Annotated in this window: 102 protein-coding genes and 1 pseudogene (1 of these 103 running past the window's edge); 72 read left to right on the top strand and 31 right to left on the bottom strand. The window is 32.8% G+C overall.

Annotation, left to right across the window (positions count from 1 at the left end):
- A partial coding sequence (locus B6K90_RS03875) for a VanZ family protein (RefSeq protein WP_174567630.1) occupies positions 1–322 on the top strand: 322 nt, incomplete at its 5' end.
- Positions 323–484: 162 nt separating this feature from the next.
- Here the strand turns inward: B6K90_RS03875 and B6K90_RS03870 are convergent.
- Positions 485–964 carry a DUF3888 domain-containing protein gene (locus B6K90_RS03870; protein ID WP_088011388.1) on the bottom strand — a complete coding sequence of 160 codons (480 nt, stop codon included), beginning with the start codon at positions 962–964 and terminating at the stop codon, positions 485–487.
- Positions 965–1098: 134 nt separating this feature from the next.
- Between B6K90_RS03870 and B6K90_RS03865 the strand changes: the two genes are divergently transcribed.
- Positions 1099–1416 (top strand): hypothetical protein, encoded by a 318-nt coding sequence (locus B6K90_RS03865; protein ID WP_088011386.1) that lies wholly within the window; start codon positions 1099–1101, stop codon positions 1414–1416.
- Between the two features lie 95 nt (positions 1417–1511).
- On the opposite strand, the pseudogene B6K90_RS03860 reads toward B6K90_RS03865, so the two are convergent.
- Positions 1512–2259, bottom strand: a pseudogene (locus B6K90_RS03860) (IS1595 family transposase); the annotation flags it as partial.
- Positions 2260–2797: 538 nt separating this feature from the next.
- Between B6K90_RS03860 and B6K90_RS03855 the strand changes: the two are divergent.
- Both B6K90_RS03855 and B6K90_RS03850 read left to right on the top strand, forming a co-directional pair.
- The gene (locus B6K90_RS03855) at positions 2798–6559 is read left to right on the top strand and encodes a S8 family serine peptidase (protein WP_088011384.1); all 3762 of its coding nucleotides are present in this window, start codon (positions 2798–2800) and stop codon (positions 6557–6559) included.
- Between the two features lie 140 nt (positions 6560–6699).
- Positions 6700–7461, top strand: coding sequence for a hypothetical protein (locus tag B6K90_RS03850; protein ID WP_088011382.1), 762 nt, complete (start codon positions 6700–6702; stop codon positions 7459–7461).
- Positions 7462–7929: 468 nt separating this feature from the next.
- On the opposite strand, the gene B6K90_RS03845 is transcribed toward B6K90_RS03850, so the two are convergent.
- Positions 7930–8112 (bottom strand): hypothetical protein, encoded by a 183-nt coding sequence (locus tag B6K90_RS03845; protein WP_088011380.1) that lies wholly within the window; start codon positions 8110–8112, stop codon positions 7930–7932.
- A gap of 586 nt (positions 8113–8698) precedes the next feature.
- Here B6K90_RS03845 and B6K90_RS03840 point away from each other — a divergent pair.
- Genes B6K90_RS03840 through B6K90_RS03825 form a run of 4 tightly spaced genes read left to right on the top strand, consistent with a single transcriptional unit; the run spans position 8699 to position 13359 of the window.
- A complete protein-coding gene (locus B6K90_RS03840; protein ID WP_088011378.1) occupies positions 8699–9289 on the top strand; it encodes a TetR/AcrR family transcriptional regulator in 591 nt (196 codons plus the stop codon).
- Positions 9290–9335: 46 nt separating this feature from the next.
- Positions 9336–10655, top strand: a complete 1320-nt coding sequence (locus B6K90_RS03835; RefSeq protein ID WP_088011377.1) for a purine-cytosine permease family protein — start codon at positions 9336–9338, stop codon at positions 10653–10655.
- Between the two features lie 29 nt (positions 10656–10684).
- Positions 10685–11779 (top strand): DUF917 domain-containing protein, encoded by a 1095-nt coding sequence (locus B6K90_RS03830; protein ID WP_088011374.1) that lies wholly within the window; start codon positions 10685–10687, stop codon positions 11777–11779.
- Positions 11779–13359 (top strand): hydantoinase/oxoprolinase N-terminal domain-containing protein, encoded by a 1581-nt coding sequence (locus tag B6K90_RS03825; protein WP_088011372.1) that lies wholly within the window; start codon positions 11779–11781, stop codon positions 13357–13359. The genes B6K90_RS03830 and B6K90_RS03825 overlap by 1 nt, the downstream gene beginning before the upstream one ends.
- A gap of 157 nt (positions 13360–13516) precedes the next feature.
- Here the strand turns inward: B6K90_RS03825 and B6K90_RS03820 are convergent, their stop codons facing one another.
- Positions 13517–14059: a DUF1003 domain-containing protein gene (locus tag B6K90_RS03820; RefSeq protein ID WP_088011370.1), complete on the bottom strand. Its 543-nt coding sequence runs from the start codon at positions 14057–14059 to the stop codon at positions 13517–13519.
- Between the two features lie 335 nt (positions 14060–14394).
- Positions 14395–15504, bottom strand: coding sequence for a zinc dependent phospholipase C family protein (locus B6K90_RS03815; protein ID WP_088011368.1), 1110 nt, complete (start codon positions 15502–15504; stop codon positions 14395–14397).
- A 240-nt stretch (positions 15505–15744) separates the two neighbouring features.
- On the opposite strand from B6K90_RS03815, the gene B6K90_RS03810 reads away from it, so the two are divergent.
- From B6K90_RS03810 to B6K90_RS03760, 11 genes are all read left to right on the top strand, one after another.
- Entirely contained in the window at positions 15745–16551 is an 807-nt protein-coding gene (locus B6K90_RS03810) for a protein phosphatase 2C domain-containing protein (RefSeq protein ID WP_088011366.1), read from the top strand.
- Positions 16552–16664: 113 nt separating this feature from the next.
- Positions 16665–17150 (top strand): hypothetical protein, encoded by a 486-nt coding sequence (locus B6K90_RS03805; protein ID WP_139840672.1) that lies wholly within the window; start codon positions 16665–16667, stop codon positions 17148–17150.
- Positions 17151–17423: 273 nt separating this feature from the next.
- Positions 17424–18305 (top strand): DUF6282 family protein, encoded by an 882-nt coding sequence (locus B6K90_RS03800; RefSeq protein ID WP_088011362.1) that lies wholly within the window; start codon positions 17424–17426, stop codon positions 18303–18305.
- 24 nt (positions 18306–18329) lie between these two features.
- On the top strand, positions 18330–19724 hold the full coding sequence (locus B6K90_RS03795; RefSeq protein WP_088011454.1) for an FAD-binding oxidoreductase: 1395 nt from the start codon (positions 18330–18332) through the stop codon (positions 19722–19724).
- 2 nt (positions 19725–19726) lie between these two features.
- Complete coding sequence (locus B6K90_RS03790; RefSeq protein WP_088011361.1) at positions 19727–21079, top strand: (Fe-S)-binding protein; 1353 nt, start codon at positions 19727–19729, stop codon at positions 21077–21079.
- Positions 21080–21104: 25 nt separating this feature from the next.
- Positions 21105–21947, top strand: a complete 843-nt coding sequence (locus B6K90_RS03785) for a nitrilase-related carbon-nitrogen hydrolase (RefSeq protein WP_088011359.1) — start codon at positions 21105–21107, stop codon at positions 21945–21947.
- A 116-nt stretch (positions 21948–22063) separates the two neighbouring features.
- Complete coding sequence (locus tag B6K90_RS03780) at positions 22064–24139, top strand: sensor histidine kinase (RefSeq protein ID WP_088011357.1); 2076 nt, start codon at positions 22064–22066, stop codon at positions 24137–24139.
- Positions 24140–24159: 20 nt separating this feature from the next.
- A complete protein-coding gene (locus tag B6K90_RS03775) occupies positions 24160–25521 on the top strand; it encodes a sigma-54-dependent transcriptional regulator (protein ID WP_088011355.1) in 1362 nt (453 codons plus the stop codon).
- A gap of 129 nt (positions 25522–25650) precedes the next feature.
- Positions 25651–26112 (top strand): GNAT family N-acetyltransferase, encoded by a 462-nt coding sequence (locus B6K90_RS03770; RefSeq protein ID WP_088011353.1) that lies wholly within the window; start codon positions 25651–25653, stop codon positions 26110–26112.
- Positions 26113–26261: 149 nt separating this feature from the next.
- The gene (locus B6K90_RS03765; protein WP_088011351.1) at positions 26262–27158 is read left to right on the top strand and encodes a LysR family transcriptional regulator; all 897 of its coding nucleotides are present in this window, start codon (positions 26262–26264) and stop codon (positions 27156–27158) included.
- Positions 27159–27307: 149 nt separating this feature from the next.
- Positions 27308–27757 (top strand): GNAT family N-acetyltransferase, encoded by a 450-nt coding sequence (locus B6K90_RS03760; protein ID WP_088011349.1) that lies wholly within the window; start codon positions 27308–27310, stop codon positions 27755–27757.
- A gap of 84 nt (positions 27758–27841) precedes the next feature.
- Here the strand turns inward: B6K90_RS03760 and B6K90_RS03755 are convergent, their stop codons facing one another.
- From B6K90_RS03755 to B6K90_RS03745, 3 genes are all read right to left on the bottom strand, one after another.
- Positions 27842–28060, bottom strand: coding sequence for a helix-turn-helix domain-containing protein (locus B6K90_RS03755; RefSeq protein ID WP_088011347.1), 219 nt, complete (start codon positions 28058–28060; stop codon positions 27842–27844).
- Between the two features lie 10 nt (positions 28061–28070).
- The gene (locus tag B6K90_RS03750) at positions 28071–28556 is read right to left on the bottom strand and encodes a DUF2975 domain-containing protein (protein WP_088011344.1); all 486 of its coding nucleotides are present in this window, start codon (positions 28554–28556) and stop codon (positions 28071–28073) included.
- A gap of 206 nt (positions 28557–28762) precedes the next feature.
- Entirely contained in the window at positions 28763–29956 is a 1194-nt protein-coding gene (locus B6K90_RS03745; RefSeq protein ID WP_088011342.1) for a COG4705 family protein, read from the bottom strand.
- A gap of 252 nt (positions 29957–30208) precedes the next feature.
- Here B6K90_RS03745 and B6K90_RS03740 point away from each other — a divergent pair, with 252 nt between their 5' ends.
- Complete coding sequence (locus B6K90_RS03740) at positions 30209–30997, top strand: phosphotransferase (protein WP_088011340.1); 789 nt, start codon at positions 30209–30211, stop codon at positions 30995–30997.
- A gap of 446 nt (positions 30998–31443) precedes the next feature.
- The gene (locus B6K90_RS03735) at positions 31444–32022 is read left to right on the top strand and encodes a dihydrofolate reductase family protein (protein ID WP_088011338.1); all 579 of its coding nucleotides are present in this window, start codon (positions 31444–31446) and stop codon (positions 32020–32022) included.
- Positions 32023–32182: 160 nt separating this feature from the next.
- Here the strand turns inward: B6K90_RS03735 and B6K90_RS03730 are convergent, their stop codons facing one another.
- Positions 32183–32908: a YwaF family protein gene (locus tag B6K90_RS03730; protein ID WP_088011336.1), complete on the bottom strand. Its 726-nt coding sequence runs from the start codon at positions 32906–32908 to the stop codon at positions 32183–32185.
- Positions 32909–33089: 181 nt separating this feature from the next.
- On the opposite strand from B6K90_RS03730, the gene B6K90_RS03725 reads away from it, so the two are divergent.
- The 8 genes from B6K90_RS03725 (at position 33090) to B6K90_RS03690 (ending at position 39357) form a co-directional block, all read left to right on the top strand.
- Positions 33090–33617 (top strand): DUF3916 domain-containing protein, encoded by a 528-nt coding sequence (locus B6K90_RS03725; RefSeq protein WP_088011334.1) that lies wholly within the window; start codon positions 33090–33092, stop codon positions 33615–33617.
- A 321-nt stretch (positions 33618–33938) separates the two neighbouring features.
- Positions 33939–34286 (top strand): DUF6054 family protein, encoded by a 348-nt coding sequence (locus B6K90_RS03720; protein ID WP_088011331.1) that lies wholly within the window; start codon positions 33939–33941, stop codon positions 34284–34286.
- A gap of 98 nt (positions 34287–34384) precedes the next feature.
- The gene (locus tag B6K90_RS03715; protein ID WP_088011329.1) at positions 34385–34834 is read left to right on the top strand and encodes a hypothetical protein; all 450 of its coding nucleotides are present in this window, start codon (positions 34385–34387) and stop codon (positions 34832–34834) included.
- Positions 34835–34871: 37 nt separating this feature from the next.
- Positions 34872–35348 carry a GNAT family N-acetyltransferase gene (locus B6K90_RS03710; protein ID WP_088011327.1) on the top strand — a complete coding sequence of 159 codons (477 nt, stop codon included), beginning with the start codon at positions 34872–34874 and terminating at the stop codon, positions 35346–35348.
- Positions 35349–35576: 228 nt separating this feature from the next.
- Complete coding sequence (gene kduI, locus B6K90_RS03705; RefSeq protein WP_088011325.1) at positions 35577–36407, top strand: 5-dehydro-4-deoxy-D-glucuronate isomerase; 831 nt, start codon at positions 35577–35579, stop codon at positions 36405–36407.
- A 48-nt stretch (positions 36408–36455) separates the two neighbouring features.
- Complete coding sequence (gene kduD, locus B6K90_RS03700) at positions 36456–37232, top strand: 2-dehydro-3-deoxy-D-gluconate 5-dehydrogenase KduD (RefSeq protein ID WP_088011323.1); 777 nt, start codon at positions 36456–36458, stop codon at positions 37230–37232.
- A 121-nt stretch (positions 37233–37353) separates the two neighbouring features.
- Positions 37354–38346 carry a 2-keto-3-deoxygluconate transporter gene (kdgT, locus tag B6K90_RS03695; protein ID WP_088011321.1) on the top strand — a complete coding sequence of 331 codons (993 nt, stop codon included), beginning with the start codon at positions 37354–37356 and terminating at the stop codon, positions 38344–38346.
- Between the two features lie 60 nt (positions 38347–38406).
- Positions 38407–39357, top strand: a complete 951-nt coding sequence (locus B6K90_RS03690; protein ID WP_088011319.1) for a sugar kinase — start codon at positions 38407–38409, stop codon at positions 39355–39357.
- A 61-nt stretch (positions 39358–39418) separates the two neighbouring features.
- On the opposite strand, the gene B6K90_RS03685 is transcribed toward B6K90_RS03690, so the two are convergent.
- The gene (locus B6K90_RS03685; RefSeq protein WP_088011317.1) at positions 39419–40192 is read right to left on the bottom strand and encodes an IclR family transcriptional regulator; all 774 of its coding nucleotides are present in this window, start codon (positions 40190–40192) and stop codon (positions 39419–39421) included.
- Between the two features lie 137 nt (positions 40193–40329).
- Between B6K90_RS03685 and B6K90_RS03680 the strand changes: the two genes are divergently transcribed.
- The 4 genes from B6K90_RS03680 to B6K90_RS24320 all read left to right on the top strand — a co-directional run bounded on the left by B6K90_RS03680 (position 40330) and on the right by B6K90_RS24320 (position 42908).
- Positions 40330–40989 (top strand): bifunctional 4-hydroxy-2-oxoglutarate aldolase/2-dehydro-3-deoxy-phosphogluconate aldolase, encoded by a 660-nt coding sequence (locus B6K90_RS03680; protein WP_088011315.1) that lies wholly within the window; start codon positions 40330–40332, stop codon positions 40987–40989.
- Between the two features lie 21 nt (positions 40990–41010).
- Positions 41011–41847 carry an aldo/keto reductase gene (locus tag B6K90_RS03675; RefSeq protein WP_088011313.1) on the top strand — a complete coding sequence of 279 codons (837 nt, stop codon included), beginning with the start codon at positions 41011–41013 and terminating at the stop codon, positions 41845–41847.
- A 227-nt stretch (positions 41848–42074) separates the two neighbouring features.
- Complete coding sequence (locus B6K90_RS03670) at positions 42075–42644, top strand: hypothetical protein (RefSeq protein ID WP_088011311.1); 570 nt, start codon at positions 42075–42077, stop codon at positions 42642–42644.
- Positions 42645–42782: 138 nt separating this feature from the next.
- Complete coding sequence (locus tag B6K90_RS24320) at positions 42783–42908, top strand: hypothetical protein (RefSeq protein WP_268875889.1); 126 nt, start codon at positions 42783–42785, stop codon at positions 42906–42908.
- Positions 42909–42932: 24 nt separating this feature from the next.
- Here B6K90_RS24320 and B6K90_RS03665 read toward each other — a convergent pair whose 3' ends face one another.
- From B6K90_RS03665 to B6K90_RS23560, 5 genes are all read right to left on the bottom strand, one after another.
- Positions 42933–43181 (bottom strand): hypothetical protein, encoded by a 249-nt coding sequence (locus tag B6K90_RS03665; RefSeq protein ID WP_088011307.1) that lies wholly within the window; start codon positions 43179–43181, stop codon positions 42933–42935.
- Positions 43182–43200: 19 nt separating this feature from the next.
- Complete coding sequence (locus B6K90_RS03660) at positions 43201–44307, bottom strand: hypothetical protein (protein ID WP_088011305.1); 1107 nt, start codon at positions 44305–44307, stop codon at positions 43201–43203.
- A gap of 227 nt (positions 44308–44534) precedes the next feature.
- The gene (locus B6K90_RS03655; RefSeq protein ID WP_167555263.1) at positions 44535–45269 is read right to left on the bottom strand and encodes a hypothetical protein; all 735 of its coding nucleotides are present in this window, start codon (positions 45267–45269) and stop codon (positions 44535–44537) included.
- A 22-nt stretch (positions 45270–45291) separates the two neighbouring features.
- Positions 45292–45675: a hypothetical protein gene (locus tag B6K90_RS03650; protein ID WP_088011301.1), complete on the bottom strand. Its 384-nt coding sequence runs from the start codon at positions 45673–45675 to the stop codon at positions 45292–45294.
- 31 nt (positions 45676–45706) lie between these two features.
- A complete protein-coding gene (locus tag B6K90_RS23560; protein ID WP_167555262.1) occupies positions 45707–45874 on the bottom strand; it encodes a hypothetical protein in 168 nt (55 codons plus the stop codon).
- A 580-nt stretch (positions 45875–46454) separates the two neighbouring features.
- On the opposite strand from B6K90_RS23560, the gene B6K90_RS03645 reads away from it, so the two are divergent.
- Genes B6K90_RS03645 through B6K90_RS03620 form a run of 6 tightly spaced genes read left to right on the top strand, consistent with a single transcriptional unit; the run spans position 46455 to position 52117 of the window.
- Complete coding sequence (locus B6K90_RS03645; protein ID WP_088011299.1) at positions 46455–47105, top strand: ABC transporter permease; 651 nt, start codon at positions 46455–46457, stop codon at positions 47103–47105.
- A 49-nt stretch (positions 47106–47154) separates the two neighbouring features.
- Positions 47155–48153: an ABC transporter ATP-binding protein gene (locus B6K90_RS03640; RefSeq protein WP_088011297.1), complete on the top strand. Its 999-nt coding sequence runs from the start codon at positions 47155–47157 to the stop codon at positions 48151–48153.
- 13 nt (positions 48154–48166) lie between these two features.
- The gene (locus B6K90_RS03635; RefSeq protein WP_088011295.1) at positions 48167–48904 is read left to right on the top strand and encodes an ABC transporter permease; all 738 of its coding nucleotides are present in this window, start codon (positions 48167–48169) and stop codon (positions 48902–48904) included.
- Positions 48905–48927: 23 nt separating this feature from the next.
- Positions 48928–49854, top strand: coding sequence for an ABC transporter substrate-binding protein (locus B6K90_RS03630; protein ID WP_088011292.1), 927 nt, complete (start codon positions 48928–48930; stop codon positions 49852–49854).
- A 50-nt stretch (positions 49855–49904) separates the two neighbouring features.
- Complete coding sequence (locus B6K90_RS03625) at positions 49905–51206, top strand: MmgE/PrpD family protein (RefSeq protein WP_268875892.1); 1302 nt, start codon at positions 49905–49907, stop codon at positions 51204–51206.
- A gap of 2 nt (positions 51207–51208) precedes the next feature.
- Positions 51209–52117, top strand: coding sequence for an alpha/beta hydrolase (locus B6K90_RS03620; protein WP_088011287.1), 909 nt, complete (start codon positions 51209–51211; stop codon positions 52115–52117).
- Positions 52118–52165: 48 nt separating this feature from the next.
- Here the strand turns inward: B6K90_RS03620 and B6K90_RS03615 are convergent, their stop codons facing one another.
- Together B6K90_RS03615 and B6K90_RS23555 are read right to left on the bottom strand one after the other, a co-directional pair.
- Positions 52166–53083 carry an LCP family protein gene (locus tag B6K90_RS03615; RefSeq protein WP_088011285.1) on the bottom strand — a complete coding sequence of 306 codons (918 nt, stop codon included), beginning with the start codon at positions 53081–53083 and terminating at the stop codon, positions 52166–52168.
- A 485-nt stretch (positions 53084–53568) separates the two neighbouring features.
- A complete protein-coding gene (locus B6K90_RS23555; RefSeq protein WP_167555261.1) occupies positions 53569–53739 on the bottom strand; it encodes a hypothetical protein in 171 nt (56 codons plus the stop codon).
- Positions 53740–55546: 1807 nt separating this feature from the next.
- Between B6K90_RS23555 and B6K90_RS03605 the strand changes: the two genes are divergently transcribed.
- From B6K90_RS03605 to B6K90_RS03575, 6 genes are all read left to right on the top strand, one after another.
- Positions 55547–56077 (top strand): hypothetical protein, encoded by a 531-nt coding sequence (locus tag B6K90_RS03605; RefSeq protein WP_088011281.1) that lies wholly within the window; start codon positions 55547–55549, stop codon positions 56075–56077.
- Positions 56078–56134: 57 nt separating this feature from the next.
- On the top strand, positions 56135–56752 hold the full coding sequence (locus tag B6K90_RS03600; RefSeq protein WP_088011279.1) for an ATP-binding cassette domain-containing protein: 618 nt from the start codon (positions 56135–56137) through the stop codon (positions 56750–56752).
- Complete coding sequence (locus B6K90_RS03595; protein WP_088011277.1) at positions 56745–57698, top strand: hypothetical protein; 954 nt, start codon at positions 56745–56747, stop codon at positions 57696–57698. The genes B6K90_RS03600 and B6K90_RS03595 overlap by 8 nt, the downstream gene beginning before the upstream one ends.
- 911 nt (positions 57699–58609) lie before the next feature.
- Complete coding sequence (locus tag B6K90_RS03585; RefSeq protein WP_088011273.1) at positions 58610–58996, top strand: hypothetical protein; 387 nt, start codon at positions 58610–58612, stop codon at positions 58994–58996.
- Positions 58997–60069: 1073 nt separating this feature from the next.
- Complete coding sequence (locus B6K90_RS03580; protein ID WP_088011271.1) at positions 60070–60525, top strand: hypothetical protein; 456 nt, start codon at positions 60070–60072, stop codon at positions 60523–60525.
- 266 nt (positions 60526–60791) lie between these two features.
- Positions 60792–61484: a phosphodiester glycosidase family protein gene (locus B6K90_RS03575; RefSeq protein WP_088011269.1), complete on the top strand. Its 693-nt coding sequence runs from the start codon at positions 60792–60794 to the stop codon at positions 61482–61484.
- A 736-nt stretch (positions 61485–62220) separates the two neighbouring features.
- On the opposite strand, the gene B6K90_RS03565 is transcribed toward B6K90_RS03575, so the two are convergent.
- Entirely contained in the window at positions 62221–63603 is a 1383-nt protein-coding gene (locus B6K90_RS03565; RefSeq protein WP_088011264.1) for a hypothetical protein, read from the bottom strand.
- 219 nt (positions 63604–63822) lie between these two features.
- Here B6K90_RS03565 and B6K90_RS03560 point away from each other — a divergent pair, with 219 nt between their 5' ends.
- The 14 genes from B6K90_RS03560 to B6K90_RS03500 all read left to right on the top strand — a co-directional run bounded on the left by B6K90_RS03560 (position 63823) and on the right by B6K90_RS03500 (position 78119).
- Entirely contained in the window at positions 63823–64545 is a 723-nt protein-coding gene (locus B6K90_RS03560) for an amino acid ABC transporter ATP-binding protein (RefSeq protein WP_088011262.1), read from the top strand.
- A 27-nt stretch (positions 64546–64572) separates the two neighbouring features.
- Positions 64573–65355 carry an ABC transporter substrate-binding protein gene (locus B6K90_RS03555; protein WP_088011260.1) on the top strand — a complete coding sequence of 261 codons (783 nt, stop codon included), beginning with the start codon at positions 64573–64575 and terminating at the stop codon, positions 65353–65355.
- 66 nt (positions 65356–65421) lie between these two features.
- Positions 65422–66123 (top strand): amino acid ABC transporter permease, encoded by a 702-nt coding sequence (locus B6K90_RS03550; RefSeq protein ID WP_088011258.1) that lies wholly within the window; start codon positions 65422–65424, stop codon positions 66121–66123.
- Between the two features lie 244 nt (positions 66124–66367).
- Entirely contained in the window at positions 66368–67105 is a 738-nt protein-coding gene (locus B6K90_RS03545; protein ID WP_088011256.1) for an IclR family transcriptional regulator, read from the top strand.
- Between the two features lie 593 nt (positions 67106–67698).
- Positions 67699–69069 carry a PTS transporter subunit EIIC gene (locus tag B6K90_RS03540; protein ID WP_088011254.1) on the top strand — a complete coding sequence of 457 codons (1371 nt, stop codon included), beginning with the start codon at positions 67699–67701 and terminating at the stop codon, positions 69067–69069.
- Positions 69070–69255: 186 nt separating this feature from the next.
- A complete protein-coding gene (locus B6K90_RS03535; protein ID WP_088011253.1) occupies positions 69256–71175 on the top strand; it encodes a glycoside hydrolase family 3 protein in 1920 nt (639 codons plus the stop codon).
- A 71-nt stretch (positions 71176–71246) separates the two neighbouring features.
- Positions 71247–72446, top strand: coding sequence for an exo-beta-N-acetylmuramidase NamZ family protein (locus tag B6K90_RS03530; protein WP_235821701.1), 1200 nt, complete (start codon positions 71247–71249; stop codon positions 72444–72446).
- Positions 72447–72610: 164 nt separating this feature from the next.
- On the top strand, positions 72611–73588 hold the full coding sequence (locus tag B6K90_RS03525; protein WP_088011251.1) for an ABC transporter ATP-binding protein: 978 nt from the start codon (positions 72611–72613) through the stop codon (positions 73586–73588).
- Entirely contained in the window at positions 73585–74388 is an 804-nt protein-coding gene (locus tag B6K90_RS03520) for an ABC transporter permease (RefSeq protein ID WP_088011249.1), read from the top strand. Before B6K90_RS03525 ends, B6K90_RS03520 begins: the two co-directional genes overlap by 4 nt.
- A gap of 6 nt (positions 74389–74394) precedes the next feature.
- A complete protein-coding gene (locus tag B6K90_RS03515) occupies positions 74395–75177 on the top strand; it encodes an ABC transporter permease (protein ID WP_088011248.1) in 783 nt (260 codons plus the stop codon).
- 191 nt (positions 75178–75368) lie between these two features.
- Entirely contained in the window at positions 75369–75497 is a 129-nt protein-coding gene (locus B6K90_RS24315; RefSeq protein ID WP_268875888.1) for a hypothetical protein, read from the top strand.
- A 78-nt stretch (positions 75498–75575) separates the two neighbouring features.
- Complete coding sequence (gene mutT / locus B6K90_RS03510; RefSeq protein ID WP_088011247.1) at positions 75576–75965, top strand: 8-oxo-dGTP diphosphatase MutT; 390 nt, start codon at positions 75576–75578, stop codon at positions 75963–75965.
- Between the two features lie 202 nt (positions 75966–76167).
- Entirely contained in the window at positions 76168–76563 is a 396-nt protein-coding gene (locus B6K90_RS03505; protein WP_088011245.1) for a VOC family protein, read from the top strand.
- Between the two features lie 443 nt (positions 76564–77006).
- Positions 77007–78119: an HNH endonuclease gene (locus tag B6K90_RS03500; protein ID WP_088011243.1), complete on the top strand. Its 1113-nt coding sequence runs from the start codon at positions 77007–77009 to the stop codon at positions 78117–78119.
- Between the two features lie 592 nt (positions 78120–78711).
- Here the strand turns inward: B6K90_RS03500 and B6K90_RS03495 are convergent.
- A complete protein-coding gene (locus tag B6K90_RS03495; protein WP_088011241.1) occupies positions 78712–78975 on the bottom strand; it encodes a hypothetical protein in 264 nt (87 codons plus the stop codon).
- A gap of 282 nt (positions 78976–79257) precedes the next feature.
- On the opposite strand from B6K90_RS03495, the gene B6K90_RS03490 reads away from it, so the two are divergent.
- The 4 genes from B6K90_RS03490 to B6K90_RS03475 all read left to right on the top strand — a co-directional run bounded on the left by B6K90_RS03490 (position 79258) and on the right by B6K90_RS03475 (position 84914).
- Positions 79258–80319, top strand: a complete 1062-nt coding sequence (locus tag B6K90_RS03490; RefSeq protein ID WP_139840670.1) for an AbaSI family restriction endonuclease — start codon at positions 79258–79260, stop codon at positions 80317–80319.
- A 62-nt stretch (positions 80320–80381) separates the two neighbouring features.
- The gene (locus tag B6K90_RS03485) at positions 80382–82607 is read left to right on the top strand and encodes an McrB family protein (protein WP_088011239.1); all 2226 of its coding nucleotides are present in this window, start codon (positions 80382–80384) and stop codon (positions 82605–82607) included.
- Positions 82582–84048: a DUF2357 domain-containing protein gene (locus tag B6K90_RS03480; protein WP_088011237.1), complete on the top strand. Its 1467-nt coding sequence runs from the start codon at positions 82582–82584 to the stop codon at positions 84046–84048. Before B6K90_RS03485 ends, B6K90_RS03480 begins: the two co-directional genes overlap by 26 nt.
- Before the next feature lie 149 nt (positions 84049–84197).
- Positions 84198–84914: a GntR family transcriptional regulator gene (locus B6K90_RS03475; protein ID WP_088011235.1), complete on the top strand. Its 717-nt coding sequence runs from the start codon at positions 84198–84200 to the stop codon at positions 84912–84914.
- A gap of 128 nt (positions 84915–85042) precedes the next feature.
- Here the strand turns inward: B6K90_RS03475 and B6K90_RS03470 are convergent, their stop codons facing one another.
- The 3 genes from B6K90_RS03470 to B6K90_RS03460 all read right to left on the bottom strand — a co-directional run bounded on the left by B6K90_RS03470 (position 85043) and on the right by B6K90_RS03460 (position 87230).
- Positions 85043–85522 carry a hypothetical protein gene (locus B6K90_RS03470; RefSeq protein WP_088011233.1) on the bottom strand — a complete coding sequence of 160 codons (480 nt, stop codon included), beginning with the start codon at positions 85520–85522 and terminating at the stop codon, positions 85043–85045.
- An 86-nt stretch (positions 85523–85608) separates the two neighbouring features.
- A complete protein-coding gene (locus tag B6K90_RS03465; RefSeq protein WP_088011230.1) occupies positions 85609–86376 on the bottom strand; it encodes a hypothetical protein in 768 nt (255 codons plus the stop codon).
- Between the two features lie 200 nt (positions 86377–86576).
- The gene (locus B6K90_RS03460; protein ID WP_088011228.1) at positions 86577–87230 is read right to left on the bottom strand and encodes a hypothetical protein; all 654 of its coding nucleotides are present in this window, start codon (positions 87228–87230) and stop codon (positions 86577–86579) included.
- Positions 87231–87590: 360 nt separating this feature from the next.
- Here B6K90_RS03460 and B6K90_RS03455 point away from each other — a divergent pair, with 360 nt between their 5' ends.
- The 3 genes from B6K90_RS03455 to B6K90_RS03445 all read left to right on the top strand — a co-directional run bounded on the left by B6K90_RS03455 (position 87591) and on the right by B6K90_RS03445 (position 89280).
- Positions 87591–87854 carry an excalibur calcium-binding domain-containing protein gene (locus B6K90_RS03455; RefSeq protein ID WP_088011226.1) on the top strand — a complete coding sequence of 88 codons (264 nt, stop codon included), beginning with the start codon at positions 87591–87593 and terminating at the stop codon, positions 87852–87854.
- A gap of 217 nt (positions 87855–88071) precedes the next feature.
- On the top strand, positions 88072–88551 hold the full coding sequence (locus B6K90_RS03450; RefSeq protein WP_088011223.1) for a hypothetical protein: 480 nt from the start codon (positions 88072–88074) through the stop codon (positions 88549–88551).
- 144 nt (positions 88552–88695) lie between these two features.
- Entirely contained in the window at positions 88696–89280 is a 585-nt protein-coding gene (locus B6K90_RS03445) for a hypothetical protein (protein WP_088011221.1), read from the top strand.
- A 76-nt stretch (positions 89281–89356) separates the two neighbouring features.
- Here B6K90_RS03445 and B6K90_RS03440 read toward each other — a convergent pair whose 3' ends face one another.
- From B6K90_RS03440 to B6K90_RS03420, 5 genes are all read right to left on the bottom strand, one after another.
- On the bottom strand, positions 89357–89656 hold the full coding sequence (locus tag B6K90_RS03440) for a plasmid partition family protein (RefSeq protein ID WP_088011219.1): 300 nt from the start codon (positions 89654–89656) through the stop codon (positions 89357–89359).
- Between the two features lie 222 nt (positions 89657–89878).
- A complete protein-coding gene (locus B6K90_RS03435; protein ID WP_088011217.1) occupies positions 89879–90541 on the bottom strand; it encodes an amino acid ABC transporter permease in 663 nt (220 codons plus the stop codon).
- 12 nt (positions 90542–90553) lie between these two features.
- Positions 90554–91192, bottom strand: coding sequence for an amino acid ABC transporter permease (locus B6K90_RS03430; RefSeq protein ID WP_088011215.1), 639 nt, complete (start codon positions 91190–91192; stop codon positions 90554–90556).
- A 72-nt stretch (positions 91193–91264) separates the two neighbouring features.
- Positions 91265–92062, bottom strand: a complete 798-nt coding sequence (locus B6K90_RS03425) for a transporter substrate-binding domain-containing protein (RefSeq protein ID WP_088011213.1) — start codon at positions 92060–92062, stop codon at positions 91265–91267.
- A 14-nt stretch (positions 92063–92076) separates the two neighbouring features.
- Positions 92077–92805 (bottom strand): amino acid ABC transporter ATP-binding protein, encoded by a 729-nt coding sequence (locus B6K90_RS03420; RefSeq protein WP_088011210.1) that lies wholly within the window; start codon positions 92803–92805, stop codon positions 92077–92079.
- A 437-nt stretch (positions 92806–93242) separates the two neighbouring features.
- Here B6K90_RS03420 and B6K90_RS03415 point away from each other — a divergent pair, with 437 nt between their 5' ends.
- Both B6K90_RS03415 and B6K90_RS03410 read left to right on the top strand, forming a co-directional pair.
- Positions 93243–93695, top strand: a complete 453-nt coding sequence (locus B6K90_RS03415) for a hypothetical protein (protein WP_088011208.1) — start codon at positions 93243–93245, stop codon at positions 93693–93695.
- A 261-nt stretch (positions 93696–93956) separates the two neighbouring features.
- Positions 93957–94946: a helix-turn-helix transcriptional regulator gene (locus tag B6K90_RS03410; protein ID WP_088011206.1), complete on the top strand. Its 990-nt coding sequence runs from the start codon at positions 93957–93959 to the stop codon at positions 94944–94946.
- 82 nt (positions 94947–95028) lie between these two features.
- On the opposite strand, the gene B6K90_RS03405 is transcribed toward B6K90_RS03410, so the two are convergent.
- Positions 95029–95397, bottom strand: a complete 369-nt coding sequence (locus B6K90_RS03405; RefSeq protein WP_088011204.1) for a hypothetical protein — start codon at positions 95395–95397, stop codon at positions 95029–95031.
- Between the two features lie 273 nt (positions 95398–95670).
- Here B6K90_RS03405 and B6K90_RS03400 point away from each other — a divergent pair, with 273 nt between their 5' ends.
- On the top strand, positions 95671–96129 hold the full coding sequence (locus B6K90_RS03400) for a hypothetical protein (RefSeq protein ID WP_088011202.1): 459 nt from the start codon (positions 95671–95673) through the stop codon (positions 96127–96129).
- A 108-nt stretch (positions 96130–96237) separates the two neighbouring features.
- On the opposite strand, the gene B6K90_RS03395 is transcribed toward B6K90_RS03400, so the two are convergent.
- Positions 96238–97644 carry an Ig-like domain-containing protein gene (locus tag B6K90_RS03395; protein ID WP_167555260.1) on the bottom strand — a complete coding sequence of 469 codons (1407 nt, stop codon included), beginning with the start codon at positions 97642–97644 and terminating at the stop codon, positions 96238–96240.
- A gap of 476 nt (positions 97645–98120) precedes the next feature.
- Here B6K90_RS03395 and B6K90_RS03390 point away from each other — a divergent pair, with 476 nt between their 5' ends.
- On the top strand, positions 98121–98678 hold the full coding sequence (locus B6K90_RS03390; RefSeq protein ID WP_088011200.1) for a DUF6933 domain-containing protein: 558 nt from the start codon (positions 98121–98123) through the stop codon (positions 98676–98678).
- A 17-nt stretch (positions 98679–98695) separates the two neighbouring features.
- Here the strand turns inward: B6K90_RS03390 and B6K90_RS03385 are convergent, their stop codons facing one another.
- Positions 98696–98962: a hypothetical protein gene (locus B6K90_RS03385; protein WP_088011198.1), complete on the bottom strand. Its 267-nt coding sequence runs from the start codon at positions 98960–98962 to the stop codon at positions 98696–98698.
- Positions 98963–99489: 527 nt separating this feature from the next.
- Here B6K90_RS03385 and B6K90_RS03380 point away from each other — a divergent pair.
- Entirely contained in the window at positions 99490–99804 is a 315-nt protein-coding gene (locus B6K90_RS03380) for a hypothetical protein (protein WP_088011196.1), read from the top strand.
- 65 nt (positions 99805–99869) lie between these two features.
- Here B6K90_RS03380 and B6K90_RS24310 read toward each other — a convergent pair whose 3' ends face one another.
- Positions 99870–100004, bottom strand: coding sequence for a hypothetical protein (locus tag B6K90_RS24310; RefSeq protein WP_268875887.1), 135 nt, complete (start codon positions 100002–100004; stop codon positions 99870–99872).
- 214 nt (positions 100005–100218) lie between these two features.
- Between B6K90_RS24310 and B6K90_RS03375 the strand changes: the two genes are divergently transcribed.
- Positions 100219–100486 carry the beginning of a metallophosphoesterase family protein gene (locus tag B6K90_RS03375; RefSeq protein ID WP_088011193.1) on the top strand. It continues 476 nt past the right edge of the window, so 268 of the gene's 744 nt are visible here — the first part of the coding sequence; the start codon lies at positions 100219–100221; the stop codon falls past the right edge of the window.

The following is a 100486-nucleotide window of genomic DNA, read 5'->3' as shown; positions in this document are numbered from 1 at the left end:
TGTACTTGCATTTATCCCATTTGGAATTTATATCAGTATGCTCAAACCAAATTGGTCTTTCTTGAAAAAGATTGCAGTAATAGCAGGAGTTAGTTTGTTATTTGAAGTATTGCAATTTACCTTTGCTATAGGAGCTAGCGATATAACTGACCTTTTGGGAAATACATTAGGTGGAATTATTGGAATTGGAGTTTATATTGTATTTTGTAGGCTGTTTAGTACAAAAGTAAATAAAATCCTTAATGTTTTAACTTCAATCGGAGTGATATTCCTTGTTGCATTAGTTTTAGTATTAATTAGTGGTGTTATTAGGTTTAAATAGTAATTGAAAATATCAAATGCCATCTATTTTAGGGTGGCTTTTTTGCTGCTTGTTCAACTAACGCATGCGATAGTTGGATAAGTAGCAAAAGGACTTTCCATGAGAAAGTCCCCTTTTATTGCCTATATAGATTCTTATGTAAATAAAAATTAATAACTAATACTATTTTTTTACTTCTTTATGCTCATATTTTAATAACTTCGTTTTTGTAAGATCTTTAGGAAGTTTAGTCATGTTTACCCTTGATGGTTCAACAGCTAAATATAATGTATCTAGACCAAGGACGGTTTCATCTTTTTCCACTGGACGTATTGTAATTTTTAATACATAACTAAATTTTTCTTCTAAACCTTTTACATTTCTTGCTGATTGTATGGAAACATACTTTTCATCTTCTGGGATCACATAACCTCGAACTTTTTCATTTTTGTTTTTATAATAATTTTTGATACTGTTCATTATTTCTTTACGATAAAGATCTAGTACAAAGGTTTCGTAAAATCGATTATTTACTTTGTCTAACGATGAAAATTTAATTGATGAGACATCCATTTCTTGACTTTTACTCGCGTTTGTTACACCCCAAAAGGCAGATATACTGATGAAAATTGTTAAGATTGAAACTAGAAATATTTTTTTCATTCCTACACCTCCATTAATAACATATGTGAACAAGTAGTTTTTATACAAAGCCATAGTCTTTGAGCAGAATTCTTATACAACTAACTAATGCTTTAGTTGTACAAGATCAATCTTTTTTAAAGGTGAGGAAAAATATGAAAGTTCTTAAAAATTATTACCAATGGCTCTTTAAGAGGAAATCGTATCGTGATTTAAGCGACTTAATAACAACTTCTTTAGGAGCGTTTTTATTAATAGGAACCGGTTTTTTTAGCATTTCTTCTGATAATATTGTAATTCCTATAATTCTTATTTTTGTAATGTTTAATACTATTTTTTTACTAGAAGACATTTTTCGAAATTTGCTAGGTTCAAAAAATAGAGATATCCCTTTAATTATATTTGGAATAATATTAGTTTTAATTTCTATATTATCATTTGTAATTAGAGACTTCGGCGAAGGGGTTCTTTGAATACCTGCTTATCCAACTAACTAATGCGTTAGTTGAATAGCATTCCTTTAAAAGTCATATCGTTGATATGGCTTTTTAGTTCTAATTCAACTAATTTATACTTCTCGTAAATACTTAACTGTAATGTAATTAGGATTTTGACATGAACCTAACATAATACCTTTTACTCTGTCCTTAGTAGCTAACTTCTTATTTTGTTGTAAGAATTTGAACCAGTATAAGTAGTTGTCGAGATATTTAGTGGCTACCCCTTGAAATCTATCCATCCAATCTCCAAGACGTTTATGAAAGCTATTTACATGTTGAACATGGTAAATGCCTTTTTTCACATACCCTTCTTTACTAACATTAATTGTTTCGTGTTTTAGACCTTTATCCAATGCAAACTTTTTATAGTTTGTAGCAGTATCAGTGCATAACAAAGCAGAGGAGTCTATATACTCCCCAATTACCGCATCTATTTCTTCTGCTCGAACATGCAATTTTTAGACTACTTATACCTCTTTTTGGGTCTCTTCCACCACGTTCTTTGGGGTCTCTGCCTTCAACTTTACATCCTTTAAAGGATTCTTTGAAAAAGGTCTCATCACTTTCAACAATTCCCTTTAAACCTTGAAATCCTAAAGAACGCAATGCAAATAAAATCTCCTGCCTCCAATAGAAACAAGTTGATATGTGAATTTTAAGTTCTTCAGCAATTTTTGGTAAGGTGTAACCTTCAATCATCATACGAAAATATTTCGCCCATTTTCCAAGATATCGTGAACCTGAAATCGGTGTATTTGTTAAGTCATTAAATGACTTGCAGCAATCATGACAAAAGTAACGCTGTCTCCCACGATATGTTTGTTAACCACAGGCTTTATTTTTAATGGAAAGTTAAGATAAGTAGTCTATTTAAAAGTTCGATTGAAAGCATCTACAGCTAAATTTATGGTGGGTACGAATAAATAGAAAAAGAAGAGCAGCACTTAGCAACACAAATTGTTAAGTGCTTTTTTATCTGTTTTTTGAACCTGAATAGCACTTATAATAGCAAAATGGCAATAGGTATTAGTTTTCGCTTTCGATCTATTTATTTGAAAGATTAGTAGGTTTATGTACCTAAATGAAAATTTGATAAGTTAACAACTAGTCATTTAATTTGTGGTAATAGGTGGGTTAATTTCATTCAAAAATGTTACAAATATTAATGTATTTTAATAAAATCCTGATAAACAAGGACATGAATAACCCAATTGACCAGTGATTGAATATTCTTTATATTTTGAAAGTGTAGAGTGTTTTGGAGAAGTGGTTTGAATATGAACGATTAAGATCGATTTAATAGATTCATATGAGAGGTCGCTTTTTTTATTTTATCAGAATAGGAGAGTGTAAGATGACAGGGAAGCCTAGGTTAAATAAGTATGTTACTGCGATGATGACAACAGCTCTTATTGCTATTCCGACTTTTCAAGCGTTAGCTGCTGGGACAAGCAATAATGTTTCAAATTTAACAAATAGCAATGCTGTAGAAACGAATCTTCAAGGGATTAACGCAAAAGCAAGTACAGGGAAGCATGTGATTACCCTTATTACAGGTGATGTTGTTACTGTAACAGAGCTTGCAGATGGACAAAGCGTGATCAGTGTTGAGCCAGCGGATAAAGCTGAAGGTGGTTCACATATCATGACGGTCAATAAGGATACATATGTTATTCCTAAACAAGCGATGCCTTACTTAGCTTCTGGTGCACTAGATCGAGATTTATTCAATATCACCGCACTAATAGCGGATGGATATGATGATGCTTCTCAAAAGACATTACCTGTGATCGTACAATATTCAGAGTCAAAAACTCGCTCAAGCTTAAAGCCTACATTAAAAGCTTCAAAGAAAACACATGAACTTGAAAGTATAAACGGGGCAGCGCTTTCGGCAGATAAGAAGGATTCGAAAGAGTTTTGGCAAGATGTTAAGAAAAATATAAAATCTGCGGATACTACAAAATCTACAAAGTCATTAGTTACACCTGGAATTGAAAAAATTTGGTTAGATGGACGTGTAAAGGCAACGCTTGAGCAAAGTGTTCCACAAATTGGGGCACCTACTGCTTGGAATGCTGGTTACAACGGAAGTGGTGTAAAGGTAGCAGTTCTTGACACAGGTATCGATGCACAGCATCCAGATGTAGCTGGTCAAATAAAAGAAACAAAAAGCTTTGTTCCAGATGAAGATGTTCGCGATTTTCATGCACATGGTACTCATGTAGCATCTACTGTACTAGGAACAGGGGCAGCATCAGGTGGAAAATATAAAGGTGTAGCACCGGGAGCAAGTCTATTAGTAGGAAAAGTGTTAAGTAATGAAGGTTTTGGACTTGATTCATGGATTATTGACGGTATGGAATGGGCTGCACACAATGCCAAGATTGTAAGCATGAGTTTAGGAAGCGATGAGTCAAGTGATGGTACCGATCCGATGGCTCAAGCGGTTAATAATTTAAGTGCTGAGACAGGCTCATTGTTTGTTATTGCGGCCGGTAATACAGGTCGTGAAGGAATCGGTTCTCCTGGATCAGCAGATGCGGCACTTACGGTTGGTGCAGTAGACAAAGCTGATAATCTTGCTTACTTCTCATCACAAGGTCCACGTTTTGGAAGTGAAGGATTAAAGCCTGATTTAAGCGCACCAGGTGTAAATATTACTGCTGCACGATCTCAATATTCAACTCAAGGTAGCGGATCTTACCTTTCGATGAGTGGTACGTCTATGGCTACTCCGCACGTAGCAGGAGCTGCTGCAATTCTTTCTCAACGCCATCCTGATTGGTCAGGCGCACAGCTGAAAGATGCATTAATGAGTACAACTAAAAAATTAGATGATATTAAGCCGTTAGAAGGTGGAACTGGACGACTTGATGTTGCAGCAGCGACTCTTGGTGATTTGCGTGCGACAGGCTCACTTGATTTTGGTTTCTATGCTTGGCCTCATGAAAATGATGGATTGAAAGAGAAAACAATTACGTACACTAACGACAGTGATCAGGCTGTGACATTAGACCTTTCAGCAAAGATTACAGATAATAGCAATGCAGATGCACCTGCTAGTTTGTTTAAACTTTCAACGAACAAAGTAACTGTACCGTCAAAAGGTAGTGCAAAAGTTACAGTTACACTTGATCCGAACGCAGCTGCTAATGGACAACGTTATCAAGGTCAGATCTCTGCAAATGTTGATGGTAAAACAGTAGTGCATACATCACTAGCTATGATTAAAGAAGAGGAAAGATACCCACTAACATTAAAAGCAATTGGACGCGACGGTAACCCTACTTTAGCGTATATCAATCTACTTGGTCCAGATGGTGTACCGGAGTTTATTGCAATTAACGGGACAACAGAATTACGTCTAAAACCAGGAACTTATTCTGCAATGTCAATGATGGATGTTGATACTGATACTGACCATGCAGGCGTTGCACTTGTAGGAAGTCCTGAAATTAACTTGGATGGTCCACAAACTGTTACATTGGATGCACGTAAAGCGAATGAAATTACAGCAAACGTACCAAATAAAACAGAAGCAAGCTTTAGAAAAATGGAATATTACCGTGAAATTGACGGCAACAATGTTGGTGACATCTATGTGATGCCGGTTACAGTAGATAAGATGTATGCTGAGCCAATTAAGAAAGTTAAAAATGGAAAATTTGCATTTAACACTCGTTGGAGATTAATTGAACCTTACATGACGATTAATTTCAAAGGCAAAGAATTAGATGATCTTCCACAAGCTGGAAGTACATTACTAGATGGAAGATACAAATTAGATGCTGTTTATGTAGGTAAAGGCGCGCCAGCAGATTATAAAGGATTAATTGTTAAAGGTAAAGCTGTTATCGTTGATCGAAGTGATGAAGTAACTAGTATGGAGCGCTCTGCAGCCGCTTATGCAGCAGGTGCAAAACTAGTTATTACTGTAAACGATGGCCCAGAAGAGATTAGTGAATATGTTGGAGTTGAGAATGAAGATTATTCACTTTCAGATTCTCCAATCGCTGTTGTAGCAATCAGTCAAACAGAAGGTAAAAAACTGATTGATGCTGCGAAGTCCAAAAAGGTAACACTTGATGTAAAAGGTACTCCTAATACGAAATACGTTTACGATCTAGTTGATAACCATGACAATGCAATTCCAAATGACTTAACTTATTCACCTAAAGCAAGCGACCTAGTAAAAATTAATGCTGAATATAAATCAGATCAGCTTACTGCAGGTGGTGAGTTCCGTTGGGATATTCCGTCTTATCGACCAAATGGAGTAGGTTACCAATTTAAATTAAATCTACCATCAGTTCGAACTGAATGGGTTTCTGCTCAAAAAGGCACTTCTTGGTACCATCAAGCTAGTATGCTAGATGCTGCTTGGGAAGTACGCCAACCATTAGCAACATATAAACCAGGTCAAACATTAGAGGAAGAGTGGTTCTCACCAGTTGCTCGACCACGTTTAGGTGATGGCTTCTGGAAACCTTATCGTACAGGAAACAACTTAGTCATCAACATCCCTGCATGGGCTGATTCTGGAGTAGGAAGCACAGGTTCAGAATCTAATTATCCAGGTTCACAAAAATTAAAACTATACCAAGGATCAAAACTAGTAAAAGAAGCGCAAGGACAAGCAATCTACTCATTTAACGAATACCCAACTGCGAATACTCAGTATAAAGTAGTTAGTGATGCTTGGCGCGATCCAGAACGCTTCGATAATTCTGTAAAAACACATACAGAGTGGACATTCTGGTCTAAAGAACAAGAAGAATATAAAACAGAACTTCCATTAATCTCGCTTGATTACAATGTAGACACTGACATGGACGGTAATGCAAAATCGGGCCGTTGGATCGACTTAGAAATGAAAGCTATCCAAGTAGCTGGTGCACCAGGAAATGGAAAAATGAAAGGTGCGACTTTAGAAGTTTCTTATGACGAAGGCAAGTCTTGGGAAATCGTTGACTTAAATCGTGAAAAAGATGGCTGGAAAGCTAGAATTGAAAACCGTAAGAAGGCATCTTCTGTATCACTAAGAGCAAGTGCTTGGGATGATGCAGGTAATAGTATTAATCAAGATATTATTAAGGCTTTTGGATTGAAGTAAATAAAGAATGAGAGGGGCACCTTCCTTTTGGGAGGTGCTTCTTTATGTGTCAATATCAGTGCCCTTCGGATAAAAAGGGGAGTCTTTAATAAGGATCTTAAAAAAATAGGAGAAAAGTGGGGTGCAAGTTATTTTGTTCATTGCTTATTTTTTTAAGTGGTTGTACAGGAGCTTCCAATGAAGAATTAAAAAAATCTATTGAAAGTTATTTAAATAAAAATTATGGGATAAAAGAAAAAATTCATATCGTTAGTGTAGAAAATAATTGGTTCGAAGGAGTAGATTATCAAGCAGATGTTAAGCTAAATAAACCATACCCAACTTATTTACATTTATCTATTGATAGAGATACATTAAAGGTTATTCCCGAAGATAGTGATGATATCTATTTTGAATTATTTAAAGGTGCTTATATTGAACAAAATCCTGAAATAATTCAATTCTCAAATAAGTTAATAAAAAAATATAATTTAAATTCAGATAAAAAACTTGAAAAAATATATAAAGATAAATTCTTTTTATATTATTTAAATATTAATATTGAGCAATCTCAGGAATTAAAATTGATTGAAAGGTTTAGAAAAAATAATATCATTGATACTGATGTTATTCTACCATCTTTGATTAGTAGTAAACCAAAAATAAATGCAGGCCATATCGGCGTAATCAATTCTATTTATGAATACGATTTGTATGGAAATGAAAATAAAGTTCCTAAGGCAGAAACACTTGTTGAGGAATTTAGAAAAAGTAAAATGTTAAAAAAAGGGATCTATAATATAGCTGTTCAAGCTGTTAATACAAAAACAGATTCAAGAGATGAAAATAAAGACAGTAACGTTTTATTTAGTGTAGATGGTAATGGGTCATTTTTAATATTACCTACTCCTAAAGAATTTTAATAATTATTAAAAAGCTCAGTTCTTAGAACTGAGCTTTTTATATGATTTCATATTACTTTTTTACATGATAGTTCGTGAATATAACAAAAGAATATTAAAAGTTAATTAATAAAACATAAAGATGTCAATAGTCAAGAAAAGTACAATATGGAGATTGAAAATTTTAATTTTTATTATAAATAAAAATATATAATGATTAGAAGTACTCAAAATTTAATATTACTGACTTTTTTAGTAGTTACATAATTATGGTTAATAATTTAACAAAAATATGGTTTAGGTAACAAAATTTTATAATTATTACCATAAAAATTGCCGTTTGGTAGCTTTATGCTACCTATTTTCTGAATCTCAATCTGAAGGGTATAATCAAACATGCCCTAATCATCAACGAAAGTCGTATTAAAAATAAAAATAAGCGTTCTTAGAATCAAAAAAGGCACCTTCCACTTAGAAGGCACCTCTTAATTATTTATTTTGATCAGCTTTTTCAGCGTCCAATAATTCTTGCATGAATTTAAGATTATATGTATGGCTTTCTTTAAGTCTGCTGTGTCTTGTTAGTTTAATTAAGTTTTGATAGTGAGCAATTTCTTCCTCTAGTGATGAAATGATATTTGTACGATATTCTTTTAATTCTTGTTCGTTCATTTTTCATTCCTCCTATAATAGGGATTTAATAATTTAAGTATATCACTAATATGGAAAAATAAATCAAATTTCGCAGCACGATTACACAAACTTTACAAAAAATAGCTATGAGAATGCAGATTAGTACCATAGAATAAGCGATTACCTTATTATAAAAGGACAAGAATTCGTGAATTAGTTTCGTCTTGAAAATAATCAAATATTATTTGGTTTATTTTCTGAAAAATCATTGTATTCTGTGTTTTGTGGTGGTAATATAGCTACAATATATATTTTTAGTGAATGGAGGGATTCATTAAATAGTAAAAAGATGAGATTTAGCAATCATATTTTTTTAGCTCGTTACCTAACATGTGTTAGGTAGATTTGGAAATTAATCTTATTTTTTTATCTATTTACCTAACAAGTGTTAGGTAAACTATATTATTTTTTTTAGTTCATTACCTAACGTACATTAGTTAGGGGTTAATCTTTAAAACATGTAAGTATAGAAAATATAAATAGTAGAGTAAAAGAAATGATATTTTTTTTAACTCACTACCTAACATAAGTTAGTTAGGTTTAATTAGGGGGATCTGTATAAACGATGACTACTAAACCAAAATCAACAAAAGAGAATATTAAAGAAGCAGCAACAAAGTTATTCGCAAAAAAAGGATATTCTGGAATGACGATTAGAGAAATTGCAAGTGAAGTTGGGATTAAGGCACCATCTGTTTATGCTTTTTTTGAGGGAAAGGATGATATTTTTCTAGCTGTATATAAGGAAACATTGGATGGGCATTTATCAATCGTTGAATCACAGTTTAAAAGCAATCAATCTACTAAAGTTCAACTCTACTCTATTTTAAAATCGGCTATCAATTTTCAATATCAAGAGGATTTAAAAGCTAAAATTCTAGTTCGTCTAATGACATCTCCACCAGAGTTTATAAAAGAAGATATTATGAAACGATTTGCTTCAATGGAGCTAGATGAGTATAAAATCCTTTCTGAAATTTTTAGGCTAGGGATAGAGAAAGGGGAAATTAAGGAAAGTGATTGTCATGCGTTAGCTTTGTCATTCCAATGCATAATGGACGGGCTGTTTTGGCAAATGCATCGACATAGTGAAAAGGAAATTTATACAAGATTGGATATCACATTTAATCAGTTTTGGAATGGAATTTCACAATAAATAAAGGTTTACTAACTGGTGAAAAATAATGGGGAGGTTGAAAGTAATGGGAAATAAGTCAAATATTGGAGATGATTACTCACTATCAAGGGTACCACAATCGGCACGATTACCAATGTGGGATATCATGCTTGTGAGAGTTGGTGCTTTGGCAACATTATCTCAATTTATGTTAGGTGCTTCATTAGGATATGGAATGACTTTTTGGCAGGCGTTTTGGGCTACGATGTTCGGAAGTGTTCTGTTGCAAATTGTTAGTTTTCTATTAGGTTATGCCGGGGCACGTGAAGGTCTTTCTACTAGTCTTTTATCACGTTGGACTGGATTTGGTCGATATGGCTCCAGTATTATCGGCTTTGTAGTTTCCATTTGTTGTATTGGTTGGTTTGGCGTACAAAACTCTGTTTTTGCAAATGGATTAGTCGAGGCAACTAATGGTAAATTGAGTCTTCCCGTTGCTGCTGCGATTACTGGAATAGGCGTAACTGTTTTAGTTATTTTTGGATTTAAACTATTAAGCCTAACTGCGAAAATTGCAGTTCCTGCTTTTCTGATTGTAGTAGGATTCGGAGTTTATAAAGTTCTTAGTGATCATTCAATTATTAGTTTAATAGGAACTCCTCCTCCAGGTCATTCACTTTCAATAGGAGTTGGTGCAACAATGGTTGCCGGTGGATTTATGATCGGTGCGGTCATTACACCAGACTTTAGTCGCTTTGCTCGAAGTGGTAAAGATGTTTTTTGGATGACCACAATCGGGACGCTAGTCGGAGAACTAGGTGTAAGTATGATTGCTGTATTAATGTCACATGCGGCAAAAACGAATGATGTTGTGAGTATTATGCTACAAACTTCTGGTTGGATTGGTGCAGCAGTTGTTGTTTTCTCTACTGTGAAAATCAATAACTTGAACTTATATTCTTCTTCTCTAGGATTTACAAATATTATCGACACGATTTTTAAAGTTAAAGTGAATCGTGGAATAGTAACACTTGTAATTGGATTAATTGGATCTTTGTTATCCATTCTAGGTATTCTTGACCGTTTTGTAGATTTTTTAGTGTTCCTTGGTGTTATGATTCCACCGATTGCGGGAATTATGGTCATTGATTATTTTGTGTTAAAAACATATCGAAAAGCATTGGATGAAAGTAAGGAAAAGGGAACTTTGCCAGCTGAACCAGAAAAGATTAATCCAGTGACATTAATTGCATGGGCAGCAGGATTTGCAGCTGGTTATTTTATAAAATTTGGTATTCCATCAATTAACTCACTTGTATTAAGTGGAATTGTTTATTACTTCGGTGTTTTAATTTCAAAGGCTATTAAAAATAAACGAGTAGTGGATGAGAAAATTACTGCATAAGATTTCTGAATATTGGAGGTATTCTAAAAATGAGAAAAATAGGTAAACAGGAAATTGAAGATATTGCTGTAGGTGCTGCTTTATTAGGTACAGGAGGAGGGGGAGACCCATACATAGGTAAATTAATGGCTTTACAAGCGATTGAAGAATATGGGGAAATCACTTTATTAGATGTAGACGAAGTTCCGGATGATGCGTTAATTGTTCCGTCAGCGATGATGGGAGCACCAACTGTATTGCTTGAAAAGGTTCCAAGCGGTGAAGAGATGTTTAGCGCCTTTCAAAACCTGGAGTCTTATTTAGGTAAGAAAATTTATGCAACGATGCCAATCGAGGCTGGTGGTCTTAATTCGATGATCCCTCTTGCTCTTGCAGCGAAAATAGGATTACCTGTCGTTGATGTAGACGGCATGGGTAGAGCATTTCCAGAATTACAAATGGTGACATTTTACTTAGACGGTATTTCAGCAACGCCAATGGTTCTTGCCGATGAGAAAGGGAATAATTCTGTCTTATCAACAATCAACAATCTTTGGACTGAACGGATTGCCCGAGCTGCAACTATTGAAATGGGTGGTTCTGTCATGACTGCCATTTATCCGATGACAGGAAAAAATTTAAAAGATAGCGGAATCCGTAATATACTTCAACTCGAAGAAGAGTTAGGAAAAGCAATTAGACTCGCAAAAGAAAACAACGCAGATCCAGTAAAGGAAGCATTAAAATGTGGAAATGGCTTTGAACTATTCCGTGGAAAGGTAACAGATATTAATAGAAAAACTGAAAGTGGATTTGCAAAGGGTATCGCAACATTTGAGGGCATTAATGAATATAAAGGGGAAACTCTAGAAGTTCGTTTTCAAAATGAGCACTTGCTAGCCCAAACAAATCAACGTTTACTTTGTGTGACACCTGATTTAATTGCTGTACTTGATGCTGAAACAGGACTGCCAATTACAACAGAAGGTATTCGATATGGTGCAAGATGTGTAGTAGTTGGTATCCCTTGCCATCCGAAATGGAGAACTGACAAAGGAATTGAAACAGTAGGACCAAAATACTTTGGCTACGACGTTGACTATATTCCAGTAGAAGAGCTTGTTAAAAAAGGAGTGACATTATAATGAGTGCATATAGAATTGGGATCGACGTTGGCGGAACACATACTGATGCAGTGCTTTTAGATGAGAATAATCAAGTAGTATCTGAAACGAAATCACCTACAACAGAAGATGTTGCGACAGGAATTTATACAGCTTTGAAGAAAATTATCGGCGATGCGAATGTACCAAGAGAACAAATTAAATACGCGATGTTAGGGACTACACATTGTACAAATGCAATCGTTGAAAGAAAGAGATTAAATAAAATCGCAGCGATTCGGATTGGAGCTCCAGCTACATTAGCGGTAAAACCTCTAGTCGGTGTTCCAGATGATCTTCGTGAAGCACTTGGTAAATATGTCTATTTAGTGCGCGGTGGTCACGAATTTGATGGAAGAGAGATTGTTTCTTTAGACGAAGAACATCTATATCAAATTGCGCATGAAATCGAAGGGAAAGTCGATTCAGTAGCGATTACTTCTGTATTTTCACCTGTATCAAAATCTCATGAAGAAAGAGCAAGTGAAATTATAAAGGAAGTTCTTGGAGAAGATGTTGCGATTTCGTTATCATCAGAAATTGGTTCAGTTGGATTACTAGAAAGAGAGAATGCTACAATTATCAATGCTGCAGTTGTAAATGTTGCAAAAACAGCGGCTGACGGTTTCATTAATGCATTAAAAAATGAAGGAATAGAAGCGAAGGTATTTTTTGGACAAAATGATGGTACGTTAATGTCTGTAGAATATGCCGTGAAATATCCTATTTTTACAATTGCTTGCGGTCCGACGAACTCATTACGAGGAGCAGCTTATTTAACGAAAAGTTCAGATGCTATTGTAGCCGACGTAGGTGGTACAACATCCGATGTTGGCGTTTTAATTCAATCTTTCCCACGTGAATCTTCACTTGCAGTAGAAATTGGCGGAGCACGAACAAACTTCCGTATGCCTGACTTAATATCAATCGGACTTGGCGGAGGAACAATTATTCGAATCAAGGAAAATGGAGAATTCACAGTTGGACCTGATAGTGTTGGTTATCGCCTTCCAGAAAAAAGCTTAATTTTCGGTGGAGATACATTAACTACAACAGACGTAGCAGTTGCACTTGGAAAAGTCGAGTTAGGTGATGCATCAAAAGTAGCTCATCTAGATAAGGAACTATTAAATAAAGTTTATGTGAAAATGGTCGAGTTAGTTGAAGAAGCAATCGACAAGATGAAAACAAGTGCAGAAGATGTGCCAGTTATTCTAGTTGGTGGTGGCAGTATTCTACTTCCTGAAAATTTAAAAGGAGCTTCAGAAGTCATTCGTCCACAACATTCAGGTGTGGCCAACGCAATTGGTGCAGCGATTTCACAAGTAAGCGGTCAAGTCGAACGAATTTATAAATTAGTAGAATTAAGTCGTGATCAAGCATTGGAAATGGCAAAAGATGAGGCAAAACAAGAAGCAATGAAAGCGGGAGCAGATCCTAATAATCTAGTAATTGTTGATATTGAGGATGTACCACTGGCTTATTTGCCTGGTAATGCGACTCGTGTACGAGTAAAGGCAGCTGGGGATTTGGCGCAGGTTGAGGTAAATGAATTAGTTTAAAGAAACAGGCACCTTCCTTTTTGGAGGTGCCTTTTTAGCTATTGAAAATAGTTTAAATCTAAGAACACTAAAATCCCCTCCAGTGGACAGAACGATCTATTTTCTGTCTACTGAAAGGGGATAATAACACTATAAAAATCCTTTTATAGCAATATCTTTAATTTCTTTGTTTAAGTAAATCTCTAATCTCCGTTAATTGATTTTCTATATTGTTTAGACGACTTTGCATGTCATCAATCTCTTGTTCGGCTTTATAATTTATAGCAAAATCTATAACAGATTCATGCTTATCTCGTACTGCTTGACGATTTTGGCTCATCATAATGACTGGTGCTTGAAATGCTGCAATAAATGATAAACATAAGTTCAACAAGATAAAAGGAGCAGAGTCAAAATGAAAAGCTTTTGTAATCGATAAGCTATTCCAAATCATCCAGGCAGCAAGTGTACAACTAAACCAAAGAATAAATTTCCAACTACCACCAAATTCAGCGATTTTATCTGCGATTCTTTCAGACCATTTTGTTCGTTGAGTGTAATCACTATCTAAATGATGTAGAATTTCTGACTCATAACGATCCACAAGTCGATCAATTCGTGATAAGTTTTCTTGGTTTAAATCAATATCAAAGCCTTGAATTTTTTTTGGTTTCTCAATTTGTTTTTTAAAATTAATTTGTTTCCAAATGTTTTGTACCATCGTTCCAACCTCCTCTTTTCTAGAGGAAGCCATGTTTCAAAAGCTTATAAAAGTTGGATTACATTTTTATGTTGTAATCCGCCTCGGATATTCAATTGTATGACTTCCTCTGATGTCGGTAAATTATCCGACTCACCTATACTGGGACTACCCATAAAAATGTTCCACCTCACTTATTTCGTATAAATAATACCTTTACTATTATATGATGACTTTTCCATTAGGACTATACTATTTTCAAATAATTTATTATTTTCCTTTAAATAATCTTATGTATATTTCCTATTTCTCTGTGACTAGAGAGTTTATTCAACTTAATTGCGTGAGATTTTAGTCTATTTTAGTGCTGAGATCTTCGCGACTTTTATGCTTGATACTTGATGACTAAAGTTACCTAAATCATGTACATCATTTGTAAGAACGGTCGAAGCTCCTTTATAATTTGCATCGGAAAATAAAGTTACTTGATAGCCTGGTGCAATATGAATAGAAGAAATGGTATCATTGCCAATACCTTTTACAAGCTGATCGTAATCATAATTACCGGATCCAAGTAATTCTGATGCGCCACTAAAAGCATTTTCTTTATATACAGTTACAGGCATTTCAACACCATTTACGCGAAAAAACATATCTATGAATCCAGCAGTCTCTCGTTCTGCTTGATTTAACTGATCAAGAGTCGGATTTTTCACCTCGCTCTTCCACATAGCAGAATAATAATTACTATAAGCTGCTTGCCAGAAGTAATTAATGATCGTATCATTCCAAACTTGAGGTAAAACGGATTTTGCTTGTACCGCAGCTTGATGAATCCATGCTTCAGGATCAGTTGAAGCGATCCAATTATATAGACCTGAATCTGGCATTGTCATTTCATTTTGAATACTTTCGGCATACGTTTCATACTTCGAATGATAGCCCGGTGCGTGATGATCTAGATTTGAAATATTTGAAGCATGGAGAGGCTGTGTTACATCTGTAAAATAATGTAAAGATACGCCTAAGTAGTAGAATGCATTGTTAAAATCGCCTTTTTTATAGTAATCCGATGCTAGATTAAAATACTTCGCTCCTGATTGACGAGCCGTTGGATAAGAAGCTCCTGTATAATTTGTTTGTGTGTCTGGATCATAAAAGTGAGACATAAATGTGCCCGTATCATAAAAAGGATTAATGTGATCTGCATCGTATAAGCCTTGTTCCCAACGATCGCGAAACTGATTAAGCAGAGTTGTAGGCTTGTTAATTGCAGGATTCGTATTATCGGCAATAAGTTTGACACTACCATTTACGATAAAATGATGTGTACTATGATCTTGATTGTGAACATCCTCGTCAGACCATGCGAATGCTTTCTGATAATTGCCGAAAAATGATGTGATTGCAAGTGCACTTCCAGCAACTAATGACAATAGTTTTTTTGGTTGAATTCGTTTTTTCATGATACACCTTCTCTTTTTATATTTTTTAGACTTACAAGTAACAAGGACTAAGTATAATAAGTTTTTGTTAACAAAATATTTCAGTTTTATGAATTTTTGTTAAATTTTGGAAATTAATAGTCGTTATTATTGCAAGTTGTTAAGATATAAAAAATAAAAAGTACATATTCCCTTCTATGTTCCATATTAATTTAGAGACCTGTCAATTCATTCGTGAATCTTTTAGGTGGTGATAAAAATATGGAGATTCGTACAAGTGCTAGAGTATCCCTTTCAAAAAAAGTGTCCGAGGATGCAATAGTGGTAAACAACGAAATAAATGTATATGGGGTTTTTGATGGGGCAACACCTATTACTCCATTTGAAAATGCTGATGGCATGAATGGTGCATTTATTGCTTCTAATTTATTTAGAAAGTATTTTAAAAATAATTTTAGGGCTGACATGACTTTATCAGAAGGAATTATTCTAGCTAATAGAAGACTGATGGAAGAAATGAAGTTAAATAATATAGACATAAACCGTCCAGAAGAACTATGGTCAACATGTGTCGCTATTGTAAGAATTGAAAAACAAAAGGTATCATATGCTCAACTAGGGGATTGTATGATTTTAACAGAATATCATAATGGTAAAATAAAAATATTAACGAAAGATACTGTAAAGGATATTAATATAAGGGCAAAAATGCGACGAGAAAAGGAGCGGAAGCAAGGGCTGATTTTACCAGATGAATCCTACTACGATTCTATTAAGAATCAACTTATTTATAATCGGAGTATGGCTAATACAGTTAATGGTTATTCAGTTGCAAACGGAACGGAAGCTGTCGGGAACTATATTCAATCGGGATCTATAAATACAAAAAATTTAAAATCAATTTTATTAATTAGTGATGGATTATTTCATCCGAAGTTTGATTTGATACATTCCTTTAAAGTAATTAAGGATATTGGTTTGGAAGAATATTCAAAGCGATTAGAAATGGAAGAGTTGAAAAGCAAGACTCGATCGGATGATAAAACGGGGATATTTATTCGGTTTTAATTTTAGATGCCATATATGGGTATCTTTTTTTATGTATAGGCTTTGTTATAAAAGATTAATTGGTATAATTATAGAGAATTTTAATTAAATCCAAATTGATATAGGAGTTCAATATGACCAAAATGAATTTACCATACGGTGTAACAGGAGGATATTATATGCCTGGAAAGGATCCTGAACCACCTTCAATTGATAAATCAAAATTTTATGCTAAATGTAAAGAAGTTGCTTCTTTAAAACATATAAAGTATGAGATATTAAGTGATTTAGAAACAGATTATAAAAATTTTTATGCAGTAAAGTTTTTCTTTCTACCAAAACCTGTTTATGCAGTAATAAATAGTGCACATCCACTTGTTGCATTTTGTCTTGCTAATGAATTCGGTGAATTTGGTAACTCATTTCCATTGGATTTTATCGACTTTGAAGATCTGGCAGTAGAGTTTACTGGTTATACAGTAATGAAAGTAAGTGACTTAAACAAACAATTTTTTCTTGAAGAACATGCGGAATTAAGAAATATAGGTACAATTAAAGAACAAGTTGAACGTTGGAACCCAATTACAATTGGTGAAGTAATATTTAATTATTGGGATTAATGTTTTTATCACCTATAAAAACCAGAAGAAGTATTTACAATCATTTTGTAAAAAAATATTGCACATTTGATATATTTTTTTACACTGCACTCTATAATTGATTAATTTGTATGATCTATTAAATAGTTAATAATAAAACCAAAACCCTTGCTAACCCAAGGGTTTTTTAAATGGAATAAAAACGCTTACATATAATTCCTCCTCAAAAATGAATTGGCATAAATATTGCTTAATAAATTAATAAAACCAAAATTTATTAAGGAGTGACCTAAATTGACCCAAGAATTTCATCCACTACTTAAAGGTGCAATCGAATTACATGTTCATAGTTCGCCAAGCTTATTCCCAAGAAAACAAACAGACTGGGAGCTAGTAGAAGATGTGAAAAAAGCTGGAATGGCAGGTGTGGTTTTAAAAGCCCATGAAGCTCAAACTGCAGACCGTGCAACTCTTATTCGTGAAAAGGAACCTGGATTGCATGTGTATGGTGGATTAGTTTGTAATTATTTTACAGGAGGTCTGTCTCCTACAGCGGTAGATGCGGCGATTCGTTTAGGGGCTAAAGTTATTTGGATGCCTACTTTTTCGGCTGAGCAGCATCAGCGATTTTTTGGAAAGAAAAAAACGAATTTCTTCAATAGTAAACGTGTATTGACTCATCCAACTGCTGGAATTGAGATTTGGGATGAGAATAAAAATATATATCCAGAAGTTTATGAGATACTAGAGTTAATAGCGGAAGCGAATGTTATTTTAGCGACGGGGCATTTAGAAGTGGAAGAAGTTCTCGCTTTGGTCGATGCAGCGAAGGATAGAAAAGTAGAGAAAATCTTAATTCAACATACAGATCTTGGTATTGCGAGAGTTCCTTTTGAGTACGAAAAACAGCTAGTGAAAAAAGGCTGTATTCTTGAAAAATGTTATTTAGCAAGTAGTGAAGATTTTAATGATATTAGTACGAAGGAGATGGCTGAGAGTATTAAACAATTAGGAGCCGAATCATGTGTAATGGTGACGGACTATGGACAGCAACACAATATTCCACCAATTAAGGCATTAAGTAATTTTATTGAAGATATGTTGAGAAATGGGATTACGGAAGAGGAAATCTTGACGATGGTAAATTACAATCCTAAAAAGCTGTTAGGGATTTAGAAAGGGAGAATCGAATTGGATGAAATGATTGTAAAAGAAATCGAGCAATTTATCCCGTCTGATCGGATACTGACCGACCTGGCAGAGTTATATTCTTATAGTTATGATGCTTCATTTGGTGAGTATTTACCTGAGTTAGCAATTCAACCTGAAAATGCTGAGCAAATTAGTGAGATTATGAAAATAGCAAACAAATATCGCATTCCGATTTATCCAAGGGGGTCTGCGACTTCGTTAAGCGGGGGACCTTTGCCTGTTGAAGGCGGTATCGTTTTAGATATGACTAGAATGAATAGAAAGCTAATTATTGATCGAGAAAATCTGTTAGCAATCGTATCGCCCGGAATCACAACAGGAGAAATTCATCAAAAAGCGGAAGAGGTAGGATTGTTTTATGCGCCTGACCCAAGTAGCTCTAAAATATCCACTATTGGAGGAAATATTTTGGAGAACTCGAGCGGACCAAAAGGGCTAAAGTATGGGACGACAAAGGAATATGTTATTGGATTAGAAGTAGTTACACCAGAAGGAAAAATCGTTCGAACAGGTGGGAAAACGGTAAAAAACGTGACAGGCTATGACTTAACTAGATTAATAGTAGGCTCTGAAGGGACATTGGCAATCGTTACGGAAGCGACTTTAAGATTAATCCCAAAACCACTCGCACGAAAAACTTTATTAGCGACATTTAGTAGATTAGTCGATTCTGGCTATGCTATTACGAAAATTTTATCATCTGGTATTTTACCTGCTGCGATGGAATTAATGGATAACGCATGTATAAGAGCAGTTGAAAATTTCAGTCCATGCGGCCTTCCTCTTGATGCCGAGGCACTTGTTATTATTGAAGTAGATGGGCATCCTTTGGCGATTGAAGAGGAAATTGAAAAATGTGAAGAGCTTTGCTGGAGCGTTGGAGCAACGAGCGTTCGAACAGCTAAAACAGATGAAGAAAGGGATGACATTTGGAAAGCACGAAGAATGGTATCTCCAGCTATCACACAAATGGGGCCGACTAAAATATCAGAAGATGCAACTGTTCCTCGAAGCCAAATCCCGGCAATGATGGAAAAACTGGATCAAATTCGTAGAAAATATGAACTGAATTTAGTTGTATTTGGCCATGCGGGTGATGGGAATTTACATCCGAATATTATTACAGATAAACGAAATATTGCTGAAATGAAACGAGTGGAAGATGCCGTTAGTGAGATCTTTGAAGCAGCAGTATCCCTAGGTGGCACGCTTTCAGGTGAACACGGAATTGGTACACTAAAAGCACCATATATGGAGATGGAGCTTGGAGTTGATGGTCTTGATTTAATGAAAAAAATCAAACATGCTTGGGACCCTAACCTGATTCTAAATCCCGGAAAGATTTTCCCAAAAGCAGGGCAAACAAAGGTGGTGCTCGTTTAAATATGAATCCTCCTCCTTTAAAGGAATTAATAAAGTCGCCGGATATTGAACTTAAAAAAGGTAATCGACTGTTTGACTTAGCATATGAAGCTACAAATCAATGCATCCAGTGTGGCTATTGTTTACCAGCATGTCCTACTTATGAATCAATGGGAAAAGAATCGGCTTCTCCTAGAGGAAGAATTAACCTCGTCAAAATGGCGGCTGAAGGTAAAATCGATGTTTCCAAGCATTTGGCTGAACCGATTGATCTATGCTTAGGATGTCGGGCTTGTGAAACGGCATGTCCTGTAAGTGTTCCTTACGGGCATATTCTAGAATCTGCAAAAGAGGTCATTGCAGAGGAACAAGCAAAAAAACATGAAAAAACGAAGAATGATAAAGTAAAGCAGTTATTATTATCACAAGTATTTCCATATCCGAAACGAATGAGATTCCTAGGTAATTTAACTTGGTTTTATCAAAAATCTGGAATGAGAACAATTGTGAAAAAGACGAAGATTCTATCTAAGATTTCGGAACCAATGGCTCAATTTGAAAGCGTTCTACCGGTTATCGAATCTCCATTAAAACGACATAAATATGAAACTGTCATTCCTGCAAAAGGAGAAACGAAAACGAGGGTCGCGTTTTTTACAGGTTGTATATCCGATGCCATCTTAAATCGGACAAATCGTTTAACGATTGAACTGTTAACATTAGTTGGGTGTGAAGTCATTATTCCAGCAGCACAAAATTGTTGTGGTGCTCTTCATGCACACCAAGGTATGACAGATCATGCTAAAGAGATGGCGAAAAAGAATATTGTTGCTTTTGAGGAAGCGAACGCGACTTATTTTATTAATAATGCTGGTGGTTGCGGAGCTCAGCTAAATGAATACGACCATCTTTTAAGAAATGAAGAAGAATGGGCAGAGCGTGCTAAGAACTTTGCTTTAGCTTCTAAAGATATAAGTGAAGTACTTGTAGAATACGGACCACTACCATTTAAGAAAGAATGGAAAGGTGCCATTACGTACCAGGATTCTTGTCATTTACGAAATGTTCAAGAAGTCCAACAAGAACCAAGGAAATTATTACGTTCAATTCCTGGAGCTGACTTTATTGAATTGTCTTGCAGTGATAGCTGTTGTGCATCAGGTGGAATTTATAATCTTCTTCATTTTGAAGAATCAATGAAAATCCTCGATCGAAAAATGGAAAATGTAGAAAAGACGAAAGCAGCGACAGTGGTTACGACTAATCCAGGGTGCTTGCTACAAATGCGAGTTGGAATAGAAAGAAAGGGCTGTAGTTCTCATGTCCAAGGGGTACATTTAGTAGACGTACTGGCTGAAGCATGTGGAATTTCTTAATCGTTCGATAGAAAAGGAGAGTCATATGAAAGTAGGAATTGCCCAAGTTGCACCAGTTTTTGGCGATATTGAAGCGAATTTATCAGAAATGATTACTCTTATGGAGAAATATGAGGGCAAAACTGAGTTACTAGTTTTTCCGGAGTTATCATTAACTGGTTATGACTTAAAAGGTCAATTATATGATCTAGCTTTATCGATAGATTCAAACGAAATAAAAAAGATATGCCGGGCATCGAGAGAGTTTGGCATGAGCGTAGTTTTCGGTTTTGTGGAAGAAGGCTTAGGAAATCAAATTTACAATTCAGCAATGATGATCCAAAATGGTCAGGTCACTTCTGTTCAACGTAAGGTTTACCCAACTAATTATGGAGTTTTTGAAGAAGGTAAATATTTCTCAAAAGGAAAGAAAGTAACTATACAAAAAATTAATTCCTTTCATTCTGCGATGCTAATTTGCAATGATTTATGGCAACCATCTTTACCTCATATTGCAGCGCATCATCATACATCCCTGCTAATTGGATTAATAAATAGTCCAGCTGGTGGCCTTGGTAGCCAGTATTCTAGCTCGGAAGGTTGGGAAACGGTTGGCAAGTTTTATGCAAGTATATACGGCTGTTATGTTGTATTAGTGAATCGAGTTGGAGAGGAAAACGGAATCTCATTTTATGGAAATTCGAAAGTTTTCAATCCATATGGCAAAATAATTGCGCAATGTCCATATGGAGAACCGTCAGTACAAATATGTGAAATCGATTCAAGTTTAGTTAGAGAAGTAAAAACGTTACTTCCTGTCATTAGAGATGAGGATACTCATATAACGATCAAGCATTATCAAGAAATTGCCGACTTGCAGTTTCGATGAAAAGGAAATGCCCTCCTTTATAGTAGAGAGGGCATTTTGTTTTTCTCTAATAATAATTTACACGAATTTTCTAAAAATATATAATAAAAAGAGAACTTCCAATGGAGGTAAGGAACTTGAAACAATTATTGCAATCTAGAATTACGAAAAGATATGTTCTACTTACATTTGTTGTAGTTTTTACTTCACTAGCCTCCATTTATTATATAACGACGAATGTATTGAATAATTCGGTCCGGTCTGAGATAAAGTACCGGAATCAATTAATGAGTAAGACGATTACTACGAAGACAAGTTTCATGATCGACAAAATGATAAATGATACCCGTGTGATAACCGAATTCGCAAAGAAGGAAAATACGCTTTCCTATCAGGGAGAAATGAATCATGTCGTGTCTAAAAACCCACTCTATTTATTTATTGATGTGCTTGATCAAAACGGATATTCGATCACGACTATCCCAAATGTCAATAATTCATATACAGTTGAAATAAATAGTATTGTAAAACGATTAAAATGGAGTAAAACCTTTTACATTTCGAATCTCTTAACCTTAGATGATGGACGGAAAACATTTGCTGTTGCTTATCCAATACTTGACGAAAAATTAAATTATCACGGAGCCGTTATTGCTTATGTGAATTTGAGTACGTTATCAGACTATCTTTCAGAGGGCAAGATTGGTTCAAAAGGTATAAATCTATTAATCGATCGTAATGGAACAATTATTTCTGATACAACTGAAAAGTATATTGGTGAGTCATTATCGAAGCATCATTTAGGAAATGAACTTAGTAAATATCGAAGCGGTATATGGGAAGGAAAATTATTCAGTAAAGAAATGTTAATTTCCTACAGGCCAATGACTTTAGGGGGAATGGGCTTGATGATCGGTGAATCGATTGACCAGGCGCTTGCTCCAGCGAATCAAGTGCAAGTTTTGTTACTACAAGGCTTTTTCGTTGTTCTTCTACTAACATTCCTATTAACGATGTTTGGTGCATTTCGAATTATTAAACCTGTGACTTTATTAACGAAACAAGCTAAGGAATATTCTGAAGGAAAAAGGGATAATTTTGAAATTCTTCATACAGGGGACGAGCTTGAGAACCTTGCGACAACGATGGGAAATATGGCTACTGAGCTTAAAAATAAAGAGAGATATTTATTTAATATAGTAGAATCGATCCCCTACGGAATTATTACGATGAATAATGAAGGAAGAATCGTTACGTTCAATAAAGGTGCCGAGGAATTATCGGGTCATTCTAGGGAAGAAGTCACTGGAAAGTATATTATTGACGTTCCTTTTAAAAGAAATGAAGACGAATTTTTGGCATGGAAGACGATTAAAGAAGGCACTGAAATTAACGAGATGGAAAGTCATATTTATGACAAGTCTGGCAATAAACGGGACGTCCGCATTTATTCTTCATTTTTTAGTGACGAATGGAATAATACGATTGGTTCCATTTTGATTTTAAGGGATGTTAGTGATTATAAAAAAATGGAAGAGTTCGTAAAGCAAAGTGAAAAACTTGCTTCATTGGGGCAATTAACAGCAGGGATTGCACATGAAATAAAAAATCCGTTAAGCATTATACAAGCTGCAGCGGAAGCTATTCAATTAGATTTAACAGACCCTACTTTTGTGGAGGAAATGTCAGAAGATATTTTAGAAACAACGGATCGTTTGAATAAAATATTATCTGAATTCTTAAAATTATCAAAAGGTGAAATTGAAGAAGATTGGGAAAAGGTAGATGTAGCAGCCGTCATTGATGAGCTCCTTAATCTATTAAAAAATAAATTGGTCGAACAAAGTATTTCCGTTACAAAAACATTTCAAACGGAAGAAGCTTTCGTTTTCGCTTCGCAAGGGAAGTTAAGTCAAGTATTCTTAAACATCATAATAAATAGTTTACATGCAATGGAAGATGGTGGAAATCTATCAATCAAGCTATCTGAATCTGGTAACTTTTGGTCAATAGAAATCAAAGATACAGGGATTGGGATTCCAGAGTCGGAAATTAACTGGATTTTTGATCCATTTTATACAACAAAAAAGGAAGGTACAGGACTTGGGTTATCTATTGCCCATGAAATTACGACGCAATTTGGTGGAGAAATTTACGCACAATCAGATGTGGGAGGAACAATATTTACAATAAAGCTCCCAAAATTTGTATAGGAAAGGAGAGTAATAGATTAATGAAAACCATTTTACTTGTAGACGATGAATCGAAAATTTTAAAAATCTTAAAATCCTCGCTTTTCAAACAGGGGTATACCGTTTATACGGCTGCGAATGGGCAAGAGGCTCGAAAAAAAATGGCTGAAGTTTCTGCAAGCTTGGTTTTTTTAGATGTGAAACTTCCAGATGTATCGGGCTTAGAGCTTTTACAAGAATTTATTGGGCTTTATCCTAATAAGGTGTTCATTATGATGACGGCTTTTGGTAATGTTGACAATGCTGTTTCGGCAATGAAGGCTGGTGCATTTGATTACTTGGTAAAACCTGTTAAATTAACAGAATTAATCGTTGTAATTGAAAAGGCATTTGAATGGCTTGGTGTAAAAGAGGAAAATAAACTGCTTAAAGAACAGCTTCAACAATCTGAAATTTATGGGGAAATCGTGACAAGCAGTCCTCAGATGAAAAACATCATTAACTTAGTAGAACGAGTTTCAGACACAGAAGCAAATATTATGATTCAAGGAGAAAGTGGAACAGGAAAAACAAAAATTGCAAAAATGATCCATACACTAAGTGGACGAAAACAAGCGCCTTTTGTTCCAGTAAACTGTGCAGCAATTCCTGAATCATTATTGGAAAGTGAATTATTTGGTCACGAAAAGGGCTCATTCACAGGAGCTGTCGCTAGCAGAAAAGGAAAATTTGAAGCTGCAAATGGAGGAACCATTTTTTTAGATGAAATTGGTGAAATTTCACCTGCGTTTCAGGCAAAGCTTCTTCAAGTCACACAGGATAAGACGTTTATGAGAGTTGGAAGCGATTTGCTGAGAACTGTTGACGTCCGGATTATTTGTGCAACGAATCGGGATTTAAAGAAATTAGTGGAAGAGAGCAAATTTCGAGAAGATTTATATTATCGATTAAATATTGTTGACCTATACATACCGCCATTACGAGAGCGTAAGTTAGACATTCCACTCTTAGTAGAAAAATTTCTAGATAAGTATCGAAATAAACATCAAAAAAACTATCAAGCTAACCGAGAGCTATTAAATTATTTAATGAATTATCATTGGCAAGGTAATGTTCGTGAACTAGAAAATGCAATTGAAAGAGCCGTCGTTTTATGTAACAGCGAAACACTCGTAATTGAGGATTTTCCAAGAGAAATACGCGAAATGAAAAATGAAAGTTTAATTGAATCAGTGAATGACGATCTCCCTTTACCAGAAATATTAGATCAAATTGAGAGAAAGTACATTTTGAAAGCTCTTGATGATTCGCTTGGTCAGCCTGCAAAAGCAGCGAGAAAACTTGGGATTTCTAGACAAAGTCTTTTATATAAGATGAATAAGTATTTTTCTGAGAAGGTTTAATATTATTTATCTCATGTATTAGTTAAAACAAAAGGATCGACAATTTAGTCGATTCTTTTTTTTAAGTACCATTTTAAAGAATATACAGTTATATACTTAAAGAAAATTAAAAGAAAAGGAAGTGTTTAATTGTTCAATTTTATTAAGGTAACTAATGAACATATTGAGCAAGTAATAAATTTACGATTGGAACTTCTAAAGGAATTAGGCGAACTGAGGACTCATGAAGAGGAGCATCTAATCGAAACTTCAACGAGGGAATATTTAAATACAGCACTTTCAAAAAATGAATTTCTATCCTTTATGGTAGAAAATAATGGGGTGGCAGTAAGTATTAGTGGGATGGTCTTATTTAAAAGACCACCATATTTAGAGAATTTAAAAGGGATTGAAGCCTATATTCTAAATATGTACACTCTCCCAAAGTATCGTGGTAAAGGATTGGCCAGAAAACTTCTCGAGCTGTGTATCGATGAATGTAAAAAAAGTGGAGTTAAACGAATTTGGTTGCACGCTTCTGAGGATGGTGCGCCACTATATAAAAAAATAGGTTTTACAAATAAAGATAATGAAATGCAATTGTTTTTATGAACCTTCTCGCTTAATAAAAGCATGTTTTAGTCAGATCATAAATCATAACGGGAGGCTTTTGAATTACACCACTTATTCATGCTAGAATGTGAATACAACTTCAATTGAAAGAAAATATAAGTGTGTATACTCTTATTCGAGGAGAATTTATGAATTTCGAGCAAATGGAATATATCGTAAAAGTTGCAAGCGAGAAATCAATCATTAAAGCTGCAGAAAAATTGCATATTACAAGTTCAGGTCTAAGTCAATCGATCTCCCAATTAGAGCATGAAATGGGAATAAGTATTTTTACTCGTTCAAGAAAAGGAACATTTCCAACAGAAGAAGGAAAGATTTTAATAAATAGAGCTAGTGAAGTCTTAGAAATTATCAGTAAGTTAAATGAAGAGCTGTTTGATTATAAAAATAATAAAAAGGTTCATTTGAAAATAGTAGCTGCGCCTACTTTTGCAGCTGTACTTCTACGAGCATTGAACAGAATTAAAGATGAACATCCGAATGTAACGATTGAAATCGAGGAAAAAGATCCTCCACTAATAATGGAAACAATTAAACACACTGAATATGATTTTTGCTTTTTCGCTCAAGATTTAGAGATACTAAAGAGTGAAAAAAATATTAACTATGAATTAATTCGGACTGATCGTGTTCACGTTATTGTTGGAAAAAACTCCCCTCTCTATCATCTAGACTACGCAACAAAAGCTGATGTATTAGAAATGGATACAGCGTGCTATTCAATCTATTCTGATTATTATTATTCTAAGTTAATTAAAGAAAATAAAAATAAAATAAGAGTAACTACAAACAGTATGAATATACTTACAGAGACTGTTAGAGAACATAATGTATTTGTGTATTCTAATGAGTCAGGTGCTAAATTTCATCCGTACATTCTAAGTGGAAACTTAAGATCTATTCCTTACAAAGAAAATAATGAATACGTTGTTAAAGATTTATGGGTAATCTATCCAAAAAACAAAAAGCTTTCAAATATAAGTAAAAAATTTATCGAAATTGTTAAAGAAATAGCCACTCAATGATGAGGGGTTATTTTGTGTTTAAGAATCCTTTTTTGTCAATGTACTAATAGAGTAGTTGAATCAGGATAAAAGTCCTGATTCTAAATTGGAAAAATTTGTTAAAATTATGAATGGGGTAAATCTCAAATAATTGTAACAAAGGAGAAACTATGCAGAACAGAAACGTAGAACTTGTGGAACTAAATGCAGAAAATTGGTATGAATGCTGTCTATTAGAGGTATCTGAAGATCAAAAGAGTCACATTGAATCGAATGCAATCTCGATTGCTCAATCGAAATTTGAATCTTCACTAAAGCCATATGCTATTTATTTTGAAGGTAAAGCGGTTGGGTTTTTAATGTTTAATACTACTGAAGAAGAGCTAGATGGATATTGGATATATAGAATAATGGTTGATAAGAGCTATCAACAAAAAGGAATTGGTAAAATTGCTACTCAGTTATTGATCGATGAAATGACTAAACTAACTAATGCCAAAAGAATTGTCGTAGGATATCATCCTGAAAACTTAGGAGCACATAATTTATATTCAAGTTTAGGATTTATTGATTATGGCGATCGATTTGGAAAAGAAATGGCGGTAGTATTAGATATATAGCATTAAAACAGAAGGGATAGCAATTAAGCTATCCCTTAAATTCTCGATCGATTCCCGTAAATTAAAAATTGTTTTCTGTTTTTATTATTGAGTGTCCTCGTCGATTTTGTACTCCAAAATATCACCTGGCTGACAATCCAAAGTCTTACAGATCGCTTCTAACGTTGAAAAACGAACAGCCTTTGCTTTACCATTTTTCAGTATGGAAAGATTCGCCATCGTAATTCCAACCCTCTCTGAAAGCTCCGTTACGCTCATTTTTCGTTTTGCTAACATTACATCAATATTAATAATAATTGCCATACCATCCACCTCAGACCGTCAAATCATTTTCAGATTTTATGTTAATTGCTTCTTGTAGAAGCTGTTGGAGGATAGCAGCAAAAACAGCGATAACCAGCGAAGCAAAGATGATGATTAGTACCAAAAATCCAATAGGAGGGTCAACATTCCTCGCGATAAAATGAAAGAGTGGCATACCTAAAACATACAAGCCACTGATTGTAATCGCACAATACTTTATGTTCTTTAACGCCTTTACGGATAATTCGGAGAACGCTGTGTTGTTGTCAATGTATCGTAAAAGATTGAAAGCCTGATAAAGAGCAATATAAAAAGGCACAGCAGCTCCATACATCACGATGAAAACAAGATATTTCATAGCGGCAATATTTGGATACAAGTTTGATGCGAAATTGGCCAAACGTGGTACCAAAAATATACATAATGCAAGCACTGCAATTCCAACTAGAAAAATAATTAACTTTAAGAAAGTGGTTGAACCTCTTTTACCATTCATATTAAATACCTCACTTATTTTAGACAATATGAATTTAACACATAATTTATCGATTTACAATAAAAATGTATTGTTTTTTTATTATATTATTGTTGTTATTAAAATATCCTTTTAATTTTGACAAAAATATAGAGCATTTCTCATTACAAGAAATGCTCTTACTTTAAAAACGTTAAATTACGACTTTTTAACGTGAGATCAAAAAACTAATTATTCGCAGCGTTTATTACATTAAGAGAATGATTAATTGCCGATTTACATTTATTTGCATCTGGGGTTGATGTACGAGCTGCTGCTAATACAACGTCAATCGTACCATCAATTTTAGTCCATGAAGTACTATCTATTTTTCTAAGTTTAGCCTCTGATGTATCCCATTGATGTTCCAAATTGTCAGCATCTTTTTTAGCTAAAATAAAGTTTTTTGAGTTCATATCAGTCAACATTTTATTTTCTATTGTTACAAAATCTGTTAATTGACCAGTTAATGTTGTTTTAGTAGAAGCTACTTTTGATGATAATTTAATATAACCACCAATACCAACCGTTAAGAAAATACACAGTGCCAAAATAGTTTGTTTCATTATATTATTCTTATTTCTGTTTGCAGCTTGTGCATCTATTTTTTCAATATATAATGAAATGTCAATTTTTGTAACAGCAAGAAAAACAATGATTGCTAAAATTGCGATAAGAAAAATGATACTTGTACTTGTTGTTCCTAAACCTAAACCACCATTCACTTTTGGCTGAGATAAGTAATCTCCTAGTGATGCCCCAAGTGGACGTGTAAGAATGTACGCAATCCAGAAACCTATCATGCCATCGAGTTTTAAAACCTTCCACGCTAAAAATATACAAGCTATGATCACAATAACTGTTACACCTGTTTTAAAATAACCTAGTCCAAGTTGCTCAGAATATAAATCCCCAACAGCTGTACCTAGTGCAAATGTGAAAAGAATCGCTAACCAATAGAATATTTCTCTTTTTCTTGTGAAAATTGAATGGATAGAAAGTGTTTTTTCACTAAGAAACCAAAAAAGAAACGTTAATGCTAGCAGCACTGAGAATACAATTGTACTTGTTTCAAGAGGTACTCCAATTGCGTCAGTTAAATTATCAGTTACCAATGTTCCGAATACACTTATTAGTACAACAGTGATCCAATAAATACTTGGTACATATTTCTTAACCTTGAATTGAAAAAATAAAGAGATAAAAAATGCCACACCCATAAGGATTGTTGTAAGTCCTAAACCCAAACCAAGGTTCAAATTTAAGAAATCAGCAAATGTTTCCCCAACAGTTGTACATAGAACTTTGATAATCCAGAAATAGATTGTAACTTCTGGTACCTTATTTAGCAGAGTATTTATATTCTTTTGTTTTGTCTCCATAAATGAATTCCTTTCTATTGATTTAAAATACAATTTTATAATCACACACAATAATGAAAGGAAAATGAAAAACAGGAGAATTGTACAATTTATTTTTAAAGATTGAAAACTACTTTACATTAAGATTTATAAATAGAATTTGATTTCCGACAAAGAAGAAGTCATATTTCGATGAGAGCAAAGAAAATAACATTTTTATTTAATTAAAGAAGTTATAGTATAACAAACACCATGTTAAGGAGGGATAGTTAGATGTCAAATCATGAAAATGAAGAAATGCTAACTGGAGGGAATGTATCCAAAGTTTATCGTGCTGGAAATACAGTTCGACGAGAAATAAAGCCTGATAGTCTCAAAGTTCATAAGCTATTAAAGCACTTAGAGAGTAAAGGCTTTAATTATGCACCAAAAATTTTAGGAATAGATGAAAAAGGAAGAGAAATTTTATCATTTATTGAAGGAGAAGCGGGTAACTATCCATTAAAAGATTACATGTGGTCAGATACCGTATTAATTGAAATAGCGAAAATGCTACGACTTTACCATGATGCAGTAAGTGATTTTGTATTTGATGATAACTGGGTACCAATCGATCATACTCCTAAACAATTTGAGGTACTATGCCATAATGACTTTGCATTTTACAACATTATCTTTAACAATGAAAGACCTGTAGGTATTATTGATTTTGATGTGGCTGGTCCAGGTCCTAGAATATGGGACATTGCTTATACTCTTTATACTTGTATTCCTTTAAGTAGATTTTATCTTTCTGAAACAAACGAGAAAGTATATTATGATTCACAACACGCTAATCGTCTTAAACAACGAATTAGATTGTTTTTTGAAAATTACGGGGGAGGAATTAAAGAAGATTTATTAGAAATAGTAACTCTACGTTTAAAAGGTTTATGCAAAACAATTTCAAGAAAAGCCATGGAAGGTGACATTGCATTTCAAAACATGATAGAAGAAGGACATCTTGACCATTATCAAAATGATATTAAATTTATACGTGAAGAAGGTAAGCAGTGGATTTAAAATTAATGTGTTATTTAACGATCGCTTCAAGTGGCAGTTATGATAGCCATTTTTGTAGATTTCTCAAACAAGCACTTAAATGAATTTGGTAGAGTTAAGGGGAATTTGTCTATTATCTAGATTAAAAGATTTCACTCAAAAGAATTATGGAAACGTCTTGACGATAATTATTGTTAGTATAGCGCTTAATCATACTAGTAGTTGTATCATCTTTAGCTTAATGAACTAAAGCATTACTTAGTTTAAGGAAATAATTAACCATGACGCAAGAAAAGGATTTTTTAAAGCATAAAAAGAATATTGTTTTAAGAGAATAAACATATTCGTGTTTCTCTTTGGAACTTTTTCGAGGGAATTTAAATGGCTTTTTGGATTGCAACAATCGGTAGTAATTCCTTGTTTTATATAAAATTAAGAAAACAACCCTAACTTAAATAGGAGGATATATGAGAAAAGTTATTTTATTTTTACATTCTTCTTTAGATGGCTTTGTAGAAGGACCAAACGGTGCAATGGATATTGGATGGGTATCTTACAATGAAGAATTAGAAAAGCATGCTAAAGAAGTTTTAAGTACTGTAGACACAGTGTTATGGGGAAGAGGAACATATCAAATGATGGAAAATTATTGGACTTCAGTACCTTCTAACCCTGAAGCATCAGAACATGAAATTGAACATGCTAAATGGATTGAAGGGACATCAAAGGTTGTATTTTCTATGACACTTGAAAAAGCAGAATGGAATAATTCAAAATTAGTAAAAGAAAATATTGAGGAAGAAATTAAAAACTTAAAAAAACAGTCAGGTAAAGATATTATTATTTTAGGTAGCCCAAGGTTTGCACATTCTCTTATGGAACTCGATTTAATTGATGTAATAAAAATTACTATTTCACCAGTTATTATAGGAAGTGGTCTACCTTTATTTAAGGTCTCGGAAACTAAACGCAACCTCTCTCTTGTCGAAAACAAAACATTTAATTCTGGTGTAATTGGTCTTACGTACAATATTTTAAAATCGTAAAAAAATCGGCTGAGAAGTCGATTTTTTTTGAGCTATTTTTAGTTATTTTCAATAAATATATATGGATGGGTACAAAAATATATTAAATTAAATGAGATACTACAAAAAAGTCAATTCCTGGATTAGGGATTGGCTTTTCCTTTAAATTAATAATCCCAGATTACTTTTTTTCTATTTTCCTTTTTAACCAAAACGGACTATACAAAATATAAAAGCTGACAATCATCACCAATTCTGCAGAGAGAAGATACCATGGCCACGGTCCTAGATAATCTAATAGAGAAGCATTTTCGGGCTTTTTCATGAGATACATGAAGTTAGCTTTCAAAGACTTATTAATGAAAAATACGCAAGCTGCATAAAGGTTAACTATGAGAACGGTCACCCACAAGGATGGTATAGTCGGTCGATATTTGCTAGCTACCACCATAATTAAACAGGCAAGCACCACTCCTCCATGCGAAACAAAAAACTCGAAATATCGAAAGTGCGGAAACGAATAATGGCCGAGATCAGGTGTCAAAATGGCTTGAATGGAACTGGCTAAACCGGCAAAATACATGAATTGAAACACTCTGTAGCTATTAGTCACTAGCATTATAATTGCCAAAATAACTGTAATATCACTAAGTTCAAGAGGTAAACCCGTTTTAAGCGACCAAGCATTCTTATAAACAAGCCATATATGAAACAAAGACTCATTAGCAAATAAGAGAAATGCTAAAGAAAAACGAAGAAGACGTTTTTTCCTGGACTCTTGTATCTGCTTTCTAAAGACAAATAGAAGTACAACAAGAATCAAAATGATTCCGATTGTTAATAGGTGATTTAATGAAAAAAGGCGAAAAGGCCCCAATTTTGAATGAAATTGAAAAAATCTTTCCAACATAAAACCCCATTATCTGAATTGATTTTATAACGTGTATTGTTAGTTTGGGGCAAATTGTGCCAGTTCTATACAGACATCAAAGTTTCATATTAACTTTGATGTTTCTTTTGAAGAAAAGTTAAAATTAAAGGAGTATATTGAAGAATTATAAAATGATGAAAGAACGAGGTATTTATTTATGACAAGACAAAAGAAACTTCGAGGTGAACGAAGACGAATTCGTAACCTTAAAAAAGAATTAGTTGAACTATCTAAAAAACTAACAACCCCTCGTTCAACAAGTAGTACTTATAAGGGATACGATGCTTTCAATTTTCGAATGTTCGAACTGATTGGTGATTTTGATTTGATTCCTAGACGTAAAAAAAGAGATTTTTTACAAGAGATTATTAACTCAATTAGTAAATTACATAATCTGAAAACAGCAAAAGAAAATGAATATCGAATAATGTGTTCCTTCTTTCTTCCTCATATGGAGTATATTATTGTCTCTATTTTTTATACTAAAGCGGGATTAGATGATTTCTATCGAGGACTTTATCATAGTGGTAGATTCGAAAAAGAAATGATACCAATTGTTGACCCTAATTTCTTACAAACAGAATGGCAAATAAATGTTCCATCTTACTTAGAAGTAAAGGGGTATCACTGTAATATTAAAGCAAGAGAAAATGAAACGATGTGGCTTATTGGAGATTTATCGTAAGAATAGATGTAATGAGAAAACCCATCAGCGTAAATTGAAATAAAATGAAGTGAATATCTTAATAATGGTTGGCTAACGCAGTTGTATTAATTAACTGTGTAGTCAACTTTTTTTATTAAGTTAAAAGGAATTTAATTCAATTAAATAGGATAATCTGCTTTGGAAACTTAAAGGGAATTTTTGTTAAAATTAAATGATGTTTTATGAGTAATTGACCTTCACAAATTAGTATAGAAAACTACATACAATGGATGATTTAATAGCTGTTATGAAATAAATTAAATCCACTTTCTCATTTCATTTTAAGGAGGATAAAGGTTAATGAAACATTACTTAGAATTCACTGTAAATATAAAGCCAGTTCAAGTATCTCAAATTATTTTAGATGACACAGAATTAAAGTCTAATTTGATTTTTCAGGATTATAAAGTTGCTGGGGAGAAGGAAATTGTAATTCTAGTATTTCAAAAATACTTTTTTAGAAATGACAGTACAGCAACATTGACAGTTACGATTGATAACTTTAGCGGTGTTACGTATGTTAAGTGCATTTCTTCAGGTAATGGAGAAGGAATATTTGATTTTGGTTGGGGAGCAGGGAAAAGTTTTATTAAACCAATAAGACTAAGGTTGGCAGCTAATATATTGGAAATAATTGAGGATAATTAATTATTTATGAGAGTGTATTTGTTTTTCTTACTGCAACTGCGGAATTAATGAAAAGATAAATAACAAAAGTACGGCTGTATGACAGAATGGAGATTTTTATGCTGCAACAGATTAGAATAGGAAAGTGGTTAATTGAAGTCGATATTGATAGAACACGAGAATTTTATAATAAAGATATGGAAGTCTGTAATTGCTTATATTGCAAAAATTATCTTGAAGCTATTATGTATTTTAAGACTACTGTAACCGATATTTTCGAGAAACTAGGTATTAATCCAATAAAACCAGCGCATCTTTCACAATTACCTACTGAGGTAAAAGCGAGACGTTTATATTTAGGTAATTATTTTTTCGTTGGAAGAGTGCTAGAAGGTGAATTATGTACTAATTCAAACTTTAATAAAATGAATACAATTGAGATAGAGAATTTTATATTTGGTTTCTCAGAGGAATTAGAGTTTTTGCCAGAAGGTTTACCAAATCCAATCTTACAAATAAGTTTTGAAGCAAATATTCCTTGGATTCTTAAAGAAAATCCAGAAGATTAAGTAGTATAATGTTTAATAAATAAAGAGGTGAAAAAACGTGGAGGTTTCAATCCGAAATGCCAAACAAGAAGATTACGAGTCATTATTACCATTATTTAGACAAGTTCACGATTTACATGTTTTGGAACGACCAGACCTATACAAAGAGAACTCGACTCCAGTAGGTGAAGAGGAATTTAATAAACAGCTAAAAGATGATAAACAACATTTCCTAGTGGCTACTCTAGGTACTGGAATAGTAGGCGTGGCAGTTTTGAAAGAGGAAGAAATACTTGAAAACTCCTTTGTTAATGCAAGGAAGATCTTACTGGTTAATAGTTTATGTGTTGATGATGCGAGTAGGAAAAAGGGAATTGGAAAAATACTCATGCAATCTATTTTTGATTTTGCCAAAGAATTGGACGTTGATAGTATTGAATTGGGAGTTTCGGAGAGTAATCAAAATGCAATCCATTTTTATAAATCAATTGGAATGGCAACAAAAAATAGAAAAATGGAGTTTCGTTTAAGCTAAGAGAAAAAGTACATAAATAGTCGGTAGGATTGAATTCTGAGTACTCAGATCTCAATCCTTTTTTATTTATCAAAACTTTAGAAATAATATTGTAAAAATTTTTAAAAAATACTACTAGAAATTAATAAATGTAAGCGATATAATTAAATTGTGAAACGTCGTTCCATAATGTGGAACAGTGATTACGTAATATAATAATGGAATCCAAAAAATAAGGAGATGTCGATTGTGGAAATTAGATACTCAACACACCCAGACCAAGTTAAAACATTTACTACAGAAGATCTTCGCAAGCACTACCTAATTGAAGAATTATTTGTACCAGGAGAAACTAAGCTTACCTATTCTATGGAAGACCGTACGATTATTGGAGGGATTACTCCAAAAGAAGAAACTATTTCGCTAAAAGGATATGACGAAATCAAGGCAAATTACTTTTTAGAGCGAAGAGAAGTTGGAATATTTAATGTTGGTGGTAATGGTAAAATCACCGTCGATGGCGAGTTATATGTTATGGAAAATAAAGATTGCTTGTACATCGGACTTGGAAAGCAAGAACTTCTGTTTTCAAGTGATTCAGTAGAAAATCCAGCAAAGTATTATTTATATTCAGCGCCAGCACATAAGGAATATCCAACTCAACATGTATCGTTTAAGAGCATTGAAGGAGATCGTTTAGGTAGTCTAGAAAATGCCAATGACCGTGTCATTCGTCGCATGATTCATCTAGAAGGAATTCAAAGTTGTCAGGTTGTTATGGGATTAACGCAATTGAATAAAGGTAGCGTTTGGAATTCAATGCCAACTCATACACATAACCGCCGATCTGAAGTTTATCTTTATATTGATCTAGATGAAAATGCTAGAATGTTTCATTTAATGGGAGAACCGACGGAAACTCGTCATTTAGTCATGAAGAATGAGCAAGCTGTTATTTCTCCACCTTGGTCAATTCATTGTGGAAGTGCAACGAGCAACTACACTTTTATTTGGGCAATGGCAGGAGAAAACAAAACTTATAACGATATGGATGCTGTACCGTTGGAGCAACTAAGATAAGTTGATAGATTAAGAGAATCATAAGACAAACAAAGAGGTGTAGGAAATATGAGTTTACATGATTTTTCACTAGATTATTTTAACTTAGAGGGTAAAACAGCAATTGTAACCGGGGGGAATACCGGTCTTGGTCAAGGGTATGCAGTAGCACTTGCTAAATCAGGTGCAGATTTATTTATCGTGACACATAATAACGACTGGGATGAAACGAGAGAACTGATTGAAGAAACTGGACGTAAGGTGCATTTTTTTCAGGCTGATTTAACTAAAAAAGAGAATATTTTAAGAATCGTAGATGAGTGTGTAAGTGTTTATGGAAAGATTGATATTCTTGTAAATAATGCCGGAACAATCCGTCGCGCTCCACTACTAGAATATCAAGAAGAAGACTGGAATGCAGTGATGGATATTAACTTAAATGCGGTCTACTTCTTAAGTCAAGAGGTTGCTAAGATCATGGTGAAGCAGGAGGAAGGAAAAATCATTAATATTGGGTCAATGCTAAGCTTCCAAGGTGGTAAATTTATCCCACCTTATACTGCTAGTAAGCATGGTGTGGCTGGTCTAACGAAAGCTTTTGCCAATGAATTAGGTATACATAATATTCAAATAAATGCAATTGCCCCTGGATATATCGAGACTGCCAACACTGCACCAATTCGTGCGGATCAACAGCGAAACCAAGAAATTCTTTCGCGTATTCCAGCAGGAAGATGGGCGGATCCTTCCGATTTAATGGGAGTAGTCGTCTTCTTGGCTAGCCGAGCATCTGACTATATGAATGGTCATATTTTGGCCGTTGATGGTGGCTGGTTAGCGCGTTAATCTTTCTTAAATTAAAGGAATGGGGTTAATCCCCATTCTATTTGGAACTAAAACAGCAATGATTAAATCTATCTTTTGTAAACGCTTTATTAATTCTTAATTGAAAGGTTAGGTAGAAATTATGAAAATCATGAAAACGCTGGAAAAGATTCCTGGTGGATTAATGCTCGTCCCATTATTTTTGGGTGCAATTATTCATACACTTGCTCCAAAATCCGGTGAATATTTTGGTTCGTTTACAAACGGCTTGATGACAGGTACCGTTCCAATTTTAGCTGTATGGTTCTTCTGTATGGGTGCTGGTATTAATGTGAAAGCAACGGGGACAGTTTTAAGAAAATCAGGAACACTTGTATTGACTAAAATTCTAGTTGCATGGGGTGTAGCTTTCGTAGCTTCATTTTTCCTTCCAGAGGGCGGTCTACAATCGGGCTTATTTGCAGGATTTTCTGTATTAGCTCTTATAGCTGCAATGGACATGACAAACGGTGGTTTATATGCTTCCATTATGCAGCAATATGGTTCAAAGGAAGAAGCAGGTGCATTTGTTTTAATGTCACTTGAATCTGGTCCATTAGTAACGATGCTTATTTTAGGAAGTACTGGATTAGCAGTATTCCATCCACAAGCATTTATAGGTGCAGTTTTACCGTTTTTAGTTGGTTTTGTGTTAGGTAATTTAGATCCAGATTTACGCGCTTTCTTTAGTAAAGCAACACAAACTATGATTCCATTCTTTGGCTTTGCTTTAGGGAATACGATCGACCTTACTGTAATCGCAAAAACTGGACTTGCAGGCATCCTTCTTGGACTGATCGTCATCATTATTACTGGTATTCCTTTGATGTTCGCTGACAAGTATATTGGAGGAGGTAATGGTACAGCTGGTCTTGCCGCTTCAAGTACTGCTGGTGCGGCAGTTGCAAATCCAATGATTATAGCTGAAATGAAACCTGAATTTCTTCCTGTAGCTCAATCAGCTACATCTCTAGTTGCTGCCTCAGTTATCGTAACATCAATTCTAGTACCAATATTGACAGCTTATTGGTCTAAATATATGGAAAAGAAAAACAATAGGCCAATCGAGCAACAAAAAATAAAAGCATCAATATAATTTTTGGAAAGGGGAGACATTAGAATAGATGACTCTCCTTCTCTTATATGGAGGATTTATATGAGTAGAATACTAACAGTAGGAGAACCAATGGCACTCTTTGTTGCCCAGCGAGAAGGTTCATTGGAAAATGTAGAACAATTTAATCGTTTTGTTGCTGGTGCTGAAGTTAATTTTTCAATCGGTATGTCTAGATTAGGACATGAGGTTACTTATATTACCCAGTTAGGGAATGATCCGTTTGGCAAATCAATCGAAAAATTCCTTCAAGAAAACAGAATTGATACAACATATGTTTCGATTGTTTCTGACTTGTTAACTGGTATGATGTGGAAGCAAAAGGTTATTACTGGTGACCCGGAAGTATTCTCTTCACGTAAGAATTCAGCTGCTTCCCAAATGAGTTTGGATACAATTAAGAATTTAAACTGGGAAGGTTTTCAACATATTCATTTAACTGGAATTCCACCTGCACTGTCTTTGGAATGTAGGGAAATGGTTCATGAGCTAATGAAACAAGCTCGATCTAAAGGTATACAAATTTCATTTGATCCAAATATTCGTCCTGGTCTCTGGCCTGATCAGCAGGAAATGATTCGTGTCATTAACGATCTGGCATGTCGAGCAGATATCGTTTTTCCAGGCATTGAAGAAGGAAAATTATTAACTGGGAAGCAAGATGCTTACGAGATTGCGGAGTACTATCATAGAGCTGGCGTCAAAACAGTCGTAATAAAACTTGGAGCAAAAGGTGCTTTTACGAGTACAAAAGAAGAGACATTCAATACGGAAGGTTTTCCAGTTAAAGAGGTTGTAGATACTGTCGGAGCAGGTGATGGCTTTGCGGTTGGAGTAGTAAGTGGAATTCTTGAAGGACTATCTTTGAAGGAAGCAGTTAGTCGTGGAGCTGCGATTGGAGCATTGGCAGTCATGTCCCCAGGTGATAATGATGGTTTACCTGATCGAGCGGGGTTAGAAAAGTTTATGAAAGAGACACTTTATCGTCTTTAATAGGGTAGTAGAGTATATCTTCCAAACTAGAAAAAGTATTCTCAAGTAAAGAGAATACTTTCTATACATTCAAGAACCCAGTATATCCAAGACTTCTTGAGATGTCATAGCTATATTTTTTCATTGTATCAATTAAAGATTCGTTAATGATTTCCATTGTCACACGGTTCGTAGGGCCAGATATACTGAAGCTTGCAATAATATTTCCTCTTCGGTCATAAATTGGAACTGCAATACATCTTAGAACTTCTTCGTTTTCGGCGTTATCTAGCGCATAACCTTGTTGTTTTACTTTATCAATTTCATTTACAAATTCTTCTTTAGTAGTAAGTGTGTTTGGCGTTTTTCTTACAAAATTAAAACGATTAAGTAGTGTATTAAATTCTTCCTGTGTTTTACCAGAAAGCAATATTTTGCCAACTGCAGTACTATACATTGGAGCACGGCTTCCTATTCTTGAATACATTCGAATAGGTTGTGTACTTTCAATTTTATCAACGTATACAACTTCACCTTGGTCTTCAATACATAAATGAACTGTTTCGTTGATTTCCTCACATAGTTTTTCCAAATGTGGTTTTGCGGTAGCAACAATATTATTGTTATTTAATAGATTTTGTGAAAGGAACAGGATTTGTAAGCCAAGTTTATATTTGTCTGTTTCTTCATCTTTTACGACATAATTCATACTTGATAAAGTGGCCAGTAGTCTATGAACAGTGCTTTTGGTTAGCCCAACCTTTTCTGAAAGTCTGGCAATTTGAATTCCGTCCGGGTATTCAGAAATTTTATTTAAAATAGTAAGTGCACGTTCAATTGATTGAACAGTTGACATGGATATCTACCTCTTCATTATTTTTAAAACGATATACTAAATGATACTTTATATAGAAACTTTTGTAAAATGAATCATTATTCATTTAAGGCGTTAGAAAATTGAGCAATAAATTGAAAAAGAAAGAAGGGAATACAATGAAAAAAGTTGAAATTCTTTCAAGAGTTGTTGAAAGTGGTGTTGTGGCAGTTATAAGAGCTGATTCCAAAGAAGAGGCTATTAAACTTTCTAAAGCATGTATAAAAGGTGGAATTCATGGTATTGAAATTACATTTACATTGCAAGGTGCAGAGGAAGTAATTAAGGAATTGGCATATTTATATAAGGATTCTAATCAAGTCGTCATTGGAGCAGGATCGGTTCTAGACGTCACAACAGCTAGGATTGCTATTATGGCAGGGGCGCAATTTGTAGTAAGTCCAGCGTTTGATGAAGAAACGGCAAAATTATGTAACCTGTATCAAGTACCTTATATGCCAGGCTGTATTACGATTACAGAAATGAAGCATGCATTAGAAGCGGGTGTTGATATTGTGAAATTATTCCCAGGTAATGCGTTTGGTCCTGACTTTGTAAAAGCGGTAAAAGCTCCTCTACCACAAGTAAATATTATGCCTACTGGTGGAGTAGATTTAACGAACATAGAAGAATGGATCCAAAACGGCAGTGTAGCAGTAGGGGTAGGAGGCAATTTAATTGCACCTGCTAAAAACGGTGACTTCGATCAAGTGACAGACAATGCAATTCAATATATGAAAAAGGTACGTGCTGCCAAAAAATCTTTGCAGTTAGTATAAAAAAAATGGGAGGACATTAAGATGCTTACAAATTTAAAAGAAACAGTAACATTACATAATGGGGTAAAAATGCCACGATTAGGCTTAGGAGTTTTCAAGGTTTCAGAAGGAGAAGAAGTTGTTGAATCCGTAAAAGCAGCGATCCGAAACGGTTATATTAGCATTGATACTGCTGCAATTTATAAAAATGAAGAAGGCGTTGGTCAGGCCATTAAAGAATCTGGTATTGCACGTGAAGAACTATTTGTTACAAGTAAAGTTTGGAACTCAGACCAAGGCTATGAAACTACTTTACAAGCTTTCGAAAAAAGTCTGAATTTATTAGGTTTAGATTATTTAGATCTTTATCTTATTCACTGGCCAGGTGTTGACAAATATAAAGATACTTGGAAGGCACTTGAAACATTATATAAAGACGGTCGTGTCCGTGCAATTGGTGTAAGTAACTTCCAAATCAATCATTTACAAAACTTAATGAGTGACTGCGAAATTAAACCAATGGTTAATCAAGTAGAGTTCCACCCGCATTTAACTCAAAAAGAGCTATTAGCTTTCTGTAAAAATGAAGGAATCCAAATGGAAGCATGGTCACCTTTAAAACAAGGGCAGCTACTAGAAGAGCCAGTTTTAACAAAAATTGCTCAAAAATATAGTAAATCCGTTGCACAAGTCATCTTAAGATGGGACTTACAACATGATGTAGTCACAATACCAAAATCAATCAAAGAACACCGTATCGTCGAAAACGCAAATATTTTTGACTTTGAATTAACTCAAGAAGATATGGAAAACATTGATGCATTAAACCAAAATAGTCGAGCAGGTTCACATCCTGATACGATGAGAGTTGGGTTTTAAGATAGTAATTTTAGGGGAGTCTCATTAGAGATTTCCCTGTTTTATTTTTAGGCAAAAACTCGCAACCAATAATTGGCTCTTTTTATCTATATGGAAGAATAGTACTGCATAAAATACCCTACTATTGAAGGAATTAAAGTTTTTTTCAAAATGGTACAATCATTTTTATAACAACACTGTATGACAGTTTGAATAAGTTTTTTAATTATCTTTTTTAGAGGTAAACTATGAAAATTAAATTATTTTATTTTACTCCATTTTTATTAACTGTGGTAATAGCTATTTGCTACGGCATACCTGAAACTCTATCATTTGTTTATGGGTGGTTATTCACCTCAATATTTATTTTTGAACTTCGAATTTTGGTTTTTTGTTTACCCTATGGTCTTTATTTTTTAATGATAGGTAAATACTTTAATAAAACAGTGGCGTCATCTTTCCAAGCTGTTTTAATAACAATATCCTTGTTAGGGCTTTTTTCAATAGTTTCGCTTAATATTTACGAGCCAATCGAAAATATAGTTTATTTTACAAAGGAAACAAAAAGAGAATTAACGAAGCGATCGTTAACTTTATTCGAAGAAAGAATGAAAACAAAAGGAAAAGTTGAAGGAATTTATCAAACTAGTAAAATGAATGGCTGGGATGATGTTGAAGTTAATGGCCTTGTAGAAGGTAGGGGACTAGAAATCGATATAATGCCAATTAAAAAAGAAGATAAACGCAGTTTAGATTTTTATTATCTATTTAAAGAAGGTAAATGGTCACTAGAAAGAACAGAAGCACAAATAAACTGATTTAGAAAATATAAAGCCTGTATCATTGATTACTGGGTAATCGTGAATACAGGCTTTTTTTTACTAAATCTAAAAATATTTAACTTCATTGGTATACGAAATGAAAATGTGAATATTTTCTTATGAGGAGGTAGTGTAATGAAAAAGAAAGAACTTCCAACGATTAAGAAAATTATTGAGAAGAATAGGGAAGAGCGAGAGAGAAAGTTGAAATTGTCAAAACAGAAAACAAACGAATTTTTAAAAAAAATCAAAGAATATTAAAAATAGGAGCCGCATTTTTGGCTCCTATTTATTTCCTATACTATTTAATTTTTCCATAAATCTTGCAGTTTTATTTCTACTTTGTGCTAATCGATCGTTACGTTGTTTTCGAACTTCGCCAATAACACTTTCAAGTGAATTATCTTTTGCTACAATAGTTCGATCACCGATAGTTACTGTTACAGCACCCGTTGAACTATTTGCATAAGCTCGAACTTTACTATATCTTTTTCTATTTCTATCATTAAATCTTCTAGATTCTTCTTTTAACATATAATTCACCTCTCTTATATTATTTTGAAGTAACCAATGGTTTTTCACTAATAATCTTAGAGTGCGACTTTAGGATTCTATGAATATCTGCTGTTTGTAATATCTCACTTTGTCCTAAAAGTATACTATTTTCTAAGAATTCTTGCAATGTAACTTCATCTTGAAGATTCACGAAAAATGTAATGATCCAATACTCATTTTTACTTTCAATATAAATCTTATATGAGTATGATTCATCTGTTTGCAAAATAAGTTCATCATTTTGAAAATAACATTTTACATAGGGTTCATTCACCATATCCGAGTCTTTACCGTTAAATTCTTCTTTAAATGACCGTCTAGGATATTCTTTATGTAGTAGACTAAAATGTTCATCTTTCACTTTATATACACAAAATGGAGATTCCATTATATAGAGATGTTGGTATTCAAGTGTCCCATTAGCGATAAATTCTATATTTTCATCTAAATGAATGAGAATCTTATTAAGGAACAGTATGTTTTGCTCATACGAATCTATTGTATAGTTCATATCATCAACTATATCTTGTAATCTATTGACCTCCTCTACCGTCATATCTTTTATTTCACGGATGGCACGTTCACCACTGTTCCGTAACATGAAATTATTTAATGATTCAATTGAGAAGGTTGTACCTAAAAAAGGTTGTACAATTGCGTATTCATTCGGTCTGAAAACTCTGTAGGCATCAATATGGAATAAATCTTCATTCTTCCAATTTGGCATCTGAAGAAAGGTGTATAAAACTGTTACAAAGTACCAAGCTATCAATCCATACATAAAGAGTTGTAAAAATGAATGTTGATGATAAAAATCATAGCCCCATTTAAACCATGATTCTGGGATAGGGAAAAACTTGGTAATCGTTGCAACAAGACCTGATATCCCAACGCCAACTTGTAATTTTGATACTTTCATACCATATTGCCCGATTGTTATTAGTGATACTAACTGTTTAAATGGATATATAAAGAATAAAGGTATCCACATTCGCTCAAATCCATTTTTCTTTTTCACCGTTTTATAATTAGAATTAGCAGCGGAAATAAGAGGGTCCAATACCTTTTGGAGTTCTACCACACTTTCATCAAAATTGCTCTCCATGATTTTCTCCTTTATATTATTTTAGAATCGGTAAGGTTGTAGGAAATCTTTACCACCTCTATTTAAAGTATAGCATGAACTTATTTCCAATTTTACTAGATTCTACTTGGACACATAAAGTTCACTTAATTCATAAAGCAGTACATTATTGCGAATAAACTAAACTAAAATAAAAAGCCTGTACCATTGATTACTTTGTAATCGTAGGTACAAGTTTTTCTATTAAATCATTGTGGTTGAATATGTGGTTGTTCTTTTAAGTGATCCGTCAGATCATCTACAACAAATGCGAATTCATCGTAAGATACACATTCTAATGGGAATTCTAGTGCAACTTTGTTTTGTTTGTTGTATATGGCAACAACTTTAGAACGTCGGTCAAGCAGTCTTGTTTTCATGTTAGACTTTTGAATTGTTATTTTTTTTATGTCTTCTAGTCTAATCTGAGAGTGAGCATCTTTTTCGGTATATCGGACAACATTGCCAACAATTTCGATTTTGTTTTTTAATAGTTTGGTTTTATAGATTTGATATGAAACGATTAAAACGGCAAGTAAAGATGTTAAAGTGATATATACTGAGTCCATTGTGGAGAATGCTTGATATCCTCTAAAAGCTAGGAGGACGTACCAAGCGTAGAACCATTTACTTAATTTTGGTTTACCTTCGTAGTATATAGTCGAAGCATCTTCTTCTTTTTCATTCGCTCTTTTGTCCATAAATAGTTGTACATGCTTCGATTGATTTTTATTGAACTGTCCATCTTCTAAATAAGTACCATCCCACATATGAACAGAGTCGTCTTCTTCCTCGAGAGCATAAGCACCTACCCATGCTGGAATGACTTGATCATCATGTGAAACGGAAGCTAAATAATAACGGATTGGTTGGTTATATGAATTTTCAATATCAAGTTGTTTAATTAACTCGATTGTTTCAGGTACAAAATCATGTTCTTGCACGATATATAGAAACAAGTGACTTTTAGCAAAGTATTCTTGTTTTTTCCTCTTTAATAGGGAATAAATGCTCCTTACGAATTCTGAGTATTTCCCAATAAATATATTCTGTGGATTCTATATTTGTTGCACAGGCCAACAGTTGTTCTTCAGGTATGTCAATGTCTCGTTGAAGAGCGGCAATCATTGCGTTAGTTCGAATAAACGGGTCAGTAAATGTCATTGCTTCCTTTATAAAAGGTGTCATCTCATCATTAAAGTAATACTCCATTAAAGATAGATAAATCGACATGATTGAACGGATTTGTAAATAGGTTTCTTTCCATGAGCCATACACAAACTTAATATCATAATCATTTTGATAAGGAAGAAATTCATCTACTTGCTTTTGATAATCGACTAATAACAATGGAGCGATGTATTTTGGTTCTAGATAACCTTTATCTAACAGTATGATAACGTCGATAAAAAGTAGTTTTATATTCTTCTACTTCAAATAATTGAGTATGTTTATCTAATAGTTTAATAATGATGCCAGGGTTGTCGTATAGAACATCTAATGGTAAAACAACTTGCTTGTTTTGAATATCTTGTTCGATTAATTCCAAGATTGCTAGTTCATGCTCTTCTCCGTCAAAAGAGGTTATGTATCTGAATACTTCTTCTTTAGCATACTTACTATATTCAGGGTAATATTTTATTAAAGCCTCTGTTAATTCAGGTATTTCGAAATGAGAGATGAATTTGATTAGATGGTAACTAGGTTCATCCCATACTTTAAATGATGTTGGATATGGATAAGCGGCTTCTTTTGCTAACCATTCTAAAGTTAATAAATTAAATTGTAGGTCATCTACTATACTCCTCCGATGTTTAGTTATAAGTTTTAGATTTCTAACAATATTTTAATTTTATTGGAAATACCTATAGATAGACACTGTTAAATAGTAGTAAGTAGGAGATTATTAATAGTATAGTTGAGATTACGGTTGTCTAATTGGACAATCTTTTTTTTTTCGAGCCTACAATAACTACTTCTTCACCAACCTCCTATTTTGTAAATATTTTTTTACACATTTAATACCTTTTTTTACAAATATTTTGAATTTTTACACAAAAATTAACGTTTTAAAGTTGGCACGGAAATTGCTTTATTAAAGTATAGAAAAACAAAAAGGGGGGCGGACATTGGAAATTATCAATTTTGTCCAATCGAATTGGTCAGAAATTCTCCAGATGACTTTTGAGCATATTCAATTAGTTGGATTGGCAGTGGGGATTGCCATTTTGACTGGGGTGCCATTTGGAATCTATATTTCACAGCGGGAAACATTGGCTGAAATTGTTTTGGCCATAGCAGGGATTATCATGACGATTCCGAGTATTGCCTTATTTGGAATTATGATCCCGATTTTCTCATTGATTAACCAAGGAATCGGGTTTTTACCAGCCATTGTTGCTTTGGTTTTGTATTCTCAATTGCCAATTATTCGAAATACGTATATTGCGATTAAGAATGTTGACCCGAATGTAAGGGATGCAGCGATTGGTGTAGGGATGACGACTTTCCAACGTTTAATGAAAGTTGAGCTACCTCTTGCCTTTCCGGTGATTATGGCAGGTGTTCGAATGGCGATTGTGATGACAATCGGTATTGGAGCAATTGCAGCTTACATTGGAGCTGGAGGTTTAGGTGGATATATTTCACGTGGTATTTCAACAAGTTATGCTGTTATGATTCAAGTAGGAGCAATCGCCGTTTCAATTTTAGCAATTGCAATGGATTTAATCATAGGAAAACTTCAGCAAAAGTTTACAAGTAAAAGTGTTAGGCCATAAGCACTAGTAATAAATGAGATATACGAAATGAGAAGGAAGGTGGAGTTTAATGATAGAATTCAAGAATGTCACGAAGGTTTATGAAAGCGGTAACAAGAATGTGACAGCTGTTAACGAAATCAATTTCCATGTTGAAGAAGGAGAAATTTGTGTATTCCTTGGACCTTCAGGATGTGGAAAGACGACTTTACTACGAATGGTGAACAGATTAATTCCAATTACTAGCGGAAAGATTGAAGTGAATGGGAAAGATGTTCATTCAATGGATATGATTAAACTTCGCAGATCGATCGGGTACGTGATCCAACATAATGGATTATTTCCAAATATGACGATTGAAGAAAATATTAACGTTGTCCCGAAAATGCTCGGTTGGGATCAGGGCAAAATGAAGAAAAGATATAGTGAACTGATGGATATGATGGGATTAGATGCGGGGCAATTTCAAAAGCGTTATCCATATGAATTATCAGGTGGCCAGCAGCAACGAATCGGAATTGCGCGTGCCCTAGCTGCAGATCCGCCTGTTATGTTAATGGATGAACCGTTTGGAGCACTTGATCCAGTTATTCGAGACCACTTACAAAATGAGTTTCTGAAAATCCAAAAAGAAATGAAGAAAACGATTCTTTTTGTTAGTCATGATATTGATGAGGCAATTAAATTAGCTGATAAAATTGCAATTTTTAATACAGGAAAACTGATGCAGTTTGGAACACCTGATGAAATCTTATCTAATCCAAAAAATAGCTTTGTTAGTGACTTTGTCGGTGAAGAACGATCACTAAAACGATTAACGTTATTAAAAGTAAGAGATCTAGTTTTATTAATGGATGGTTTTAAAAAGAACATTTCGAATCATGAATGGCATGGACAAGTAATCTCAGTAAATGAGAATTTGAAAACAGCTCTAGCTATTCTTTTAGCAGCTCCGAACGGAGAAGCATGTGTTGTCGATGAAAACAACAGATATATGGGAATTCTACGAGTCTCTGACTTTAGCTTTTTAACTGAAATTCATCCGAAAGATTTTTCAATTGTAAGGTAAGGAGGGTGGTTTTTTGACTAGTAAAAAGACAGAAAAACTAGTGAAAATTGGTTTAGGTGTCATTGCACTGGCTATTCTAGTTTTTGCTTATACTATGGGCACATTTAAATTCATTATTGATAATCCAGATGATCTGATCAATTTAACCATCGAGCATTTAAAACTAGTCGGCATTTCGGCAGTGCTTTCGATTGGAACTGCAGTGCCACTAGGGATTCTAGTTACTCGACCTAAATTTAAAAAGTATGATTGGATTGTTTTGAACTTTGCCAATATCGGTCAAACGGTACCAAGCTTAGCGATCCTTGCACTTGTGATGAGTTACTTTGGATTAGGTTGGCAAACTGCGATTTTTGCGCTTTGGTTTAATTCATTACTTCCTATATTACGTAATACGGTAGCGGGCATTGAAAATGTGAATCCGCAAATTATCGATGCTGGACGAGGAATGGGAATGAGCTCGAAACAACTCTTTTTTAAATTGGAACTTCCAAATGCGATGTATGCCATCATGGCAGGAGTCCGAACATCAGTCGTGATCAATGTTGGTACTGCAGCATTAGCCTTCCTAATTGGAGGCGGAGGTTTAGGCGATTTAATTTTTACAGGAATCTCGCTTTACGATACTGGCATCATCCTATCTGGAGCTGTTCCTGTTATCTTACTTGCTATTATTCTTGATTTTATACTTGGAAGACTTGAAAAAGTCATCATTCCACGAGGCCTTCGACGAACAAATGAAGCAGCTTAGTGACATTTAAAGGAGGAATTAGGATGAAAAAATTCGGCACAATGTTAGTTTCAGCTATGCTGTTATTCTCTTTAACGGCTTGTAATAGTTCAAAAACAAGCAATGAAGGAGGTGGATCTGACAAAGGTAAAATTACAGTTGGTGGCAAGGATTTTACAGAGCAACAAGTTCTTTCTAAAATTACATCGATTTACTTAAAAGAAAATGGCTATGAAGTTGAAGAAGCAAGCAACATGGGTAGTACCGTTGTTCGCTCAGCATTAGAAAATGGTCAAATCGATACGTACTGGGAATACACAGGTACAGGTTTAGTCGTTTACCAAAAACAAAAAGTCGAAACTGACTCCGATAAAGCGTATGAAAAAGTAAAAGCAAATGATGAGAAAAAAGGAATCGAATGGTTGGATAAAGCGAACTTTAACAACACTTATGCGATTTTAATGAAGCAAGATACAGCTGATAAATTAGGAATCAAAACAATCTCTGATTTAGCTGATTTAGTAAAAAGTAATCCAAAAAAGCTAAAGTTTGCATCTAATGCAGAATTTTACGCTCGTGAAGATGGCGTAAAAGGTCTTCAAAAGAAATACGACTTTAAATTCCCTGCTAAAAACGTAGTAAAAATGGATTCTGGTTTACTTTACAATGCATTAAAAGATGGTCAAGTAGACGTTTCAGTAGGTTTTGCGACAGATGGACGAATCAAAGGCTTTAAACTGATAAGTCTTGAAGACGATAAGCAATTCTTCCCAGCTTATAATGGTGTACCTGTTGTAAGTGAAAAGGTTGCTAAAAAATATCCGGAAGTTCCTAAGCTATTAAATAAGCTTGCTGGTTTACTTGATAATGAAACAATGATGGCACTGAATTACTCTGTTGACGTAGAGCACAAAGACGTTACAGAAGTAAGTCGAGATTGGTTGGATAAAGAAGGGTTAACGAAAAAATAAAGGTTAACCGATGAGGATGTGATTCGTTGCTAATTACTTCTGAGAATTTGGTGGATTTTATCATGAAGGAATCGTATTCTATGGTTCCTACGAAAACCAAGATGGCATTAAAAGAAGCATTGGCAGATAGTATTGCATGTACAATTGCTGGAACTACAACACAAGTCTTTGAAATGGTCAAAAGATTTTCCGAAACTCAGTATGGAAAAGGCAGTTGCTCCATCTTCATGAGCCATTTGAAATTAAGTGTAACTGGAGCAGCTCTAGTCAATGCAACAGCTGCAAATGCACTAGACATGGACGATGGCCATCGCCTAACAAAAGGACATCCCGGTGCGATCGTTTTTCCAGCAGTGTTTGCAGCTGCAGAAGAATACAATCGTTCGGGTGAAGAATTTATGTCTTCTCTTTTGGTTGCCTATGAAGTAGCGATTAGAGCTGGAATTCTTGTCCATCAGCTTCGTCCAGAATACCATTGTACCGGATCGTGGGGAGCGGTTGGTGCAGCAGTTGGGGTAAGTAGAGTAATTGGTTTAAATGCAGATGAGATGAAACATGCTCTCGGTATAGCTGAATATCAATCTACTTACTCACCGATGATGCGCTGTATTGAAACGCCCTCCATGTTGAAGGATGCGATTGGCTGGGGAAGTATGACGGGAACTGGTGCAGCTTACTTGGCAAAAGAAGGATTTACTGGAATTCCATCTCTGTTTGAAATGAAAGAAGCGATTCCATTTTTATCTGACAGTGGCTCAAACTATAAAATAGAAGAACTGTATTTTAAACCTTATGCTTGCTGTAGATGGGCACAACCAGGGATCGAAGCTATGAAGGAAATAGTAGAAAAGTATGATGTAAGCATAGACAAGATTCATAAAATAAACGTTTTTACCTTTACAGAGTCAGCTAGATTAAATAGAAGCATGCCAAAGAATACAGAAGAAGCACAATATAATTTAACCTTTCCAATTGCTGCGTATCTATATTCGGGTGAAGTTGGACCAAATCAAGTAATGAATGAATTAGAAAATCCAGAGATTGCTAGATTGATGGAGAAGATTGAGGTTTATGTAAATGACGAGCTAAATAATGAATTTCCTAAAAAGGCACTTAGTCATGTTGAAATTGTAGATACTGAAGGAAATCATTATTTTTCTGGGATTCATCAAGCAAGAGGTGACTATGATCAACCATTAACTGCTGATGAAAAAAAGCAAAAGTTTACTAGTCTTGTAGCCCCTATTTTAGGAAATAAACAATGTGAAGAATTGTATCAATGTATTCAAACAATCGAAAATCTAAAAAGCATTCGCGAATTAAGCGAACGAATAAAAATCGGAGGGATTTAATAATGAAAGAACGTCAAATTAGTTTTTATAGTGAAGGGTTTAAATTAGATGGAACGATTTACTTACCAGATGATTACCAACCAGGAGAAAAGAGACCGGCGATCATTCCTAACTCTGGATACAATGGCTTTAACGAATTCTATCCACGATTATTTGCTCGTAACATGACTGAAGCTGGGTATGTTTGCCTTGGATTTGACTACCGTGGATTCGCAAAAAGTGAAGGAACTCCAGGACGAGTTATTTTAGATGAGCAAGTACAGGATATTAAAAATGCGATTACATTCTTATCAATCCAAGAAGAAGTTGATCCTGAAAACATTGGATTAATTGGATGGGGTATGGGTGCTTCTAACGTTGTACGTGTTGCAGCATCAGATGATCGAGTTAAGTCGGTTGCTGCTTTAAATGGTTTCTTTAATGGTGAAAGATGGTTAAAATCAATTCATTCTTATGTTGAGTGGGTGGATATTAAGAAGACAGTTGAAGCGGATCGTGTTCTTCGTGTAACGACTGGAAGTTCGAAATATGAGGATCCATTTATTCATTATCCATTGGATGAGGCGACTAATGATTATGTTCAGAAAGAGCTTGCTATTTTATCACCGTTTGGTAAGTTGACTCAGTTGCAGTTTACGGACTCGATTATTAATATGAATGCGGAGAAGATTGCGCAGGATATTGAGTGTCCATTGTTTGTGGCGCATGGTAAGGATAATCTTTTGCATCCAGTTGATGAGTCGGTTCAGTTTTTTGAGGCGGCAGCGGAGCCTAAAGAGCTGTATATTATTGATGGTAAGCATAATGATTTTATGTATCATGAGCATCCGGTGTTCCAGGAATTGGTTGGGGAGCTTAAGGGATTTTTTGGGAAGAATTTGAGTTATACTAAATTGGAGACAGTAAGATAATAGTTTAATAGAAGGACTATTTAAAAGGACGCATTTTGCGTCCTTTTGTTAATTTAAAAATAACTGCAATGCCTCTTTGTTTTTTTCATCATCTAGTTCTAATACTTCACCGGCTTTTTCATATCTTTTTGGTGTAAATGCACCATCTACAGGAATTCGAAATGTTTCTACATCTTTATCCTTACCTTTAACTATGTAATCAGACGCTATTTTTAATATGTCTATTGTAGACATGTTGGTTTGAATATAAGGTTGGACAATACCCAATGTTTTAGGTAAACTTGCAATTCCTTTAAAAGTAAGTACTTGGGACTTAATAGCTTCCATTACTTTTTGTTGTCTAACAACACGATCGAAATCACCTCTAGCATCATGTCTGAATCTTGCATAACCTAAGAGTTCTTTTCCATTTAATTGTTGAACCCCGGGTTGAAGACTAACTCCGATATGACTTTTCATTGGTTTTTCTACATTAATTGTTACTCCTTTTGGGGCAATTTCATCAATCATTTCTTCAAAACCTTTGAAATCAATTATTGCATAATATTCAATTTCGATTCCAAAATTTTGTTGAATTGTTTGTCGTAGAAGTTCAACCCCTCCAAAAGAATAAGCTGCGTTAATCTTATGTTTTCCATATCCCGGAATCGGAACATAACTATCCCTCATAATCGAAACTAACTTTGTTTCGTGTTTTTTATTGTATTGTAAGATCATAATTGAATCAGTTCGAGAGCTTTCTCCTTTTTTGCGAGCATCTTCTCCTAATAATAGGATGTTAGTTTTATTAGTTATTTTTTTAGAATTAAATTTTATTGTTTGTTTATTAGTGTTTTCTTCACCTAATTGAATTCCTTTATAATATTGATAGAATCCATAACATAGTGTACCTGATAGTAGAATTACTAGGATTAAAATTGCCTTTAATAGTAGACTTTTCTTGTTTTTCTTAAGGTTTCTATTCATAGTTCTCCGTTTCCTTACAGTTCCTTTCATTAAAGTTTAGTAAAAAATCGATCACCCCTTAATGTAATATTTTTTAATGTTTTTAATTATAGTAATCACGGGAATGAATTCAGTAGAATTTTTGTGAATGTTTTAGTAAAACGTTTCAAATTTTTACTTTTAGAAATACCTTGTGAAGATTAAATAGTTTTCAATAATAATATCAGAATAATACATGTTAATAGAAATCATATTAGTTAAATTTTCATAGAGTTTTCTAATTGTGTATATTACTAAACGAAGAAATGGAAGCTATTTATAAACCTTTATTGCTAAAAGGTTTAATGGAAGAGGGCTAATATTTTTAATTATAAATTTCCTAAAAAACAAAGGCTCGTCTAGTGATAGAAGAACCTACAGAGTCAAAACTATTGAGTCGATTAAATTTTATAATGGGTGAATCTACAGTACCAACAAGTATTGGTATGTTTATTGGTGAATAGATATTAGTTTACTTTTTTCTTTTTTTGATAAAAAGAAAAGTAAACTGCAATAGATAAAATACCACCATAAATAGTCCAAATTGTTATAGCACTTTGCCACTCTCTTTGCATTAGAAAATAGGTACTTAGTATAACTACTATAAGAAAACTAATTATTACTGCTGATTTAAACATAATCCAGCTCCTTAAAGTATTTTCTTTAAGCTTATCATATTTCAAAAGGTATATTATGGGAATAATCGAACACTATGTGAAGTTAACGGAAAAATTGAATGCCATTATATAGACGTTACTTTAATTCTTCTAAAAAGGAGTTTCTTGAATGACGAAGATACCAGATAATGGAGGAATAGTTATTTTTCTATTTCATTTAGTCATGAAGTAACTTTTTATTGTGAAAATATTCACAAATATGACAAGGAGTTTTAGTATTTTACCTTACTAGATGCTAAGATAATTACGTAAACGTTTACTAAAAATACTAGGAGATAATTAAGTTCGAAACATGAATAACAGAGAAATATTATTTATTTTTTTACCAACCTTTTTACTAGTTTTATTATTAACAGGACCATTAATGTTCAATAAGAAAAGTAAATCATGCCCAACTAATGAAGTTATAAGTAAACCTATTTCAAACACATTTCTTTCTATTAATGGATCATATCAACTTAGCCGATTCACTAGGAAATAATTAAGCTTAAAGATGAATAACGGAAAAATATTATTATTATTTACCTTTCATTTACTAGTTTTATTTACAGGTCAATTAATGTTCAATAAGAAAAGTAAATCATACCTAACTAAGACTGAAACAATTTAAAATAGCGGAGGTTAGCATCAAATTATTCAATGCTGACCTCCGCTATTCACTTACTAATAAATATTGATACACATACAAATAATAGAAAACTTAAAATAATATATTGATAATTTCGTTTAGTTTTAGGCATTATTATAAAAATAATTATGTAACTTAATAAAAATAAACATGATACAACTACATTCACGATACTTTCTATCATAAAACGTCCATTTAACATAATAAATAAAGACTGCATCCCCGATGAAATAGATAGTATTCTATATAAAGGAAAAGCTTTCTCATCCTTTAGAAAAACATTCTCATCCATATTCTTCAATTACTCCTTTTTTAGTTTTCTCTTTTATTATAACTTAGATTATCTATTTAATTTGTTTCAATAATGAGAAAAAAATACGGAATTTGAATCATTAATTATTGATAAACTTAACCTGAAATTTATCAAGTAACTACGTCAAAATGGTTATAAATAATAAGGTTAAACTATTTTATATTTTATAAATACTGTATAAAAGTCCAATAATTACACTTAAATATAAGGATAGAGTAATATAGAACAGTTTAATTCATCAAAATTAATCATTAAACGAGATTAGTATTAATGATAAAAGATAAAATACGATAGATGATGCGATTGCAATTTATTAGAGAACCCTATCAAATCGATTACCTCTTTATGAAATATATAATGTCTTTAATTATAGTAATCTTGGGAATGAATTCAGTGGAATTTTTATGAATATTTTAGTAAAACGTTACAAATTTTTACTTTTAAAAGTACCTTTGTGAAGATTAAATTGTTTTTCAAAAAAATATAGGAATAATGCATGTTAATAGAAACATAGTTGTTAAATTTTATGGGGTTTCAATGGGATTAAAGGCAACTGTAGAAAAAAGTGTGAAATTGTTCACAAAAATGACACTGGAATTTAGTAAAATTTACCTTTTAAAATGTTAAGATGATTTCGTAAACGTTTACTAAAATCTAGAAGATAATATCTATGTAAAAACATTAATAACAGAAAAATATTATTTGTGGAGGTGATTATGTTAAATAATCACAAAGAATAGTTATCTTCCATTAATACGTTAATGTGAGTTTTAAAAAATAGCATATATGTGATAGTTATCACAATTTATAGTTAGGAGGAGAACATTATGAAAAAAATATTTAAATTTGCTTTGGTTATCGCTTTTTCGTACTTGTTAGTATTAGTTACAGTACCAAATTCAGGTTTTGCAGAAGAAAAACAGGAAGTTGCTACAGTATCAAAGTTAGATCCTACAACAGAAGAGCAGCTTCAAGATTTTGAAAACAACAAAGTTATTATACGAGATAACGATGATACTTCACTTAACCCATTGACACGCGCGACTACTGGAAAAAGAACTGTAATGTACAAACGTGGTGGTACCTTTGCGTGGTCAAAAGATTATATTAACTTTACATTTAATGGGAGTAAAGTTACTTCAAGTAGCGGATGGCAAGAGGTAGGATGGGTATTTCCAAACCTAGTTAAAGCTAAAGGAATGAAAGTATATTATAAGTCTGCTAGTGTACATGAATGGAAGGGGAAAAAAACTATCAGTATTGGGTCAGTTTCTCCATGGGGAGATGTAAGTTTATTTAGTAAAGATGTTACTGATTACTATGCTGTCTATAAAGATGGTAAAGATAAGTGGAATTAAGTCATTCTAGAGACGGCTTAAGCTAATTAAGTCGTTTTTTTTTAAGGATGTGAAAGGATGTTGAAAGTTAAAAGTTTAACAAAGAGATATGGGAAAAAGGTAATTTTAAAAGATGTTAATCTAAATATCATAGCTCCAGGTATATATTATTTGGTTGGAGAAAACGGTTCAGGAAAAACAACATTCTTTAAGTGTTTACTTGGATTAGAAAAATTTTACGGTGAAATATATTTTGGTGATCCTAAAACACTTTTCTGTTTATATGATGATCTTCCTTTGTATCAAAATTTAACTGGTTACGAGAACGTTGTACTATTTACGGAGAAGAGATTTTTAAAAAAGAAGATATTAGATGTGGCATCCGAATTATTTGGAAATACTGAACAATTTTACCATACGAAAGTAAAGAACTATTCACTAGGTCAAAAAAAGTTAGTAGGACTATTACTAATTAAACTTTTAAGCCCAAATTATTTAATTTTAGATGAAGTGACAAATGGACTAGATTTAAAAAACAAGAAATTACTAAAATCTTTATTATTAGATTTTAAAAAGACCTCTATAGTAATTTTAAGTGGCCATGAGATACATTTTTATAAGGAAATTGCTGATAATTATTTTTTATTAGAAAATCAACAAATTATTTTGATAGATTCGGAGAGGATAGATGACTAATTTTATAAAGGAAATAAGTTTAGAATATTATTACCAATATAAAGCAAAATACTTTATCATCCTAGTTTTAGCGCTACTTCTTTTATCCGCATTTGTTGTAAATTCTCAATTTTTGCTTACTAAAAGTACTCTTCAAAATTATAAACATATAGAAGAGGTTTATCGGCGAGACAATATAGATATAAAGGACGCATTGAATGATAAGTTAAATTTAAAGAGACCGGATTCAAATACAGAAGTGGTTGATAATTATTTAAAATACGAACATCTCAATTATCAATATTCTTTAAAAGCTTTAAAACCAATAAACTCAATCAACCAACTATTTTCTTCAATATCTTTGATCATTTTACCAATTATTTTTTCCATGTACTCAATTTGTGTAGCACATTGCGATATAAAATATAAAACCTTGAAAGTTTTACTGATCAACAAGTCAATTGTTAAATACCATATCAATAAAATGGTCTCTATCTTAGGGGTCATCATACTATCTACTTTAGGTATATCTATTGTTCATAGTATAAATCAATGGATAGTATTTAGGTTCTTTATGAGAATAGATCCTTCAGTTCCAAATATAGATGATTCTATTTTTTCCTTTTCATTTGCCGATAAAATTCCGACCCAAATTATATTTATATTAATAATAAATATATTTTTTTCTATATTATTCTATTTTGCTTCTGTTCTCACACGCAGTAAAATTTTACCTTCTTCTATTCTGTTTATATATATGTTTTTAGTTCCTAATATGGGGAAATTTGATATTAAAAACATCATTCTTTATTCAGTACCCAAAATTTTTGATACAAAAGCTACGTTATTTTCTACACATTCAGGAAATGAATTTCCGATGTACTATATTTTTATTTGGGTTACTATATTAATATTTTTCTCTCTTTTTGTAGTTTATATTTCAGACAAGAGGTCTAAGTATTATTAAAATTGAACTGAATAAATCTTAGAAACTAAAGGTGTTGAGAGGATGAAAAAATTAATCTTTTGGGGCAACTAATATTGAAATTGCAGAAAAGAAATTATCATTAATGACTCGACTTCATCTATCTAAGCAAAAGTAATCATTTCAGCTTTATTTACTGACTATCCTTGGAATATTTTCTTGGACGAACCATTTGAGCATTTAGAAATGGCTACATGCGAACTGGTTTGGACAGAATTTTCAAGGTCGAATCTTTTGTGTTTATAAATTAAGTAGCATATCTCACATTGAGAGGTTAGTAATATGAATTCAAAATCAATGTTTTTTATGAATTTTTCTTTATTATTCGCGATTATATTTCTATTATTTATAGAAATTAAGGATTTTTATAATATTCAGTGGTCACAATCAAATATAATAATAGCTGTATTTGCTATAATTATTGTCATGCTAATATGTATTCATTTTATTAAAATTTTGTTTAACTTTATTTTAGACAGATTTACATCATTTAATTTTGATGATAATACAAATCAAGAAAAAGTTTTATTTACGATCTTCTTAGTTAATCAAATTTTATTTTTAATAACATATCTTCTAATAGAATATAATAGTCAATTTTTCTTTACCGTACAAGATTATAGATATATTATACCTATTATTTTTTCATTATTATTTTCTGTTCTTTTGGGTTTAAAAATTAAAGACATAATAAATTTCAATGTCGGGATAATCTCGGCAAATATTTTTCTTTTGATTTTCCAGAAACTTTTCCTATTTGTAATCAAATCCTTTTAATTGAATCATTAATATGGTTGGAAATATGTCAAAAGAGGATAAAGTTCCATCAATAGTTGATCGAGTAAAATGATTTGTAGATTTTAGATTTAAATTAAATAATAGGAGTTGAGAGGATGAAAAAATTAAACTTTCATGGAGCAACTAATATTGAAATTAAAGAAAAGAAATTATCATTAATGACTAGACTTCATATAAAAAACTTACTTACACATCAAGGAGAATTATTTATTAACGATGATGGAATTGAATTTAAAGGTTGGAAAACTATTAATTGGCAAGACATCATTGATTTGAGATTGGAAAATGATAAAGTTGTTAGTTCAAAATTATTCACAACTCAATCAAGACTTTTCTTCTTACAATCAGCGAAACCGATAAAGTTGAGATTAATAAATAATGAGGTTATATACTTTTATGTAAATTGGAATTTTGCCACAGGATTAAGTGATAACAATTTCATTTTGAATTTAATTAAAGAGAAAAATTTATTAAGTTTGTAAATATATCTCAAATTAATAGACTTGTGTAAAGTCCTACTATCTTGATTAGTAGGACTTTATTTTTTTCATTTCATTCCTTTCATTTAAAAAAGTACATTTTAATCATGTGCTTTTTACAATATTAGTTACACTAAAATAAACATTGAAAGATTTATAACGATTATTAACAAAAACATAAATATTACAATATATCTAATAGATATTTTAGAACATATATTTAAAAATGTTGGTTTACCACTAATTGGAAGTCCGTTTTAGAATTATTCCATGAATATGTCCTAAATTTCTGTAGCCTACATCATTAGCTAAGTATCAATATTATTGTATTTATTATTAGTACAGTTGCTAGAAATCCAAATAAAAATTTTATATAGGTAAATTTTAATGTATAATTTTTAATATCTCTTAGAATTAATATAAATATTATAATATTAAGCAATAAGACAATTATAGCAGGGGCATTTTCCATTTATTCGGTCACCTCTATTGTTTTTTAGTCCAATAAACTAGAGCCCATGTCACTTGTATGTAAATGCTCGATTATTTCCAGCTTTTCGAAGATCAACATCTAATGCTAGATTAGTAAAATATGCCCCAGTTAAACCATAAAAAATTGCAGTACTACCTGCACTTTAAAATGCAGCAATCGCACCGTAAATTTTTGTCTTTCATTAATTATTTCGGAGAGATATAAGTGTGGAATAGTATTTTATGTGAACAATCAGTGAAATTAAAAAGATATTATCAACAGTTTCGGGAATTTGTTAGCTGATTATTGTATTTTAAGAACCGAAAATTATTCCTTGGTTTTTTAATTTGTTAGATACTCATACTGCTTTTAAGAATTTTATGAAAAAACGATTGAGTCTGTAAAGGTGGCTTTTTTTGTTTCTATGAGTATTGGTATACATGGGTGAAAGAATTTAAAATGATATTTTCCAAATTCTGTAACAAATAATAACTTTAATAACTTAAATTAATGATAATCTATAAAAGTAGAGGTTGATAGTCTATAAATGAAATACTGAGAGATGAAAGAGAACTAATGGACTAAGTGAAAGTGGAGTGGAAAAATGAAAAAGCTTTTTGTTTCAATTATTCTAGTTGCAATTGTATTAGCTATTGGAATTTTTTATAAACACCATCTAACAGATATAAAAGAAGATACCAAATTGAAAAAAAAAATAGCATCAATAATTATTTCTAAAGATACAATTGATTTTAAAAATGATATTCAAGGATTAAATTGGGATCAGCTTTATTTAATTACTCCCTATGCTGACTTAAAAGAAGAAATTAGAAGAATGCATTTAAAAACAAATGTTAAAATTGAATCGAATATTAATTATGATGATACAATTAATCTAATGGTTTTTATTAAAGATAAAGAAATTGTTTCTTATGTTAATTTCCCTAGAAAAAAAGGTGATTTTAATTTAGTAAAAAGTAAAATGTTTGAAGCTAATAATTCAAAATTTAAGATTATTAAAAAGCAGAATAATATCGTTTTAGTTCAACAAAAAAAGTAGCCTACAAAGCTACTTTTTTATTTAAGACCTATATTTTTTAGAAACTCCGATATCGCGACTTTAGAATTATTATATATGTCCAAACTGTTGTCAAGAGCATTATTAGGGTAAACTTATTTTGGAGCAAACAGTGAAATTTGTTTCTTAAATTAATTTTCTATTAATGAATTTTGATGTCATAGAAATTTCACAAATACTTTAATAGATTCCTACTTAATTTATTTACTTACTAAATGTAAGTTAAAAAATTTGGAGGAATCGAACGTATGGCAACAAATTACAAGTATTCAAAAGAACTAATGATAATGGGGAGACCAACACTTCATGTAATTAAAACTAAAATAAGTAATATCTGTACTGAGACGATCTGTAGACCACTTGCAGACACTTCATACTTTGGAATAAACGGGGGCTTTTTTTCGAGTAGTAATTATAAAGATACACCTACTAGCTCTCGTTCAATTTGTGTGGATAGAACAGAGAATAATGTTAATTTAGTAGTAAAAGGGAAAAAAATTGCTAAGAATTATCATTACAATGGAACATCTTCAAATTCAATTTCTAGGAAAACAGCAGTGATTTATACTTCAGGCGGTAAGAAAAAAATGACTTATATGTATGCAAAACAAAGTAAAGATATTATCACAAAGTATCCAACATATTCACAAATTATTGGAGGAAATGATTATTCATTGGATGCATGGGGAGCAAAAGCATATCATGCACCTCTTTCGCGAACTGTATTAGCTTGGGATAATTCCAATGCTTATTTAATAGTTACTGATATTCCACAAACAATTCCAAGCTTAAAAAATTATATTAAACATTTAGGATTAAGTACAACTAACTCTATTGTTTTGGATGGATCAGGCTCTACATCTATGAAATGTAAAGAATTTACTAAAAACGGTGATAAGAGATATATTTTTAATATGATTAGGATAATAAATATGAATTAAAAATATCTATTACCTAGGATAGAATAAATTACTTATTTTAAATTTTTGTACTTTTTGTTTTCTAAAAAAGTCATTGTTAAAGCTCCTATGAAAGGAATAAATAGATATGGATTTATTAAATAATTAAATTCTGTTTTGACAATTATATTTAGAACTCTTGGCAAGAATAGTATAGGTAATATGAAAAGAGTAATAAATATTACTACATCAAACAAGTTACTTCTCATTTCAACAAACTTATTAATTATTAATTTAAGAAAATAAGATGCTACTTTAACTAATAAAGTATATGGAAATAATAAACAAGTTAAGTAAAAAGGAATTGTAATAATGCTATCGAAAACTGATAGATTTATTGTTTCGGGCTGATTTGTCTCTAGTTGGATCAAAATTGAAAAAGGAATAGCCATAGAGATTGAAGTTAATAGTAAATAAATGAAAATAAAGGATATAGATTTTATTTTGCTATTGTCCATAAATAATTCTTACCTTTCTTTTATTACAATAAATTGTTTATCAATGCCGATTAAATTTGTAATACTATCTGATCCGAGGAGTATTTTTATTATATTAGATTTAATAGTGGAAATTGTTTACTAAAGTTATATTTTTTGTGAAATAAAAATCGAAATAATAAAAAAGCTACGTCGAAAACTATTTGATAGTTTATGTGTAGCTTTTTTTATTTTATTTCTATTAATATAAAGATTCGTTAGTTAAATACACTTCAATTCAGTTATATTAAGAAAATCGCAACAACAGTAGTAACAACCAACCCAATCAAAACAGGCAACAAATTCCGCCTAGCCAACTCAAACGGACTAACATTACAAATCGCCGCAGCAGGAATCAACGCCCAAGGAATCAACGTTCCACCACCAACCCAAATCGCTGCAATCTGCCCCATAGCAGTTAATGTTGCAACCCCATGGCCAATCGCCGTAGCAAATAATGAAGCAACAGATCCAGCAAGTGAAATACCAGAGAATCCAGATCCATCTAAACCTGTAATCGCCCCAACGGTAGTTAAAGTTACTCCTGCAACCCCAGGATTTACAGGTACTGAATGTGCTAGAGCAAAACCTAAATCATTTACAATTCCATGTGATCCTTTTGGCAAGTAATCTCCAATAATTGCCGTAAATCCACTATCCCCAAGATAGAAGAAAGCAGCAATTGGTATAACCGGACCAAATACTCTAAACCCAAATTTGAATCCATGAATTAAATAATTTGTTACCTCTTCAAATCCTTTATTTTTATGCCCCAACATGGATAGAAATGAAAGGATGATTAATGCAGTACCCCCGATTAATGCTGTTGCATCTCCACCTTGTAAGTTGAAATGAACCATTGCCCAAATATCTACTGCAAATAAAATGAAAACAAGAGCGGCCATCCATTTTTGTTGAGTAGATGAAAGCAGATAATCCTCAGCTTTAGTCTCTTCTTCGGGTAGTTCAACTGTTAATAGACCTCTTTTCATATCTCGTTTTAAGAAATAAAAAGCAACTACAGTTGTCACGACACCCATTACGATTACAAGTGGAATACTTGCATGTAAAACATCTGAAACCGGTATACCAGCTGCGTCAGCTGTTAGTTTTGGAGCTCCTTGAATGACGTAATCACTTGAAAGAGCAATACCATGACCGAATAAGTTCATTGCCATCGCAACTCCGAGTGCCGGTAACCCAACCCTTAAAGCAACAGGAAGTAAAACCGCACCAATTAAAGCTACTGCAGGCGAAGGCCAGAAAAACCAAGATACAACCATCATGACAATACCAATCGTCCAATAGGCTAGTGTGGCGTTTCGCATCACCTTTGTGAACGGACTGATGAGTGCCTGATGCACTCCACTATCAGTTAAAGCTTTACTCATTGAAACGATAATCGAGATTACTAGAATTGTAGAAAGTAATTCGGTTATAGCGTAGATGAAACTTGAAAACAAAATACTTACTGAGCTAGAGAGTGACTCAGTCGCAACTAAGCCAAGAAGGAAAATTCCTGCGAGGCAGACTAGGCTTGTGTCACGTCTTAGAATTAAAAATAAAATAATTAAACCTATAAATGCTACATAAAGCCAATGTATGGCAGTTAAATCGACATGCATGGAAATAGCCCCCTTTCGTTACATATATTGGATAACAATATATGCATTCGCCTAGTTTAGGGTGATTGGTAAGATTTTACAGATAGACTTCTGAAAAATTGAAAGAAAATTACTTAATGACATAATAATCAGAATTGTGTATAATTTTAATAAAATAGAAATGGTTTCCACATTGTGGAAAAGTGTAGTTATTTAGTCGATGGGAGGGTTGAATGAATAATGATTAAGATCAAAAGTGTAAGTAAATCATTTGGACCTTTACAAGTATTAAAAGGAATTGATTTAACGATTAAAGAAAAAGAAGTGGTTGTTTTATTAGGAGCAAGTGGATCAGGAAAGAGTACCCTTTTAAGATGTTTAAACTTTTTAGAAATCAATGATTCGGGAGACATTTATTTTGATGGTGAATTGGTTCAACCTAGTAAAACAGATTTGAATAAGATTCGGTCAGAGGTTGGGATGGTTTTTCAACACTTCAATCTCTTCCCGCATAAAACGGTTTTAGAAAATATAATTGAAGCTCCTATTCATGTTAAAGGAATGAAAAAGAGTGAAGCAAAAGAGATTGCTTATGTTTTGCTGGAGAAGGTTGGACTGACAGATAAGGCTGAAGAATATCCAGATATGTTATCAGGAGGACAAAAACAAAGGGTTGCGATTGCGCGTGCACTTGCAATGAACCCGAGGGTAATGCTGTTTGATGAACCTACTTCAGCCTTAGATCCTGAACTGGTAGGAGAGGTTCTTCAAGTGATGAAACAGTTAGCAAGTGAAGGAATGACAATGGTCGTAGTTACGCATGAAATGGGCTTTGCTCGCAGTGTAGCTGATCGAGTTTTATTCATGGAAGAAGGTCTAATTTTAGAAGAGGCTACACCTAAACAGTTTTTTGAAAATCCACAAAATGAAAGAACAAAACAATTTCTTAATAGTATTTTATAATTTTAAAAATTATGGGAGGTATAAGAGATGAAAAAGAAATGGCATGGTATTTTATTATCTTCAATGATGGCAGGGGCAATGTTTCTAAGTGCATGTGGGGCAGATAAAACCGGAAATCAAGCTAGTTCAAAAGAATTTCATTACGCGATGAGTGGGTTATATAAACCATTTAACTTTAAAGAAGATGGCAAGCTTACTGGATTTGATGTTGAAATTGGTAAAGCACTTTCAGATAAAATGGGAATGAAAGCTGTACCAGTAACAAACCCATGGGAAACAATTGTACAAGGATTAATATCCAATAAGTATGATGCAATTTTGGGGAGTATGACGATCACGGATGAACGATTAAAAGTGGTTGATTTCAGTAACCCATATTATATTTCAGGTTCTCAGATTTTTGTCGCTGATAATAATAAGGAAATCAAATCTGCTGAGGATTTAAAAGGGAAGAAAATTGGCGTAGTAAAAGCAAGTCCATATAAAGATTTAGCGATTAAATATACTGGAAAAGAAAATGTAGTTGATTATGATAGTGACCTTACGGCTATTATGGATCTTCCAACTGGTAGACTAGATGCTGTCATTACGGATCAAATGGTTGGCTTTAGGGTAATTAAAGAAGGCAAGGCTAAGATTAAGGACGTAGGACAACCACTAACTCATGATAATCAAGCAATTGCTATAAGGAAAGATGATAAAGAACTTCAGAAGAAAGTTAACAAAGCTTTAGACGAAATTATTAAAGATGGAACTTACGAAAAAATTAGTGAAAAGTGGTTTGGCCGCAATATTCTTGAAGAAAAATAATAATAGAATGCTAGAGTAAACTATGAGCCTAAGATTTTTAGGACAAGATGAGAGGTGAGGTTCATCATGCATATCTTATTAAATACATTTCATGTATTTTTAGTAGCAACTTTATTAACATTAAAATTAACAATCGTCTCTACCATTTTGGGAAGTGGAATCGGACTTATATTTGCATTTTTCAGACTCTCACGGATTAAAGCACTTAATTATTTTGCTAATCTCTATATAACGGTCATTCGTGGGACACCGCTTATTGTTCAGATCGCAATATTATATTTTGGACTTTCTAATATTATTACATTTTCGCAGTTTTGGGCTGGTGCATTGGCGTTAGGTGTGCATAGTGGAGCATATATTGCTGAAATCTTTCGTGGATCGATTCAATCAATTGATAAAGGCCAATTGGAAGCTGCCCGTTCACTAGGAATGTCCCAACCTTTAGCAATGAGAAGAATCGTGCTACCTCAAGCATTTAAAATGGCGATTCCTGCTCTTGGTAATCAGTTTATCATCGGATTAAAAGATTCTTCACTTGTAGCATATGTTGGGATGCAGGATTTATGGGGAGCAGGACTAAGTGAGGCTGCCTCGAACTTTGAACAAATGAATACATATATAGTAGTAGGTTTATATTATCTTGCGCTTGTATTAATTATTTCTTATGGAGTGAAAAAGCTTGAAGATTCCTTGGATGTGAGTCGTCATAAAAAACGTAAAATGAGAAAAAATAAATCGAATGAATCATTGGAATCAATAAAGGTATAAAAATTGAAAAAATAGACAATAAACTTGTAAGATGTATTTAAAAAATTACTCTCACAATTATTCAAGTGCAAGTTCGAAATGGAATCAAAATGGGCTAAAGATGTTCCAGTCAATGAATCTTTTAAGCAACGTAACGTATACTACCAATTCGTAATGAGCGGGGAATCCCCTTAATGAGATAATTCCCTGACTTTTTGAACAGACACCATAAGATAAGAAGTGAAGAGTCATAGGAGTTATGAACATGGTCCAATCATTTGACCGAGCTATGCTTATTATTGACATTCTAAATTCGGATGAATCCAAAAGTGAATGGCAAATCACCGAATTATCGGAAGAAACATCTTTACCTCTTAGTACGCTTCATCGATTACTTAGCACATTAATCAAACACGGACTTGTTGTACAAATACCTGAAACAAAGCACTACAAATTGGGATATAAATGGATGGAACTTGGTCTCCGTCAATTGGATAAAATAGATTTCAGACTAGTTGCAAGACCAGTAATGGAGCGTTTGGCGAACCATTTAGAGGAAAGCATTTATTTAAATATAGCAAGCGGTATAGATGGGATTGTGATTGATAAAATTGACAGTCCTTTAAAAATTAGAATTGCTGAAAATCTAGGGATCAGAATTCCACTACATATTGGTGCTCCCAATAAAACGATTCTTGCTTATATGAAAGAGTACGAAATGGAACAAGTACTAAATCAGTTAAATCTTTCACCTGATTCAATGTCAAAGATCAAACAGCAACTAGTTGAAATCAGAAAAAATGGCTATGCAATCAGTCAAAGTGAAAAAACGGAGGATACGGCGGCTATTGCAGCTCCTATTACTGGATATAACAACAAAATACTTGCTGCTTTAAGCGTCAATGTGCCAGGATTTCGTTTTACCGAGGAACGTGTTCCATTATTAATAGAAGAAGTACTAAAAGCTGCAGAAGAAATATCAAAGAAAATAGGGAAAATATAGGTCGTTTATTTCTCTTATAGACGCACTCCACTAACATGGGATGCGTCTATTTTTTATAGGGATGTGGATTAATGAAGCTAATAATTTGTAGCTTCTTTTTTTGTGCTTTTTATAGGTATGAAATTGTTCTTGCACAAGATTCGGCCATCATAACAATATCAATTGGTCAATAAACTATTGGACTTAACTAATATTCAGGATTAGAAGTGAAATAATATTCTTTTCCTTTTACTACCTAGTCATAAAATCTCTTTAATTAGCGTAAAATTTAAAATAAAATTTCAAAATCTTTAATATAAAGTTTGAAACTTTGTTTATGTTAAAATATACTGAATATTAAGAAAAAATGTTTTTTTATGTGTTTAAAATTAGGACAAATACCCTCGAAATTCTTTCAGTGAAGAACAGAGATGGTTTTATAGTAGATTACTGTTCAGAGATTTTGTCTGAAATGAAGGTATTTGAAGTATGTACTTTTATTGTTAAAGAAGGGAGGAGCCGATCTGTTAAAAAAACTATCAATCTATCAGCACCGACAGTTGTAAGGATTTGATCTGTTTAAACAAGTAGTTACATTGAAAGGAGTTGTAAAGATGGCAAAGGGGAATAACAAATACTTATTAATTGCCGAGCAATTACTAGAGCATTTGGGAGGAGTGGATAATATAACGACATCCACTCATTGTATGACAAGACTACGTGTAGCGCCGAATGATCGATCTAAAGTTGACATAGAGGCGATTAAAAAGACAGAAGGGGTACTAGGAGTTGTTGAAGAAGAAACGATTCAAATTATACTTGGACCTGGCGCTGTTAATAAAGTTTCAGCAGAGTTTGATAAATTACTAGAAGCTGCTGATGATTTTGATCTGAAAGAAGTAGCTACCAAAAACAAATCAGAGATTGATCGAAAGAATGCAAAACCGTTTAAATTATTTTTACGTAGGATTGCAAGTATTTTCATTCCGTTGATTCCTGCCCTTGTAGCTTCAGGATTAATAACCGGTATAACAAAAGCAATTGTTCAGGCAGAATGGCTTGCAGCAGATTCAAAATTAGCTATTATTTTAACTGTTATCGGATCGGGTCTGTTTGCTTATCTTGGAATTTTAGTCGGAACAAATGCAGCAAAGGAATTTGGCGGATCACCTGCGCTTGGGGCATTGGCTGGTATTCTCGTCATTAACCCTGCAGTTGGAGATATCGCTTTGTTTGGACATAATCTTCTTCCTGGACGCGGAGGGTTAATTGGAGTTTTATTTGCAGCAATTTTCATCGCGATTGTTGAAAGGCAAGTAAGAAAATTTGTGCCGCAATCTCTTGATATCATTCTTACACCAACTATTGCGTTATTAATTACTGGTATTGTTACTTATATTGTGTTTATGCCTGTTGGCGGTTTTGTATCGGATGCGATCACAAAAGGCCTGTTGAATGTTCTTGATTATGGAGGAGTTGTAGCTGGATTCGTGCTTGGTGCAACATTCCTTCCACTAGTAGTTACTGGGCTTCATCAAGGTTTGACACCAGTTCATCTTGAATTAATTAACTCGATTGGGGATGACCCTTTACTTCCAATCCTTGCGATGGGTGGAGCAGGTCAAGTCGGAGCAGCGTTTGCAATTTACTTTAAAACGAAGAAAAAAAGTTTAAAACGTGCAATTGGTGGGGGATTACCATCAGGAATGCTTGGAATCGGTGAACCTTTAATCTTTGGTGTAACGCTCCCTCTAGGACGCCCATTCTTGACGGCATGTTTAGGTGCCGGAGTCGGAGGAGCATTTCAGGCTCATTACCATATCGCGACGATCGCAGTAGGTGTTTCAGGCCTTCCATTATCATTCTTAGTTCATACAAATCAGATTTTATTATACTTAACAGGAGTTATTATCTCTTATGTAGCTGGCTTTATTTTTACTTACTTATTCGGATTTAAAGATGAAATGGCTGTTGAATTCAAGTAATCGAACCTAACTGAAAAAGTATTAGTCGGAAGGTGCTTTGAGAAAACGATTTGTGGATTTATTGCACCTTCCGATATGATTTCTACACACGCTTTATGGGCAGGATATTTAACAAATAGACAATCAATTATACATAAGGGCATACAAGAGCTAATTGGGATTTAATCATGATTAGGGAGGAAAGAGATGCGTAGAAAGAAATGGGCAGCAGTAGCTTTAACAGCTGTACTTTCAGTTTCAACTTTAACACAATTCAAACCTGCTAAAGTGAAAGCGGAAACAAATGTGAAAGCGATCGTTGAAAGTATGACACTTGATGAAAAGGTAGGTCAAATGCTTATGCCAGATTTCCGTAACTGGCAAAAGCAAGGGGAATCGAAAGCAACAGGCTTTACTGTGATGAATGATGAAGTCGGTAGTATCATTCAGAAATATCATTTAGGTGGCGTCATTCTGTTTGCTGAAAATGTAGTGGAAACAGAGCAAACAGCTCGTTTGACAGATGGTCTACAAAAAGCAAGTCCTAAACTACCTCTACTCATTAGCATTGATCAGGAAGGTGGTATCGTAACGCGCCTTCAAACTGGGACAAACCTGCCGGGTAACATGGCACTTGGTGCAACTAGAAGTGAAAAGTACGCCTATCAGACTGGTAATATTATTGGAAAAGAATTATCATCACTTGGGATTAATGTAAACTTTGGACCATCACTGGATGTAAATAATAACCCTTTAAATCCTGTAATCGGTCTTCGTTCTTATAGCTCAAATCCTGAACTTGTTTCAAAGCTTGGTATCCAGACAATTAATGGAATACAAAGTGAGAATGTTGCAGCAACAGTAAAGCATTTCCCTGGTCATGGCGATACGGCTACTGATAGTCATTATGGTCTTCCGCTTGTTACACATGACAAGGAAAGATTACGTTCGGTTGAGCTAGCACCTTTCCAAAAAGCGATTGATAACGGTGTAGACATGATCATGACAGCACATGTTCAGTTCCCTGCCTTTGATGATACAAAGTATATCAGCAAATTAGATGGTCAAGAGATAATGGTTCCAGCCACTCTTTCCAAAAAAGTACTGACAGGTCTGCTTCGTGAGGAAATGGGTTTTAAAGGTGTCATCGTAACAGATGCACTGAATATGAAAGCAATCGCAGATAATTTTGGCCAAGAAGAAGCTGTTGTTTTAGCCTTAAAATCAGGGGTAGATATTGCCTTGATGCCTGCGCAAGTAAACTCGCTTGAGATGGAAAAAAATTTAGCATCTGTTTTTAACGCAGTAAAAAAAGCGATTGAAACGGGTGAACTCCCAATGGAGAGAGTAAATGCATCGGTACAAAGAATTCTTACTTTGAAAGAAAAACGCGGCATTCTAAATCCGAATACTGTTCCAATCGAAGAAAAAGTAGCAAATGCCCTAAAAGTAGTCGGTAATAAAGAGCATAAAAAGAAAGAAAAGAAAATGGCAGAGGATGCTGTTACTCTATTGAAAAACGAAAACAAAACACTGCCTTTTAAACCGAAAAAGGGTGACAAAGTTCTTGTACTAGCTCCTTATACTGATCAAATAGAAGCGATGACTAGAAGTATTAAAGAATTAAAAGGCAAAAAGAACGATGTTGAAGTTACCAGCTATGCTTTCTCAAGTAAGACATTCAACCAAGATGTGGTGGCCATGATTGATTCAGCGGACTATGTAATTACCGGTTCCTACGTATCGGTAAATAACCCAGCAGTAAACGATGGTGTGATTGATGACACCGTCCAAGACTCAAGCAAGTGGGCAACTGCTTTCCCAAGAGCGGTCATGAACTATGCTCAAGCTAAGCATAAAAAGTTTGTGCTAATGAGCATGAGAAATCCGTATGATGCTGCAAATTTTGAAGAAGCAAAAGCTGTACTTGCTATTTATGGATATAAAGGTTATTCAAATGGTGCATACAGACAACCAAATATTCAAGCCGGTATTAGAACAATCTTTGGTGAATCAAATCCACAAGGAAAATTACCTGTTGATATTCCATCTGTCACTCATCCAGGAGAAAATCTTTATTCGTTTGGCTACGGGCTCGATCTACGTTCAGGGAAGCAGCTAAAATGAGCCAGTATAAGAGGAGGGATAGATTGAAGCGAGTATTTTTGTCGATTATGATTCTAGTTCTTTCACTATGTATGTGGCCTAAAGTAAAAGATGTCTACGCAAATCATGAAAAAGAAAAGAAAAAAAATAAAGTAATTCCTGGGATTGAGGTCCTTTTAAATGACCAGAAAGAACTTTTAAAAGGAAAAAAAGTTGGCTTAATTACGAATCCTACAGGCATTGACTCAAACCTAAACAGTATTGTTGATTTGCTGCATGAGGATAAGGATATTGAACTAACAGCATTATTCGGTCCTGAGCATGGAGTTCGTGGTGATGCTCAGGCTGGGAGTACGATCGCATCTTATATTGACGAAAAAACCGGACTAACTGTTTACAGCCTCTATGGACAAACAAAAAAACCAACACCTGAAATGCTTAAAAATGTAGACGTACTTCTCTTTGATATCCAAGACGTGGGTACACGCTACTACACATATATCTACACAATGGCTTATGCAATGGAAGCGGCAAAAGAAAACAACATTCCAATAATAGTACTTGATCGTCCGAATCCACTAGGTGGACTTTTAGTTGACGGCCCTGTTCTTGAACCTGATTCCGCATCCTTTGTTGGGATGTACCCAATTCCAACAAAGCATGGAATGACAGTAGGAGAACTAGCTACATTCTTCAACAAAGAATTTAAAATTGGAGCAGATCTAAAAGTTGTCAAAATGAAAGGCTGGAAACGCTCCATGGATTACGATGAAACGGGACTACCATTTGTTTTACCTTCACCTAACATGCCAACTGTTTCAACAACGTTTATTTATCCAGCAACTGGTTTAATTGAAGGTACAAATTTATCAGAAGGACGCGGAACAACTAAGCCGTTTGAAACAATCGGCGCACCATTTATTAACAGTACAGATCTCGCAGCAAAATTGAATGCACTAAGCCTTCCAGGTGTGAAATTCAGAGCTGCATCCTTTATACCAACATTCTCAAAACATGCGAATATACTAAGCCATGGTGTTGAAATCTATGTCACAGACCGTGATAAATTTGAAGCAGTCCCAACAGGTCTACACATCATAAAAACGATTTATGATATGTACCCGAATGATTTTCAATTTCTATCAAACAACTATTTCGATAAATTAATCGGAAACGACTGGGTCAGACCAATGATTCTTGAAGGAGCTTCCGTTGCGGAAATCATGAATAAATACCAGAAGGATCTGGATGAATTTAAGAAAGTTCGAAAAAAGTATTTGATGTATAAGTAGTTTAGTAAAAAAGGATGAGATCAATTGATTTCATTCTTTTTTAGTTGCGATCATTATCGATTTTACATTCTTTAAAAAATAAAGAATTAACTGAAAAAAATATTGACGTGCCGATATTATGATGATAATATTTTTCTTCCAGTCAAAAAGTTAGGAGGCGAAATATGATTACAGTAAGTGGTTTAAGTAAATCTTTCAAAGTTGCCAAACGTTCATCTGGAGTGAAGCAGGCAGTGAAGGGGCTTTTTTATCGAGAGCATTCGATTGTTGAAGCGTTAAATGATATTTCCTTTTCCATTCAACCGGGGGAAATCGTAGGTTATATTGGTCCGAATGGCGCAGGGAAGTCAACGACGATAAAAATCATGAGCGGAATATTGGTCCCAGATCGAGGAACGTGCAACATAATGGGATACACTCCATGGAAGGAAAGAGCTTCCTATGTTAAACATATTGGTGTTGTTTTTGGGCAACGTTCTCAATTGTGGTGGGATGTTCCCGTTATAGACTCGTTTGAGCTTCTTCGTGATATTTATAAAATTCCTCAAAACGAATATCAAGATATTCTTGACCTACTTGTTAAAACACTCGATTTACAAAGTCTTATTCATTCACCTGTACGACAATTAAGCTTAGGACAAAGGATGCGTTGTGAAATTGCTGCTTCATTATTACATAGTCCTAAAATTTTATTTTTGGATGAACCTACTATTGGGCTTGATGCATTTTCAAAAATAGCCGTACGTGAGTTCATTAAAACAATTAATAAAGAAAAGGGCGTTACCGTCATTCTTACGACGCATGATATGAATGATATTGAAGCTTTAGCAAATCGGGTCATTTTAATTGGTAAAGGAAGTTTATTGTTCGATGGTAACTTGAGTGAATTACGAAAACAATTTGGAACGCATAAAACGATTACTGTAGATTATCTGGAGGATCATAATCCATTTGAAATTCCTGGAACTACAATGATTTCATGGGCACCTGAACGGGCAATTTTAAGTTTAGATACTGAACAAGTTAAAATATCTGACGTGATTTCCAGTTTATCCAGTAAGGTTGATCTACTTGATGTGACGATTGAGGCTCAACCGATTGAAGAAATTATTGTTGGTTTGTATAAGGAGTTTCAAATATGAGGCCATATGTATCTGTCTTAAAACTACGTTTAATGAACGGAATGCAATATCGTGCAGCAGCATTGGCAGGGGTAGCGACACAATTTTTCTGGGGATTTATGTACATCATGATCTTTGAAGCTTTTTACAGTCAAACAGTACAATCTCAACCTCTTTCCTTAAAAGAAATCATTACATACTTATGGTTACAACAATCTTTCTTAGCTTTTATCATGCTATGGTTTCGAGATAACGAACTTTTCGATTTAATTACAACTGGAAATATCGCTTATGAACTTTGTAGACCATGCGAAATCTATGGATTTTGGTATGCTAAACTTTTAGCCCAACGTTTATCGAGTGCAATTCTACGGTGTTTCCCGATCCTACTTGTTGCATTCTTATTACCTCAACCTTATAAAATGACGTTACCACCAAGTGTCTTAACCTTTGTGTTATTTTTATTTGCCCTTATTTTTGGCTTACTTCTTCTTGTTTCGATTTCTATGTTCATTTATATTTCAGTCTTTGTGACAATGTCTCCTATAGGCTCCTTGCTACTGTTTGGGGTAATTGGTGAATTTTTTTCTGGATTAACAATTCCAATTCCTTTAATGCCAGCGTGGCTTCAAACTTTTGCTAATTTCCTGCCATTTAGATGGACAGCTGATTTTCCGTTTCGAGTGTACTCTGGTAATATACCTCAAAATGAAGCTTTAATCGGGATTGTCATACAAATTTTTTGGTTAGTTTTACTAGTTTGGCTAGGAAGAATCGCTTTCACTAAAGCCTTACGCAGAGTCGTGGTCCAAGGAGGTTGACCTAGTATGGGACTATATTTTAAATATCTTCAGATACTCTTTAAATCACAAATGGAATACCGCACTTCCTTTTGGCTTTTAACAGCCGGACAGTTTTTAATTCCTTTCTCGATGTTTGCAGGTCTTTACTTTTTATTTGAACGGTTTGGTCAAATAAAAGGATGGACTTTTTATGAAGTTGCGCTTTGTTTTGCGATTATCCATATGGCCTTTGCCTTAAGTGAATGTTTTGCTCGTGGATTTGATTCTTTCTCAAGTCTTGTCGTTAACGGTAGTTTTGACCGAGTACTTGTTCGTCCAAGAAGTACGATTGTTCAAGTTTTAGGTTCCAAATTTGAGTTTACTAGAATTGGAAGATTGGTTCAGAGCTTAATTGTTTTGATATGGGCGATCAGTAGTCTTTCGATTGATTGGAGCAGTATGAAAGTGATTACGATAATATTGATGATCATCAGCGGGGTCTTTATTTTTACCGGAATCTTTATCCTTGCTGCAACGATGTGCTTTTGGACAATTCAAGGTCTTGAGGTGGTTAACATTTTCACAGATGGCGGAAGAGAGATGGCGCAATATCCATTAAATATTTATCAGAAATGGGTAACAAAATTTTTTACATTTGTTATTCCGTTTGGGTGTGTTAATTACTTACCATTAATGTATTTGCTAGATAAAACGGAGGGGAATGCATATTTATATATGTTAGCTCCTTTAGCGGGAATCATTTTTATCATACCTTGTTTAGTAGTATGGGAAATTGGTGTGAGACATTATCGATCTACTGGATCGTGAAAATTGAGAGACGTAATCCAGTTATGGGGATTGCGTTTTTTAATGGAAGAAATAATGTAAGTAATTTGGTATAACCTTTTGAAAGTAAACACGTGATATTTAAAAAGTTCCCAATATCTCCTTACTTTTGCATAGATCTTTAATTCTAATTTGTTAAAATATAAAAAAATCAAGAAGAAAGGAGGAGCATTATGGGATTAAAACGAAAAAATAAAAGAAAATCCACTCAGCTACACACAAAAGTATTAGATTTTGGAATAGCTAAGACGTTAGCTAAAATTGATAATGCAATTCGAATTTTAGATAAAAGTGGGAAATAGTATCATTGTAACTATAGTTGTTTAATGCACGGTGCTAATAATAAATATATTATGAATTAAAAAGGAAACTAGAAAACAATGAAAAAACAAATTAAAGTAGTTGGAGCTGTCATTCGAAATAATCAAAACCAAATATTATGTGCCTTACGTTCACCAGAAATGAGCATGGCGAATTACTGGGAATTTCCTGGTGGGAAAATCGAAAAGGATGAAAGACCTGAAGAGGCATTAGTCCGTGAAATACGAGAAGAAATAGGCTGTGAAATATCTGTTTCTAAGTTAGTTGAGGACATCATTCATGAGTACCCTGAAATAATTGTAAATTTAATAACGTACGAGGCAAAGATTAAGAGTGGTACACCAGTCGCGAATGAACATGCGGAGTTAGAATGGAAAAAGATTACTGATTTAAAAGAACTTGAGTGGGCTCCAGCTGACCTTCCTACGGTTGAAAAATTGATTTTATAATATATCAATTACCAGTATAAAGGTCATTGCTGATATTAACGATAAAACTAAGTAATTTAGAATGATATCGAATAAATGATAAAAGAAATATTTCTTAGTCAATTTGAATTTTTTTCCATATCCAATATAATAATAAATAAGCAACTAATGTGTACATACTAGATGAGTTAAGGAAAATTTTTGTAAAACATAGGAGGGAAATATGGGAAGATTAATTCATTTTGAAATTCATGTTGATAACATGGAACGTGCAAAGAAGTTTTATGGAGAGGTATTTGGTTGGACGTTTCAAGATTGGAGTGAATATGCAGGAATGCCATACTTTGGTGCAGTGACAGGCAATGAGGACGAAATGGGAATTAATGGGGCCTTAATGCAGCGCCAAAGTGCTCCTCCTGAAGCAAACCAACCATTAAATGGATATGCATGTACCATGGGAGTAGAAAATTACGACGTTACGGAAGCTAAAATTGTTGAAAATGGTGGCAAAGTAGCAATGCCTAAATATGCACTGCCTGGAATGGCATGGCAAGGTTACTTCATTGACACTGAAGGTAATATTTTTGGAATTCATCAACCGGATGCTAATGCAAAGTAATTATTTATGGGTTTGATGAATAATTCGAGAGTTTGATTTGTCATTGATAGATGGGGGAACCCCTTTTTTCTTGTGTGACATTGTTAAGAACGAAAACGAAATTGTGTATAAATATTTATAGAAAAAGAGAACAATTTAAAGTTGTTTTCTTTTTTTTGCGTACCTGCATGCTTTAAAAGAAGTTGTGTGGGCTCTAGAGGATCTTCCAACTGTTGAAAGATTAATTACAAAATTTAGTTATCTTATATACTTATAGAAACAAAAGTCAACTGTCTACAGTCTGAAGTGTACAGAGAAATCTGTACACTTTTTCGTTAAGGAAATAATTTATAATAAAGTAAAAAATTCACAAAATGTACAAACTTTAATTATTAATATAAAATGTTTTAGGGGTATTTAGTATTTTTAGAATTTTTATTTAATTGATTAGGGTGGGCTATATTTTGTTTAACACATATAACTGGGTAAAAGAAATTGTAATAGCAATTAACTCCTTAAATGGAGAAGGTACATTGGAAGAAATTTATGAACAAGTAAAAAAAAATAAGAACATTAAGATTGAAAATTATACAGACTGGAAAGCGCAAATAAGAAAGAATATATATTTACACTCAAGTGATTGTGATATTTTTAAAGGAAGACCAGGAGATAAAAAAGATATTTTTTACTCAATTGATGGAAAAGGAACGGGAAAATGGGGACTAAGAAAAACAACTATAGATTCAACTGTGATATTGCCATTTTCTCTAAATAAATATTATAAGAGGTCTGAAATACATGACAGTTATGGTGGAAATAGGCAACGCGGTATTTCTCCATCTAGGAAGTATCCAGTGATACTAATCTTTTCAGGAAAAAGAGGGAATGAGTATGGATATAAAGATGGTTGGCAAAACGATTCTATTTTCCTTTATACTGGTGAGGGTCAAACAGGGCCACAGGAATTTAAAGAAGGTAATTTAGCACTGAAAGATCATATAAAGAATGGTAAAGATGTATATTTATTTGAAAAAAATGAAAACAATGGAATGTATCAATATAAAGGACAGCTTGAATTATTGGGATTTCATTATAAAGATGCACCAGATAAAAATGGAGTTACCCGAAAAGTCATTGTTTTTGAATTTGAACTAATAGATAGTATAATATACGATGCTGATGAAAATGATGAAATTTTAAAATTAAATAACTTAATTGAATTAAGAAACTTAGCAATTCAATCGGAATCTAAAGAGGAAGTATCGGACATAAAAGAAAGAAAACAAATAATAAGAAAGAGAGCTGCAGCTATTAAAAAGTATGCTCTAGTAAGAGCTAAAGGTAAATGTGAGGCTTGTGAACAAATAGCCCCATTCAATAATGCAGAAGGTCAGCCCTTCTTAGAAGTACATCATTTACTTCGTTTATCTGATGGTGGCGCAGATCATCCAGATAATGTAGCTGCTATATGTCCAAATTGTCATCGAAGAGCTCATTATAGTAACGATGCTTTTACATTTAACAATTCGATTATAGATAAAATTAAAATAAAAGAGGATTCGATACTAGATATTTAATTGGACTATATTTATATGAACCAGAGTAATCACTCAGAATGAAAGATAGCTAGTTCTATAGGAGAACAACAAAATATACTAATTAAGAAATGTGTACAGACAAATTTGTACACATTTTTTTATGTTTTATCCATTTACGTCAAAAAGGAGAACTGCTAATGCCAAACAAACCAATGATCGAACTAGAACAACTCAAAAGTTATGAAATCCAAAATAGTAGGACGAAAAAATCTTTGTAAAGATGAGTGTGTAGGTCACCGTGTTATTTTTGCATTAGAGCTATCCTGTTATTATAATTTGAATAACTTATTAAAAAAGCCTCCATCTTTTCTTTAGATGGAGGGCTAATTTTTTTGATAATCTTACTAACCTTCACTTTAAGAACCAATTGCTAATAACTTCTTATTAGCAACTTCGATCAAGTACAATCTAAGTTAAATATCCCCTAAAACTATCAATTACTCTTATCAAGAATCAGCGTAACCGGTTGAGAAGGAACAGTTTCTCCTCATTCATTCGCAACTGTTGCAGTCAGAATATTATCTCCATCTACAAGTGTAATGTTAACTGTGAATGTTCCTTCCTCATTTGTCTAAACAGACGCAACTTCTTTCCCGTTGTAATCAATAAGAATATTGACACCCGGGACAGATTGGCCTTGTACGGTTACATTTGCATTGTGCGTATATGCTCCATTCGTCGGAGAAGTAATAACTGGTGCCGACGTTTCATAATCGACAACCGCTCTAACCATATAGTGCCTTTGAGTCTCTGGAGATTTCTTCCACACACCATCGACTACTTGCCAGATTCGACGCTCGGGATGGTTATGGAAACGAAACGGAAGAAATTGCAAAAAGTAAACTTTTCATCAACGTAAAGAAAATAACTTAATAAAGGTGGCTACCGATTTTATCGGCAGCCTTTTGTGTGACTGGCAATCGCATGTTTAAGTTGAGGGTCGTCTAGTAGTGGACTAGGGGATATAAAGTAAGTAGCTTTTTTATATAGTAGATTCAATTTTTTTCCATATCTTAGAAAGAGATGACGGAGACCCCTATTTAAATACCCATTCAATTTTCTTTACACCAAATAAGATATAGTATAGTTAGGAAAGAGATTTTAAGGAGTGACTTATATGAACGATTCAAAATACCAATACATAAAAAAGCAACTAGCAAAAACAAACAAAAAAAACGATGAAAATTACGTAGTTACTCGTTTATGGCACTTGATAAACAATTTTGATGTAAAAATGGTAACGCAACAATATATCTGGAGAAATGAATCATATGCTAAAAGTAAATATGCTTTAGCAGATATATATTTTCCTCAATTTAAATTAATTGTGGAAATTGATGAATTACATCATGAAAATGCATTAAACATTAAATTGGATCAGACAAGAGAAAAAGATATTATTAATGCAACGGGATTCACAATTAAAAGGGTAAAAATGAAAGATGGAATTGATAAATTACATGAAGATATTGATGCGATAGTTAAGGAAATTAATCTTATGATTTCTTCTCTTCAAGAGAAGTTTGTGCCTTGGGATTTGGAGAAAGAGATGAATCCAAATACATATATTAAAAGAGGGTACATAGATGCAGATGATGAAACAGCATTTAGAAGAATAGTTGATTGCTGTAATTGTTTCGGATCAGGTTATAAAGGTCTTCAAGGCAGTGGAGCGGCACATAAGTTTGAGAATGATATTGATATTAAAGGTCTAAAGTTTGTACCAAATATCGATTGGGATAATAGATTATCTGAAGATGAAAGTTATTTTATTGAAAGAAATAAAAGTAATGAAGAAAACAAGAGTTATCAGTTTAAACGACTAAGTAAATGGAATCAAGAGCATGCTTTGTTTGCAAAAGCTACAGATAATTTAGGCATTATTTTGTATCGATTTAAAGGAAGATATAGAGTAAATAAGGAAAAAAGTATTAAAAATAATTGTGTGTATTGGGAGAGAATCTCAAAGGTTATGGCAACTTATTATCCAGAAAGTGATGAGGGGAAACAAGAAGCGATTCTTTATCTCTATAATAAAGAAGGAATCTTATTGGCTAAATTTTATGAGACTGAAGAGTTTAACTTATTTTTGAATAAGAAAGGGATAAAAATGGCTGATTTAAATATTTTGAATGAGGTTAAAGGTAGAAAAGATTATATTTTAAATGAAACTTTATAGCAGTTCTGAAACTTCCACTAAAATATTGCATTTTCTAAGAACTAACAAAAAGGAGTGTACCAATGTTTAAAGTTGAAGAAATAAATACAATTATTAATGAAGAGCCTATTAAAAGAAATGAAAGAATACTTAACGAAGTTCAACCAATACTTAGGGGATTAATGCAGAGTTTTATCGATCAAAATATTGATAGTTTTACTTTTTTAGAAGATTATTACATACACGGTTATGAAGGTACTTTAAGAACAACGTTGGCAGATTTAAAGAATCCAGATTACTCCGAAAAAAAGCAATCTTATGGTACTCGAGGCTTTGTAGAGCTAGTTAAAAAGGATTTGTTAGATCAAGAATGTAATCTTTTAAAACTGGAATGTAATTTACAAGAAGAAAAAGTATTCATTAAATTAGATTCCAAGATTTATCCATTCTTAAAGCTTTACAAAAGAAATGAAAAAATCGAAGGATTACTGGAAATAATCGATTTATTATCATCTGATATTGATTTAATGACTGGTGGGGAGATAATTCAAAAAAGTGAATTCGTAAGTAAGGTTGAACAATTAATTAAAGAAAAGAAAAAACCGACATTATCATTCGGAAAAAGTTATTCTTTATCAGATATTGAAAATGAAGATTTTATCTTAAAAGAACTTACAATTGTTTTAAATTCACTTAAGCCAATATATGAATATCTGTTTATTGAACAAAATATTCACGAAGAAGTAATGAAAATTGGTAATCAGATATCACTACCAACAGAGCCAATAAGTATTAATCTATTTAATAATCAATATACAATTGAATTTGAAGAAAGAGAAAAATTTAAGCAAGTTTTTTCGCTCTATGAACATAAGCAACTTATAACAAAAGGGACGATTGAGTTTAGTAAGCGTTTATCATATTCTCAGTATGACTATAAGGAATCATTATTAGTAAATGTAAATGGTAATAATCTAATAGCTTTTATGTTAAGGAAGCTTGTGGAGGATACGAATGGTAAATGGAGACAGAATATAAGTTTTTACCAAAGAACAGGGTTAAGTAATGAAGATTTAAAAAGGAAAGCTGAATCGGTTCTTAAGGAACATCAATTTGCTGTAGAAGGAAGACAAATTATAGTAGGAACCTATAATAAAATTACAGGTAGATTTGAAGAAGAAATCACAGATGTTAAGGCAACCTTAGTTAAGGCGGCACTAATTTTTGCGGATGTAAAGGGATCTTTTACTTTGCCTAAATTAGAAGTGGAGCAATTAATCGAAGAAGATGACGTTGATGACGTACAATTAGAAAATTTAAGTCCAGCGTTTGAGCTTTCAAATATTCTTCAAAAAGCTGAGGAATCGCCTCTAACATTCTCTCAGTCTATCATTCGAGATTTTCATCTTAATTTAACGTGTTTAGAAGATAAACATTTTGTCATTTTAAATGGAATCTCAGGGACGGGAAAAACACAGTTATGTCGTTTATACGGGAATGCAGTGTATGGCTTAAATTATGAAGACGAAAATCCTTACTATGAGTTAATAGCGGTTAGACCTGATTGGATGGATTCTTCTCCGTTATTTGGTTATTATAGTAATCTTGAAAAAAGATATATTTCTACACCTTTTTTAAATATGATTTTAAAAGCTAATCAAGAAAAACATAAACCACATTTTATTGTCTTAGACGAAATGAATCTAGCAAAGGTAGAGTACTATTTAAGTGATTACTTAAGTGCAGTTGAATCAAGGCTACCTATTCATCTACATAATGAAGAAAATGAGACCGATATTCCGAAGTCAATTAAAATTCCACATAATGTATATATTATAGGAACAATAAACGTAGATGAAACAACGCATAGTATTTCAGATAAAGTACTTGACCGAGCATTTGTCATGACACTTTCTGATATTCATTTATCTGATTATTGGGAGAGTAAAGATACAAAATTTAGAAGTGTTTTACAGCAAGAGTGGACGTACTTAACTGAATTATATCAATTCCTAATTCCATACGAGCTTCATTTTGGTTATCGTTCAATTAATGAGATGTTAAATAAATTATATGCAAATGCTAGACTTGAAGATGAATTTAAAATGGATATCCTAGAAGCATTTGATGTTGTAATAAGTGAAAAGATTCTACCGAAAATTAAGGGTGACGAAAGCATCTCAACATTAATAGAAACATTAATTAAATGGACTGAAAACACTTTATTAAAGAATAGTATTACGAATAAACATTTATTGAGAATGAGAAGGGAACTGGAGTTATATGGAGCTACACAGTTCTGGCGTTAATATTTATATTTGGGACAACGGGTGGATATTATTAAGCGATGCTTATTTAATTGAAGGAATGAGTTATAAGTGGAAAGCAGATTTAAGTGATTCATTTAAATTTTTATTAAATAGAGTGTCAATTCCATTGAACAAAACGGATCACGGATGGGAAGGTATAGTAGAAATCCCATTTTATAGTGGAGAGGTTTTATTTACAGTAAATGATGAGAGTATTAAGCAGTACATTTATCCCGACGATAGAAAATTAACAAATGAACAATTTTCTATCATGTTAGAAGATATTTTAGATGAAGCAGAATTGTGTTTTGAAATGTCTGGTTTGGAAAAAAGTGTTTCAACTGATAAACGAAAAAGGGACATCTCTTTTCTACAGTGGCAATATATTGAAAAAAATTTCTATGGACTAAGAAATATTCTTCTTAACATTAAGAAGAATCCTCTAAGAAAGTTAATTAGGGAACAGGAATTTATTAAAATAGAAAAAGTGAAGGTTGTTAGTACCGGAGTAGAAAAATGGTTTGATAAAAAGGGAATTATTCAACCTTCTCCTAATATGTTAATTCATGCCAATCAAACATATGAAACGTATGCTACATATGAAAACCAAGCCTTGGTAAAAATGCTAAATGAATTAAGTGTTGCTTTAAGAAAATACGAGCAAATAGATGATTACTCTATCTCAACGAAAGCTAAAAAGTATAATTACATCATTCAAAATTGGTTTAATTGGGATTTTATCAAAGCGGTTAAACCAATCAATGGAAGTATAAAAGTAACTCAAGTGTTTCGAAAGCATCCTCAATATCGTATGTTTTACCAATGGTTCAATAAATTTTTTAAATTTGGAAATTTGAAGTGGGATGTACAGCAAAATATACCTTTAAAAAGTACATATGAGCTCTATGAAATATGGGCTTATTTACAACTTGTAAAATTTCTTCGAGAAGAAGATATGATTGATAACCTATCTAATTTATTTAGATTTGAAACGAACGGTTTTTTTCTTAATTTAGCTCAAAATCGTGAAAGCGAAATTATGTTAAAAAATGGGAAGTTAGTTTATCAAAAAAGTATTCAATGGAATACAAAACCATACTACAGCTACACTCAAAAAATGATACCCGATATATTTCTAGAATTGAAAGAGAAAGTCTATCTATTTGATCCAAAATATCGTTGTGAACATAACCTTGGAACTGCCTTAGGAGAAATGCATAAATATAGGGATGGAATACTAGCATGTGAAACACATCAAAAAGTAGTTTCTGAGGTTTATATTTTAACTCCAGTTACAGATGGTGAGGTAAAGGATAAGAATCTTTTTTCAAAAAATTACCATGAAAGATATGGTATGGGAGCTATCGGTATGATCCCAGGAACTGATAATATTGGAATGAAAGAATTAATAAAGAATTATTGTAAAGAACAAAATTACTAAAAAGTTTAAGGGTGTGCACTGTACTATCATTTAAATTGACTAACCGTGAACATCTTTTTTTATTTAGTACCCAATACAATGTCATCTGAACGTGATATAATCCGTACGGTGAATGATTCAGTGGGAGATGAGAAAGGCAGTGAATGTAAGTGAGTGTAACTCGAAAAAAAGGACCATTGTATTTACAAGTAAAGGATATCTTAAAGGATCGAATATTACATGGACTGTATCCTGTTGATACAAATATTCCTTCAGAAATACAACTGGAAAGTGAATTCAATGTAAGTAAAATAACAGTTCGCAATGCTATTAAAGAGCTTGTTCAAGACGGATTTCTAGAAAAAATGAGTGGGAAAGGTACAAGAGTCCTACGCAACAGCTCTACCTCAAAGTTGTCAAAAGGAAAGCGTTTTACAGAAGTATTAGTAGATGAAGGACATAAAATACAAAAAGAGTTATTGTGCGCAGAAATCATACATAATCAAAAGGACACAGAGCTTTATCATTTATTTGGCGAGAAGTGCTTTTATATCGAACGTCTTTATTATCTAGATGAAGTACCCTATATTCACTACACACATTATCTAGAATCTAGACAATTGGATGGAATCGACCTATCAGACATAAATGTTCATTCCTTGTATGGATTGATTGAAACACAAGGTGTATCTTTAGAGAAATTTCGAGATGCGTTTGCAGTTGAGATAGCGCCTCCTCACGTCGAGGAACGATTACAAATTGAAAAGGGTACTTCTTTATTAAAGCGCTCACGTTATTCTTATAATGAAGTAGTTGATTTAATCGAATATAGTGAAGGGTATTACAACACGAAAAAGCAGCAGTATATTGTAAATTATGATGTATAAACAAATGTAAGAGAGCGTCGGAATGACTCTACTTTAATGTTTTAATAGAATTAAGGAAAATCAAAAGCTGACTCCAAAAGTCGTTCATCAACGACCTTTTGAGTCAGCTTCTTTTTTCATCACTCTGCTTAATCAGTTGATTTTATTTCAACCCAAACTATTTCTTTTGATACTATACTATAAACTACTTTGAAGATTATTTTCTGATTTTTATCATAGTAACTATGATACTTAAGTTCTTGCTCTCTATCTTGCCAAGCTTCTTTGTAATTATGCTTAAGTATATCTGTAATATCACTAATATATTTTAAATTGGATTTACCATTTATGATTACCTTGTTTTCACTACAAAATCCGAATAAATAATTTACTTGATTTTTTTTATTAACATCAATTACTAAATTTTCAAAGTAATATTTTGCATTGCCTCTTGAAAATCGATTACTTTTAACATACCTACTTAGATCTACATCGTCGATATTACCATATATTTTTATATTATTTATTGTAATTGAATTTAAAGATGTACTTTTTAGATTTTTTTCAATATTACATCCCGAAAAAAAGAAGATACTACTTAGGGATATAAATATAAATAATTTTTTCATTTTCCACCTCAACACAATATGTCTTTCTCTTGAGGTATATCTATTCATTGTCAATCACTGTGGGATTACGTTAATGAACGATTCTTTCATTGGGTTACTATTTCATATTTAGAGCTAAGTTTATTAATTAAATTAGATTTAATAGTTTGGTAGTTATTAGCAAAATACATGTCTCTAAATAATTTTGGATTTTGTGCGTAATCCATAATTTTAGAAACATATATAATTGTCATTCCATCATCATTCATAAGATGAAAAACTTTGCCTATTTTAGAATCATCAATTTCTAAGGTATTTGAATTATCGTTTGAGGTACTAGATGGAAGAAAATCTAAATGAACAGTATTAGTTTTTTCAAAATTAATTTTGAGATCTTTTTCAACAATTTTTGCGTTTTTTCCAGATTCTAACTCATTTTTCAATTTTGTGGCCAAATTATGATTAATTGTTTGATAAACTAGTAATTGATACATTTTTGGAGCTTCTAATTGGTATTTATCTTTAAAATATTTTTTTATTATTGAATCATTATTTTTTAGATTAAATAAATGATACACATAATATGGTTGTTTATTCGATTGTTTTATGTTCATTTCAGGGAATTTTTTATTTAACTTTTTTAATTCCATTTTATTTGGAGATGAAAAATTATTTTTATGTGCTTCTTTTTCAATGATATACGAATTTGCTTGATAATTTAATTCGTGAAATTTATATTTTTTTTCTAACGATTTTAATAACTCTTGTTCATTAATGATTGCCTTATTATCTATCGATAAGACTGTTTTTGGAGTTATTATTTTTAATAACCAAATATTGAATACTAAACTTATCAAGAGTAAAACAGTTAGCATTAATTTAAAGTGCTTTTTAATAATAATTTCTCCTTTTTAATGTTTATGGAATTTATTATAATGCCCAATATAAGTCGAACATTTTCCCTGTTTTGTACTTGGGCTGGCAGCACAATATTTATTAGATGTATAATCAGCTAGACATCTTTTACTTCGACCTAGTGAGTAATCACAGTCACTCATAATAAAATTTATTGCTGCTACTGGATAATGATTTGGATAGTATTTCCATTTCCTAAAGGACCATTAAAACGATTGCAATGTAATCGATCACCGTAGTGTCCTGTTTCTCCTATTTCCCAATAAGGATTGGTAGAAGAAGCTCTTGCGTTTAATTTTGAACTAGGTTCTTCTGTATATAGATCTTTTTCTGCATCTTTTAGCATTTGAGAGATATCCATTTCTTTAATAATGCTTACTTCATTTTGAGAAAAATCAACAACTTGACTTAAATCATCATCGATTCCATCTACTGAAATGTTTACTAATTTTTTACCATCACCATTTAAAACTACTTCTCCATTGTTATTTGCAATTTTCGATTCTTCGCTATTTTCTATTGAAACTTCAACATTTTCTGGAGAAACAAAACGCTCAAAAATATCCTCATCTGGATTGTAACTCCAACCAGTATCTCCGCTAGAAATTAGATTAATTGTTTTATTTTTTTCATTTTCTGAAACCACGTTCCAATCAACTTTATAAGTTTGTCTAAATAATACTTTAATTAAAGTGTTTGTCGAATCTATATTTTCAGCATTTGATTTAATGGGAATTGATGTTATCGCCAATGCCAATAATATGATTACAAAAAGATACCATTCTTTCTTTCTTGAAATAAATTTTTTCTTCATTCAGAATCCACCTTAACCTTTCCACTGAGATTTTATATAGAGAAAATGACCACTTGAGAAACTTTTAATTAATTTTAAAAAATTTCTCAATAAGTATCTCTATAAAATAATATTAGCAGAGAGTAATCTGTATTTTTTTACTAAAATATTACAAAAATATGAATGTTTTACCATTTTAATTAATTGATAATAATCTAAAGTCCTACTTGTTTATTGGTTAGAGTTATTATATTTAGTAAATACTTCCTGAACAAATCTGGTTAATTTTTACCGAAATAACAACATTTTCTATGTTAAAATGATATAGGATTAAGAATTGGGTTGCTTTCGTAACAAAAAAATAGATTGGAGTTATTACAGATGAAAAAACTTGTTATTGGTATTCTTACAATTGGACTTATTCAAAGTTATTCAATTATTTCAACTGATGATGCTAGTGCAGCTGTGAAAACATTTAAGAACTGTACTGAATTGAACAAAGTATACAAGGGTGGAGTTGCCCGTAGTTCATCCGTTAAAAATAAAGGCGGTAAAACTAAATATAAACCGTATGCATCAAAAGCTCTATATGACGCAAATAAAAAAATGGATCGAGATAAAGATTTAATAGCGTGTGAAAAATAAGCTTCATAAGTTTAAAAATGAAAGTTCAGAGAACACAGAAATATATTAAAGTATCATTGCAGTCTTCAAATTTTTGAAGACTGCATTTTTTATTTCTTAATTCTTCAATTTATTATCACATTTGAAGTGAGTTAAATAGAATTTAATATGTTAACATTTTCACAAGTTAGTAAACTTTACTTATTATTTAATTACTTACCAAAAAGGAGTGAGACTTTTGGAGAAAAGCTGTTATTTACTTAAACTAGAATTAAATTGTAAAAATCATATGATATTTGCCATAAGAGAAGAAATAAATTTATTTACTAGTTTAATTGGTTATATGGTGTTAGAAGATGTTAATCGTGCAGGTACACCTAATGATTTTAAAGATTTACATCCTGTCTTTTTAAAAGACTGGGATGATGATCGAAATCTTATTTTTGCGAGAATTTATACTTTTGATAGTATAACCGAAGAAAAAATAGATGCATTAATAGAACTTGCAGAAACGTTTATTGAGTTTAAACCAAGTGTGAATCTTAAAGTAGATTTTTTTGTTGAAAATGAGGTTTTAATACTCTATGAGAAGAGTTGGGGAAATAATATGAATATGATTCCTGTTTATCAATGGTTGATCGATGCTGATAGTGAAAATCCAATTAGTTTAGCAAACTTAAAAATGGATTCATTAAATCATCTATCACAAGATGAATAAATAAGAACTGAAAGATGTGGGAGAGAGAACTTTAAAAAGTACACTAAAAAGTTCGTGAAAAAAATATGCGAAGCCTTCTCTATTTTCTTGTAGTTAAAGGTCATGGAATACTTACATTTCGTAAAAGTTTGGGAGAATAAAAAAATGATAATAAAAATCTTAGTTTTAATTTTATTACTAATTCTAGGGAACCTATTATTTAAACTGATCCCCTGGAAGTATATTACTGTACTATTTGGAATTATTGTATTGCTATTAGTAGGTTTTTTCATTGTTGAGCGTACTACTATTTTAGTAAAAAATAGACTACTAGAAAGTACTTCACTAAAAAATGAAGGAATAAATGAAATTAAGATTAATAAACAAGTTACACCGGAACTATTGGTAGATCTAAAAAGTAAATATGGAAGAACAGTTAAACACACAGACATTGTAGTAATACTTCCTGTTGAAAATGATAGAAACTATCAATTTAAGAAACTCTATATTGGAACTAAAAACATTAAAATTAATAGTATTGTTTCTGAAGATCCTAAATTAAAAACGGATAAAGGTATTGGAATAGGAAGCGATGTATCTACTATTAAAAGTAAATACGGTAATAACTACATTCGCTCGATTGATGAAATAGGAGATATGATAACGTATCTTGATAAAGAGCAAAATATAAAATTGACTTTCATAATATATGAAGAGAAAGTATTTCAAATTATTCTAACTAAGTATTAAATCAAGGAGAAAAATTATGGGCATTTCCGTTTGTAAAAGTTTATGTTAATTTTTTCACAAGTTTTGATGCTCTTTATTATCTAAGTGGATCTAAAATTATTTTATTATTTTTACTATCTTTATAATAACCATAATATTCATTATCGCCTTTTATTTTCACACGAACTGACCATTTTCGATCACCGGATGATTTAATCCAATCAAAAACTGGGTGAAGTTCTTCTATCTCCTGTTTTTTTATGCCTCTTTCCTTAATAAGATATTCCTCAACTGCATTTTTTGTTAAATGTAGTTTTATTTTTACATAGGTGTACGAAGTGATTATGAATACAGTAGCTATTAATAAAGGAATCATTATCTTTTTTTTCTTTTTCATAATATATTCTCCTCAATAAAAGATAAGTTAATTTTAACTATCAATTCATTATTTAGTTATCTTATTTTGTGAATAAACTATGAAATTTCTTTACAGATTGTTAAAACAAAAAAATAAACTGCACTTCTGTTTGACACTCCTAATAATTAAAGATGTAGTTTTTTGTAGCTATATACAAAAGAGAATGTAAAAAAATCCGGCCCAATGTAAGAACCGGATTTCCTAAGACTGCTTGATCTCCAACCTACGCGCAACCAACGACAAAACATAATTAACAACAAAATACATCAACGAAACCATCACCATAACAGGGATCACATAAGATTCCTTCTGCGCATAAATAATCTGTCCATTATGCAATAAATCCGGCAACGCAATCACAACAGCTAAACATGTATCTTTAAGTAAAGAAATAAACTGACTAACAAGGGGAGGAACCATTCGTCTCAATGCTTGGGGCAGAACGATGTGACGCAATGTCTGGATATAATTCAGTCCAGATGCACGTGCTGCTTCGATCTGTCCTTTTTCAATCGAGTTTAAGCCACTTCGAATAATTTCTGATATCATTGCTGATTCAAAAACCGTCAATGCTGCGATTGTGGCTGTGATTATTTTCATTTCAATCCCGATTTCCGGTAGAGCAAAATAAGTAAAGAAAATAATCAGTAGCAAAGGCAGGTTCCGAATTATTTCAACAATCGCGGTTAGTAATTGAGTAACAACAGGAATCTTCGTATATCTAAGCGTACCAATCAACCCACCAATAATAAAACTAAGTACAATTGAAATGGCAGCGACTTTAAGGGTAACCCAAAATCCTTCTAGCAAAAACTTGATATGATCTAGTGTGTATACATCTGCGAACGGCTGCAGAAAGTCCATCCATGCACCTCCTTAATTACTTCTAGCCAAGCGTTTTTCTAAATAGCTTACACCAATACTTAAAGGAATCGTTAAGACTAAATAAAATAGTGCTACAAAAATATAAGTATCAAACGTTACGTATGTCATTGCAGAAATTAGATCGCCTTGATACATTAAATCTCCACCAGCTACGACTGCTAATAATGATGAATTTTTTACTAGATTTAGAAATTGGTTGCCAAGGGGAGGGATGACGATTTTTATTGCCTGGGGGAGTATAATGAATCTCATTGCCTGTCCGTAACTCAGCCCTGTTGAGCGGGCAGCTTCCATTTGTCCTTTTGGAACAGAGAGGATACCTGCACGGATTGCTTCGGATATGAAGGCAGCTGTATAGATGGTTAATCCGATTGTTCCTGCAATCATCCCGCTAAAGCTTCCGGCTAAGTAAGTGAAAAACACAACCACTAGTACAGGGATATTACGGATAAACTCAACATAGATCGAACCTAACCAGTTAAGCGGTTTAATTGGAGCAATTCTCATAACAGCAATGACTGTTCCTAAAATAAAGCTACATAATAAAGCAATTAAACTAGTTAAAATGGTTACTCTTAATCCTTCTAAAAAATACTCCATATGATCCGTTAGTATCGAGAAATCAATCAAAGGATTTCCTCCTAATTATCAGGAAAAGCAGGCCCGTAAAAATACGGACTCTGCAGCTCCCAACATCAATAATTATTTTTTAATCCATTTATTCTTAATTTCATCGTATTTACCTGAAGCTTTCAGGTTTTTTAATGCTTTATTTAATGCATCGACAAGGTCTTTATTTCCTTTTTTAACCGCAATTCCATAAGGCTCTTCTGTAAATGTTCCACCTACTAATTCAAATGAAGGATCTTCTTCTTTCATCCCGTAAAGGATTGAATCATCAGTCGTTAAGGCATCACCTTTACCAGCTTTTAAAGCTGTAAAAGCTTCAGCATAGTTTTCAAATTCAAGTACTGTCGTTTCAGGAGCTTTCTGGCGAATATTTACAGCTGAAGTCGAGCCTTTAACAGCAAGCACTTTTGTACCTTTTTTCAAGTCAGCAAGTCCGTGAACTTTACTACCTTTTTTCACAAGTAAAGATTGTCCAGCATTAAAGTACACATCAGTAAAATCTACTTCTTTTTTACGTTCTTCATTAATGGTCATAGTCGCGACAACCGCATCAACTTTGCCATTATTTAAGAGGCCAACCCTAGTTTTTGATGTAACCTCTATGTATTCTGGTTTAACGTCATTGCCAAACATTTCTTTAGCCAATGCTTTGGAAAGATCAATATCAAATCCTTCTACTTTACCTGTTGATGGGTTTTTCAAGCCAAATAAACGAGTGTCATATTTTACGCCAAAAACAATTTTCTTATCATCCTTAATACGTGCAAGAGCATCTTTACTTTTCGAATCATCCTTACCACCACAACCTGCAAGAACTAAGGCGGCCGTTGTTGAAACTAAAGCCATTTTCATGAATTTTTTTAGAAACATTCCATTACCTCCTATTAATGATTTAATATACGGCTTAAGAATAAGCGAGCCCGTTCTTCACGTGGGTTCTCATAAAACTCAGCCGGAGTTGCTTCTTCTAATATGCGACCTTCATCCATAAAAACGATTCGGTCGGCAACCTCTTTTGCAAAGCCCATCTCATGAGTCACGACAACCATCGTCATGCCTTCTCTAGCAAGGGCCTTCATAACATCTAGCACTTCACCAATCATTTCAGGATCAAGTGCTGAAGTAGGTTCATCAAAAAGCATAATATCCGGCTTCATCGCAAGACCGCGAGCAATTGCTACACGCTGTTGCTGACCACCGGAAAGCTGGGAAGGATAAGACTTGGCCTTCTCTAAAATGCCAACTTTTTCAAGAAAATGTTTGGCTGTTTCATCAGCCTCTTCTCTAGATTGGCCCAATGCTTTCATTGGAGCCAAAGTGATATTTTCAAGCACAGTTTTGTGCGGATACAAATAAAAATGCTGAAACACCATTCCAATATTACGTCTTAACTTATTCAAATCTGTTTTTTTATCCCCAACTGAAATCCCACTGACTGTAAGTGTTCCATCATTAATTGCCTCCAAATGATTGATACAGCGCAACAAAGTACTTTTACCAGAACCAGATGGACCGATCACGACAACAACTTCACCTTTATTAATTGTGAGATTAATATCTTTTAAGACTTGAAAATCGCCATAAAACTTATTTACCTGTTTAAATTCAATCATTCCTGACCTCCTGTCCAATTTTTTTGAATATGTAATTTGGTGAAATTTGGGAATCAATATTTTATATGTATGCTTGTTCGATTTGTCATATCACGTTTATTTCGTTTTTAGTCTATTTGGACGATGACTTTTGAACTAGATAAATTATTTAAACAAAGAATAAAACGTGTGTTGTTTGATGTAGACAATTTAAAAAAATTCAATATTTTAACATAAACAACACTTTTTTCGATAAACCAGTATGATAAAATTTTCACATAACAATAAATATTTTTTTTCAACTGGAGGCATGATTATTATCGGTGAGGCAGCGGGAGACGTATCTATTGGTAAGGGGATATCTAAATCAGTGGCTTTATCGAGGTTAAAGTTAAAAAAGATACGTAGTCTATCTCTAAAAATCATGGAGGGCCGGTTAATTAGAACAGGGGGGCTTTATGACACAGTATCATTATATTTCTTCACCAATACCATTGAAAGATGGTGTCTTTGGTCAAAATGCTATTTCTCCTAATGTTTATGCAAATGAGTTAGATTTTACACATCTATTTCTGGAGAGAAATTATGACCCAGAAGAAAAGAAATTTTTTAGTTTCTCCAATCATTTTAAATATAAATATCAAGTAGGTATGGTCTCTACACAAATTCCGCTTAAAGGAGAAAAAGGGAAAACTACTCCAGAAGAGGAAAAGTGTTTAAAGATTTTATATGAATATATTAAAGATGCTGTTAATGAAAGTGGTATAATCGAGTATTACGCTTCATGGAATTCTGAAGAGAACTACCCAATTAGCATAAAACGCCAAATTACACTATCCGATTTAAAAACTCCAAGTGACTTAATAATAGCCGATAGAGAATTTGTTACAATTTATAAAGACGTACGCTGATGGATTAGTTTCAAACTAATAAAAAAATTATCTGCACCTTAAAAAGTACCCAATAGAGTAGACTACATCAAAAAAGTCTACCTATTGGATACTTTTGTTTACTAGAATTTATGATGAAATAGTAAATCAGTTTAATAGAACTACTAGAGAAAATAGACTAGTATTTTTTAACTATAATTTTTACCAATTAAATATGTTAAAATTAAATTAATTACATATAAAATACATCTTATGAATTTTACTAAATAAACGGAGGAATCCATGGAAAACCGTGAACGTTTCTATAAACTAATGAAACTATTAGAAAGTAAAACAGATATTGATCGTGAGTTTACCTTTGATCAAATAAAAAAGAGATTAGCAGTAGGAGAAGAGGATTTTTCGTATAGTAAAAATACATTTTTAAAAGATATATCGGTATTAGTGGATGTTGGTTTTGATGTAATTGAAAACGCTTCAGATGGTAAGGCAACCACATACAGTCACCAAGAAAGACTATTTGAATTACATGAACTCCGCTTATTAGTAGATGCAGTTACAGCTTCAAGATTTTTAAACAAACAAGAAACAAAAAAGATCATTGATAAATTAAAAAAACTGACAAGTGAAAACGAAGCGAAAAAGCTTCATAATGGCATTATTCCAGACACAGCGATTAAAAGTGAAAGCAACCGAATTCACTTTTCAATCGATCAAATTCACCAAGCCATTGCTGAGAAGAAACTTCTTACATTTCAATATGGCCGATACAACTTTAAGAAAGAATTTGAGCTAAGCCATGATGGAAAAGAGTACTCAGTTAAACCACTCGCAGTAATTTGGTCAAATGACTACTATTACTTAATAACAAGAAGCTTACCTGATGATCAACTTAGACATTTCCGCGTAGACCGAATGCGTGAAGTTAATAGAACAGATGAAAAATTTCAAGATGAACGCTTTAAAGTTGATGAATACTTGAGTACAGTCTTTAATATGTTTGCCGGTGAACCTGATTATGTAAAAATCAAGTTTAAAAAAGGATTATTAAATGTAGTACTTGATCGATTTGGATTAAAGGCTGATATTCAGCAAGTGGATGAGGAGCATTTCATATTAACTACAAAAGCTGCAATTAGTGATGGATTGATTACTTGGATTTTAACTTGGGGTAGGGATGCTCAGGTAATAAGTCCACCTTCAGTGATTGAGAAAGTTCAGGAGCAAATTTTGGAGATGAGTAAGTTGTATAGTATGAATTTACAACCATAACTTTTACTAAAAGAGGGTCATTTGATTCTCTTTTTTTTATTTTATTGTTGTAAAACAACTACAATGAATGGTTTAAGCGTTTCTATTGTTCTTTAACTATCGGGGTGCTACTTGACTGTTTAAAATAATAGTTTTTTCCATTGATTTTAAATTTAAATCCCTCGTTCTTAAAATTAATTACTATATCATGAAAATATATACTATTTACTATGTATTTGGATTTTGTATTAGCCTTTTTTGAATATTTTCCAGAGTCCACTTTAAAATTTTTAGAATACGGATTATAATAATAAAATTTATTAAAATCATCTGGATCAAATACTAGTGATACTCCAGGCAAATCTTTACATACAAAAGTACCCTTTAATACGCTAGGTTTATCTGTTGAATTGCAACCACTTACTAAAAATAATAAAGCAAAAATAACAAATGTCTTTATAAGTTTATCCATGGGTTGCCTCCTGTTTTTTATTAGGGTACATGTTTATTTTACCAAGCTTTAGTTTTATATTTTTAGTAATATATGGACGATTGGTGAATTTTATAGGAACAATTATTGAACTTGCCTTATCATCGATTACCTTACAAATAGAAAAAAACCTTCAAGAGAATGGAGAAACGATACCTAATAAAATCTTCATATTTTTTTCGAAATTACTTGAATTAAGATGCAATTTAATATGTTACTATTTTCACAAATACTAATCATGATGCGAGGCTTGTAATGCTAAAGTTAGTTTTCCTTTCTTTTATTTCAATTGTAGTAATCTGTACATCAATGATTTTATACATATTATTTTTCCTTCCAAACCATGAAACAAAGATAAAAATAAAGGAGCATGAAATAAGTAAAAAATTAAATAGTAACCAAGCGATTCTGATTCCTTCCGATTTTGAAGTAAAAGGTGTGTATCTAATAGATGATGGTTTCCTTTCTCAACATATTGAAGTGCATCTTTCAAATGAAATTACCATAAGTATTTATTTATCAAATGGCTTAGATTACGAAGGTGGGGAAAAGGTTAAAACTAAAATTATAAATAATATGCATATAAGAGAATATCAAACGAAAGATAAAAGAGTGATTTATATTTTTAAAGTAGGTCAATTAAATTATTTATATGAATTCAACGAGACTTATAGGGAAAGTATTGATGAGTATTTATCAAAAAATATATTTTAAATAATTAGTATCAATTTTACCTTTAAAAAAAGAAGGAATAAGTGCAAAATCTGGAGCTACTTAAAAAAACAAAAACCAAGGAAGTAATCCTTGGCTCGATGATCTGGCTTAATGACTTACAACTTTTAAAGTAGTTGCTTGACTAGTATTTCCAGCAGCATCCTTTGCAGTTACAGCAATAGTAGTTCCTTTTTTCTGCGCTTTGATCTTAACTGTAAAGTTTCCTTTTGAATCAGCTTTGGCAGAACCTAAGACTTTACTTCCAACTTTCACGGTTACGGTTGAGTTGGCTTCAGCTTTTCCAGTTACTTTCAAATCGTTATCATCTACTTTATTAACTTTTGGCTTACCTGGAGCAATAACATCTACAACGGTTACAGTTGTTGCTACACTTACATTTCCAGCAGCATCTTTAGCGGTTACAGTCAGCTTTGTTCCTGCACTTTGAACAGCAATAGGAAGCGAATAGTTTCCAGACGAATTAGCTTTTGCAGTTTTCAGTACTGTAGATCCTCTTTTAACAGTAACAGTAGAATTAGCCTCTGCCTTTCCAGTTACAACTTTATCATTATTATCTACTTTATTTACTACAGGTTTAGCTGGAGCGATAACATCAACAACTTTAGTAGTTGATGCTGCACTAGTATTACCCGTAGAATCTTTAGCGTAAATACTTAAAGTTACTCCAGCTTTTTGTGTTGGTATTTTTACAGAATAAGTTCCATTTGATGAAGCTTTAGCAGTACCTATTTGAGTGCTTCCTACCTTTACACTTACAGTAGAATTAGCTTCTGCTTTACCAGTCACAACTTTATCATTATTATCAACTTTATTTACGATTGGTTTATTTGGCGCAATATTGTCCACGAATCCAGTTGCGATAGCATATAAGTCATATTCGGTATTATTGTCAATATCGTCTACATTATCATAATCCATAACTCCTACATAATAAGTACCAGCTTTTGCTTGATATGCTTGGTACTCAGCCCCGTCTTCGTCAAATTCCGAACCTAAGTATACTAATTTATTACTCTCAACAAAATCCTTTTCTACAGCTGCAAATAAAAGATCAATATTAATAGAGTTAGTTGCCCCAGCTACAATTAAAAGTCCATCAGTTGGTACGACTACTTTATGTAAATCTACATCATACAAAGGAAGTAACTGCCCAATCAAGATTTTCTCATATGATGTATTATCTGCATAAGCAAAGTCATCATTATATTCCGTTTCATAAATAATATCATTTTCTGAACTAGTGACATTATCTTTATTCATAGTACCCGTTTTATTAAAGCTTTTTACTGATAAAGATCGAGATTTTAGTTCTTTTCCAAGCTGATTAAACGTATGGAAATCTAGGATTCCTTTTTGAAGGGGTTTTTTAACCTGATGTTCAATCATCTTCTTTGATAAATTGTATCCGTTTCCTTCTGCCTTAACAGTTCCTAAAGACAATGGTGAAACTAATAAACCTAAAGTAACTAATGATAAGATTTTTTTATTAAGCACAAAATCACCCCTATTGTTTATTATTGAGAACATTGAGGTCTCTAATGCTACTATAAAAAATCAGCCATAACCATGGGCTTCGATACACATTTATTTTTCGACAATTAGAAAGACTATAGGCTTGTGTAATGAAATTCTAAAAATCGAATACAAAAGTAATTAATCTAAAAAAGACTATTTATGGCGAATTGAAGAAAAGTTTAAATTAATGAATCAATATAATTTATTAAGTATTTGGAATTATTTTGGAAAATTATCAAACTATTATCATATGCGAACAATTTGAGAATCATTTTTTAATTCTCTTTTTTTAGAATGAAATTTTTGAGTACTTTTCATATAAATGACAGGGTTGGAAAAAAAGACATCTATAGACTTTGAAGATGTGATTAATTTAAGTAAAATAATTACATACTGGATTTACTTTAATCCGATGAGGATATAACTAAAAATAAAAATAAAGAGGACCATGTAAGATGTACATTCAAATAACAAAAAAACTTTCAGATGAAATGAAAATAAAAGTAGTGAAACCAGATTTAACAAACGAGAATCAACTTTTTTGCTGGCATGCTAATATCTTTAAAATTGGCCGTAAAAAATGTGTATTGGTAATGAATAATGTAACTAGATATTGTTTTATTATATATGGTCTAGTAAAAAAAGATTTTACAAATTTTGAAGTGTTAATGAGGGAAAATATCGTGGGTAACTTTCTTGGAAACGAATTCGATATTGAGAAAATAGATTCTTACATGGAACAATTAGGTGATGTTCAATATTCAGCTACCAGCGATCGAAGTATTATTTCCCAAATGAATGATATGATCTACCAAGCTGAACATATTATTCATTACTTGGCTGAGGAGGGTGAAACAATTAGTTTACTCCAATTGAATCTTGAGCTAAATGAGACTCCATTAGTAAAATTGAACTCATATCCATATAAATTGATGAGAGATGCATTGGATGAATCTTTTATTAAACAAAGAAATCTTAGAAAATCTTTATATGAACAAAAAAACCTGCAATAATTGAGAGTGAGCATTAATCATAATTCGTTTTTCTTTAATGTATTTTTAAAATCTTTTAAAATTTCCTCATTTGGAAATCGATCATGTTTACCCTTAATTTTTACATTACCTTTTAATGGAACGATTATTCTAAATCGTTCTTTTTCTTTTAAATTACTTGTTGCAAAAACATATGAATTTTCAGGAGTTAAAAAATCATCATCGGCTTCCATCTTTCTTATAGCTTCGTGACTACTTTCATAACCAATACGTTGTTCAACTATAACTTCCTGATTTGCTTCCAATTCACCTTTTAAATCCTTTTCGACTATGGAGTATATGGTCAACCCTCATCTGATTCAATATCTAATTGTTAGATTACTCTTCCTACAAACAATTGTTTTATAACCATATTATATTGGATTCTCCTTTATTAATAATTAGTTCATATTCATACATTTTTCAAACTTAGAACATTTTACCAGAAATTAATATGTTAATATAATCAAAAAACAAAAAGTTTTTCTCGGAGGTGGATTGAATTTGAAAAGTTTCTACTATCTTATTTTTAGTTATATAATTTTCATTTTAAATGTCACCTTCAACGGATTTAACAACTTCAACATATTTATAAGTTTAAATTGTATAAGTATTTTATTAAGCCTACTAAGTTTTATGATTTCAATCATTTCAAAAAATAGAAGATGGAATGAAAAATTAAATATTGGTCTAAGTTTGAATTTAATTCTATTTACTTCACTTTGGATTAACTTAGTATACGTTGAGATTTAGTCGTTATTTGAATAGTATTTTTAAGAAAGAGAAGAGTATATTGGGAAATTTATTTAGAGTACTGTTATTTCTTCTTTTAACTTTCATAGTGATTGTTTTTACGTTAATATTCTTTCTTAGTCCGGTATCCAGTAATAAAAGTGGAAGTTCTTCAACAATTTCTTACTTTAACCTAACCAAAAGATATGACATAATTTCTGAAGAAGAAAATTATTTAGAATGGTTTACAAGTGGAGATATAGTTACCAATATTACTATAGAAGAGCAAAACATGGTTGAAAATAGTTTGGCACAACAAGGTTTTATTCCGCAAGATAATGGGACAAGCTTCTATTTTGTAAAAGAAATAAAATAAATTCTACTATCAAAATAAAACGACTGACTAATAATAGCAGTCGTTTTTACCTTATTATCTAAAACTCACTTCTTACAATCATAAGCAACCAAAGTAATATCCAATTCTTCTTCCAAATTTTCAATCTTACTCTTAGCATCACTCGTTAAATCTGCGATAAAAAAGTCACTGTTATTCAAATCTTTATTCTCATTACTCATTTCAAAAATCCCCTTTACCAAATTTTTACCTTTTCATTTTTCCCTATCGTAAAAAAACTATCCTAACTTATAATTGGTCAAATTAAATAAAATTTTATTACTTAAAAAAAGTAATAAGACGGATAACTTACTTAAGTAATTTACATTTGTTAAACTATTTATATTATTTAAATAATTTAGTGGGAATAATAGGCTTACAGAAAGGGTTGGATGTATGGAAAAGGATACAGTATTTGCAATTGGAGATATTCATGGCAGCATAAATGAATTAGAAAAATTACTTAAAGAATGGAATCTAGATAATGAAAGACTAGTACTACTTGGGGATTTAGTAGATCGTGGTGAGAATCCATACGAGGTACTGTTAAGAGCAATGCAATTAGAAAAAGAATATGGAGCAGTTGTTATACTAGGAAACCATGAGCAAATGTTATTGGACTGGCTTGAGCAACCTGAGTTTAAACAAGTTTATTATTACGGTC

It is taken from the genome of Gottfriedia acidiceleris (assembly GCF_002128425.1).
Lineage (GTDB): Bacteria > Bacillota > Bacilli > Bacillales > Bacillaceae_G > Gottfriedia > Gottfriedia acidiceleris.
Note: the sequence above shows the minus strand (reverse complement) of the source record. Positions and strands in the feature narration are given on the sequence as shown.

Bases quoted from the DNA above. Each gene is read 5' to 3' on its own strand.
- B6K90_RS03870 (WP_088011388.1), bottom strand. From the start codon at position 964: ATGAAAAAAATATTTCTAGTTTCAATCTTAACAATTTTCATCAGTATA.
- B6K90_RS03865 (WP_088011386.1), top strand. From the start codon at position 1,099: ATGAAAGTTCTTAAAAATTATTACCAATGGCTCTTTAAGAGGAAATCG.
- B6K90_RS03855 (WP_088011384.1), top strand. From the start codon at position 2,798: ATGACAGGGAAGCCTAGGTTAAATAAGTATGTTACTGCGATGATGACA.
- B6K90_RS03845 (WP_088011380.1), bottom strand. From the start codon at position 8,112: ATGAACGAACAAGAATTAAAAGAATATCGTACAAATATCATTTCATCA.
- B6K90_RS03840 (WP_088011378.1), top strand. From the start codon at position 8,699: ATGACTACTAAACCAAAATCAACAAAAGAGAATATTAAAGAAGCAGCA.
- B6K90_RS03835 (WP_088011377.1), top strand. From the start codon at position 9,336: ATGGGAAATAAGTCAAATATTGGAGATGATTACTCACTATCAAGGGTA.
- B6K90_RS03830 (WP_088011374.1), top strand. From the start codon at position 10,685: ATGAGAAAAATAGGTAAACAGGAAATTGAAGATATTGCTGTAGGTGCT.
- B6K90_RS03825 (WP_088011372.1), top strand. From the start codon at position 11,779: ATGAGTGCATATAGAATTGGGATCGACGTTGGCGGAACACATACTGAT.
- B6K90_RS03820 (WP_088011370.1), bottom strand. From the start codon at position 14,059: ATGGTACAAAACATTTGGAAACAAATTAATTTTAAAAAACAAATTGAG.
- B6K90_RS03815 (WP_088011368.1), bottom strand. From the start codon at position 15,504: ATGAAAAAACGAATTCAACCAAAAAAACTATTGTCATTAGTTGCTGGA.
- B6K90_RS03810 (WP_088011366.1), top strand. From the start codon at position 15,745: ATGGAGATTCGTACAAGTGCTAGAGTATCCCTTTCAAAAAAAGTGTCC.
- B6K90_RS03805 (WP_139840672.1), top strand. From the start codon at position 16,665: ATGACCAAAATGAATTTACCATACGGTGTAACAGGAGGATATTATATG.
- B6K90_RS03795 (WP_088011454.1), top strand. From the start codon at position 18,330: ATGATTGTAAAAGAAATCGAGCAATTTATCCCGTCTGATCGGATACTG.
- B6K90_RS03790 (WP_088011361.1), top strand. From the start codon at position 19,727: ATGAATCCTCCTCCTTTAAAGGAATTAATAAAGTCGCCGGATATTGAA.
- B6K90_RS03785 (WP_088011359.1), top strand. From the start codon at position 21,105: ATGAAAGTAGGAATTGCCCAAGTTGCACCAGTTTTTGGCGATATTGAA.
- B6K90_RS03775 (WP_088011355.1), top strand. From the start codon at position 24,160: ATGAAAACCATTTTACTTGTAGACGATGAATCGAAAATTTTAAAAATC.
- B6K90_RS03765 (WP_088011351.1), top strand. From the start codon at position 26,262: ATGAATTTCGAGCAAATGGAATATATCGTAAAAGTTGCAAGCGAGAAA.
- B6K90_RS03760 (WP_088011349.1), top strand. From the start codon at position 27,308: ATGCAGAACAGAAACGTAGAACTTGTGGAACTAAATGCAGAAAATTGG.
- B6K90_RS03755 (WP_088011347.1), bottom strand. From the start codon at position 28,060: ATGGCAATTATTATTAATATTGATGTAATGTTAGCAAAACGAAAAATG.
- B6K90_RS03750 (WP_088011344.1), bottom strand. From the start codon at position 28,556: ATGAATGGTAAAAGAGGTTCAACCACTTTCTTAAAGTTAATTATTTTT.
- B6K90_RS03745 (WP_088011342.1), bottom strand. From the start codon at position 29,956: ATGGAGACAAAACAAAAGAATATAAATACTCTGCTAAATAAGGTACCA.
- B6K90_RS03740 (WP_088011340.1), top strand. From the start codon at position 30,209: ATGTCAAATCATGAAAATGAAGAAATGCTAACTGGAGGGAATGTATCC.
- B6K90_RS03735 (WP_088011338.1), top strand. From the start codon at position 31,444: ATGAGAAAAGTTATTTTATTTTTACATTCTTCTTTAGATGGCTTTGTA.
- B6K90_RS03725 (WP_088011334.1), top strand. From the start codon at position 33,090: ATGACAAGACAAAAGAAACTTCGAGGTGAACGAAGACGAATTCGTAAC.
- B6K90_RS03720 (WP_088011331.1), top strand. From the start codon at position 33,939: ATGAAACATTACTTAGAATTCACTGTAAATATAAAGCCAGTTCAAGTA.
- B6K90_RS03715 (WP_088011329.1), top strand. From the start codon at position 34,385: ATGCTGCAACAGATTAGAATAGGAAAGTGGTTAATTGAAGTCGATATT.
- kduD (WP_088011323.1), top strand. From the start codon at position 36,456: ATGAGTTTACATGATTTTTCACTAGATTATTTTAACTTAGAGGGTAAA.
- kdgT (WP_088011321.1), top strand. From the start codon at position 37,354: ATGAAAATCATGAAAACGCTGGAAAAGATTCCTGGTGGATTAATGCTC.
- B6K90_RS03690 (WP_088011319.1), top strand. From the start codon at position 38,407: ATGAGTAGAATACTAACAGTAGGAGAACCAATGGCACTCTTTGTTGCC.
- B6K90_RS03685 (WP_088011317.1), bottom strand. From the start codon at position 40,192: ATGTCAACTGTTCAATCAATTGAACGTGCACTTACTATTTTAAATAAA.
- B6K90_RS03680 (WP_088011315.1), top strand. From the start codon at position 40,330: ATGAAAAAAGTTGAAATTCTTTCAAGAGTTGTTGAAAGTGGTGTTGTG.
- B6K90_RS03675 (WP_088011313.1), top strand. From the start codon at position 41,011: ATGCTTACAAATTTAAAAGAAACAGTAACATTACATAATGGGGTAAAA.
- B6K90_RS03670 (WP_088011311.1), top strand. From the start codon at position 42,075: ATGAAAATTAAATTATTTTATTTTACTCCATTTTTATTAACTGTGGTA.
- B6K90_RS24320 (WP_268875889.1), top strand. From the start codon at position 42,783: ATGAAAAAGAAAGAACTTCCAACGATTAAGAAAATTATTGAGAAGAAT.
- B6K90_RS03665 (WP_088011307.1), bottom strand. From the start codon at position 43,181: ATGTTAAAAGAAGAATCTAGAAGATTTAATGATAGAAATAGAAAAAGA.
- B6K90_RS03660 (WP_088011305.1), bottom strand. From the start codon at position 44,307: ATGGAGAGCAATTTTGATGAAAGTGTGGTAGAACTCCAAAAGGTATTG.
- B6K90_RS03640 (WP_088011297.1), top strand. From the start codon at position 47,155: ATGATAGAATTCAAGAATGTCACGAAGGTTTATGAAAGCGGTAACAAG.
- B6K90_RS03630 (WP_088011292.1), top strand. From the start codon at position 48,928: ATGAAAAAATTCGGCACAATGTTAGTTTCAGCTATGCTGTTATTCTCT.
- B6K90_RS03620 (WP_088011287.1), top strand. From the start codon at position 51,209: ATGAAAGAACGTCAAATTAGTTTTTATAGTGAAGGGTTTAAATTAGAT.
- B6K90_RS03615 (WP_088011285.1), bottom strand. From the start codon at position 53,083: ATGAATAGAAACCTTAAGAAAAACAAGAAAAGTCTACTATTAAAGGCA.
- B6K90_RS23555 (WP_167555261.1), bottom strand. From the start codon at position 53,739: ATGTTTAAATCAGCAGTAATAATTAGTTTTCTTATAGTAGTTATACTA.
- B6K90_RS03605 (WP_088011281.1), top strand. From the start codon at position 55,547: ATGAAAAAAATATTTAAATTTGCTTTGGTTATCGCTTTTTCGTACTTG.
- B6K90_RS03600 (WP_088011279.1), top strand. From the start codon at position 56,135: ATGTTGAAAGTTAAAAGTTTAACAAAGAGATATGGGAAAAAGGTAATT.
- B6K90_RS03595 (WP_088011277.1), top strand. From the start codon at position 56,745: ATGACTAATTTTATAAAGGAAATAAGTTTAGAATATTATTACCAATAT.
- B6K90_RS03585 (WP_088011273.1), top strand. From the start codon at position 58,610: ATGAAAAAATTAAACTTTCATGGAGCAACTAATATTGAAATTAAAGAA.
- B6K90_RS03580 (WP_088011271.1), top strand. From the start codon at position 60,070: ATGAAAAAGCTTTTTGTTTCAATTATTCTAGTTGCAATTGTATTAGCT.
- B6K90_RS03575 (WP_088011269.1), top strand. From the start codon at position 60,792: ATGGCAACAAATTACAAGTATTCAAAAGAACTAATGATAATGGGGAGA.
- B6K90_RS03565 (WP_088011264.1), bottom strand. From the start codon at position 63,603: ATGCATGTCGATTTAACTGCCATACATTGGCTTTATGTAGCATTTATA.
- B6K90_RS03560 (WP_088011262.1), top strand. From the start codon at position 63,823: ATGATTAAGATCAAAAGTGTAAGTAAATCATTTGGACCTTTACAAGTA.
- B6K90_RS03555 (WP_088011260.1), top strand. From the start codon at position 64,573: ATGAAAAAGAAATGGCATGGTATTTTATTATCTTCAATGATGGCAGGG.
- B6K90_RS03550 (WP_088011258.1), top strand. From the start codon at position 65,422: ATGCATATCTTATTAAATACATTTCATGTATTTTTAGTAGCAACTTTA.
- B6K90_RS03545 (WP_088011256.1), top strand. From the start codon at position 66,368: ATGGTCCAATCATTTGACCGAGCTATGCTTATTATTGACATTCTAAAT.
- B6K90_RS03540 (WP_088011254.1), top strand. From the start codon at position 67,699: ATGGCAAAGGGGAATAACAAATACTTATTAATTGCCGAGCAATTACTA.
- B6K90_RS03535 (WP_088011253.1), top strand. From the start codon at position 69,256: ATGCGTAGAAAGAAATGGGCAGCAGTAGCTTTAACAGCTGTACTTTCA.
- B6K90_RS03530 (WP_235821701.1), top strand. From the start codon at position 71,247: ATGTGGCCTAAAGTAAAAGATGTCTACGCAAATCATGAAAAAGAAAAG.
- B6K90_RS03525 (WP_088011251.1), top strand. From the start codon at position 72,611: ATGATTACAGTAAGTGGTTTAAGTAAATCTTTCAAAGTTGCCAAACGT.
- B6K90_RS03520 (WP_088011249.1), top strand. From the start codon at position 73,585: ATGAGGCCATATGTATCTGTCTTAAAACTACGTTTAATGAACGGAATG.
- B6K90_RS03515 (WP_088011248.1), top strand. From the start codon at position 74,395: ATGGGACTATATTTTAAATATCTTCAGATACTCTTTAAATCACAAATG.
- B6K90_RS24315 (WP_268875888.1), top strand. From the start codon at position 75,369: ATGGGATTAAAACGAAAAAATAAAAGAAAATCCACTCAGCTACACACA.
- mutT (WP_088011247.1), top strand. From the start codon at position 75,576: ATGAAAAAACAAATTAAAGTAGTTGGAGCTGTCATTCGAAATAATCAA.
- B6K90_RS03505 (WP_088011245.1), top strand. From the start codon at position 76,168: ATGGGAAGATTAATTCATTTTGAAATTCATGTTGATAACATGGAACGT.
- B6K90_RS03490 (WP_139840670.1), top strand. From the start codon at position 79,258: ATGAACGATTCAAAATACCAATACATAAAAAAGCAACTAGCAAAAACA.
- B6K90_RS03485 (WP_088011239.1), top strand. From the start codon at position 80,382: ATGTTTAAAGTTGAAGAAATAAATACAATTATTAATGAAGAGCCTATT.
- B6K90_RS03480 (WP_088011237.1), top strand. From the start codon at position 82,582: ATGGAGCTACACAGTTCTGGCGTTAATATTTATATTTGGGACAACGGG.
- B6K90_RS03470 (WP_088011233.1), bottom strand. From the start codon at position 85,522: ATGAAAAAATTATTTATATTTATATCCCTAAGTAGTATCTTCTTTTTT.
- B6K90_RS03465 (WP_088011230.1), bottom strand. From the start codon at position 86,376: ATGCTAACTGTTTTACTCTTGATAAGTTTAGTATTCAATATTTGGTTA.
- B6K90_RS03460 (WP_088011228.1), bottom strand. From the start codon at position 87,230: ATGAAGAAAAAATTTATTTCAAGAAAGAAAGAATGGTATCTTTTTGTA.
- B6K90_RS03455 (WP_088011226.1), top strand. From the start codon at position 87,591: ATGAAAAAACTTGTTATTGGTATTCTTACAATTGGACTTATTCAAAGT.
- B6K90_RS03445 (WP_088011221.1), top strand. From the start codon at position 88,696: ATGATAATAAAAATCTTAGTTTTAATTTTATTACTAATTCTAGGGAAC.
- B6K90_RS03440 (WP_088011219.1), bottom strand. From the start codon at position 89,656: ATGAAAAAGAAAAAAAAGATAATGATTCCTTTATTAATAGCTACTGTA.
- B6K90_RS03435 (WP_088011217.1), bottom strand. From the start codon at position 90,541: ATGGACTTTCTGCAGCCGTTCGCAGATGTATACACACTAGATCATATC.
- B6K90_RS03425 (WP_088011213.1), bottom strand. From the start codon at position 92,062: ATGTTTCTAAAAAAATTCATGAAAATGGCTTTAGTTTCAACAACGGCC.
- B6K90_RS03420 (WP_088011210.1), bottom strand. From the start codon at position 92,805: ATGATTGAATTTAAACAGGTAAATAAGTTTTATGGCGATTTTCAAGTC.
- B6K90_RS03415 (WP_088011208.1), top strand. From the start codon at position 93,243: ATGACACAGTATCATTATATTTCTTCACCAATACCATTGAAAGATGGT.
- B6K90_RS03410 (WP_088011206.1), top strand. From the start codon at position 93,957: ATGGAAAACCGTGAACGTTTCTATAAACTAATGAAACTATTAGAAAGT.
- B6K90_RS03405 (WP_088011204.1), bottom strand. From the start codon at position 95,397: ATGGATAAACTTATAAAGACATTTGTTATTTTTGCTTTATTATTTTTA.
- B6K90_RS03400 (WP_088011202.1), top strand. From the start codon at position 95,671: ATGCTAAAGTTAGTTTTCCTTTCTTTTATTTCAATTGTAGTAATCTGT.
- B6K90_RS03390 (WP_088011200.1), top strand. From the start codon at position 98,121: ATGTACATTCAAATAACAAAAAAACTTTCAGATGAAATGAAAATAAAA.
- B6K90_RS24310 (WP_268875887.1), bottom strand. From the start codon at position 100,004: ATGAGTAATGAGAATAAAGATTTGAATAACAGTGACTTTTTTATCGCA.